Raw genomic sequence first — 108742 nt, 5'->3', positions numbered from 1 at the left:
CGTCCACCGCGCCGGTCCGCTCGAGAGCACGGCCCGCCTCGAGGACGGCCTCCCGCCAGGATCCGGCGGAGTGGCGGAGGGCCGCTCGGCCGCGCGGGAGACCGCGATGCCGTCGAGGACCGCGAGGAGCAGCGCGGCGTCGTCGGCGCCGAACGACGCCGCGGGATGCGCGGCGCGCAGCAGCTCCAGGACGACGTCCTCCGTGCGCGACCAGCCGGCGGTGTGGATCGCGCGGATCTCCGGATCGGTGCCGGCGCGGGAGGCGAAGGCGGTCCACACGATCGCGTCGGGCACGTCCTCGTCCGCGACGCACGCGATCTCGTCGCAGAAGACGCGCAGCCGCACCTCGGCCGAGGGTTCGGCCTCCAGGCGGCTCCGCATCCGCTCGCGGAAGCGCTCCTCGACCCGGGCCATCGCGCCGGCCAGCAGCGCCTGCTTCGTCGGGAAGTGGTGCTGGACGGCCCCCACCGAGACGCCGGCCTCGGCCGCGACGGTGCGGATGCTGAGGTGCTCCGCCCCGCGGGTCGAGAGGACGGCGACGACCGCCGAGAGGATGTCGCTCCTGCTCTCGCGCCGATCCGGCATGGCGTCCCTCTCGTTCGACTGCTCGAGCAGGCTACGCTCTCGGACATGACCAATACGACCGTATTGCCACCCCGTGCCGGAGCCGGCCGCCGCATCGCGACCCTGGACGTCGTCCGCGGTGTCGCGATCATCGGGACCCTCGGCACGAACATCTGGATCTTCTCCCACCCCTGGGGGATGCTCGGACTGCTCTCCGTCCCGGTGACGCCGGAGACCTCCTCCTCCGCCGGGACTGCGCAGCTCCTGCTGATGGCGCTGGCGCAGGGCAAGTTCCTCGCCCTCCTCTCCCTCGCCTTCGGGGTGGGCCTCGCGATCCAGCACGCCTCCGCGGTCCGGCGCGGGACGCGCTGGCCGGGCCGCTACCTCTGGCGCGCGACGCTCCTCCTCCTGGACGGCGCGGTCAACTACGTGCTGATCGCGGAGTTCGACGTCCTCATGGGATACGCCGTCACCGGAGCGGTCGTCGCCTGGCTGCTGCTCACCCGGCCGACGACGCAGCGCCGCGTGATCCTCGTCTGCGGCGCTCTGCACGTCGTCCTGATCTCGGCGCTCGTGGCGCTCGTGGCGGCGAGCCCGGACGGTGCCGGACAGGGGCCGACCGGCCGGAGCCCCTACGCGGACGCGTCGTTCCTCGGACTCGCCGCCATCCGGTTGCAGAACGCGGGCGTCTTCCGTGCGGAGCCGGTGCTCATCGGGCTCCTCAGCCTCGCGATGTTCCTCCTCGGCGCGCGCCTCCATCGGGCGGGGGTCCTCGCCGCCGAGGGCGCGTCACTCCGCCGTCGCATGATGGTCCTCGGCGCCCTCGCCCTCCCCGTCGACCTCGCGCTGGGCGTCGGGGGGAGCGCCGCCGGTCTGCTCGCCGAGCGCTACCTCGTCGCGCCCCTGGTCGGGCTCGGCCTGCTCGCGGCCCTCGCCGAGGCCTGCCTCCGCCGGGGCGCCGAGGGCTGGGCGGCACGCCGGGCGCGGGAGGTCGGCCGGGTCGCCCTGAGCGCCTACCTCCTGCAGAACCTGCTCGGCGGCGCCCTCTTCTACGGCTGGGGACTCGGGCTGGCGGTGACCGCCGCGCAGTGGCGCGTCCCGGCGACCGTCGGAGCGTTCCTGCTCATCGCGGCGGTCGTCGTGCTCGCGGCGCACCTGTGGCTGCGCCGGTTCGAGCTCGGTCCGGTGGAGTGGCTCTGGAAGCGGGGCGAGCGGATCGGTGTCCGCGCGCCCCGCTGACCGGAGGGGGACCTACGCGAGGAGCTCCGCGGCGCCGGTGCGCAGGGCGGCGAGGCGGGACGAGACGGCCGACCGGCGGGCGTCGGCGTCGGAGTCGTGCGACCAGGCGTCGAGGTAGAGCTTGACCTTCGGCTCCGTGCCGCTCGGGCGCGCGATGAGACGGGCACCGTCCAGGGAGAAGCGGAGCGCGTCGGTCGGGGGCAGCGCGCCGCCCTCGGCGAGCAGGTCCTCGCTCCGCTCGACGGCGAGCCCGCCGATCGCGGTCGGAGGCGTCGCGCGCAGTCCGGCCATGATCCGGCCGATCTCGGAGAGGTCGGTGACGCGGAGCGAGATCTGCTCCGATCCGAAGAGCCCGAACCGCTCGGCGAACGACTCCAGCTCGTCGTCGATCGTGCGCTCCTCGGCGGCGAGCGCGCTCGCGAGGGAGAGGAAGGCGAGCGCGGCCGAGACGCCGTCCTTGTCGCGGACCGTCCCGGGGTTCACCAGGTAGCCGAGCGCCTCCTCGTAGCCGAAGACGAGGTCGGGGACGCGCGAGATCCACTTAAAGCCCGTGAGCGTCTCGGCGAAGTCGAGGCCGTAGTCGGCCGCCACGGCACCGAGGGCGGGGGAGGAGACGATCGAGCAGGCGAGCGCTCCTCCGGTGCGGCCCTCGCGGCGGGCCTGCTCGGCGGCGCGCCAGCCGAGCAGCGCTCCGACCTCGTTGCCGGTGAGGCGCCGGAAGCCCTCCGGGGCGGAGGCGTCGGGCACGGCGGCGGCGAAGCGGTCGGCGTCCGGGTCGTTGGCCACGATCAGCTGCGCGCGACCGGAGCGCGCGGTCGAGAAAGCGAGGTCGAGGGCGCCCGCCTCCTCCGGGTTGGGGAACGCGACCGTGGGGAACGCCGCGTCGGGCTCGATCTGCTCGACCACGACGGCCGGCTCGTCGAATCCCGCCGCGGAGAGCACCCGGTGCGCCGTCTCCCAGCCGACCCCGTGCATCGCCGTGTAGACGATGCGCAGCGGAGCGGACTGGCGGCCGACGGCGGCCGTCGCCTCGATGTAGGCGGCGACCACGGACTCGTCCGCGAGCCGGTACTCGCCGCGCGGCAGCTCCGGAACGCGCCGGTCCCGCGCGACCGCGAGGATCCGCTCGGCGATCTCGGAGTCGACCGGCGGCACGATCTGCGAGCCCTCGTCGGCGCCGCCGAGGTACACCTTGTAGCCGTTGTCCTGCGGCGGGTTGTGGCTCGCCGTGACCATCACTCCGGCGTCGGCGCCGAGGTGGCGCACGGCGAAGGCCAGCACGGGGGTGGGCAGGAGCCGGGGCAGCAGCACCGCGTCCACGCCGGCGCCCGCCATCAGCGCGGCGGAGTCCTCCGCGAAGACGCGCGAGTTCTTCCGGCCGTCGTAGCCGATCACGACCACGGGCCGCTGGACGCCCTGCGCCAGCAGGAAGTCGGCCAGGCCGACGGCGGCCTGCGAGACCAGCACGCGGTTCATCCGGTTGGATCCCGCCGCGATGGCGCCGCGCAGGCCCGCGGTGCCGAACGCCAGGCGGGCGCCGAAGCGGTCCTCGAGCTCGGCGCGGGCGGAGGCGTCGCCCGAGTCGGAGGCGGTCAGCAGGCCGACCAGCTCCTCCCGCGTCTCCGGGTCGGGGTCCTGGGCGAGCCAGGCCTCGGCGAGCTCCCGGACGTCGGCGCTCACAGGGCGCCCGTGATCCCGGCGAGCAGGCGGGCGAGGTCGTCCTCGGCGTCGCGGCCGGCCTCGAGCACCTCCTCGTGGCTGAGGGGGGTCTTCTGGATGCCGGCGGCGAGGTTCGTGATGAGCGACATGCCCAGCACCTCCATGCCCGCCTCGCGCGCGGCGATGGCCTCGAGGGCGGTCGACATGCCGACGATGTGGCCGCCGATGATCTTCGCCATCTGCACCTCGGCCGGGCTCTCGTAGTGCGGCCCGCGGAACTGCACGTACACGCCCTCGTCCAGCTCAGGACGCGTCCCGCGGGCGAGGTCGCGCAGGCGCGAGGAGTAGAGGTCGGTGAGGTCGACGAAGGTCGCGCCCTCGAGCGGCGAGTCGGCGGTGAGGTTGATGTGGTCGCTGATCAGCACGGGGGTCCCGGGCGTCCAGTGCTCCTTGATGCCGCCCGCGCCGTTGGTGAGGATCATCACCGTCGCGCCCGTCGCGGCGGCGGTGCGGACGCTGTGCGCGACGCGGCGCACGCCGTAGCCCTCGTAGTAGTGGGTGCGGGCGCCGATGATCAGCGCGCGCCTGCCGGTGGGGAGCAGGACGGAGCGCAGGGTGCCGCCGTGCCCGTGCACGGCCGGCTTGGAGAAGCCGAGGATCTCGGTGGCCTCCACCGTCGCGGTCGTCTCGCCGATCGCGTCGGCGGCCTTGCCCCAGCCGCTGCCGAGGGTGAGGGCGATGTCGTGCTTCTCGACCCCTGTCGCCTCGGCGATCTGAGCGGCCGCGCGGGCCGCGATCTCGAAGGGATCGGCGTCGGGGGCGTCGAGCGGGTGCAGGGTCTGGTCGGACATCCTCCCACCCTACCGACGGGCTGCGCGGCGGCGGAGGGCGACTCCCGCGGCCGATCCGACACCCCGCGATTGGGCGAACACTCAGTGAGAGAGGACAATGGGAAGCATGGCTTACGAGTTCGAGCGCGCGCAGAGGATCGCTGTACTCGGAGGGGGGCCGGGCGGCTACGAAGCCGCCATCGCGGGAGCGCAGCTCGGCGCTGAGGTCACCCTGGTCGAGCGGGTCGGAGTGGGCGGCTCGGCCGTCATCACCGACGTCGTCCCGTCGAAGTCGCTCATCGCGACGGCGGAGGCCACCAACGCCATCGGCGAGGCCGCCGACCTGGGCGTGCAGTTCTTCACCCGCTCGGAGCAGAACAAGCCGGTGCGCCCGGACGTGGCGGTCAACCTGGCGACGGTGAACAAGCGCCTGCTCGGGCTCGCGCGCCAGCAGTCCGAGGACATGCGCGCGAACCTGGTGCACCACGGCGTGCGCATCGTCCAGGGGGACGGGCGCCTGGACGGCTCGAACGCCTTGATCGTCTCCACGGCGGCCGGCGGCGAGGGCATGGACTTCGACCGCATCGAGGCGGACACGATCGTGGTCTCGGTGGGCGCCAGCCCCCGTGTGCTCCCGACCGCGGCTCCCGACGGCGAGCGCATCCTCAGCTGGACCCAGCTCTACAACCTCAAGTCCGTCCCCGAGCACCTGATCGTGGTGGGCTCCGGCGTGACCGGCGCGGAGTTCGCCTCCGCCTACCGTGCGCTCGGCGCCCGCGTGACCCTCATCTCCTCCCGCGACCAGGTGCTGCCCGGCGAGGACGCCGACGCGGCCGCCGTGATCGAGAACGTCTTCAAGCGCAACGGCATGGTCGTGCTCTCGAAGTCGCGCGCCGACCGCGTCGAGCGGACCGAGAAGGGCGTGCAGGCCGTGCTCTCGGACGGACGTGTCGTCGAGGGCTCGCACTGCCTGATGGCCGTCGGCTCCGTGCCGAACACGGCGGGCATCGGCCTCGAGGACGCGGGGGTGCAGCTGACGGAGTCGGGGCACATCCGCGTCAACCGCGTCGCCCGCACCAGCGTCCCCTCGATCTACGCGGCCGGGGACTGCACCACGTTCCTCCCGCTCGCCTCCGTCGCCGCCATGCAGGGCCGCACCGGCGTGTTCCACGCGATGGGCGACGCCGTGAACCCGACCGAGGTGCGCAACGTCGCGGCGAACATCTTCACGCAGCCCGAGATCGCGACCGTCGGGTGGAGCCAGCGCGAGATCGAGGAGGGCATCGCGCAGGGCGAGATCTACAAGCTCCCGCTCGCCGCGAACCCGCGGGCGAAGATGATGGGCATCCGCGACGGCTTCGTCAAGCTGTTCGCGCGCACCGGCTCCGGCACCGTCATCGGAGGCGTCATCGTCGCTCCGAAGGCGAGCGAGCTGATCTTCCCGCTCGCCCTCGCCGTGGAGCACCGCCTGACCGTCGACCAGGTCGCGCGGGCCTTCACCGTCTACCCGAGCCTCACCGGCTCGATCTCGGACGCCGCGCGCGCCATGCACATCGTCACCTGACGCGCCACTCCGCCGGGCCGCGCGGGGTGCGGCCCTTCATCGGCAGAGCGCACGACCGGGAATCGCGTGCGAAGCGATTGACGGCAGCGCGACGCGACCCGCTCGGCGGTACCACTCACGTCGAGGAGCCGACCGCGCCGGGCCGCGCGGGGAGCGGCCCGGAACGGGCTCAGACGATCTGGAGGAGCACGTGTCCCGCGGGGACGGTCGCTCCGGCCGTCGCGTCGAGGCCCTTCACGACGCCGTCCTTGTGGGCGGTGAGCGGCTGCTCCATCTTCATCGCCTCGAGGACGACGACCAGGTCGCCGGTGACGACCGTGTCGCCCTCGGCGACGGCGACCTTGACGATGGTGGCCTGCATGGGCGAGGCGACGGAGTCGCCCGTGACGGTGCTGACGGAGGAGGAGCCGCGGCGCTTCGGGGAGGCGGCAGCGGCCCCGCGGGCGGGTCCCGAGCCGACCAGGTCGCCGGGGAGAGTGACCTCGACGCGGCGCCCGTCGACCTCGACGACCACGTTCCGGCGGGCCGCCGGCTCGTCGGTCGCTCCGGGCTCGCCGCTCCAGGCCGGGATCGTGTTCTCGAACTCGGTCTCGATCCAGCGGGTGTAGATCGTGAAGGGCGCGCCGCCCTCGGGGGCGAAGGCCGGGTCCTCGACGATCGCGCGGTGGAAGGGGAGGACTGTCGGCAGTCCGGTGACCTCGAACTCGGCGAGGGCGCGGCGCGAGCGCTCCAGCGCCTGCTCGCGGCTGTCGCCGGTGACGATCAGCTTCGCGAGGAGCGAGTCGAAGGAGCCGGAGATCACGTCGCCGGCGACGACGCCGGAGTCGACGCGGACGCCGGGTCCGCCGGGGGCCTTGAAGACGTGCACCGGGCCCGGAGCGGGGAGGAAGCCGCGGCCCGCGTCCTCGCCGTTGATGCGGAACTCGAAGGAGTGGCCGCGGGGCTCCGGGTCGTCGTAGTCGAGCACGCCGCCCTCGGCGAGGCGGAACTGCTCGCGCACGAGGTCGATGCCGGTGATCTCCTCCGACACGGGGTGCTCGACCTGGAGGCGGGTGTTCACCTCGAGGAAGGACACCGTGCCGTCCTTGCCGATCAGGAACTCGCAGGTCCCGGCGCCGAGGTAGCCGACCTCCTGCAGGATCGCCTTCGAGGCGCGGTAGAGCTCGGTGTTCTGCGCATCCGTCAGGAACGGCGCGGGCGCCTCCTCGACGAGCTTCTGGTGGCGGCGCTGGAGGGAGCAGTCGCGGGTGGAGACCACGACGACGTTGCCGTGCGCGTCGGCCAGGCACTGGGTCTCGACGTGGCGCGGCTGGTCGAGGTACTTCTCGACGAAGCACTCGCCGCGGCCGAAGGCGGCGACGGCCTCGCGCGTGGCGGAGGCGAACAGCTCCTCGACCTCGTCGCGCTCGCGGGCGACCTTGAGGCCGCGACCGCCGCCGCCGAAGGCCGCCTTGATCGCGACGGGGAGGCCGTACTGGTCCACGAACTCGAGCACCTCGGCGGCGCCGGAGACGGGGTTGAGGGTTCCCGGGGCCAGCGGCGCGCCGACCTTCTCGGCGACGTGGCGGGCCGAGACCTTGTCGCCGAGGCGCTCGATGGCCTCGGGGCCGGGGCCGATCCAGATCAGGCCGGCGTCGATGACGGCGCGGGCGAAGTCGGCGTTCTCGGCGAGGAAGCCGTAGCCGGGGTGCACGGCGTCGGCACCGGAGCGGCGGGCCACCGAGAGCAGCTTGTCGATGACGAGGTAGGTCTCGGCGCTGGTCGTCCCGCCGAGGGCGTAGGCCTCGTCGGCGAGGCGGCTGTGCACGGCGTCGCGGTCCTGGTCGGCGTAGACGGCCACGGAGGCGATCCCGCTGTCGCGGGCGGCGCGGATGACTCGGACGGCGATCTCGCCCCGGTTGGCGACGAGCACCTTCGTAATCTTCGGCATGGTCCCCAACCCTAGGGGGCGGCTCCGCCCGGCCCGGCGCGGCTCACCACAAAGAAGCGGAGGGCCTTCGTCGGTTCCTCACAAGGGCGGGACGGGCCTCAGCGGTTCCAGAGCGCGGTCCAGTCGACGCCGAGGCTCCGCACCAGAGTGCGGAGGGTCGGCACCGACATCCCGATCACCGTCGAGGGGTCGCCCTCGATCGCGGTGATGAAGCCGGCGCCGCGGCCGTCGATGGTGAAGGCGCCGGCCACCTCGAGGGGCTCGCCGGTGGCGACGTAGGCGTCGATCTCGGCGTCGTCGATGTCGTCGGCGAACGTGACGGCGGCGGAGGTGACCGCTCCGGCCTCGGCGACGATCCTCCCGCCGCGGTGGTCGACGAGCCAGTGGCCGGAGTGGAGGCGGCCGGTGCGACCGCGCTGGGCGCGCCAGCGCTCCCGCGCCCGCTCCGGCTCGTGCGGCTTGCCGTGGACGACCCCGTCGAGGACAAACGCGGAGTCGCCGCCGAGCACCAGACCGTCGATGTCCGGGCGCAGGACGGCGTGCGCCTTGGCGCGGGCGAGCAGCGAGACGGTGGCGTCCGCGTCCAGCGCCGCGCCCCGCTCCTGCTCGGCCCGGGCGACGGCCGCGGGCTCGTCCACCTCGGAGGGGACGACGACGGGCTCGATCCCGGAGGCCCGCAGCAGCGCGAGGCGCGCGGGGGAGGTGGAGGCGAGGTAGAGGCGCACGAGGGCTCCCTGCGGCCGGGCCCACGCTGTGGGATGCTCGACGGATGGCACAGACCCCGTCCCGAGCATCCGCCCGCCCCGACGGGGCCGACGACGCACTCGGGACCGAGATCGAGCTCGACATTAGCAACGTCGCCCACGGCGGCGTGTTCGTCGCCCGGCACGAGGGCCGCGTCGTCTTCGTCCCGGACGTCCTCCCCGGCGAGCGCGTGCGGGCGCGGATCAGCGAGGTCCGGCACGACAGCTTCTGGCGTGCCGAGGCGCTCGAGGTGCTCGAGGCGTCCGAGCACCGGGTGGAGCACGTCTGGCCCGAGGCCGCCCTCGACCGCCGCCCGGAGGAGCGCGTCGGCGGCGCCGAGCTCGGCCACGCCGACCTGGCCTACCAGCGCGAGCTGAAGCGCCTCGTGCTCGTCGACTCCTTCTCCCGCTTCGCCCGTCGCGAGATCGAGGTGGAGGTCGCGCCGATCGGCGGGGACGACGCGTCCGGCGGCCTCGGCTGGCGCACGCGGAACCGCCTCCACGTCGACGACGACGGACGGGTCGGCCCCTACGCGGCACGCAGCCACCACGTCGTCACCGTGGAGTCGCTGCCCCTCGCGACCGCCGATTCCTCCCTGGCCGCACCGCTCGGCGAGCGCCTCGCTCCCGGCTCGGTGGTCGACCTCGTCGACGCGGCCGGGTCCGAGGGAGCCGCGGTGCTCGTGCACGACCCCTCCGACAAGCGCGCCCGCCGCGACCGCACGGTGGTGAGCGAATTCGTCGCCGACCGCACCTTCCGGGTCGACCGCACCGGCTTCTGGCAGGTGCACCGCGGAGCCGCCGCCGCGCTCTTCGAGGCCGTGCAGGCCGCCGTCGACGCGGACGCGGCGGACCCGTCGGCCGCCAACCACGACCTCTACGGCGGGGTGGGCCTGCTCGCCGCGGCGCTGGCCGACCGCCTCGGCGCCGGAGTGCGCGTGACCAGCGTCGAGAGCGACTCCCGCGCCACCGAACACGCGCTCGAGAACCTGGCCGACCAGGTCGGCGCCCGCGCGGTGACCGCCCGCGTCGACCGCTACCTCCGCGACGTCGTCGCCCAGGCCGATGCGCGCGAGCGGGCGCGGTGGCGCGCGGCGACCGTGGTCCTCGACCCGCCGCGCTCGGGCGCCGGCCGAGCGGTCACCGACGCTCTGGCGGAGCTGCGGCCGGCGCAGCTCGTCTACGTCGCCTGCGACCCGGTCGCGCTCGCCCGCGACGTGGGCGCCCTGACCGGGGCCGGCTACGAGCTCGAGCGCCTCGAGGGCTTCGACCTCTTCCCGCACACCTCCCACGTGGAGGCCGTTGCGCGACTGGTCCGCCGAGAGGACTGACCGCGGGCCCGCGCCTGCGTACCATGGGCGGGATGGAGCCCCACGTCGACGCAGCCGAGGCCCCGCGCGTGCGCGTGGCGATCGTGGACGACCACGAGTCGGTGCGCCTGGGCGTGGCCGCCGCCGTCGAGAGCGCGGGGATGCAGGTGGTCGCCGCCGCCGAGACCGTCCAGGCCCTCGAGAGCACGATCGGCGGCGCCGAGATCGAGGTGCTCGTCCTCGACCTGTCCCTGAACGACGGCTCGAGCATCACCAGCAACGTCAAGTGGGGGCAGGTGCGCGGCTCCGCCGTCCTCGTCCACAGCATCGCCGACCGCGTCGTGGCCGTGCGGGAGGCGCTCGCCGCGGGAGCGGCCGGCGTCATCCCGAAGTCCTCGCCCATGTCGACGGTCGTCGCCGCGATCCGCACGGTCGCCCGCGGCGAGGTCCTCAACAATCTGGAGTGGGCCTCGGCCATCGACGCCGACGACGACTTCGCGCGGGCCGTGCTCGGTCGTCGCGAGCGCGACGTCCTGCACCTCTACGCCTCGGGGCTGCCGCTGAAGCTGGTGGCCGAGCGGCTGCAGATCTCGGTGTCGACGGCGAAGGAGTACCTCGACCGGATCCGCGACAAATACGTCGAGATCGGCCGTCCCGCCCCGACGAAGGTCGATCTGCTGCGGCGCGCGGTGGAGGACGGCATCCTGCCGGGCATCGACCCGGACGACGGCGATGGCGGGCGCTGAGGCGCCGATCGCCCGCCGCAACGCCGGGCGCGAGCGGATCGACCGGATCATCAGCACGGTCGTGTCGTTCTTCGGCTTCGGCTTCGGCGTGCAGACCGTCCCGCCGATCCTCGCCCAGCTGCCCCTGCTGCGCCCCGAGGTGGCCTGGCCGGTGCTGGTGCTGGTCTTCGGATCGCTCACCGCCGCCGTGGTCACCGCCGTGCTGCGGCGCGGCACGCGGATCACGGCGGTCCTGGTCGCGGTCGGTGTCCTCGTGGCCCTCCTGACCTGGCCGGCCGCCGTCGCCACCGGGGGCGCGAACCGCGAGACCCCGTGGATCTGGTACCTGCTGACCATCGGCACCGCCTTCTGCACGATCGCGGCTCCCCTCCGGATCGCGATCGCGTACGTGTCGGTGACGACCGTGCTGTTCGGGCTGCTGCGCGTCCTCCCCTCCGGCGGCGGGGCGGAGCCGACCCGCGCGATCCTCGACGCCGCCTACGTGGGCATCGTCGGCTTCGTGATGCTGGTGCTGATCACCGTGCTCCGGCAGTCGGCCGACCAGATCGATCGCGCGCAGACGACGGCCATGGAGCAGTACGAGGCGGCGATGCGCCAGCACGCCGGCGAGGTGGAGCGGGTCGAGGTCGACGCCCTGGTGCACGACAACGTGCTCGCGACGCTGCTCTCCGCCGCCTCCGCCGAGTCGCCGGCCGAGCGTGCGCTGGTCTCCTCGATGGCGCAGCGCACCCTCGCCGTGCTGCTGCCCGACCACGAGCCGGAGCCACCCGAGGGGCTGGTCCCGCTCGAGCTCCTGCAGCGCCAGCTCGCCCACGCGGCGTCCACCTTCGGGACCGAGATCGCAGTCGCGACGGCCGACGGAGTGGATCCGCGCGCGACGACGCTGCCGCGCCCGGTGGCCGAGGCGCTGCTCGGCGCGGTCTGGCAGGCGCTCGCCAACAGCGTTCAGCACGCGGGTCCGAGCGGCAGCGTCCACCGCGCCGTGCACGGGCTGCTGGGCGACGGCGCGGTGGAGGTCGTGGTGGAGGACGACGGCCGCGGCTTCCGGCTCGCCGACGTCCCGCGCGAGCGGCTGGGCATCCGGCTCTCCATCCTCGAGCGGGTGCACAACGCGCGGGGATCGGCGCGGGTCGACTCGACTCCGGGCGAGGGCACCCGTGTCCTCCTCTCCTGGCGGGCGGACGCGGGAGGAGGGCCGTGATCGCCTACCCGCGCCCCCTGCTCCAGGCGCTCGGCGCCGGCTTCTCGCTGTACCACGTGGTGCTCGCCTTCTTCTCCTTCCGCATCTCCCCGGCCACGCCGGCCGACCTCGTCGCGGTCGCGCTGTACGTCGCGGCGACCGTCGTCGCCCTCTGGCCGGGAGCGACGACCCGGCTCGCCCTGCCCGTCGCGGTCGGGATGACCGCGGTCGCCGTCGCTCTGCCGCTGCTGGTCGCGCCCTCGCTCGATCCGGGTGCCTCCAACGGCTACTCCACCTGGTACATCGCCGCGGTCGGCACCCTCATGACGATCGTGTGCGCCCGCCGGCGCGCGGCCTGCGCCTGGGTCGGCGTCGGCTTCCTGATCGTGCACACCGTGTTCTGGGCCGGCCCGGCCGCGCTGGCCACTCTCGGCGTCGTCGGGGGGATCGCCTGGGTCGCGATCGCGCAGCTGCTCATCGTCGAGCTCGGGCGCGCGGGCTCCGAGGCGCGCGTGCTCGAGGCGGCCGAGCGCGCGGCCGCGTCGTGGCGGGCCGCGGAGGAGGCGCACCTCACGGAGCGCGAGGTCCGGCTGGAGCAGACCCGCGCCCTCGCCGCCGACATGCTGCTGCGCATCGCCGAGCCGGGACCGGGCCTCACCGACGAGGAGCGGCGCGAGTGCCGGCTGCTCGAGGCGGCCGTGCGCGACGAGATCCGCGGCCGGCGGCTGCTGGACGACGAGGTACGTCGTCTCGTGCTCGACGCGCGGCGGCGGGGCGTGACCGTGTCGGTGCTCGACGACGGCGGCCTCGACCGCACCTCCGAGGGCGAGAGCCGCCGGGTGCTGGGGGAGCTCGCCCAAGCTCTGAGCGGGATCCGCGAGGAGGTCGACCGCGTGGTGGTGCGCACTGCTTCGGCCGACTCGGCCTCGGCGGTCACAGTCGTGGGCCTGCGGACGGCCGGCGACGGCAGCGCGGGCGCCCTCGGCTCCGACGACGCGGGTGACGAGGTCGACGCCTGGGTCGAGATCCGGCGCGACGGCGTCGGCGGACGCGACGTCTGAGCGGCGGAGCGCGCGCGGGACGGCGCGGCCGTCCGCACGCTCAGCGACCGGCGGCGACCCGCCCCGGAGGGCGTGCGGATGTCGGATCGGTGCCGCGGGCGGGACGCTCCGGCTCTCAGCACGGCTCAGGTCTCGGCGCGCCCGAACTCTCGGAGCGGACCGATCGTCGGCGCGGCGCGGCACGAGCGTGAGCAGAGCGGTCGTGAGCAGTGCCCGTCGAGCGCACAGCACGTGATGAGAAGAGCCCGTTAACGGAGTGCGGCGGGCCGTCCACTCCTCCGAAGAGGGGGCCCGGCCCGCCGTCAAACCCCGAGTGAGGGTAACAACCCGAATATTACCCTCACTCGCCCCCAACACACCCGCCTGCTTACCCTGGTCGGCGAGTGATTGGCGGTGCCCCTTCCGAAGGAGGAGCACCGTACGTCCACTAGTGTGCTCGCTCCGCCAGGAGGCGCATAGTCAGCACTTTAGGGGACTAATCGGGGGACAAATTTCACGTTCCGCGTCGCGGATCGCTCGTTCCCCGACGGGCTGCGTCTGCGAGTCCGCTCAGCCGGAGAAGGAGCGCCACGCTCCCGGTGCCGGCCGCAGCGGCCCGCGGACCGCCGCGGCGCGGTCGTTCCAGCCCCCGCTGAGCTCCTGCGGGGTCTCCGGCTCGGCCTCGGTGCGAGAGGTCAGTGCGGTGACGACGGCCGTGACGGCGGCGATCTCGGCGGCGTCGAGGCCGGGGGTGGAGATGACGACGGCGGGTGCGGAGTCGGAGGCGGTCATCCCGCGACGCTATCGCATGCCGTTCACGGCGCCGGTCGGCGGGGCATGGCTATGCTGACGCCGGATGCCGCCGGAGCGTCGTCCGTCCGTTGCGAACAGGAGCGTCCCCGCATGCCGACGTGGTTCCCGAGGAGCGGTGCCGCGGCGCTGCGCCCCCTGCGTCTGCTGGTCCGGAGGTCGCCGGCGGCCGTCTCGGTCGTCCTGGTCCTCCTGGCCGCGAGCGCGATCACGGGGACGCTCGTCGCCCCCGCGGGAGCCGAGACGACGGCCTGGTGGGCGGCGGGCCCGATGATGACCCTCGACGGCCGTCCGTGGACGGCCGTGACCGCCCTCCTGATCGCGGCGGACCCGCTGCAGCTGCTCCTGGACGTCGTGCTGGTGCTCCCGATGCTCCTCGCCGCGGAGCGCCGCCTCGGCTCGGCCCGCACCCTCCTCGCCTTCCTCGTGACCGGCGCCGTCGGGATCGTCGTCGGGTCCTCCGTGCAGTCGATCGGCGCTCTCGTCGGGGAGTGGTGGGCGGGCGACACCGTCGGCGACCACACCTTCGACCCGCTGATCGGCGCGGTCGGCGCCCTCATCGCCTCGACCGCCTTCATGGGCGCTCTGTGGCGTCGCAGGCTCCGGGTGACCGTCTTCGCCGTCGTGCTGATGTTCGTGCTCTACGCGGGCGACTCCGCCGACGCGTACCGGCTCCTCGCGGGCGGCGCGGGGCTCGTGCTCGGCGCGGTGCTCGCGCGGGGAGCGTCGGGGCTGCGTCCGCAGCGTCCGGCCCCGAGCTCGCACCGCGAGTCCCGGGGGCTGCTGGCGGCGGTCGTCGTCGTCACCGCCATCGGTCCGCTCGTCGCCGTCCTCTCGGACTCGGGCTACGGTCCGTTCTCGTTCCTCGGCCGACTGCTGCAGAGCGCCTTCACGGGGACGACGGACCTCGAGGACCCGTGCAGCCGCGCCCTCCGGCACTGCGCGCACCACGTGAAGCTGAGCCTGGTCGCCCCCGGGCCGATCCTGCTGACGTTCGTCCCGCTCCTCCTCCTGCTCGTCGCCGCCTACGGCCTGCGCTCCGGGCGCCGCCTGGGCCTGCTGCTGGCGGTCGGGGTGAACATCGCGATCGCGATCCTGGAGGTCTTCTCCCTCCAGCGCGCCGCCCGTCACCCCGAGTTCCTGTACTACGCCGAGTACCTGCTCTGGGTGGCGACGACGGTGCTGGTGCCGCTGGCCGTCGTGGCGATGCTCGTGATCGGGAGGAGGCACTTCCGCATCCGCGCGCCCCGTGCCGCTGCGAGGCTCTGGACGCGGGTCGTCGCCATCGCCTTCGTCGTGTCCCTCGGCGGCTACCTGGCGCTCTCGGCCGGCGTGCGCACGAGCTTCGAGCCGCTCCTGGGCCTCGGGAGACTCCTCCTGGACGGGCTGCTGCGCTTCGTCCCGGTGAGCTTCCTCGGCGGCGCCGGACTGCTCGCCGTGCCGCGGGAGCCCGTCGCGCGGATCGTCTTCGAGTGGGTCGGCCCGGTGTTCTGGCTCGTGGTCGTCGTCGCGGTGGTCGCCCTGCTCCGGGCCACCGACGTGCAGCGGAACCGCGGCGACGAGGCGCGGTACCGCGCGCTCCTGTCCCTGCACGGCGCCGGCAGCCTCGGCCATCAGGGGACCTGGGAGGGCAACGCGCACTGGATCTCGGCCGACGGGACCGGCGGAGTCGCCTACCGGGTGATCGGCGGCGTGGCGATCACCCTCTCCGACCCGGCCTGCGCTCCCGAGCGGCGGGAGGACGTCGTGGCCGAGTTCGTGCGTTTCTGCGACGAGCGCAGCTGGACGCCCGTCTTCTACAGCATCCACGACGAGCTGCTCCCCGTCTTCGACCGGCTCGGCTGGTCGCGCCTCTCGGTCGGCGAGGAGACGATCATCGAGCTCTCCTCCTTCGAGCTCACCGGCAAGCGGTGGCAGAAGGTGCGCTACCCGCTCACGCGCGGCATCAAGCTGGGCATCGAGGCGCAGTGGACCAGCTGGCCCGAGCTCTCCCTCGGCATGGCCAACCAGATCGTCGACCTGTCGGAGCGCTGGGTCGCCGAGAAGGCGCTGCCCGAGATGGGCTTCACCCTCGGTGGGATCGACGAGGTCCGCGATCCCGACGTCGCCCTCCTGCTCGCGGTCGGACCGGACGGCGTGCTGCAGGGGGTGACGAGCTGGCTGCCCGTGCATCGGGAGGGGCGCGTGGTCGGCTGGACCCTCGACTTCATGCGCCGCTCCGACGACTCGATGCCCGGCATCATGGAGTTCCTCATCGCCTCCGCGGCGCTGCGCGTCAAGGAGGAGGGCGCCGAGTTCCTCTCGCTCTCGGGCGCACCGCTCGCCACCGCACCGGTCGAGGAGGGGGAGGAGCCTCCGGAGCCGACGGTCCTCTCGCGCCTGCTCGAGTTCCTCTCGCGGACGCTCGAGCCGGCCTACGGCTTCACGTCGCTGTTCCGCTTCAAGGCCAAGTTCCACCCGCGCTACGCGGGCCTCTGGATGACCTACCCCGACGCGCTGCAGCTGCCCCGGATCGGAGCCGCGCTGGGTCGCGCCTATCTGCCCGACCTCTCCGCCGCGCAGGCGCTGGCGTTCGCGCGGGTGGTCGGGGCGAAGCCGGAGGAGAAGCCGTCCGAGGCGTCCGCGGCGAAGCCGGATGCTCCGGCCGCCAGGGCAGGCGCTCCTGCGGCGAAGGCGGGTGCTCCGACAGCCGAGCCGGACGGTCCTGGGGTGAAGGCGGGTGCTCCGGCTGCGAGGGCGGATGCCCGGGAAGCGGAGCCCGATTCCGCGACAGGGGAGCTGGGTGCTCCGGCCGCGGAGCCGGCCGCTCCCGTCGTGCGGCCCGATGCTCCCGCGGAGTCCGCTGTCCGACGGACCGGCCCCGGCTCCTCCGACTGATCGTTCCGCCCCTCCGCCCCGTGAGGAGGCGGTCGCAGCGGAACGCCGCGGCACGGACGGTCTCCCGTCTCCTGCCGCGGCGTCCGAGCGAGTCGGGTCAGAGCGGGATGTTGCCGTGCTTCTTCGCGGGCAGGTTGGCGCGCTTGGTGCGCAGCGCCCGCAACGCCTTGATGACGGAGACACGCGTCGCCGAGGGCTCGATCACGCCGTCGAGCTCGCCGCGCTCGGCCGCGAGGAACGGGCTCGCGACGTTGTAGGTGTACTCGTTCGCCAGGCGCGTCCGGACGGCTGCGACGTCCTCGCCGGCCTCCTCCGCCTTGCGGATCTCGTTGCGGTAGAGGATGTTCACCGCGCCCTGGCCTCCCATGACGGCGATCTCGGCGGTCGGCCACGCGAGGTTGATGTCGGCTCCCAGCTGCTTGGACCCCATCACGATGTACGCGCCGCCGTAGGCCTTGCGCAGGATGACCGTGACCAGCGGCACGGTCGCCTCGGCGTAGGCGTAGAGCAGCTTCGCGCCGCGGCGGATGACGCCGGTCCACTCCTGGTCGGTGCCGGGCAGATAGCCCGGGACGTCGACCAGGGTCAGGATCGGCAGCGAGAACGCGTCGCAGAAGCGGACGAAGCGGGACGCCTTCTCGCCCGCCTCGATGTTCAGCGTGCCCGCCATGGCGCTCGGCTGGTTCGCGATGATGCCGACGGAGCGGCCCTCGACGCGGCCGAAGCCGATCACGATGTTCGGCGCGAACAGCGGCTGCACCTCGAGGAAGTCGCCCTCGTCGACGATGTGCTCGATGACGGCGCGCATGTCGTACGGCTGGTTCGGGCTGTCCGGGATGACCGTGTCGAGGAAGCGGTCCGCGTCGGTCGTCTCGAGGTCGACCTCGGTCTCGAAGACGGGGACAGGCGACAGGTTGTTGTCCGGGAGGAAGGAGAGGAGCGTCCGCGCGTAGTCGAGCGCGTCGTTCTCGTCGCTCGCGAGGTAGTGCGAGACGCCCGAGATCTTGTTGTGGGTCAGCGCGCCGCCGAGCTCCTCCATGCCGACGTCCTCGCCGGTGACGGTCTTGATCACGTCGGGCCCGGTGACGAACATCTGGCTGGTCTTGTCGACCATGATCACGAAGTCGGTCAGGGCGGGGGAGTAGACCGCGCCTCCCGCGGCAGGGCCGCAGATGATCGAGATCTGGGGGATCACGCCGCTCGCCGCGGTGTTGCGGCGGAAGATCTCGCCGTACTTGCCGAGGGCGACCACGCCCTCCTGGATCCGTGCTCCGCCGGAGTCGAGGATGCCGATGATCGGGACGCCGGTCTTCAGGGCGAGGTCCATCACCTTGATGATCTTCTCGCCGGCCACCTCGCCGAGCGAGCCGCCGAAGATCGTGAAGTCCTGCGAGTACACGGCGACCTGGCGGCCGTGGATGGTGCCGGTGCCGGTGACGACGGCGTCGCCGTAGGGTCGCTTCTTCTCCATGCCGAAGGCGTGGGTGCGGTGGCGGACGAACTCGTCCAGCTCGACGAACGAGCCCGGGTCGAGGAGGGTGTCGATCCGCTCCCGTGCGGTCATCTTGCCCTTGGCGTGCTGCTTCTCGATCGCCGCCTCGCCACTGGCCGTGACGGCCTCGTGGTAGCGGTTCCTGAGGTCCGCGATCTTCCCCGCGGTCGTGTACAGATCGGGCGCGGGACGTTCGGTGTTCGCGGTCACCCGCTCACCCTACCGGCGGGGCGGACGCCTCCTCTTGTCGCACTCGCACAGGGAGGGCCGCTCCGAACGGGAGGATCCGGACAAGGGCGGGACGTCGCGAGCGGCGCTCGGAGCGGCCTCGCGGGAGCCGCCGCTACCGTGGCGGCATGCTCCTCCCGCTCTCCTCCGCCGTCTCCCCCCGCGTCCTCGCGCTCGAGTCGGCGGGGTCGACGAACGACGAGCTCCGCGAGCGGGCGGCCGCCGACCCCGCCGCGTGGCCGCACCTCTCCGTCGTCGCCACCGGCGACCAGCGCGCCGGGCGAGGCCGGCTGGGGCGCGTCTGGCAGGCGCCCGCGGGCCGCACGCTCGCGGCCTCGACTCTGGTCGACGCCTCCGCCCTCGGCGCCGAGGCCTCCGGCTGGCTGCCGCTCGTGGCCGGCGCCGCTCTCGCCCGGGCCCTCGCACCCCTCGTCGACGGGGACGTCGCCGTCAAGTGGCCCAACGACGTCCTGATCGACGGCCGGAAGGTCGCGGGGATCCTCGCCGAGCGCCTGCCGGACGGGCGGGTCGTCGTCGGCACCGGTGTGAACCTGCTGCTGACGGAGGCGGAGCTGCCGGTCCCGACCGCCACCTCGCTCGCCCTCGCCGGAGCACGGACGACGAGCGCCGACGAGGTGCTCGCCGCGTTCCTGACCGAATTCCAGGGGCTGCTGGCTCCGCTGCTCGCCCAGGGCGACGCCGAGGCCTCCGGAGCGGCCGCCGCCGTCCGCGCCTCTTGCGGCACCCTCGGAACGCGCGTCCGGCTCGAGCTGCCCGACGGCACGCAGGAGGAGGGGACCGCCGCCGCACTCGCCCCGGACGGCTCGCTCCTGCTCGAGCAGGGCGGCGCGCTGCGCTCGTTCACGGCCGGCGACGTCACGCACCTGCGCTCCTGATGGCCAGGACCGACCCCGCCGACCGCGAGCTGGCGCGGCTGACCCCGCGCGCCCGCCGGGCGGTCGCACCGGTCGTCGGCCTCCTCCTGCTCACCTGGACGGGCTTCTACTTCGCCGCGCAGTTCGAGCTCGCCCTGCAGCGCTGGATCATCGGGCTCGGCACCGCACTTCTGGTGCTGCTCCTCTGCGCTCCCGGGATCGCGGGCTGGGCGAGCGTGCGCTACCGCGTCACCGCCTCCGGCCTCAGCGCGCGCCGGGGCGTGGCGTCGATCCGGCGGGCCGAGGTGGTCTTCGATCGGAGGATGGAGGTCGTGGTCGAGCGCTCCCTCGGCCAGCGCCTCGCCCGGTGCGGGGACGTCCGGATCCTGCAGGCGGGAGCCGAGGTGTTCGTGCTGCGGGACCTGCCGGATCCGGAGCTCACGGCCGACCTGCTGCGGGAGGCGATCGGCGCGGCTCCCGCTCTCGAGCCGGAGTGGCCGCCGCCCGCGTGAGCGCGTCGGGGCCTCGGTAGCATGGAGCCGCCCCGCGCCAGCGGGCGGAGATGGAGGAGCGCCATGCGCGTCGGCGTGATCGGGGGCGGCCAGCTCGCCCGGATGATGATCCCCGCGGCGGTGGAGCTCGGCATCGAGATCGCCGTGCTCGCCGAGAGCGAGGGCGCCCCGGCGGGGCTCGCCGCGACACGGGTCGGCGACTACCGCGACGAGGCGACCGTGCTCGCCTTCGCCGAGACCGTGGACGTGGTGACGTTCGACCACGAGCACGTTCCCCAGCCGATCCTCCGCGAGCTCGTCGCCCGCGGCGTCGCCGTGCACCCCGGCCCCGACGCCCTGCTGTTCGCCCAGGACAAGCTGATGATGCGGCGCCGCCTGACCGAGCTCGGCGTGCCCGTGCCCGAGTGGGCCGAGGTCTCCTCCGCCGAGGAGCTGGGGGAGTTCCTGGCCGAGCACGGCGGCAGCGCCGTGGTGAAGACCGCGCGCGGCGGCTACGACGGCAAGGGCGTGCGCGTGGTGCGCGGCGCCCACGAGGCGGACGACTGGTTCACCGCCCTCGCCGAGGACGGCCGGGGCGGCTCGCTCCTGGTCGAGGAGCTGGTGGGCTTCCGCCGCGAGCTCGCGCAGCTCGTCGCCCGGCGTCCCTCCGGCGAGAGCATCCTCTGGCCGGTGGTGGAGTCGGTGCAGCGCGACGGCGTCTGCGCCGAGGTGATCGCTCCGGCCCCCGCGTCCGCCGGCCGGCTCGCATCAGCCGCGGCCGAGATCGCGCAGACGATCGCCGACAGCCTCGGGGTCACCGGCGTCCTGGCCGTCGAGCTGTTCGAGACGACGGACGACCGGATCCTGGTCAACGAGCTGGCCATGCGCCCGCACAACAGCGGCCACTGGACGATGGACGGATCGACCACGTCGCAGTTCGAGCAGCACCTGCGCGCGGTCCTCGACCTGCCGCTCGGCGCGACGGGCTGCCGCGATCCGTGGACCGTGATGGTCAACGTGCTCGGCGGCCCGGTGGGGGAGTCGCTGACCGACCGCTATCCGCGGGTGCTCGCCGATCACCCGGGCGTGAAGGTGCACAACTACGGCAAGGAGCCGCGACCGGGCCGCAAGGTCGGGCACGTGAACGCCACCGGCGACGACCTCGACCTCGTGGTCTACGAGGCTCGCGCGGCGGCGGCCGTTCTCACGGACTGACCCGTACGATGGTCGCCGTGACGAGCCTGCCGACCTCCCCGACCCCTGCCGGAGCCCTCTCGTGAGCGCGGACGCGCTCGTGAACGGGCCCGCGCCGCTCGTCGGCGTCGTGATGGGCTCGGACTCGGACTGGTCCGTCATGCAGGCGGCGTCCACCGTCCTCGCCGAGTTCGGCGTGGCGCACGAGGTCCGGGTCGTCTCCGCGCACCGCACCCCGGAGGCGATGATCGCGTACGGCCGCGAGGCCCGCGGCCGCGGCCTGAAGGTCGTCATCGCCGGAGCGGGCGGAGCCGCCCACCTCCCCGGCATGCTCGCCGCCGTGACCTCGCTCCCCGTCGTCGGAGTGCCGGTCCCGCTCGCCCGCCTCGACGGGCTCGACTCCCTCCTCTCGATCGTGCAGATGCCGGCGGGCGTCCCCGTCGCCACTGTCTCCATCGGCGGAGCGCGGAACGCCGGACTGCTCGCGGTGAAGATCCTCGCGACGGCGGACGACGCCCTCTCCGCAGCGCTCGACGACTTCGCCGCCGACCTCGAGGTGCAGGTCGCCGCGAAGAACGACGCCCTGGTGGCGGGCCTGTGACGGCCGTCGCCCTGCCGCTGCGGCACCCGGACGTCGCCTCCCGCGCCTTCATGACGCGGCGGGCGTGGTGGCTGCTGATCGTCAACCTGCTGGTGCCCGGGTCCGCTCAGGTCCTCGCGGGCAACCGCCGGCTCGGGCGCCTGGGGCTCGGCTTCACCCTCGGGCTCTGGGTCGCCCTCCTGGTCGCGGTGCTCCTCTACTTCGTCTTCCCGACCGGCCTCTACACGCTCGCGACCTTCGACGTCTCGATGCTCGCGCTCCAGGCCGCGCTCGTCGTCTACGGGGTGGTCTGGGCCGTGCTGACGCTCGACACCCTCCGCCTGATCCGCGTCGTCCGGGTGCGCCCGCGGATGCGCGGCGTGCTCGCGTTCGCGACGATCGCGCTGATGGCGATCTCGGTCGGCACCACCGCCTACGGCACCTACCTGCTCGGCGTGACACGGGGGACGCTGTCGTCGATCTTCGGCGGCGGAGCGATCGAGCAGCCGATCGACGGCCGCTACAACGTGATGCTCCTCGGCGGCGACGCGGGAGAGGACCGCGACGGTCTGCGCCCCGACAGCATCTCGGTGGTCAGCATCGACGCGTCGAGCGGCAAGGCCTCGATCATCGGCGTCTCGCGCGAGTTCGTCGACTTCCCGTTCCCCGAGACCAGCCCGATGCACGAGCTCTACCCCGACGGCTACGACACCGACAACTGCGCCGTCGACGTCTGCAAGCTCAATTCGGTCTACACCGAGGTCGAGCTGAAGCACCCGGAGCTCTACCCCGACGCCGTCGACCACGGCAGCGAGCCCGGCATCGAGGCGATGCGCGACGCGGTCGAGGGCATCCTCGATCTGAGGATCCAGTACTACGCGCTGATCGACATGGAGGGCTTCGCCCAGCTGATCGATGCGCTCGGCGGCATCGACATCGACTACGTCGCCGACGAGCCGCTGCCTCTGGGCGGGCTGCCCGACTCCGACGGCGTGATGCAGGGCGTCAACCAGTGGATCGATCCCGGGCACTGGCACTTCAACGGCGAGCAGGCCCTCGCCTACGCCCGGTCTCGCTACACCACGAGCGACTACGACCGGATGGCGCGCCAGCGGCAGGTGCAGGAGGCGCTGCTCGCCCAGTTCGAGCCGGGCAACGTCCTCGCCAAGTTCCAGGACGTCGCGTCCGCCGGGTCCCAGGTCATCAAGACGGACGTCCCGCAGGGGATGCTCGGCTACTTCGTGCAGCTGGGGCTCAAGACGAAGTCGCAGCCGGTGGATCCGATCGAGCTGGTCCCGCCGGCCGTCGACCCGGAGGACCCGGACTACGACGTCGTGCACTCGCTGGTGAGTGCCGGACTGTCGGGCGACTCCGCGCCGTAGACGGCCGGGTGCCGCACGCCTCAGAGGTCGGCGTGCAGCGCCCAGACGCGCTCGGCGGAGTCGCGCCAGCTGAAGGCTCGGGAGCGGTCGCGGCCGGCCACCGACATCCGCTCGCGCAGACCGGTGTCGGCGAGCACGCTGCTCATGGCGAGGGCGAGGCGGTCCGGGTAGTCCTTCGCGTCGCCGCGCTCGACGGCGACGCCGGCGTCCGCGGCGACCTCCATCAGCGCGGGGTCGTCGGAGTGCACCACCGGCACTCCGAAGTGCATCGCCTCGAGCACGGGCAGGCCGAAGCCCTCGGCGATGCTCGGGTAGACGAAGAGGGTGGCCCGCGAGAGGACGACGGCGAGGTCGGCGTCGCTGAGGACTCCCAGGGCGCGCACGCGCGTCTCGTCGAGGCCCTGCTCGTCGGCGACGGAGGCCACGTCCAGGTCGCCCCAGCCGGTCGGGCCGACCAGGAGCAGCGGGATCGCCGGGGCGGACGCTCCTCCGAAGGCCGCGATCAGCGAGACCAGGCCCTTGCGCGGCTCCAGCGTGCCGACGCTCAGCACGTACTCCGGGGGGAGGCCCAGCGCCGTGGCGCGCTCGTCGGCGTCCTCCGGGACGACCAGGCCGGAGCCGACGGCTCCGCCGATCACGCGCAGTCGATCGCCGAAGTCCATCAGCTGGGAGAGCTGGTGGGCGACGGCGTGGGTGGGGACGACGACGGCGTCCGCGTGCTTGCGGGCGCGCTTCGCCATCGCCCGGTGCCACTTCGCGCCGTGCGGGGTGAGGGTCTCGGGATGCGTCCACGGCACCGTGTCGTGGATCGTGACGGCGATCTGCTCGCCCTCGCTCCCGTCGTGGCTGCGCAACGGGGCGAAGAGGCTCGGGGCGTGGATCATGCCGCCGCCGGCCGGGATGGCGATCCCGTACTGCCAGGCGCGCGAGAGCTCGCGGCGCCCGAGCGGCAGCCGGTGGATGCGCGCGAGGCCGGGCAGGCGCAGGCGCAGCTCCTCCTCCTTCTCGGGCGGGTGGGCGGAGACGACGGCCTCCACCTCGCAGTCGCGGGGAGCCGTCGCGATCAGCTCGCGGGTGAGCTCCTCGGTGTAGCGGCCGATGCCGCCGGGCACGCGGGCGAGCATCTGGTCGACGACGACGCGGAGAGTGGTGGTCACGGGGTCACCGCCTCGAGGGGTGCGGCGGCGAGCGCGTCCTGCCAGGAGCGCAGCGGCGGCAGGCCCGCCCGGCTCCAGCCGTCGTGTCCGAGGACCGAGTAGGCCGGACGCGGAGCGGGGCGGACGAACGAGCCGCTGTCGGTCGGGCGCAGGCGCTCGGGATCCAGGCCCGCCTTGGCGAAGACGGCACGGGCGAAGCCGAGCCAGGTCGTCTCGCCGGAGCTGGTGCCGTGGTAGACGCCGGCCGGGGCCTCCGCGTCGACCAGCTCGATCAGGCGCGCGGCGAGGTCGGCGGTCCAGGTGGGCTGGCCGTGCTGGTCGTCGACCACGGTCAGCGTCTCGTGCGCGCCCGCCAGTCGCACCATCGTCTTAGCGAAGTTGCCGCCGTGCTCGCCGTAGAGCCAGGCCGTGCGGACGACGTACCCGCGCTCCGGGTTGGCCTCGAGCACCAGGCGCTCGCCCTCGGCCTTCGTGCGGCCGTAGGCCGAGATCGGGTTCCGGGGGTGGTCCTCGGAGTAGGGGGTCGTCGCGGAGCCGTCGAAGACGTAGTCGGTGGAGACCTGCACGAGTGCGGCTCCCGTCTCGGCGGTGGCGAGGGCGAGGTTGCGCGCTCCGACGGCGTTGACGCGGTGCGCCTCCTCCTCGTCGGTCTCGGCGTCGTCGACGCAGGTGTACGCGGCGCAGTTCACCACGGCGTCGTGTCCCGCGACGGCGGCGCGCACGGCGTCGAGGTCGGTCACGTCGAGGTCGGAGCGGCCGAGGGCGGTGCTGGGGCGGGAGCCGAGGGCCGCGCGCAGGTCGGTGCCGAGCATGCCGGAGGCGCCCGTGATGAGGAAGGTCACCTCCTCATCATGCCCGAGCGGTCCGTCGGCCGACGGTCGGCGCTCCGGCACGCCGCCGGGTGGCGCAGAGAGGCGTCGCGGGCCCGTGACACGCCGTCGTTAAACTGGCGACCGTGCAGATCCGAGAGCTCGACATCCCCGACGTCTACGAAGTGACTCCGCGCCAGTTCCCCGACGATCGCGGGGTCTTCTACGAGTTCTACCGCTTCGACCGCCTGGCCGAGAAGGTCGGGCACCCGCTCTCGCTGCGGCAGGGCAACACCTCCGTCTCGCGGCGCGGCACCGTCCGCGGCATCCACTTCGCGCAGATCCCGCCGTCGCAGGCCAAGTACGTCTCGTGCTTCTCCGGCGCGGTCCTCGACTACGTGATCGACGTGCGCGTCGGGTCGCCGACCTTCGGGCGCTGGGAGTCGATCCTGCTCGACGACGTCGACCGCCGCTCCGTCTACATCGCCGAGGGCGTCGCGCACGCCTTCGTGGCGCTGACCGAGGGCGCCGTGGTCTCGTACCTCGTGAACGCCACCTTCGACCCGGTGCGGGAGAAGGGGATCGACCCGCTCGACGAGCAGATCGGCCTGCGCTTCCCGGAGGAGGCCGGCGAGCTGCTCCTCTCACCGAAGGACACCGACGCACCGACGCTGGCCGAGGCCGAGGCGCAGGGCCTGCTGCCGACCTGGGACGAGGCGCGGGCCTTCTACGCGGAGCTCGACTCCGCGTCCTGACCGCCGATCCGGCGGACGGGCCGCCCGGCGCCGGCCAGGCGGCACGCCCGACCGGACCGGATCAGCTCTTCGAGCGCAGGCGCATCAGCGCGACCCGGGCGCCCAGCCCGGCGCGCACCGCCGCACGGATCGGCGCCTGGTACCAGGCCCCGTACTTCTGCGCGAGGTAGAGGTAGGCGCTGCGGTGGTGGACCGCGAGCATCCGCGCCGAGGCCAGGCGGGTGGAGTGCCCGCCGAGGTGGGAGACGACCGCGTCGGCGAGGTAGACGTTGGTCCAGCCGCGCTGTCCGAGCGAGTCGCCCAGCTGGACGTCCTCGAAGTACATGAAGTAGCGGTCGTCGAACCCGCCGATCTCCTCGAAGGCCGTGCGGCGCACCATCACGCAGGCGCCGGAGAGCCAGCCCGCCTCCATCCGGCCGTGGCGGAGGGTCTCGACCGCGCGCGAGCGCCGGTAGGTCGCCGACCACGGGTTGCCGGGCCAGACGTGGGCGAAGACGGCGTGCCCGACGCCCGTGCCGAGCGAGGGCAGAGCGCGGGCGGAGGGGTAGATCGTGCCGTCGGAGTCGAGGATCCGCGGCCCGATCGAGCCGATCCGGTCGTCCGCCGTCGCGGCGGCGTAGAGGGCGTCGATCGAGCCGGGGAGGAAGACCGTGTCCGGGTTGGTCACCAGGATCCACTCCACTTCGGGCCCGAGGCGGCCGACCGCGTAGTTGACGGCCCGGCCGTAGCCGAGGTTCTGCCCGGTCTCGTGGAACTCGACGTGGGGCAGGCGCTCGACGACGCTGCGGACGGAGTCGTCCGTGGTCAGGTTGTCGACCACCACGATGCGCACGTCGTGCTCCGTCGCCTCCGGCACGGACTCGAGGCACGCGCGGAGGACCTCACCCGAGAAGTGGGTGACGACGATGACCGCGATGGGCAACGTCGAGCGTGCGATGGGAGCCTCCGGGTGGTGCGGCGTCGACGGGAGGAGTGCCCCGTCGGAAGAACTCGACGAGGCTAGCACGCGGCTCGAGCGGGGCCCGGGAGCCTGCGGCCCTCAGCGGACGATGTCGACGGGCTCGGTGCTGACGGCCACGGCGGCGGGGGAGACCGTCTCGATCGCGGGCAGAGCATCGTGCGCCGGACGGCGGAAGACGACGAACTTGTACATGCAGAAGTTCCACACCAGTCCCACGAGGACGGCGACGGCCTTGGCGATGTTGATCGCGAGGAAGGCGTTCTCGCCGGAGCTGGGGAGGAAGAGCAGCGAGTTGCCGAAGCGGGTGTCGAAGAAGACCTCGAAGCCGTAGATGATCGCCGACTGCAGGACCAGCGAGCTGAACCCGGTGACGAGGAAGAACTTCGCGAACGTGGCGACCGAGACCCTGCCCGGGTGGCGGAAGACGAAGAAGTGGTTCAGCGCGTACGAGATCGTGATGCCGACCAGGACGGAGAAGACGTTGGCGACGAGGGTCGGCAGACCGAGCAGGAGCACGAGCGTGTTGAGGATGAGGAAGTCGATCGCCGTGTTGGTGCAGCCCGCGATGAGGAAGCGGACCTTCTGCGATTCGAGCAGCTTCTTCACGTGTAGGTCCTCTGTGTGTCGTCCTCGCCGCGGTACAGCCGCAAGGAGGGCGGAGGCGTCGGTCCTGAGATCTCGGGCGACCGGCTGCGATCGCCTTCCGACCCTAGCCTGCGAGGGCGCGATCAGGGGCTCGCGGTAGGTGACGACTCTCTGAGAATCCCTTCCGGAACGTCCTGAGCGGGCGTCGGAGCCGTTCCGCCCCGCCCGGCGTGCTCGCCGCTCACCTGAGCGGCCGTCGTTATACTCGCAGGGCCACGGGGCCCGGACGTCGGTCCGATACTCGCGAACGACGAAACGGCTTGACATGCGTTCCCTCACCATCGTGATCCCGACCTACAACGAGGTCGAGAACATCGCGACTCTGCTCCCTCTGCTCGCGGACGTCGCGACCCGCAACCCGGACTTCTCCGTGCAGGTCTGCGTCGTCGACGACAGCTCGCCGGACAGGACGGCGGACGCCGCGCGCGTCGCGGGCGAGGCGCTCGAGACCGCGAGCTTCTCCGTCCGGGTGCTCAGCCGCGCGAGCAAGGACGGCCTGGGGGCCGCGTACGTCTGGGCGTTCGGCCGGATCGTCGACGCCCCCGACGCTCCCGACTACGTCCTGCAGATGGACGCGGACCTCTCGCACGACCCGCGCTACATCGACGAATTCCTGCAGGCGGCGCGGGAAGGAGCCGACTTCGTCGTCGCGTCCCGCTACATCCCCGGCGGGAGCACTCCCGACTGGACCCTCGACCGCAAGTTCCTCAGCCGCGGGGGCAACCTCTACACGAGGTTCTTCCTCGGGTCGGGGCTCACGGACTACACGGGCGGCTTCAACCTCTTTTCCTCGGATCTGCTCCGCAGGATCGACTTCACACGGGTGTCCGCCTCGGGCTACGGCTTCCAGATCGTGCTCAAGTACCGGGCACTGAACCTCGCCCGCACGGTCCGCGAGATCCCCATCGTCTTCATGGACCGCACGGTCGGGACGTCCAAGATCCCCACGAACACCCTCCGCAAGAACCTGGTGCTCGTGCTCTCGCTCCGATTCGGCCGCGCAGCCCGGTGAGCCGGGGTGGTCGGACGCTGCTGCGTGCGAGGGCCCTCCTCCCCGAGGTCCTCGCGGGAGCCGTCGTCGCTGCCGCGACCCTCGCCGCCATCGGGTTGCTGCTCGGCACCGAGTGGCAGTCGTACTTCCTCCGCGACGGCGACTCGCTCGCCCTGCCGCTGATCCTCAGGTCGCTGGGCAGCGGAGGACCCCACCAGTGGGTCATGACGAGCCAGCTGTTCCTGTTCCCGGAGCTCCCTCTCTACGCGCTGGCGTCGCTGGTCGGGGACGCGGCCGCGGCACTGCTGCTCAACGGAGTGCTCAACGTCGTCCTCCTCTACGCGACGGCGCGCTGGATCAGCGGTCTCGTCCTCGCGCACCAGCCCGCCTGGCTGCGGCGGACGGCCGCGGTGCTGTCGATCCTGCTCCTCCTGGCCCTCTGCCTGACGGAGACCAGGGCGCTGGTCAACGAGGGCGCCCTCGCGACGACCTTCCTCCTTACGACCTACTACGGAGGGTCCGTCCTCGTCGCGGCCGTCTGCGCCGCCCTCACCCTGAACCTGCTCAGGCCCGGAGGACGCCTGCCCGTGTGGAGCGGGCTCGCGATGGTCCTGCTCCTCGCGGCGACGACGCTGTCGGATCCGCTGCTGATGCTGCACTTCACAGCGCCGGCCGTGCTCGCGCTGGGCTCGCTCTGGCTGACGGCGCAGCTCGCCGGACGCCGCGTGCTCGGAATCGGCGCGCTCGTGATCGCCGGAACCGCCATCGGCTACCTCGCGCGCCTCCCGCTGTCCTCGCTCATCGCGACCGGCACCTCCAGCTACCTCAAGACGACGCTGGCCGGCACCGCGCTCACCGCTCTGCTCGACCAGCTGACCGACATCATGTCGACGCGGGCCGGGCTCCTCGAGCTGGTGACGATCGGCCTGCTCCTCGCGGCCGCCCTGGTGGTCGTGGGGGTGCGGATCCGCGCGCTCGCGACGGGTCCCCGCGAGCCGGGCACCGGCGACGAGCGACGGCCGGCACGGGCGTGGTTCCTCTGCGTCCTCGTCCTGGGCCAAGCGCTGGTCCTCCTCACGGTGCAGATCGTCTCGGGGAGCATCGTCTCGCGGTACCTGATGCCGATCGCGGTCTTCGCCTGCCTCGTCCCGATCGCCGTGCTCGCGCTTCCCCGGGTCCTGCCCGGGCTCGGGCGCGCCGCGTCGATCGTCTCGGCGGTCGCCGCCGGGACCGCCGTGGTCCTGCTCGCGGTCTTCGGCATCCGGACCGTGTCGTCGACCCTCCGCGCCGGTGTGCTCCAGCAGCCGGAGTCGCAGTGCGTGACGGACTGGGTCGGCGGGCGCGACATCGCCGGCGTCGGCTCGTTCTGGACCACCAGGCCGCTCTCCCTCTACGCGGGCCTGGACGTCGAGCAGATCAACACCGACTTCAGCATTCAGGTCTGGATGAGCGATCTGACCCGCTTCGAGAGACACTTCAGCTTCGTCCTCATCGATCGGGACACGCAGTGGCCGGACTTCGCCCAGGTCACGCTCGGCAAGCCTGCGAGCATCACCGCCTGCGGATCGGTCCTCGTCTACGACTACGCCGGGACCCCGGGCGAGCAGCGCCTCGACGAGATCATCGACACAAGCCTCGAGAGGGAGCGCGGGATCCATGGCTACTGACCTCGGAGCCCGTCCCCGTCGACGGGGCGGCCTGCTGCGCGAGACGGCCTGGGCCGTGGCGGCGGCCGTCATCAGCACGGTGGCGGCCGTCCTCGCCCTGCACATCAGCCCTGCGGACCTCACCACCCGCTGGCAGGTCGGCGGGGACGACCAGATCCTGCACTACACCCTGTTCACGAGCGCCACCCAGGTCTTCCCGTTCGCGACCAACGACGCGCTGGGCTTCCCCGACGGGATGAACGCCTTCTTCAGCGCCCAGTTCGACCTCTCCGCCGCGGTCGTCGTCTCGCTGCTCGGCCTGGTGGTGCGCGACGGCGTCCTGCTGCTCAACGTGTTCTACCTGCTCACCTTCGCCGGCGTGGCGGTCACCGGCTACGCCTTCTTCCGCGCTCTCACCGTGCGCCCCTGGGGCGCTGCGCTCTTCGCCACGGCGTTCAGCCTCGCGCCGTACCACTTCATCCGGATCTACTCCGGTCACGCCTTCCTGGCTAACTACTGGGCGATCCCCCTGATCGGGGTCCTGCTGCTGATGGTCGCCGGGCCGAGGACGGATCCGTTCCGCGGCTGGGCGTCCCGAGCGCGGACGAGAGCGAGCCGTCGAGTCCGCCGGATCGCTCCCGGAGTCGTCCTCGCGTTGCTGATCGCCTCGACGGGCGGGTACTACTACGTCTTCGCCGTCCTCGTGGTCGGCGGGGTCTTCGCGGCGGCGACGGTCGGGAGGCTCCTCGCGCGGGTCGGCTGGCGCGAGCTGCTGCTGCCCGCGGTGCCGGTCTTTGCTCTCGGGGGCTTCGTCGCCGTCGAGCTCCTGCTGCTCGGGCTCGGGTACGGCGAGCGGTACCGCCCCTACTTCGAGGGCCGGACGCTGTCCGAGTCCGAGTTCTACGCGGGGAAGCTCATCCTCCTCGTCCTGCCGTGGGCGGCGTCCGCGGTCCCGGGGGCGCAGGACCTGCTCGCCGACTACACCCGCGAGACCGGCATCCTCCAGACCACGGAGCCGCCGGGCTTCTCGATCATCGGATCGGTCGGCCTGATCCTGCTGCTCGGAGCGGGTCTGCTCCTCCTCCTCGCCGGCTCCGTCCCCAAGCGGGGCGCACTCGCCAGGCTGGTGGACCAGCCGCGGGTGGGTCTGCTCGCCTCCGCCTCCCTCTGGACGCTGGCCTTCTACGCGGTCACCGGGCTCGGAGTCGTGGTGTCGCTCGTCGCGGGCCCGACGATCCGCGCCTGGTCCCGGCTGTCGATCGTGCTGCTGCTGCTCGCCCTCGCCGCCGTGGCCCTCGTCCTGGACAGGGTGACGGCGCGGTTCGGCGTCCGCGCGATCCTGGGGGTCGTCGTCTCAGGAGTCGTCGTGGCGGATCAGCTCGTCGGGGTCTCCGGCCTCGTCGTCCTGAACCCCACCGACGACAGGGAGATGCGAGAGTTCGTCACGGCGGCCGACGACCTCCTGCCCGGCGGCTGCGGCGTGGTGCAGCTGCCGCTCAAGAGCTTCCCGGACAGCGGGAGGATCGGAGAGCTCGACGACTACGACGAGGCGCTGCCCTACCTCTCGACCGACGACGGCGATCTCGAGTGGAGCTACGGGTCCGTCGCGGGGACCTATGGCTGGGACGTATGGTCGTCCGTGGACTCGCCGGCCGAGTTCGACGCGGCCGTGGACTCGACCGGCGCGTGCGCCGTCTACGTCGACACGGCCGGCTACACCGAGTCCCCGCTGAGCTGGCAGCCCTTCGTCCAGGCGGCGACGGGGACCACCGTCCCCGCGGTCGCCTCCGACTCCGGTCGCTGGCTCCTCTTCGTCCCGGGGAGCTGAGCGCGCACCGCACCCGGCCGGGCGGGCATCCGGCCCGGCCGCACGGGCCGATTACACTGGTCGGGTGCCTGACGAGACCACCACTCCCCAGCGACCCCACGAGGGCGCGAGCGACGCCGAGACCATCGCCGAGCTCCGCGAACGCCTCGACGAGCTCCTCAACGACCCGCTCGACGAGTGGGCGGCCAACATGAGCTTCGGCGGCTCGCCCTTCGTCGCCGACTTCGAGTCGACGCTGTCGTGGAAGGTCACCCGGCCGCTGCGCGCGGCGAGGACCTTCCAGATCCGCGTCGGCCAGCTCGGCCTGCCGGGAGCCGTCCGGCACACGGTCCGGTACGCGCAGCGCCGCTTCGGGCAGGGCCGGTGAGCGACGTCGACACGGTGGGACGCGACGAGCGCCGGGCCTTCATCCTCCAGCGCCTCGAGCAGATCGCTCCGTTCGTCCTCGAGGACGCGGAGCTCGCGGCCGACCTGGCCCGCCGGGGCCCCGGCCCCTTCCTCGACGAGACCGCCCGGGCCGTCCAGCGCCGCGACTCCGACGACCTGACCTGGCTCTCGCTCACCGCCTTCCTCGGCGTCTACCCGGTGCCGCACCTCTTCAACTGGTTCAAACGCTCGCTCCAGCTGGCGCAGCCCCATGAGGCGATGCGGGTGTTCATGGTCGCCGGCACCCGGGCGTCCACCGGCTTCCACGATCTCTCGACGACCCTCTCGGTCGTGACGGGGGAGGTCGTGGTGGACGTAGACTTCTGCGCCCGCAACTCCCACGCGACCGGCATCCAGCGGGTGGTCCGCCAGACCATGAAGCGCTGGCACCGCGACCGGGAGCCGATCCTCGCCGCCTGGGAGCACGGCTCGATGTCCCTGCGCCGCCTCGGCGCGGGCGAGCTTGAGCGTGTCGTCGACTTCGAGACCAGCAGCAAGCGCCCGTGGGATCCGGGTCGTCCCGAGCGGGTCGAGTTCATCGTCCCCTTCCGCTCGACCCTCGTGGTCCCCGAGGTCCCGGCGATGGGCATCTGCGACCCCCTGGCCGCGCTGGCGCAGTACTCCGGGAACACCGTGAGCATGATCGGCTACGACTTCATCCCTGTCGTGAGCGCCGACACGGTGCCGCCCCACGAAAGCCTCCGCTTCGTCAACTACCTCACCGTCGTCAAGCACGCGAGCCGCGTCGCGGCGATCAGCGGGGCCGTCGAGGAGGAATTCGCCGGCTTCAACGCCGCGCTGCCCGCTCAGGGTCTCGAGGGTCCCGAGCTGCACGCCGTCCCGCTGCCGGTGGAGGCGCCCCCGCTCTCGGGAGCGACGACCCCGGAGAAGGACGACCTCCCCCTGGTCCTCTCCGTCGGCAGCCACGAGCCGCGCAAGAACCACCTGGCGATCCTGTTCGCCGCGGAGATGCTCTGGCGCGAGGGGAGGAGGTTCCGTCTGCGCTTCATCGGCGGAGGCAATCCCTGGGCCACGCAGGTCTTCGACGTGCGCATCCGCGAGGCGCAGCGTCGCGGACGAGCGGTCGAGGTGATCCGCGGCGCCGGCGACGACGTGCTGATGTCCTCCTACCGCAACGCGCGCTTCTTCGTCTTCCCGTCGACCCACGAGGGCTACGGCCTGCCCGTCGCCGAGGCGCTGGCGCTGGGGCTGCCCTCCATCACGTCCGATCGCGGATCGCTCGCCGAGATCGCCGCCGACGGCGGCTGCATCACGGTTGACCCCTACGACGACGACGAGCTGACAGCGGCGATGCGCGAGCTTCTCGACTCCGACGAGCGTCTCGCCGAGCTCACCGCCGAAGCGCTCGCCCGCCCCAAGCGGACCTGGAACGACTACTCCGCGGAGCTCTGGGAGGCCCTCGTGCCCTCGGTGCCGGCTGCGGACGAGGAGGACGCCCGTGCGTGAATCGACCGCTCTCGAGCGCCTGACGCTGCTGCTCGAGACCCTCGAGCCCACCGCCGTCCCCGCCCGCGAGGTGCCGGTGCTGGTGCGCCAGGTGTCCGACGCCGTGGGGCAGCCGACCTTCGAGCACACCTGGCTCCTGCTGGCGGTCCTCACGGCGGAGCTGCCGGTGCGGGACCAGGTCGTCGACGCCCGCCGCACCGCCCGCCTGGACGGAGTGCCCGCCCTGTTGGAGTCGCTGCTGCGGCCGACCCCGGCCTCGCGCGTGCTCGACGCCGTCCGGGCGCCCGGCTCCGTCGTGATCGCCCGCCACGCCGTCCTCGTCGACGTCCACCACACGGCTCGAACGGGGCTCGCCACCGGCATCCAGCGCGTGGTACGGAACACCATCGTCGAGTGGAACAGCCGGCACGAGGTCGTCCTCCTCGTGTGGGACGACGCGATGTCCGGCTTCCGCGAGGTGGGCAACGATCTGCGGACGAACGCGCTGTTCGGATCCGTCCCCGATGCGCGGCTCGATCCGCACGCGCCGGTCGTCGTGCCCTGGCAGTCGCTCTACGTCCTGCCCGAGCTCGCGATCGAGGATGCGCGGAGCGCCAGGCTCGCTGCGTTCACGGAGTTCAGCGGGAACGCCACCACGATGATCGGGCACGACTGCGTCCCGCTGACGACGGCGGAGACGGCGCACGGCGGCATCAGCGGTCAGTTCCCCCGGACCCTGGTCGCCGTCTCCCACATGGACCGCGTGGCCACGGTGTCCTCCGCGTCCGAGACGGAATTCCGCGGCTGGCGGGGCATGCTCGAGGGCGACCGGGGCCCGGAGATCGACGCGGTCCCCTTGCCCGCGTCCGCGGGGGGCAGCGAGACGGCGGATCGGGAGAGCACCCGTGTCCGGCTGGGGGCCGCTCCCGGCCAGCCCCTCGTCGTCTGCATCGGCAGCCACGAGCCGCGCAAGAACCACCTGGCCGTCCTGCACGCCGCCGAGCTCGCCTGGCGCTCGGGTGTCGACTTCGCCCTCGCGTTCATCGGCGGCAACGCGTGGAACAGCGAGGAGTTCCAGGGCCGGATGCGGGCACTGCAGGACGAGGGCCGCACGGTCGACTCCTTCTCCGCGATCACCGACGAGCTGCTCTGGAGCGCCTACCGCAGTGCGCGCTGCACGATCTTCCCGTCCCTGAACGAGGGCTTCGGGCTGCCGGTTGCCGAATCCCTGGCCGTCGGCACGCCCGTCATCACCTCGGACTTCGGCAGCATGCGGGACATCGCCGCGCAGGGTGGGGCCCTGCTCGTCGACCCGCGCGACGACCACTCGATCCGCGACGCGATGATCTCGCTCGTCGCCGACGACGAGGTGCACGCGCGCCTCTCGGCCCAGGCCCGCGATCGGACGAACCGAACCTGGACCGAGTACGCCGACGACCTGTGGAGCTACGTCACGGCCGTCGCGCCCTCGGGGGTCTCGGTCCTCTAGACGGCTCGGAGGCGTCCCTTCCCGCGGAGGGGCGCCTCAGACGTCCGCGAGGCCGCGCGCGGCGCGCACCAGAGCGTCCGCGGCGTCGGTCCATGGCCGGATGTCGCCGGGGTCGATCCGGCGGGGAGCGACGAGGGCGGACTCCAGCGCCTCGCGCAGGGCCTCCTCGTCGCCGGGGGGCACGAACCGAGCGGACGACTCGTGTCCTCGGAGCGCGTCCCGGATGCCGGGCACGTCGGAGACCACGACGGGCGTGCCCGAGGCCACCGCCTCGAGGGCGGGGAGGCCGAAGCCCTCGTGCAGGGACACGAGGGCGAGCGCGGCGGCACCGGTCATCAGGGCGGGCATCTCGGAGTCCTCGACGAACACGGGGGAGAGGCGGACGTCCGCACCCGCCCTCCCCGCCTGCTCGACGGCGGTGCGCACGTCCTCGTCGTCCCAGGAGGTCGCTCCGACGAGAAGCAGCACCGCGTCCTCGGGGCGGTCGGCTGCGCTGAAGGCGCGCACGAGCGCGGCGATGTTCTTGCGGGGCTCCAGGGCGCCGACGAAGAGGACGTAGGGGCGGGGACCGATCCCGACCCGGGTGCGCACGGCCGCCACCTCCTCGTCTCCGCGGGGCCGGAAGACGGACGCGTCCACGGTCGTCGGCAGCACGACGATCTTCCCGGGGTCCACCTCGAGGTGCTCGACGATCTCGGCGGCGGCCGACGGGGTGCCCGTGGCGACGAGATCGGAGCGGGCGAGCCATCCGGGCATCCTCGAGGCGAGGAGGGCGCGGCGCGCGGCGGGCACGAGCTGAGGGGCGACCGCGAAGCACGCGTCGTGGACGAAGGTGATCGAGCGGGAGCGGCGGGTGAGCGCCCAGTTGCGGTAGTTGGGGAAGAAGTGGACCCCGCGGCCGGTGATCAGGTCCAGCGGGACCGAGATCCGCGTGAGGAGACCGACCAGCCGCCGGGGCAGCGGGATCGCCCGGATCCGGAACGGCAGGCCGAAGCGCCCGACAGCACGCGTCTCGGACGCCGGCACGAAGAGCACGACCTCGACCTCGCCCCGGTCGTGCGGCTGGACGAGGGCCCGGAGGGTCTCGAGGAGGACGTGGCCCACCCCTGTCAGCCGCTCGGACGCCAGCGGACTCGCGTCGACGAGCAGCCGGACGCGCTCACCCGTCACGCCAGGGTGACGCCGTCGACCGTCGCGGAGGCTCCGACGTCGACGAGGCCGACCCGCTTGGTGGTGCGCTCGACGGTGAAGCGGGCTCCGACCGGGACCCGGGTGAACTCGCCGCCCTCGAGAGTGGACGCGGACGCGTGCACGGCGTAGGTGCCTCCGCCGAAGTGCGTGTCCGGGAGATGGAAGACGACCGTGGTCTCGCGGGTGAGCGGCGGGTGCTCGAAGCCCAGGCGCATCGTGTTAGTGCCGAAGACGACCTGTCCGAGCGGGGTGTCGACGCCCATCCCGAGGAACCAGTGCTCGAGCGGGACGGTGGTCAGCGGCCTCAGGGTCACCCGGACCTCGAGGTCCTCGCCGGGCCGCAGGATGCGGTTGCCCTCCTCCAGCGTGCCGCCGTCCAGCTCGACGGCGACGATCTCGGCGGGCTGGACCTGCTCGGGTTCCTCGCCCGACTCCTCGGCCTCGGCGACGGCCTCGGCCGTCTCGCGCTCGACGCGCTCCTGACGGGAGGACTCGAATCCGTTGCGCAGGACTTCGAGGCCGCGCGACGTCTCGCCGTCGTAGATGATGTTCCCGTGATCGAGCACGACGGTGCGGTCGCAGAGCTCGCCCACCTGCTCGAGCGAGTGGGTGACCAGCACGATGGTCTTCCCCGCGCGCTGGAAGGCGCGGATGCGGTCCATGCACTTGCGCTGGAAGGGCTCGTCGCCGACGGCAAGGACCTCGTCGACGAGGAGGAGGTCCGGGTCGGTGTGGATGGCGATCGCGAACGCGAGGCGCACGTACATGCCCGAGGAGTAGAACTTCACCTGCGTGTCGATGAAGTCGGCGATCTCGGAGAAGTCGACGATCGAGTCGAACTTGTCCTCCAGTTCCTTGCGGGAGAGGCCGAGGATGGCGCCGTTGAGGAAGACGTTTTCGCGGCCGGTCAGGTCGGGGTGGAAGCCCGCGCCGAGCTCGAGCAGCGCGGCCAGCCGGCCCCGTCGCTCGACCGTGCCGGTGGTGGGCTGGATGATCCCGCCGATGAGCTTGAGCAGCGTGCTCTTGCCGGAGCCGTTCGCGCCGATCAGGCCGACGGTGGAGCCGAGCGGGATGTCGAGATCGATGTCCCGCAGCGCCCAGAAGTCGTCGCGGTGCTGCTTCCCGCGCCCGAAGTTGACCACGCGCTCCTTAAGGCTCTTGTCCTTGCGGATCACGAAGCGCTTCGAGGCGTTCTGCACGCGGATGATCGTCGGCATCTGCGCCGCGTCGGGAAGGGCGACCTCTGTCTCGAGTGTCATGCGATCAGATCTCCTGGGCGAAGTTGCCCTCGAGGCGGCGGAAGATGCGGTGGGCGATCCACACCAGCACCACCCCGACCAGGAAGACGATGAGAAGGTGCAGCGCCATGTCGGCGGGCCAGGGCTGGCCGGCGACCGACCGGAAGGATCCGTCGGCCTGCTCGACCTGGGTCTCGCGCGAGCCTGGTCCCCAGATGCCGCGCTGGAAGGCGAGCATGGCGTTGGTCATGGGATTGAGCAGGTAGATCTGCTCGAGCCAGTTCGGGACGGTCTCCACCACGAACGACCACGCATAGGTGATGGGGGAGAGCCAGAAGAAGATCAGCAGGCCGACCTCGACCAGGAACTGGATGTCGCGCAGGTAGACGTTGAGGGCCGAGAGTGCGAGAGCGAGGGCGAGACCGTAGACGAGCGTCACGGCGAGCGCCGGGAGGATGAAGAGGAGCTGCCAGCTGACGTTGAGCGCGCCGAGCGCGACCGCGCCGACGATCAGGACGAGGAACTGCACGGCGAAGTTGAACAGCGCGGCGCCGATGGTGGCGACCGGGAAGATCTCGCGCGGCAGGTAGACCTTCTTGATCAGGCCCGCGTTGGCGAGGATCGAGGTCGTCCCCGTGGCGACGATCTCGCTGAAGAGGTTCCAGAGCGTCAGCCCGCAGAAGACGAAGATCGCGAACACGGGGATGCCGCGCGCCGCCCCGAGGAACTGGCCGATCGCGACGTAGTAGATCATCAGCATCACGAGCGGGCGGATCAGCGTCCACACGAAGCCGAGGCTGGAGTCCTTGTACCGGGCCTTCAGCTCGCGGTTGACCAGCAGCCGGAGGAGCTCGCGGTGCTTGAAGATGTCGATCAGGGCCGAGACGAACCCGCTCTTGCGGCCCTCGCCGGGCTGCGTCCCGCTCTGGTGGAACGGCTCCCGCGCGATCGCGTCGACGCGGTCGGCCGCGCGCGTGATCGTCGATTTCCTGCTGCTCATCGGTCTCCCAGCCATAGCACTGCCGTGGCGGCAGCCAGATCATTGTACGTACCCGCTCCCGCGCCCCGGCGGTGCGGCGCGGAGCGGGCGTCGCGGGTCAGCGTGAGCGCGCCAGCTCGAGGTCGTTCTCGACCATGCGGGCGACGATCTCCTCGAAGCCGACGGTCGGCGCCCAGCCGAGCACTTCGCGGGCCCGGGAGGCGTCCCCGCGCATCTCGGGGGCGTCCACGGGGCGCGCGAACCGCGGGTCGATCGTGACCCGCTGCTCCCAGTCGTCGATGCCGGCCGCGGTGAAGGCGGCACGGACGAAGTCGCGGACCGAGTGCGCGACTCCGGTCGCCACGACGTAGTCGCCCGCCTCCTCGGCGCGCGAGGCGCGCACGAGGGCGTCCACGTAATCGGGAGCCCAGCCCCAGTCGCGGCGCGCGTCGAGATTGCCGAGCGAGAGCTCCGACTCGGCGCCCGTCGCGATCGCCGCGACTCCGGCGGTGATCTTGCGGGTGACGAAGCCGAGCGGCCGACGCGGCGACTCGTGGTTGTACAGGATGCCGGACGAGGCGTGGAGCCCTCGGCCGCGGTAGACCGCGACGAGGTGGTGCGCGAACGCCTTCGCGGCTCCGTAGGGCGAGACCGGGCGGATCGGGGTCCGCTCGGTCTGCGGGTTCTCGGTCGCGGCCCCGAAGATCTCGGAAGAGGAGGCCTGGACGAAGCGGATCTCGCGGCCCGCCGACTCCTGGAGCGCCAGCGAGGCCTCCAGGAGCGCGGCGACCGCGGTGCCGGTCACCTCCGCCGTGAGCACGGGCTCCTTCCACGAGAGCGCGACGGAGGAGAGGCCGGCGAGGTGGAAGACCGTGTCCGGCTGCGCCTCCGCGACGATACGGCCGAGGCCGGAGGCGTCGCGGAGATCGCCCTCGAAGGCGCGGACGGCGGCGGGAAGAGCGGCATCGTCGGTCCCGCGCACGAGCGCGGAGACCTCCCAGCCGTCGGCGAGCAGGCGCTCGACGAGGTAGCCCCCGTCCTGACCGCTCGCTCCGGTGACGAGAGCGGCAGGCATGACTACTTGATCAGCGCGGACTGCTCGGCGAGGTCGTTCTCGACCATCATCGCCACGAGCTCGGGGAACGAGACCTTCGGCTCCCAGCCGAGGACGTCGCGCGCCTTCGCCGGGTCGCCGATCAGCAGGTCCACCTCGGCGGGACGCATGAACGCGGGGTTCTGGGTCACGTACGGGGTCCAGTCCTCGATGCCGACGTGGTTGAAGGCGATGTCGAGGTACTCGCGGATCTCGTGGGTCTCGCCGGTCGCGACCACGTAGTCGTCGCCCTCGGGCTGCTGCAGCATGCGCCACATCGCGTCGACGTAGTCGCCGGCGAAGCCCCAGTCGCGCTTCGCGTCGAGGTTGCCGAGCTCCAGCGTCTCCTGGAGGCCGAGCTTGATGCGGGCGACCGCGAGGCTGATCTTGCGGGTGACGAACTCCGGGCCGCGGCGGGGCGACTCGTGGTTGAAGAGGATGCCGGAGGAGGCGTGCATGCCGTACGACTCGCGGTAGTTGATGGTCATGTAGTGGCCGAAGACCTTGGCCACTCCGTAGGGCGAGCGCGGCCAGAGCAGCGTCTCCTCGCTCTGCGGGACCTGCTGGACCTTGCCGAACATCTCGGAGGAGGAGGCCTGGTAGAACTTCACGCGCGACATGTCGGAGCCGGCGTAGAGGCGGGTCGCCTCGAGGATGTTGAGGACGCCCTTGCCGGTCACGTCGGTGGTGAGCGACGCGTTCTCCCACGAGTAGGCGACGAACGAGATCGCACCGAGGTTGTAGACCTCGTCGGGCTGGGCGGCGGCGAGCACGCGCACCAGGCTCGACACGTCGGTCAGGTCGCCGGTGAGCAGGGTCACCTCGGGCACGGTGCGGCGGACCAGCTCGTACTTGGGGTTGTTCTGCCCGCGGACGAGCCCGAAGACCTCGTAGCCCTTCGAGAGGAGGAGCTCGGCGAGGTAGAGGCCGTCCTGGCCGGTGATTCCGGTGATCAAAGCGCGGGGCACGTGGTGGTCCAATTCGTCGGGGTCGATGACAGCGGGACACATACTACCCACGGGCACGGCAGGGCGCCGGGAGCGGTGCGGCCCGCCGGTATCCTGGCCGGGCTTCGGACCGATTGGACGCCATGCCGGAACTCCGCCCCGTCACGCTCGCCGTGCTCACCGTCGACCCGGGCGGGATGGGCGGCGGCGAGACCTACGCGCGCGCGCTCACGCGCCTCCTGGCGCCGCGGCCGGGGGAGGAGGGGCCCGCCGTGCAGGTGCTCGTACCCGAGAACGCGCGCGGCTTCAGCGAGGGCGTGCCCGAGGTCGTGGCCGAGGGGGTCGTCAGCGGGGCGGGCCACCGCCGCCGGGCCGTGGGGATGCTCCAGGCGCTCCTGCGCACGCCGCGGCTGCGTCGGCGCCTCGGCCGGGACGCGGTGCTCTACTTCCCGTTCACGGTCCCGCTCCCGTGGCCGTCGCGGCGGCAGGGGCACGTGCAGATGCTGTTCGACCTGCAGCACCGCGACCTCCCGCACCTCTTCCCCCGCGTCGAGCGCGTCTTCCGCCGGCTCGCCTACGAGGCGACCGCTCGCCGCGCCGACGCGGTCATCACCATCAGCGCCTTCACCAAGGGGCGGATCGTCGAGCTGCTGGGCATCCCGGAGGAGCAGATCCACGTGTCGCATCTCGGCGTGGACACCCGGCGCTTCGTCGCGAATCTGGGCACACGCGAGGACTTCGTCTTCTATCCGGCGCGCGCCTGGCCGCACAAGAACCACGCCCGCCTGTTCGAGGCGGTGCGCCTGCTTCGGGAGGAGGGGCACGCCCTCCGCCTCGTGCTGACAGGAGGGGATCTGGACCGCCTCGGCCCGCTGCCGGACTTCGTCGAGTGGCGCGGCCACGTCACTCCGGAGGAGCTCGCCGACCTCTATCGCCGAGCCGCGGTGCTGGCGTTCCCGAGCCTCTACGAGGGCTTCGGCCTCCCGCCGATCGAGGCGATGGCGTCGGGATGCCCGGTCGCCGCCTCCGACGCGGGCTCGCTCCCGGAGATCTGCGGGGACGCCGCGGTCTACGTCGATCCGCTCGAGCCGCGCTCGATCGCGGACGGGATCCTCGAGGCGATCGAGCGGACCGGCGAGCTCGGCCCGCTCGGCGTCGAGCGTGCCCGGTCCTTCAGCTGGGAGCGCTGCCGGGAGGAGCACCTCGCCGTGCTCCGCCAGGTGGCGCGGCGGCGCGGGCGCTGAGGAGTCCGGTCAGTCCCGCGGGTGCAGGAGCCGGCGCCAGCTCAGTCCCTGGGCCGCGCGCATCGCGCAGAGCACCACGAGCAGCCAGCCGGCGTCGAGCAGGATCGAGCTCTCGGCCAGCGCGGTGACCATCAGCACGGTCAGCACCAGCACCGGCCAGACGTGCACGACCGCCATGCGCTCGGAGGCGATCAGCCAGGAGCGCCAGAGCGCGAGGCCGATCAGCACGACGAAGAGGACCACCCCGACCGCGCCGACCTGCAGGGCCACGTCGAAGAGCGCGTTGAGGCTCGACGAGTGCGGGCGGCCCGAGAGGTAGTCGATGGCGGTGAAGGGGTAGAGGTCGGGCCGCCAGTAGCCCACCCAGCCCCAGCCGACGATCGGAGCGAGGTCCGTGAAGCGCCAGACCTGCTGCCAGAGCCGCAGCCGGAACTCGAACTCGCTGCCCGCGTTCAGCAGCTCGATCACCCGGTAGCGCAGGAGCCACACGGTGAGGGAGGCCGCGGCGGCGACGCCGAGCACCGCGAACTGCCGCCGACGGCGGTGGGTGCCGTCGCCGTGGCGCACCCAGCGCAGAGCGAGGGCGACGACGACGGCCACGGCGAGCACGCCCGCGCTCACGGCGGAGCGCGTGAAGAGGAGGGTGACCGCGGCGAGGGCGATCGAGGCGACGGCCGGCCCGCGGGCGACGGAGCGGGTCATCAGCTCCACCGAGAACGTCACGATCGCCAGCAGGCAGACCAGCCCGAGCTGGTTGCGCGTGCCGACGAGTCCCTGGATCGGCCCGCCGACCGCGAGCAGGCCCTCCACGCCGAGGAAGCGCAGCGGCTGGTCGATCAGCACCCCCGAGAGCACCTCCACGGCCAGCGAGGCGATCAGCACGACCCGCAGCACGTCGCCGACCGAGCGGATGATCTGGATGATGTCGCGCGTGAGGCCGATCGCGATCGCCAGGAACGCCAGGGCGAACTGGTAGACGACGCTCGAGACCGTGGCCCAGGTGTAGTCGCTCCACAGCACGCTGAGCGCGATCCAGCCGAGGAACACCAGGATGCTCGTGGGCAGCAGGCCCTCCCAGTCGAGCCGCCCGCGCCGCAGGACGAGCATGACCGCGGCGAGGGCGGTGAGCGTGGCGACGGCGGCGATGTAGCCGGGCCAGCCGAGGAGTCCGCGGACCGCCGGAGCGCAGAGGACGGTGACGAGAGTGGTCTGCGCGAGGGCCGCCGCGAACTGCGGGGACGCCGTCGCGTCGGCGACGGAGGCGGGGAGCGAGGGGCGGCGGGGCCTCATCGCCTCGGGGAGGCGTCGGCGAGGGGGAGCGGGGTCGCGGCGAGGACCTCGGGCGTCTCGCTCGCCGGCCGCTTGGTCTGCACTGCGAAGAGGACGAGGAGCAGCCAGCCTCCCTCGATGAGGATCCGGCTCTCGAACAGCGACTGCGCCAGGAGGGCGACCACGATCAGCAGCGGAGCGAGGCTGACGGCCGTGTAGGGGAGGGTCGAGGTCGCGTCGCGCCGCGGGCGGTCGACCGCGCGGAACCAGGAGCGCCACAGCGTCGAGACGGCGAGCGCCGCGAAGAGGACGAGGCCGACCGCTCCCAGCTGGAGGGCGACGTCGAGCCAGGCGTCGTGGGCCTGCAGGTAGAGCACGCCCTTGCGCTCGGCGAGAGTGTCGAACGGGGCGGCCCAGGGAGCCCAGTAGCTGACCCAGCCCCAGCCGAGGACCGGACGCTGCAGCGTGAGCGCGATCACCGAGTCCCAGATGCCGAGGCGGCCCGTGGCGTCCTCGCTCTTGCCGAGCAGGCCGAGGAGGGCGCCCCAGCCCGCGGCGCCTCCGGCGACGGCCGCCACCGCCAGCCCCGCGGCGGTCAGGTAGACGGGACGCCGGCGGGACTCGCCCCTCCGGCGAGCCCAGAGCGCGAACGCGGCCGCGAGGACGACGGCGACGAGGCAGAGCAGGACGGTCGCCGAGCGGGTGAGCAGGAGGGTCGCGACGAACAGGGCGACCCAGACCGCTCCCCACCGGCGCCGGATCGAGTGGGCCGCCAGCTCGATCGCGATCACGATCAGGCCGAGCAGGGCGAGGAAGCCGAGGAGGTTGCGGTTGCCGACGATCCCCTGGACGGGCTCGCCGGTGAAGAGGGCGGCCTGCGACCAGTAGAAGGCGTCGGGCGTCGGTCCGTCGGCGGGAGGCTCGACGCCGAACGGCAGGACGGGCTGCCGCACGACGACCGCGACCACGAGCTCGAAGAGGAGCGACAGGCCGACGGAGAGGCGCAGGGCCCGTCCGAGAGCCGTGAGCAGCTCCCGGCTGCTCAGCGTGACGGCGAGGACGACGCCGCCGAGCGTCGTCGCGAGCTGCGCCGTGACTCCGATCGCGCTCGCTCCCGGATAGGCGGACCACAGCAGCGAGAGCACCGCGAGCCCGAGGAAGAGGACCAGCGACTTCGGCGTGCGGGCCCAGCGCAGGCGGGGGCGGGCGCGGACGAGCACGGCGATCGAGGCGCCCAGGAGCACCGCGACGACGACGCCCCAGCCCCACCATCCGGCGAGGTTCCGCAGCGACTGGCCGGCCAGCAGCACGGCCAGCACCGCCACCGCGAGCGCTCGGGGAGCGGCGGGGGCGGCGCGTCGGATCATGGCGACCAGTCTAGGGAGCGGGGGCGGCGCGGCGGCGTGCCGGGCGCGCCGCCGCACCCTCCCCGGCCGGGGAGGCTCAGACGAACGCAGCGGTGCCGGTGATCGAGCGGCCGACGATCAGCGTGTTCATCTCGCGGGTGCCCTCGTAGGAGTAGAGGGCCTCCGCGTCGGCGAAGAAGCGGGCGACGCCGTAGTCGAGGACGATGCCGTTGCCGCCCATCACCTCGCGGCACCAGGCGACGGTCTCGCGCATCCGGGCCGTCGCGTAGGCCTTCGCGAGGGCGGAGTGCTCGTCGCGCTGCTCGCCTGCGTCGAGCATCTCGGACACGCGGGTCGCCAGGGCGATGCTGGCCGTGATGTTGCCGATGCTCTTGACCAGGAGGTCCTGCACCAGCTGGTGCCCGACGAGCGGCTTGCCGAACTGCACGCGCTCCTTCGCGTAGCGCAGCGCCGCGTCGTAGGCGCCGATCGCGACGCCGATGGCCTGCCAGGCGACTTCGGCACGGGTGAGCCGGAGCACCTTCGCGGTGTCGCGGAACGAGTTCGCGCCCTGCAGGCGCAGCGACTCCGGGACGCGGACGCCCTCGAGCACGATGTCGGCGTTCTGCACCGTGCGCAGGCTCTGCTTGCGCGCGATGGCGGTGGCGCGGTAGCCCGGCGTCGAGGTGGGGACGAGGAAGCCCTTCACCTGGCCGTCCTCCGCGTCCTTCGCCCAGATCACGGTCACGTCGCTGAAGGTCGCGTTGCCGATCCAGCGCTTCTCGCCGTCGAGGATCCAGTCGTCGCCGTCCCGGCGGGCGGTGGTGCGCAGGCCCTGGGCGGAGTCGGAGCCGGAGTGCGGCTCGGTGAGGCCGAAGGCGCCGACGACCTCGCCCGAGGCGAGCTTCGGCAGCCACTCGGCGCGCTGCTCCTCGGAGCCGGCGACGCCGACCGTGCCCATCACCAGGCCGTTCTGCACGCCGACGTAGGTCGCGATGCCAGCGTCCACCCGGCCCAGCTCGAGCGCCACCCAGCCGCGGAACACGGCGGAATTCTCGATCGCGCGGGTCTCGGGCCAGGAGAGGCCGATGACGCCGGTGGCGTGGATCCCGGGGATCAGCTGCCGCGGGAACTCCGCGCGCTCCCAGTACTCGTCGGCGATCGGCCGCACCTGCTCCTCGAGGAACGCGCGGACGCCGACCAGCAGCTCCTTCTCGGCGGGCGTGAGCGCCGCCTCGAACCCGTAGAAGTCGGCCCCCAGGGTCTCGAAGGTCGTGCTGTCCATGCTCTGTGCTCCCTCGCTCGTCGGATGCGGCACGGCGACCGCTCCGACGGCGACAGTGCTGCGACTCCCAGCGTACGAAGCGCGCCTGCGAGTGCCGCGTCCTCTGGCGGAGAGCACCAACAGGCGGGCCCTCCTCCCTGGCCCGCGTTGTGGATCCTGCTAGCGTCGCAGCGGAGCGGCCCCGGCGCGTCCGGCTGAGCGGCTCGGACCCACCCCTCGGACGGAAGGCCAGCGCTCCCGTGTTCATCCCGATCGGCAACACCCCCCGCGACTACGCCTGGGGCTCGCTCACCGGCATCTCGGAGGCCCTCGGCACCGCGCCCTCCGGCGCCCCCGAGGCCGAGCTCTGGCTCGGCGCGCACCCGGGCTCGCCCGCGCGCGTCCTCGACCCCGCCTCGGTCGGCGCCGGCACGCTCGCCGAGTGGATCGCCGAGCACCCCGAGGCGGCGCTCGCCGGAGTGGATCACCCCGAGGCGGCGCTCGCCGGAGTGGAGGGGTCGGTCGATCCGGTCTCGGGCGCTCCCCGTCTGCCGTTCCTGCTCAAGATCCTCGCGGCGGGCGGGCCGCTGTCGCTCCAGGCCCACCCCTCGTCCGAGCGGGCCCGGCGCCGGTTCGTCGAGGAGGAGGAGGCCGGCATCCCCCGCGACGCCGCCGATCGCAACTACAAGGACCCGTTCCACAAGCCCGAGCTGATCTACGCGCTCAGCGAGACCTTCGACGCGCTCTGCGGCTTCCGTGAGCCGGCGGACGCCCGGGCGCTGCTCGCCGAGCTGTCCGGGCGCGCCCCGGCGGAGGAGGCGGCCGCGATCGCGCGGTTCGCCCGGACGCTGGAGGGCGAGCCCTCGGAGGTCCTCCGCGGCGCCGTGTCGTGGCTGCTCGCCGACGGCGACCGCGCCGAGGTCGCCGCGCTGGTCTCCGCGGTCGTCGCGGCGTCCGCGGGCGACGACCGCCTCGAGACGACCACGGTCCGGGACCTGGCCGAGAGCTACCCGGGCGACCCCGGCATCGTGCTCTCGCTCCTGCTCAACCGCGTCCGCCTCGCCCGCGGCGAGGTGCTCTACCTGCCCGCCGGGAACATCCACGCCTACCTCGCGGGCACGGGCGTGGAGCTTATGGCCGCCTCCGACAACGTGCTGCGCGGGGGCCTCACGCCCAAGCACATCGACGTGCCCGAGCTGGTGAGCGTGCTCGAGTTCTCGCCGCTGCCCGTGCCCTACCTCCCGGCCGAGCAGGCCGGACCGGGCGTGCGCGTCTACCGTCCGGACGTCCCCGACTTCGTGCTCGCCGTCGTGGAGCCGGAGTCGGAGACGCCGGCCCGCGTCGCCCTGCACGGACCCGCCATCGCGATCGCGACCGAGGGCTCGTTCTCGCTCGAGGGCGCCGAGGGCTCGGTCCGCGTCGAGCGCGGCGGCAGTGTGTTCGTGACCCCGTCGGAGGGCGCTCTCGCCGTCACCGGACGGGGCAGGCTCTTCGTCGCGACGGTCTGATCCCTCCAGCGATACCGGTGCCGGCCGCTCAGGCGGCGAACGTGCGGCGGTAGGCCGCCGGCGTGGTCCGCAGGACGCGCGTGAAGTGGTGGCGCATCACCGCAGCCGTGCCGAAGCCGACCCGCGCGGCGACCGCCTCGAGGGTCAGCTCCGTCTCCTCCAGCAGCACCTGCGCCCGGAGGAGGCGCTGGCGGGTGAGCCAGGCGAGCGGAGTCGTGCCGAGGTCGGCCCGGAAGCGGCGCGCGAAGGTGCGGGGGCCATCAGGGCGCGACGGGCCAGCGCCTCGATCGAGAGGTCCTCGTCGAGGTGCTCCAGCATCCACTCGGTGACCTCGGCCAGCGAGTCCGCGCGCGCCTCGGGAACGGGGGTCCGCAGGTACTGCGCCTGCCCGCCGTGGCGCTGCGGGGGCACGACCATCCGCCGGGCGACGACGCTCGCCGCCGTCGCGCCCAGCTCCTCGCGCACCACCTGCAGCGCCGCGTCGATGCCGGCCGCGGTGCCCGCGCTCGTCACGATGCGCCCCTCCTGCACGTAGAGGACCTCGGGGTCCACCGTGACGGAGGGGAAGCGCCGGGCGAGCTCCGCGGCGTGCATCCAGTGCGTGGTCGCGCGCCGGCCGTCGAGCAGGCCCGCCTGCGCCAGGGTGAAGGCCCCGCTGCAGACGCTGAGGATCCACGCGCCGCGCTCGTGAGCCTCGCGGAGGAGGTCGAGGACCCGCTCGTCGGCGGGCCCGCGGCCGTGGGCGGGGACGGCGATCAGGTCCGCGTCCCGGGCCGCGTCGAGACCGTCGGCGATCAGCAGGTCGAATCCGAGGCTCGTCCGGACGCGGCCCGGATCGGGAGTGGCGATCCGGAAGTCGAGGGCGGGCCCTCCGTCAGCGCCGCGGTCGATCCCGAACACCTCGCAGACGACCCCGAACTCGAACGGCGCGAGGCCGGGCAGGGCGAGGAGGGCGACGGAGCGGAGCACGGCGGCAGGATATCGCGTCCCGTCGTCATCCGGCCTATCCACGCCGTCGATCCCCGCCGCTAGGGTGTCTTCCGGCGCGCGGAGTCGCGGGCCCGCACCGAGGAGGATCCACATGGCATGGCTGGTCACCGGGGGAGCCGGGTACATCGGGGCGCACGTGGTGCGCGCGTTCTCGGAGCAGGGCATCGACCCCGTCGTCCTCGACGACCTCTCCTCGGGGCACGCGTCGTTCGTGCCCGAGGGCGTCCCGTTCCACCAGGGCTCGATCCTCGACGAGGCCCTGCTCGACCGCGTGCTCGCCGAGCACGACATCGAGGGCGTCGTCCACGTCGCCGGGTTCAAGTACGCCGGAGTCTCGGTGCAGCGCCCCCTGCACACCTACGAGCAGAACGTCACCGGCACCATGCGCGTGCTGGCGGCGATGGAGCGCGCCGGGGTCTCCTCGATCGTCTTCTCCTCGAGCGCTGCCGTCTACGGCGCGGTCGACGTCGAGATCGTCACCGAGGACACCCCCAAGAGCCCGGAGTCGCCCTACGGCGAGTCGAAGCTGATCGGCGAGTGGCTGCTCGCGGACGCGGGGCGGGCGCACGGCGTCAGGCACGCCTCCCTGCGCTACTTCAACGTCGTCGGGTCCGGCTACCCGGACGTCTACGACACCAGCCCCCACAATCTCTTCCCCCTCGTCTTCGAGGCGCTGCTGGACGGCCGCACGCCCCGGATCAACGGCGACGACTACCCGACACCGGACGGCACCTGCGTCCGCGACTACATCCACGTCGCCGACCTGGCGCTCGCGCACGTCGCCGCGGCGCGCCGCCTGGCCGCCGGCGAGCCGATCGACCCGGTCTACAACCTGGGCAGCGGATCCGGGGCCTCCGTCGGGGAGATCATGCGCGCGATCGCCGACAGCACCGGCATCGCCTTCACGCCGGAGGTCGCCCCGCGGCGGCCGGGCGACCCGCCCCGCATCGTTGCCTCCGGCGCGACAGCGGCCCGCGACCTGGGCTGGGAGATGCGGCACACGGTCGCCGAGATGGTGGAGAGCGCCTGGCGCGCACGGAGCGCCGCGACCGCCTGATCGGATCTCACGTTCGCGACACGCCGGTGTGTCATGAACCCTCCACGGCGGGTTGAGGGTTTATGGTCCGCGACTTGACCTGAGCGAATGACACCGCTGTAATTACCTAGGCAGCGGCTCCGGGAGGAGCGGCCGCCGATCATCGGTTCGCAGGCGGGGTAGGAGACGGCATGACGCTTCCGGAACAGCACTCCGGAGTCCCCGAGGACTGGTTCGTCGATCCGGTCCGTCTGGGCGTGCCCGGGGTCCGACCCGGGATCGACACCGCGACCGAGGCGCCGGGGGGCGCGCTCTCCTGGCAGGTCGACTCGCTGTGCGCGCAGACCGATCCCGAGGCTTTCTTCCCCGAGAAGGGCGGCTCGACCCGCGACGCCAAGAAGATCTGCACCTCGTGCGAGGTCCGGGCCCAGTGCCTCGAGTACGCGCTCGAGAACGACGAGCGGTTCGGCATCTGGGGCGGCCTCTCCGAGCGCGAGCGCCGGAAGCTGCGCCGCCGGGCCTAGTGCCCTCCTCGCCGCGACCCGACCGACGGGGCGGCGAGCCGCAGGCGGGCGGCGCGGCGGCATCGCTTAGGGTGGTCCGCGATGTATCCACGAGTCACCGCCGTCCTCGTCGCGCGCAACGGCGCGGCCTATCTGGAACGAACCCTCGCGGCCCTGCGGGCGCAGACCCGTCAGCCCGACGCGACGGTGTTCGTCGACGGAGGCTCGAAGGACACGACCGACGAGCTCCTCGCGTCCTGGGGTCCGACGCAGCTCGTGCAGGTCGCCGAGCACCTCCCCTTCGGCCAGGCCGTGGCCCGCGCTGTCCGCGTGATGCAGCCGCCGGCCGGAGAGGACGAGTGGCTGTGGCTGCTCGCGCAGGACTCCGCCCCCGAGCCCGGCGCCCTCGCGGCGCTGCTGGGAGCCGTCGAGGTCGCCCCCTCTGTCGCGGTCGCCGGTCCCAAGATCATGGACTGGACGCGCTCCGGCTACATCCGCAGCTACGGCGAGTCGATCACCAAGCACGGCACGACCGTCCACCTCGTCGAGGACGAGCTCGACCAGGGCCAGCACGACTCCACGCCCGACGTCCTGGCCGTCGCCGCCGGCGGCATGCTCGTGCGCCACTCCCTCTGGGAGGAGCTCGGCGGCTTCGACCCCGGCCTGCCGGTCGTCGACGACGCGCTCGACTTCTCGATCCGCACCCGGCTCGCCGGGCACCGGGTCAGCCGCGTGCCGGACGCCCGCGTCACCACCGCCCGCATCGGGCTGCAGCGCCCCGACGGCCGCCGCATCGACAGCGGGGAGCGGCGCCGCGCGCGCCAGCACCGCACCGCGCAGCTGCACCGCCGGCTCGCCTACGCGCCCGTCGCGCTCCTCCTCCTGCACTGGCTCTCGCTCGTCCCCCTGGCTATCGGCCGCGCAGTCGTGCGCCTGCTGCGCAAGCAGCCCGGGCTGGTCGGAGGGGAGCTGCTGGCGGCCCTCGTCGTCGCCTTCGGGGGGACGAAGGTGCTGCGGGCCCGCACCGTTCTCCGCTCGTCGAAGAACGTGGGCTGGAAGGCCGTCGCGCCGCTGCGCATCCCGCTGGACGTGGTGCGGCAGCTGCGCTCGGTGCGCCACGACGCCGTGCGCGTGCAGGCCGGGCGGGACCGCCATCCGCTGCACTTCTTCCAGGGCGGGGGAGTGTGGGTCGTCCTCATCGCCGCGCTCGCCGGCCTGGTGGTCTACACGCCGCTCCTCGCTGCTCCCGCGCTCAGCGGCGGCGGTCTGCTGACGCTCTCGCCGACCGTCGGCGAGCTGTGGCGCAACGCGGCCTACGGCTGGCGCGACCTCGGCTCGGGGTTCATCGGCGCGGCGGACCCGTTCGCCGCCGTCCTCGCCGTGCTCGGCTCGCTGACCTTCTGGTCGCCCAGCTACTCGATGGTGCTGCTCTATCTCGTCGCGCTCCCCGCTGCCGCCCTCGGCGCCTGGCTGATGATCGCGCGGCTCACCCCGCGCGCGACCGCCCGCGCCGCCGGAGCCCTCGTCTACATCCTCGCTCCCGCCTTCTTCGCCGCGCAGGCCGACGGGCGCCCCGCCCCGCTGCTGGTGCACGTGCTGCTTCCCTGGCTCTTCTTCGCCGGGTTCGGCGCGTACCGCTCCTGGTCCGCCTCCGCGAGCGCCTCGATCCTGGCTGCGGCCGTCGTCGCGTGCGCGCCGGTGCTGGCCGTGCCGCTCCTGGTGATCTGGCTCGTCGTCGTCGCCACCTCGGGGCGGCGGATCGGCCGCTTCCTCGGCCTGCCGATCCCCGCGGCCGTCCTCCTCTTCCCGCTGGTGGTCGCCCGCGCACCGCGGGGCGACTGGCTCGGCGTCCTCGCGGATCCGGGCGTCCCGCTGCCCTCCGCTCAGTCGGACCTCGTCGCGCTGCTCGCCGGATTCCCGGCCGGTCTGCCCGACGGATGGCTCGCGTTCCTCGGCGGTCTGGGGATCGGCGCCTCCGCCGCCCCGCTGGTCACGGCCGTGCTCGTCGTGCCGCTGATCGTCGCGGCGCTGGCCGCCCTCCTCCTCCCGAACAACCTCTCGGCCCTCGGCGGCGTCGGCGTCGCGGCGGCGGGTCTCGTGACGGCCTCGCTCGCCCAGGGCGTGCAGGTCGCGACCACCGGCTCCGAGGCGGTCTCCGTCTGGAGCGGCACCGGTCTCAGCCTCTACTGGCTCGGCCTGGTGATCGGCGCGTCGCTCTCGCTCGCCGCCGTGCGCTCCGTGCGCGTGGTGCCGGCGCTCGTCGTCACGGCCGCGGCGGCAGCACTGGTCGGTCCGCTCGCGGTGGCCTTCCCGACCGGCGCCGGCACGTCGGTGTCGACCACGTCGGACCGCTCGCTCCCCGCCTACGTGGCGGCCGAGGCCCGGAACGACCCGCGGGTGGGCACGATCGTGCTCGTCCCGCAGGCGGACGGCGGCGTCCTCGCCCGGCTGGAGCGCGGAGCGGGCGCGACCCTCGACCAGCAGTCGACCCTCGCGAACACCGGCGCCGAGAGCACGGACGCGATCGACGAGCTGGCGGGCAACCTCGTCTCGCGGACGGGCTACGACGTCCCCTCCGCGCTCGAGAGCCTCGGCGTGCGCTTCGTCGTGCTGACCGAGCCGGCCGGCACCCAGGTCGGCGACGCGGCCGCCGCCGTGCGCGCGCGGGCGGCCGTCTCCCTCGACGGCAACGCGGCGTTCTCGGCCGTGGGCGACACCCGCTACGGGCTCCTCTGGACGGCCGTCGACACGGAGGGGACCCGCACCGAGGCCGCTCCGTCCGGCGTGGTCGGACCCTTCGGGATCGCCTACACGATCGCCCTCCTCCTCGTCTTCGTCGTCGCCCTCCTGCTGGCGGTGCCCACCGGGCTCTCCCTCGAGCGGGGCCGCTCCAGCGGCGCGGTCGCCGGGATCGACGACGAGCCGGGCGAGGCCACCGGCCAGTTCGACGACGGGAACGACGATGTCTGACCCCGCCGACCAGGAGAAGCAGATGCCCGAGTCCTCCGCCCGCCGCTCCCGCGCGGAGCGCCGCGCCGATCGCGCCGCGGCCTCGACGCCCGATCGCGCACCCTCGGCCGCCCGTCGGCGCCGGACGGCCCTGCGCGGTGCGGTGGGCGCGGCCGGAGTCGTGATCGCCGCGGCCGCCGTGGTCGTGCCCCAGCTCCTCCCGTCCCCCCTGGTCTCGAGCGCCGCGGAGGGCGTCGTCGTGACGCCCGTCGCGGCCGACAGCTCGCTGGTCTGCGGCGGCGATCTGATCGACGCCGGAGAGCCGGAGCAGCTGCGCGCCCTCGACGGCGCGGCGACCGCGGTCCGGCCCGAGGGCTCCACCTCGGACCCCACGGTCCTCGACGAGGACGACGTCGCCGCACCGGGCACCGGCATCACCGGTCTGAGCGTGCCCGCGGGCTCCGACCCCGCTCCCGGCGGAGCCACCGTCCAGGGCATCGGCACGGACACCCTCTCCGGACTGTCGGCCCGCGCCTGCGCCGAGCCCTCGGCCGACAGCTGGCTCGTGGCCGGCTCGACCGACGTCGGGCGCACCTCCGTGCTGATCCTGGCGAACCCGAGCGAGGTCGCCTCCACCGTCGACCTCACGCTCTTCTCCGAGACCGGCACCGTCCAGGCCACCGGCGCCACGGGCATCGTCGTTCCGGCCGGAGCGGTCCGCGCGCTCCCGCTCGCGGGGCTCGCCCCCGGGGTCGTCCAGCCCGTCGTGCACGTGACCGCCCGGGGCGGCGAGGTCGCCGCGAGCATGCAGAGCAGCGCCATCTCCGGCCTCACCCCGGAGGGCGTCGAGACCACCGGCCCCTCCGCCGGCCCGGACACGCTCGCCGTGATCGCCGGCTTCACCGTCACGTCGCCTCCGGCCGAGACCGCGAGCGACGACGGCAGCGGCGGCGCGGGCAGCCCCGTGCTGCGCATCCTCACCCCCGGCGACGCCGACAGCACGGTCTCGGTCGAGGTCACCAACGAGGACCCGAGCGGGTCGGGCGCCTCCACCCAGGTCGTCGTCCCCGCCGGCCTCGTCGGCGAGGTCCCGCTCACGGGCCTGGCGGACGGCTCCTACCGCATCGTCCTGCGGGCCGATCAGCCGATCGTCGCGGCGGGGCGGACGACCTCGACCGGCTCGGCCGGCACGGACTTCGCCTGGTTCGCCTCCGGCACCGCGACCACGACGCCCTTCGGCGTCGCCGGCACGGGCGAGGGCGACGCGCGACTGCACCTGGTCAACGGCAGCGACTCGACCGCCTCGGTCGAGATCGAGGCCCCGGGCGGCACCCGCACGCTCGAGCTCGGCCCGTTCGCGGCTCTCGCGACCCCGCTGGACGGCGACGGCGCGGTCGTCAGCAGCACCCAGCCGGTGCAGGCCTCGGTCTCGATCGCGCGCGACGGGCGGATCGCCTCGTACACGATCGTCCCGCCGGGACCGCTCTCCTCGCCGATCACGGTCTACTCGCACTGAGACGCGGGGCGGCGGCGCCTCGGCGGTGCCGGCGCCTCAGAGCTGCCGGCGCATCAGGGGTGCCGGTAGCGGTCCGGGGAGATGTCCCACGGATCGCGGCCGAGCAGCTCCGCGACGGCGCGGAACACGTAGCTCTCGATCAGCATGCGCTGGTGCCACTCGTCGCGGCGGTGCAGCTTCGCCAGGCGCTCGATCGGAACGCGGTAGAGCGTGATGCGGCGCGCGGCGTGGTCGACGCGCCACCGCGCGATGCCCGTGCCCTGCAGCCGGTCGGGGTCGACGTCGGGAGTCGCCGCGACGTCGACGCGGATGCCGGCGAGCTCCTCCGGCCAGGTGCCGCGGAGGTAGTCGAAGGCCGAGCCGATCGTCGCCTCGAAGAAGTCGGAGCGGGTCTGCAGCAGGGGGAGGTGCGGACCGGTGATCGGCCCTCGTGCGCCGCGGCCGTGCCGGTCGCGGGAGCCTCCGCGCGACCCGCTCGTCGGGCGAGCGGCGGAACGACGAGCACGGGGCATGGCTCCAGCCTATTGCTACTGTGGGCGGCGATGACCGGACGGCACTGCTCGCGGACGGGCTGCCGCGCGCAGGCCGTCGTCACGCTGACCTACGACTACCGCGACTCGCTGGTGGCGGTCGGGCCGCTGAGTCCTGCGCCGGATCCGCACGGCTACGACCTCTGCGCCGAGCACGACCGGCGGCTCCTCGTCCCGCGTGGCTGGGAGACCGTCCGCTACGGCGCGGGGCCCGCCTAAGCCGCTGCCGCGCGCGTCAGGGCCGCTCGGGGAAGCCGCGCGGCGTGCTCGAGAGCACGGGGGCCAGCCGCTCGAGGCGCTGGTCGGACAGGAGCAGGGCGCGCTCCTCCCGCGCCCGGCGGAGTGCGGCCACGGCGAGGAGGAAGTCCTCCGCGGGCGAGGCGGGCAGCGGGGAGACGTGGACCGCGGTCTCGTCGGCCAGCGCGGCGGCGAGCTGCGAGCGCGAGGGCTCCGTCATGCCGTGGCGCTGACGGAGGAACTGCGCCAGTCGGCGCGCCAGTGCGTCGGGGAGGCGCGCGGTGTCCGCCGTGACGGCCCAGCCCCGCAGCGGCTCCGGGATCTCGACGACCAGCGGCTCCGCGCGGGGAACGCGCTCGAGCTGGCTGTGCGTGCCCGCGAGGACGTCGCCGAGACGGCGCGATCGGCGCGAGAGGAGGCCGACGACCGCGGCGAGCCCGCCGAAGGTCATCAGGATCTCGAGGACGCCGGTGAGGCCGCGCACGAGGGCGTGCCGGAAGCCGATGGAACCGCCGTCGTCGCGGACGACGCGAGCGCCGACGGTGAGCTTCCCGAGCGAGCGGCCGCGACTGGCCGTCTCGACGGTGACCGGCACGATCACCACGGCGATGACGAGGGCCGCGATCGCCACGGCGGCCGAGGCGGCGGGGTCCAGGCCGCCGTCCCCGGAGAGGGAGGAGACCAGCAGGAACAGGCCCAGCGCGAGCAGGAGCTCCGCGATCAGGTCGATGATCGCGCCGACCGCGCGGAGCACGAACGAGGTGACGGGCACCTCGAGCGCGATCGCCTCGCCGGTGACCAGGTCGGCGTCGTCGAACTCGGTGCGCTGCTCCTCCACGGTGCTCCTCCCGGATGCTCGGCCTCGGCGGCGTGCCTGGCTATCCTGTCAGGAGATGGACATCGACGCTCTCTCGGCCGCCCGCGCTGCGCAGTGGACCCGCCTCGACGAGCTCTCGCGCAGGCGCCGCCTGACCGGAGCCGAGGCGGATGAGCTGATCGAGCGCTACCAGGCGGCATCCGCGGACCTCGCCACGATCTCCTCCACCGCCGGATCGACAGCCGTCGGCACTCGGCTCGCCGTCTCGCTCTCGCGGGCTCGGGGACGCCTGACCGGCACGCGAGACGAGCCGCTCGCCGCGGTCTCCCGCTTCGTCGTCCTCTCGCTCCCGGCCGCTCTGCACCGGCTGCGCTGGCTGACGCTCGCCGTCGCCCTCGCGACCGCGGTGGTGGCGACGCTCTACGCGCTCTGGATCCTCGGCGACCCGCGCCTGCTCGCCGCGCTGGGCGACGACGAGGAGCTGCGGCGCTTCGCCCGAGGCGACTTCATCGACTACTACTCCGAGAACCCCGCCGCCTCGTTCGCCGGGCAGGTCTGGACCAACAACGCCTGGATCGCGGCGCAGTGCGTGGCCTTCGGGATCGTCGGCGTCTACGTGCCGTACATCCTGCTGCAGAACGCGCAGAACCTCGGCACGTCGATCGCGGTGATGTTCCATGTGGGGGAGGGCGACACGTTCTTCCTGTACATCGCGCCGCACGGACAGCTCGAGCTGACGGCCGTGTTCGTCGCCGCGGCCGCGGGCCTGCGGATCTTCTGGGCCTGGATCGCTCCCGGCGCGCGCACCCGCGGCCAGGCGCTCGCCGAGGACGCGCGGAGCCTGTTCACGGTGGCGATCGGCCTGGTCTTCGTGCTGCTCGTCTCGGGCGTGATCGAGGGGTTCGTCACTCCGGCACCCTGGCCCTGGTGGCTCAAGATCGGGATCGGGGCGCTCGCCCTCGGCGCGTTCCTCTTCTACATGATCGTCGTCGGCGGGCGCGCGGTGCGGGCGGGGGAGACGGGCGACCTCGACCGGTTCGAGGCCGGGTCGCGGAGCATCGCGGCCGGCTGAGCCGAGCCGGACGAGCGCGGCCGTCGGAGCGGGGCCGTCGATCAGCGCTCCCGGGACCGAGGACGGCCCCTCTCGCAGGTCAGAGCCGTCCGGCCGCCTTGAGCGCGAGGTAGCGGTCCGCGAGCGCCGGCGGGAGCGCGGAGGGGCTGCCGAGCACGACGTCCCCGCCGAGACGGCGGACGGCGGCCGAGAGCCGGTCGACGTCCGCGAGCGAGCGCTCCGCGGCGGCGGCGGAGTAGACCGCGGCCCGGTCGCTCCGGTCCTCCGCCATCCGCTGCAGCTCGGGGTTGAGCGCGCAGGCGACCACGACCGTGTGCACGCGGGTGAGCTGCGGGAGCACCGCGAGGAGCCCCTCCGCCGAGCCGACCGAGTCGAGCGCGGTGAGGAGCACCACCAGCGAGCGCTGGGAGGCCAGGGTGCGCACCTGCGCGGGCACCGCCGCCCAGTCGGTCTCGATGAGCTGGGGCTGCACGGGGGCGAGGGCGTCCACGACGCGGGTCAGCACCTCCGTGCCGGTGGCGCCGTGCACGCGGGCTCGCCGGGTGCGGTCGAACGCGAGCACGTCGACCCGGTCGCCGGCCGAGGCCGCGAGGGCCGCCAGGAGGAGCGACGCCTCGATCGCCGTGTCCAGGCGCGGCTCGTCCTCGATCCGTGCGGCGGACGTGCGGCCCGTGTCGAGCACGACGATCACGCGCCGGTCGCGCTCCGGGCGCCAGGTGCGGACGACCGGCTCCCGGCGCCGCGCGGTCGCCCGCCAGTCGAGCGAGCGGACGTCGTCGCCGCGGACGTACTCGCGCAGGCTGTCGAACTCGGTCCCCTGGCCGCGGATCATCACGCTGGTCCGCCCCTCCAGCTCACGCAGCCGCGCCAGGCGCGAGGGCAGGTGGCGGCGGGAGCGGAAGGCGGGCAGCACCCGGACGACGGCCGGCGCGGCCCGCGTCGCCTGGCGGCCGGCCATCCCGAGCGGCCCGCGGGAGCGGATGGTGACGTGGAGTGCCCGGCGCTCGCCGCGGCGGATCGGCTCCAGGACCGTGGTCACCGCGCGGCGCTCGCCCGGCGGCAGACGCAGGGGCGACCGGGTCTCGAGGGCACCGGCCGAGGGCTCCCAGGCGTCGCGGAGGACCCCCGTGATCCTCCTGCGGCCGGTGCTCGTGACCAGGAGGGTCGCCTCGGCCCTCTCGCCGAGCCGCACCCGGTCCGGCACCCGCCGCTCGAGCACCACGGCCCGGGGCGAGCCCGCGACCGCGACGTCGATCCCGACGAGGACCGCCCAGGCCAGGAGCCAGAGGCCGAGCACGGCGAAGGCGACCTCGGAGCGGCCGCCCAGGAGGACGACCGGCACCAGGCCGACGAGGAGGACGAGGACGCTGCGTCCGGTGAGGTGCACGGCTCAGACCGGGACGCGGACCTGCTGCAGGATCCCGCCCAGGACGGCCTCGGTGCGGACGCCCTCGAGCTCCGCCTCCGGCTCCAGCTGGATGCGGTGGCGCAGCACGGGCAGGACCATCGCCTGCACGTGGTCGGGGGTGATCGAGCCGTAGCCGTTGAGCCAGGCCCAGGCGCGGGACGCCGCGAGCAGGGCGGTCGAGCCGCGGGGGCTGGTGCCGAGCTTGACGCTCGGGCTCTCGCGGGTGGCGCGGGCGAGGTCGACGATGTAGCCGAGGACGTCGGGACCGGCTCCGACCCGCCGGGCCGAGGCCTGGGCGGCGCGCAGACGGGCGGCGTCGAGCACGGGTCGCACGCCCGCGGCGTCGAGGTCGCGCGGGTCGAAGCCCGCGGCGTGGCGCGAGAGCACCTCCACCTCGACGTCGCGCGGCGGGATGTCGAGCACGAGCTTGAGCAGGAACCGGTCCAGCTGGGCCTCCGGGAGCACGTAGGTCCCCTCGTACTCGACCGGGTTCTGGGTGGCGGCGACGAGGAACGGGTCCGGCAGAGGCAGGGTGCGCCCGTCGACGCTGACCTGGCGCTCCTCCATCGCCTCGAGGAGCGCGGCCTGGGTCTTCGGCGGCGTGCGGTTGATCTCGTCCGCCAGCAGGAGGTTCGTGAAGACCGGGCCCTCGCGGAAGGCGAAGCCGGAGGTGGAGGCGTCGTAGACGAGGGAGCCGGTGATGTCGCCGGGCATCAGGTCCGGCGTGAACTGCACCCGGCGGGTGTCGAGGCCGAGCGAGACGGACAGGGCGCGCACGAGCAGCGTCTTCGCGACTCCGGGGACGCCCTCGAGCAGGACGTGGCCGCCCGCGAGGAGGGCGATCAGGAGCCCGGAGACGGCGCCGTCCTGGCCGACGACCGCGCGGCCGACCTCCGAGCGGACCCGGTCGAGCTCGGCGCGCAGGTCGTCGTCGGAGACCGGCGCTCCGTCGCGGGCGGAGGGGGTGGTGTCGCTCATCGGGAGGGGCCTTCCGGTCGTCGGGCGGTCGTCGGGGAGAGGGCTGCGCGGAGCGCGCTCTCGAAGCGGAGGAGCTCGTCGGAGGCGGCGACGAGGGCGGCGTCGTCGCCCGGCAGGTCGTCGACGAGCAGACGGCGCAGCGCGGCCTGATCGCGGCCGAGGCGCTCGGCGGCGACGGCGACGATCTCGTCGACTCCGGTCGCCGGAGCGAGTCCCAGGAGCGCGGCCGTCCGCCGGAGGGTGCCGATGCGCAGTGCGTCGAGGGCGCGGGGCCGCAGGGCTCCGCGCGCGTAGAGCCGCGCGCGGCCGCGGGCCGTCTCGCTCGCATGCACGACGACCGGCAGCGGCTCGACCGCGAGCGGGCCGAGCCGGCGGCCGCGCCAGACGGCGGAGGCGACGAACACGGCCACCAGCAGCAGGAGAGCCGGAGTCACCCAGCCGGGGACGAGGTCGGCGGGTGCAGGGGTGGTGCTCGCCGAGTCGGCGGCTCCGGCGCGGTACCAGACCAGCCGGTCCTCACCGCCGAGCAGTCCGAGTGCGAGAGCGGCGCGGCCGTCCTGGCCGATGGTGCCGTTGCGGAGGAGGTCGGCGTCGCCGATCGCGGTGACGTCGGCGCCCTGCGGGAACCCGGTGCTCACGAGCAGGAAGCCGTCGTCGCCTGAGGGGAAGCAGCCGACCGCGTCGCCGTCGTCGAGGATCCGGTACGTGCTCCCTCCCGCGGGGAGCGTCCCGGCGCGCTCGGCCGCCGGGAGCGGGCACTCGGCGCGGAAGGGGCCGTCGCCGGCCGGGGAGCCGGCGAAGCGGACGTCCGGCAGCAGGGCGTCGAGCGCGGCTCCTCCCGGGGTCACCAGGACGAGCGAGGCCGAGGCGCGGGCGAGCCGGCGGTACTGGGCCTCGTCGAGGGCCACGTCCGGGTCGTCGACGAGCAGTGTCGCGTCCGGGGAGGAGGCGGCGAGAGCGGAGTCCAGGTCGTCGGCGCGGACGACCTCGACGCCCTGATCGCGCAGCACCTGGGCGAGCGCGCGGGCGCCGTCCGGGGTCGCGCTGTCGACGTCGAGGTCCGGGGCGGCCACCCGGGTCCCGGTCGCGACGGTGAGCAGCAGAGTGCCGACCGCGACGATCACGAGCAGGAGCACCCACACCCGTCCGCGGCGCAGCAGCGCGCCGAGGGTCGGGCTGGAGACCGTGTCGGCGCTCACCGGGGCGCCGCCAGGGCGTCCAGGACCGGCGAGGCCGCGGCGAGCTCGCGGTCCAGAGCCGCGACCCGCTCGTACTCGGCCGGGCCGCAGGGCTGCCCGAGGTAGCGCACGCGGTCGAAGTCGTCGGCCGTGCGGCGCAGCGCGGCGGCGGAGGAGGGGAAGGCCGCAGAGGCGCGCGACGCCAGGCCGAGCGCGGTCGTGCCGGGCGAGACCCGCAGGACGGTCCGCTCGTCGAGGGAGCGCACCAGGGCGCGGAAGCGCTCGACGAGCGCCTCGTCCCAGTCCCCGCGGGCGGCCGCGGCCTCGGCGAGCGAGCGGAGGGTCGCGGCCGAGCGGGTGTCGTCGTCGGCGAGCACCGCTCCCGTGACGGTGCTGCGGCGACCGGCGCGGGGCCGTCCCGCGATGACGAGCGCGGCGACCACGAGCGCCACCAGCACCAGCACGCCGATCACGGCGGCGATCGGCACCGGCGGGCCGTCGCCCTGCAGCGTGAGGGAGGCGAACCAGTCGCGCACCGCCTGCACCACCCGGTCGAAGAGGGTCGGCTCGGCCGCCCGGTAGCGCGGGTCGGCGAGCTCCTCGAGGAGGAGTCGGCGCGCCTGCTCCGCGTCGGGCTCGAGAGGGGCCGCGGCGAGGATCACGGGCGCTCCGGCACGGGGAAGGGATCGGGGGAGGGGCGGCCCGCCGCGCGCTCCTCGACGTGGCGCATCAGCACCAGGTCGAAGCCCTCGCGGCGCATCCGTCGGTCGAGGTAGACCAGGCCCGTCACGGCCGACTGGAGCACGGTGCCGACGGCGCCGATCACGAAGCCCACGGCGACGGAGGCGATCGTCACCACGAGCGAGGTGACGAGCTGCGCGTCCGGGTCGGTCGGGGCGATCAGGGCGCCGGCGATCGGGATGAGCAGGCTGAACGGCGTGGCCACGATCTGGCCGGCGACCTGGATGATCACGGTCATCAGCGCGAGCGCGCCGAAGGTGCGCCAGAAGCCGCCCGCCACCAGCCGCCAGGAGCGCGCCACCGCACGGCGCAGCGGCAGCCGCTCGACGACGATCAGGCTCGGAACCAGGGCGAGCTTCGTCGACAGCCAGACCCCCAGCGCGAGGGCGACCAGGCCGGAGCCGACGAGCACCAGGATCCCGCCGACGATCGCGCTCGACGTCCCGTCCATCGCTCCGATGACGAACAGCGGCACGGCGAGCGCCACGGCGAGGAGCACCAGGAGGAGGTAGCCGACGCCCTGCAGGACCGTCCAGCCGATCAGCGCCCAGAAGCGGCCCCGCAGCCGGGCGAGCAGCTGTCGGAAGGTCGCCCGCTCGCCGAGGACGCCGCGGGTGACCTCGAGCACGACCACGCCCTGCACGAGAGCGCCGCTGGCGAGCGAGACGGCGAGGGGGATGAGGGCGGCCAGGACCACGACCGCGAGGGAGCCCGCGCCGACGGCGTCGCGGTCGGCGGACTCCGCCTGTGCGATGCGCCCGACGGCGAGCACCGCGATCAGGCCGTAGACCGCCAGGGCGAGCACCGACCCGAGGCCCTGCACCAGCAGGGCGACGCCCAGGGTCGTGCGGGGGCTGCGGCGGAGGACCTGGAACGGGGCGCCGAGCAGGGTGCCGAAGCCGAGCGGGCGCAGCGGCACGAGACCGGGCTTGGGCGGGGGAGTCCAGCCGGGCGCGGGGCGACCGGGCGACCAGGGGCCGGCGCCGGAGGCGTGCGACCAGGAGCCCCCGGCGGGAGCGGGTGGTACGGGACCTGCGCTCGGCGGCGCGGGCGACCAGGAGCCCCCGGCGGGAGCGGGTGGTACGGGGCCTGCGCTCGGCGGCGCGGGCGACCAGGCCGGGGCGACGGGAGCGGGCAGCGGCCTGCGCCGGTCGCCGTCCTGCGCCGGGACGGCCGCGTCGTCCGGACGCCCTGCGGGCGGGGGCCACTGAGCTGCGTCGGTCATCCCCTCCATGCTGTCACAGGCGTGCGGGCGGGGTCCTCCCCCGAGCGGACCCCCTTCGCCCGCAGAGCCCGCTCCCCGCCCACGGAGAGGTGCGTCGGTTAGCCTGGGTCGGGTCACCGTGCGCGCCGTGGGCGGGCGCGACCCGAGACGAGGAAGAGCAGACCGATGAGCGCGCGCATTCTGGTGGTCGACGACGACGCCGCCCTGGCCGAGATGATCGGCATCGTCCTGCGCGCCGACGGGTACGACGTCTCCTTCTGCGCGGACGGCTCCGGTGCTCTCGAGGCCTTCCGGCGGGCCCGGCCGGACCTGGTCCTGCTCGACCTGATGCTGCCCGGGATCGACGGGATCGAAGTGTGCCGCGCGATCCGCGCCGAATCCGGTGTCCCCGTCATCATGCTGACGGCCAAGTCCGACACCTCCGACGTCGTGCAGGGCCTCGAGTCCGGCGCCGACGACTACATGGTCAAGCCGTTCGACCCCAAGGAGCTCGTCGCGCGGATCAGGACGCGCCTGCGTCCCGCCACCGCCGCCGCGAACGCGGTGCTGCAGGTCGGGGACCTGAGCCTCGACGTCGCCGGCCACGAGGTCCGCCGCGGCGAGACGCGCATCGGCCTGACCCCGCTCGAGTTCGACCTCCTCCTCGCCCTCGCCTCCAAGCCCCAGCAGGTCTTCACCCGCGAGATGCTGCTCGAGCAGGTCTGGGGCTACCACTACAAGGCCGACACCCGCCTCGTGAACGTGCACGTCCAGCGCCTGCGCGCCAAGGTCGAGAAGGACCCGGACGACCCCCGCATCGTGATGACCGTGCGCGGCGTCGGCTACCGCGCCGGCGCCGTCCTCCCGGGCTGACCGTGCCCCGCCTCGCCGCTCCCGACGTGCGCCGGTGGCCCCGCCGTGTGCTCGGGGTGTGGCGCACGTCGCTGCAGTTCCGCGCGGTCGCGATCACGGTCCTGCTCAGCGGCATCGCCATCGGCTCGACCGGCGTCTACCTCTCGTACAGCATCAGCGACAACCTGTTCCAGTCGCGGCTGACGCAGGTCACGGGCGACACGTCGCGCGCGACCCGGGCCGCGCAGGGCTACCTCGACGCCGCCACCGTCTCCACCCGCCAGGACATGGAGGAGGTGATGAGCTCGGTGCGCACCGCCGTCCGGGACGCCTCCTCCTCCGCGCTGATCGCCGTCGTGCGCTCGCCCGACCAGGAGGCGTCCTCGCTGGCGCCTCAGGACATCTACAACCGCGAGCTGCAGAACGGCGTGATCAGCGACGCGCTGCGCGAGCGGGTGCAGGCGGGCTCCGACGGGCAGTACTGGCAGTCGGTGACGCTCGACGCCTCCGGTCAGCAGCAGCCCGGCATCCTCGTCGGCTCGACCCTCGAGCTGCCGAGCTCGGCCGGGCGCTACGAGCTGTACATCGGCTACTCCCTCGCGGACGCGGAGCGCACGCTCCAGTTCGTGCAGCAGGTGCTCAACGTGGCGGGGATCCTGCTCATCCTGCTGATCGGAGCGGTCAGCTGGGTCGTCGTGCGGATCGTCGTCGCCCCGGTCCGGGTCGCGGCCGAGACGAGCCAGCGCCTCGCCGCCGGCGACTTCGACGTGCGGATCCCCGAGCGGGGCCAGGACGTGATCGCGACCCTCGCCCGGTCCTTCAACGGCATGGCCGACAGCCTGCAGGACCGGATCAGCGAGCTCGCGACGCTCAGCCAGGTCCAGCAGCGCTTCGTCTCGGACGTCTCGCACGAGCTCCGGACGCCGCTGACGACGATGAAGCTGGCCGGGGACGTGCTGTACGACCAGCGCGAGGACTTCGCCCCGGTCGCCGAGCGCACGGTCGAGCTGCTGCACAGCCAGATCGACCGCTTCGAGAGCCTCCTCGCCGACCTGCTCGAGATCTCCCGCCACGACGCGGGATCGGCCGAGCTCGAGCTCGAGCCGGTCAACCTGGTGAAGCTGGCCGGCGACGAGATCGAGGCGATGCGCGGGATCGCGGAGGCGAACGGCTCCCGGCTCACTCTCTCCGCCCCGGGCGGCTACTTCGACGCCGACCTCGATCCGCGCCGCATCCGCAGGATCGTCCGCAACCTGCTGGGCAACGCGATCGAGCACGGCGACGGCCGCGAGGTCGTCGTCACCGTCGACAGCAACGCCAGCGCGGTCGCCCTCGCCGTGCGCGACTACGGGCACGGCATGAGCAGCGAGGAGGTGGTGCGCGTCTTCGACCGCTTCTGGCGCGCCGATCCGTCCCGCCGCCGCACGCTCGGCGGCACCGGCCTCGGCCTCTCCATCGCGCAGGAGGACACCGCCCTGCACCACGGCTGGCTGCAGGTCTGGTCCGTGCCCGATCGCGGCGCCTGCTTCCGCCTGACCGTGCCCCGGCACCGCGGCGAGCGGATCGAGGCCTCGCCGCTCCCGCTGCCCCCGGTCGACGCGGGCGAGCAGGCCTACAGCGGCCCGATCGTCCTCCCTCCGCTGCAGGCTCCTCCGGTCGGGGCCGCGGGGGTGCTCCCGTGAGGCGCGGCATCCTCCGCGCCGCCGCGGCCGCCGCGCTGCTCGCGCTCGGGCTGGCCGGATGCGCCGGCATCCCGCGGGACGGCGACGTCGGAGTCGGACGGCCCGACACCGCGCCGCAGGACCTCCAGTACGACTTCCTCCCGTCGGGACCCGCCGTCGGTGCGTCGCAGCGCGACATCCTGACCGGCTTCATCGACGCCGCGTCGAGCCCGCAGAACAACTACAAGATCGCCCGCGAGTTCCTCTCCACCGGAGCCGACTGGACGCCGGGCGAGCACGTCACGGTCGACGAGGGCCAGCGCTCCGCCTCGCCGCAGTCGGGATCCACGCTCTCGCTGACGATCACGCCCGTCGCCGAGGTCGACGCGACCGGCGTCTACACCGACGTCGCCACCACGGCCGGCCTGACCCTCGACTACGGCTTCGTCCAGGAGAACGGCGAGTGGCGCATCAGCGCGCCGCCGAGCGGCGTGGTGATCGACCGCACCACCTTCGAGCAGGTCTTCTCGACGCACGCGCTCTACTTCTTCGACCCCGGATACCAGTACCTCGTGCCGGACCTGCGCTGGTTCGCCTCGCGCGCCGACAGCTCCACCAGCACCACGATCGTCACGGAGCTGCTGCGCGGCCCCACACCGTGGCTGCGGGACTCCGCCGCCGTCGTGTCGGCCTTCCCGACCGGCACGACGCTGGCGGCCGAGACCGTGCCGGTCGAGTCGCAGCGCGCCGTGGTGGACCTGAACCCGGCCGCTCTCGAGGCCGATCCGGCGCAGTGGCGGCTGATGGCGCTGCAGCTGAACCGGAGCCTCGCGAACGTCTCGAACGTCACCGGAGTCGCGCTCTCCGTCGAGCAGAACCCGATCGACGTCCCCTCCGAGGTCACCGGGCTGCCGACCTCGCCCCGCGTCGACACCCGGCCGCTCGTGCTGACCGACGACGCTTTCGGATTCCTCGGCTCCTCCGGGCTGGCCGGCCTCGGGATCTCGGATCGGATCGAGGCGCTGCAGCCGCGGGCCGCGGTCCTCGGCGAGCAGCGCGGGGCCGACTCGGACGCATCGGCCGCCGTGCTCACCGCCGCGGGCGTGAGCCTCGTGGAGCCCGACGGTGCCGACGTCCTCCTCGACGCGCGGTCGGGCCTCGTCGCGCCGTCCATCGATCCGCTCGGGTACGTCTGGTCGGTGCCGTCGGCCTCGCCCGGGCAGCTGGTGGCGTACTCCGCGGACGGCTCGCGCTCGATGCAGGTCGCAACGGCCTGGAGCGAGGTCGAGTCGCTCGCCTCGATCGCCGTGTCGCGCGACGGCACCCGGATGCTGGCGCTCGCCCAGGACGGGCAGCAGGCGACGGTGCTGGTGGCCGGCATCACCCGCTCCCGGGACGGCGACCCGGTGGCGGTCGGCGAGCCGGTCGTCCTCCGCTCGACTCTGGGGACCGCGGTCGCCGCGGCCTGGACGGACGAGCTCGACGTGGTGTCGGTCGTCCGCGGCTCGACGGGAGAGGACACCGTCACGATGAACCTGCTCGGCGGAGGCGCCACGGCGCTCGGCACGACGACGGGCACGGTCCAGATCGCCGCGGGCAACACCTCGACCCAGGTCCGGATCCTCGCCGAGGGCGGGGAGCTCCGGCAGCAGCGGGGCTCGGCCTGGCAGACGACCGCGACGGACATCCGGCTGCTCGCGGCGCAGACCGGCATGGGGTCCTGACCGGTCCTGTCGGCGGCGAGGAGCCCTGTCGACGACGGAGCGCTCCGGATGCTCCTCCCCAGGCGCGTCGGGCAGGCGGATCGTCCCGATCCGACGGATCCACCCCCGCGCCGCGGCCCGGACGGCGAACGTGGAGGCATGCTCTCCGATCACCTGCTCGACGCCCTCGCCGTCCTCCTCCCGCTGGAGTGCCCCGCCTGCGGAGAGCCGACGAGCCGGGCGCCCTGTCCGGACTGCTCGGCCGACGCGGCCGCCTCGGCCTGCCTGCTGACCCGCGTCGTCGGGCCGCCGGACGATCCGCTCCTCGTCGTCACCGGTGGCCCGTACGAGGGCACGGTGCGCCGCCTCGTCGTCGCGCTGAAGGAGGAGGGCCGCACGGCCTGCCTCGCCCCGCTCGGCGCGCTGTTGCGTCCGGCCCTCGGCGCGGCGCTCGCAGGCAGCCCCGCGATCCTGGTCGTCCCGCCCGGCTCCTGGCTCGGCCGCGTGCGGCGGGGCGCCGATCCCGTCGCGCAGCTGGTCGCCGCGGCGGGAGGGCGGGCGGCGCGTCCTCTCCGGCGGTCGCGGATGGTCCGCGACCAGGTCGGGCTCGGCCGCATCGAGCGGCGCGGCAACCTCGACGGGGCGTTCCGCGCCCGCCGTCCGCTCTCGTCGTGGCCGCCGGTGGTCCTCGTCGACGACGTGGTCACCTCCGGCGCGACCCTGCTCGAGCTCCGGCGCGCCGTGCGTGCGGCCGGCGGGACGGTCCGGGCCGCGGCGGCCCTGGCCGGCACCGCGCAACGAGGAGGGAACGTAGCAGCAGAATCCGGACGAACTCCCGGTGACGATCCGGTGGCCGGGGTCTACGGTGGGGGCACGGCGTGAACGGTCCGCCCCGGAGAAAGGCGGCACGCCGTACTCGACTGGGAGGTTGTCATGGACATCGACATCACAGGACGCAACATCGACATCACCGATCGCTTCCGCGCGTACGCGACGGAGAAGTCGGACAAGGTGGCGCACCTCGCCGATCGTGCTCTCGCACTCGAGATCAAGGCGAGCAGGCACGCCGAGGGCAAGGGCTCGGCCGGCGGCGACCGCGTGGAGCTGACGCTGATCGGCAAGGGGCCCGTGGTCCGGGCCGAGGCGAGCGGAGCCGACAAGTACACGGCGTTCGACGTCGCCATCGGCCGGCTGCTCGAACGGGTGAGACGCGCGAAGGACCGGAAGAAGGTCCATCGGGGCCAGCATCGGCCGACCTCGCTCCGCGACGCGGCCGCCGACGACTTCAGCGTCGTCGCCATCCAGCCTGCCGACGCGGCGGTGCTGGAGCAGCTGAGCACGGGCGTCATCCCCGTGCAGGAGGCGCCGGAGCCGGTGGAGGACGAGGTCGAGGAGCCGTACTGCCCCGTCGTCATCCGCAAGAAGGTCTTCGCCTCCGTCTCGATGACCGTCGACGACGCCGTCGACTACATGGAGCTGGTCGGACACGACTTCTACCTCTTCATCGACTCCGACACGAACCGCCCGAGCGTGGTCTACCGCCGCAAGGGCTGGGACTACGGCGTGATCGGCCTCGGCGACGAGGCCGACGAGCTCGCCGAGCAGGCCGCCGGCTGAGATCCGACCCCGGGCCCCGGAGCATCCGCTCCGGGGCCCTCCCCGTGCCCAGGCAGGGAGTCCGCCCAGGGCGGACGCGTCGCCCCGACCGCTCGCCGCCCGCCCCGGCTAGGCTGGTCGCGGTCCGCGCTCCGGCGCGCGACTCCTGTCTTCTACTTTTTTGGAGTACCCCGTGGCCTCTGTCCTCGAAAAGGTCCTTCGCGTCGGGGAGGGGCGGGTCATCCGTCGCCTCGAGAACTACGCGAAGGCCGTCAACGCCCTCGAAGAGGACTTCACGCACCTCAGCGACGAGGAGCTGAAGAACGAGACCGTCGAGCTGCGCGAGCGCTACTCGAACGGCGAGTCCCTCGACGACCTGCTGCCGGAGGCGTTCGCCGCCGTCCGCGAGGCCTCGCGCCGGACGCTCGGCCTCCGCCACTTCGACGTGCAGCTCATGGGCGGCGCCGCCCTGCACCTGGGCAACATCGCCGAGATGAAGACCGGAGAGGGCAAGACGCTCGTCGCGACCCTCCCGGCCTACCTCAACGCGATCGCCAGCCGCGGCGTGCACATCGTCACGGTCAACGACTTCCTCGCGTCGTACCAGTCCGAGCTGATGGGGCGCGTGTTCCGCGCCCTCGGCATGACGACCGGAGTGATCCTCTCGGGCCAGACCCCGGAGCAGCGCCGCGAGCAGTACTCGGCCGACATCACCTACGGCACGAACAACGAGTTCGGCTTCGACTACCTCCGCGACAACATGGCGTGGCAGGCGCAGGACATGGTCCAGCGCGGCCACTTCTACGCCATCGTCGACGAGGTCGACTCGATCCTCATCGACGAGGCCCGCACCCCGCTGATCATCTCCGGACCGGCCTCGGGCGAGGCGAACCGCTGGTTCGCGGAGTTCGCCAACCTCGCCAAGCGCCTCGACGAGGGCGAGGACTTCGAGGTCGACGAGAAGAAGCGCACCGTCGGCGTCCTCGAGCCCGGCATCGAGAAGGTCGAGGACTACCTCGGCATCGACAACCTCTACGAGTCGGCGAACACCCCGCTGATCTCGTTCCTCAACAACGCCATCAAGGCGCGCGCGCTGTTCAAGAAGGACAAGGACTACGTCGTGCTGAACGGCGAGGTCCTGATCGTCGACGAGCACACCGGCCGCATCCTGGCCGGACGCCGCTACAACGAGGGCATCCACCAGGCCATCGAGGCGAAGGAGGGCGTGCAGGTCAAGGCCGAGAACCAGACACTGGCCACCGTCACGCTCCAGAACTACTTCCGCCTCTACGCGAAGCTCTCCGGCATGACCGGAACGGCCGAGACCGAGGCCGCCGAGTTCATGTCGACCTACAAGCTCGGCGTCGTCCCGATCCCGACGAACCGCAAGATGCAGCGCATCGACAACGCCGACCTCGTCTACAAGAACGAGCAGGTCAAGTTCGCCCAGGTCGTCGAGGACATCGCGGAGCGCCACGCGGCCGGGCAGCCGGTCCTCGTCGGCACGACCAGCGTCGAGAAGAGCGAGTACCTCTCGCGCCTGCTCGCCAAGAAGGGCGTGCGCCACGAGGTCCTGAACGCCAAGAACCACGCGCGGGAGGCGGCCATCGTCGCCCAGGCCGGCCGCCTCGGCGCCGTCACCGTCGCGACCAACATGGCCGGTCGAGGCACCGACATCATGCTCGGCGGCAACGCCGAGTTCCTCGCGGTCTCCGAGATGACGGCCAAGGGCCTGAACCCCTCCGAGACTCCGGAGGAGTACGAGGCCGCGTGGGACGAGGTCTTCGCCGCCGTCAAGGAGAAGGTGGGCGAGGAGGCCGAGAAGGTCCAGGCCGCCGGCGGCCTCTACGTGCTCGGCACCGAGCGCCACGAGTCGCGCCGCATCGACAACCAGCTCCGCGGACGCTCGGGGCGCCAGGGCGACCCGGGGGAGAGCCGCTTCTACCTCTCGCTCACCGACGACCTCATGCGCCTGTTCAACTCCGGCGCCGCCGAGGCGCTCATGGGCCGGGGCAACGTCCCGGACGACATCGCCATCGAGTCGAAGGTCGTCTCGCGCGCCATCCGCAGCGCCCAGTCGCAGGTCGAGGCCCGCAACGCCGAGATCCGCAAGAACGTCCTCAAGTACGACGACGTCCTCAACCGCCAGCGCGAGGCGATCTACTCGGACCGCCGCCACATCCTCGAGGGCGACGACCTGCACGAGCGCACCCAGAAGTTCCTCGTCGACGTGATCGACGAGATCCTCGAGGTGCACACCGGCGACGGCAACGGCGACGACTGGGACTTCGACGCCCTCTGGACCGAGCTGAAGACGCTGTACCCGATCAGCCTCACCATCGACGAGGTGGTGCAGGAGGCGGGCAGCCGCGGCCGCATCAACAAGGAGTTCATGCGCCGCGAGATCCTCTCGGACGCGCAGCTCGCCTACCAGCACCGCGAGGAGCAGCTGGGCTCTCCCGCCATGCGCGAGCTCGAGCGCCGCGTCGTGCTCTCGGTGATCGACCGCCGCTGGCGCGACCACCTCTACGAGATGGACTACCTCAAGGACGGCATCGGCCTGCGCGCGATGGCCCAGCGCGACCCGCTGGTCGAGTACCAGCGCGAGGGCTTCGCCCTGTTCCAGCAGATGATGGGGCAGATCCGCGAGGAGACCGTCGGCTTCCTCTTCAACCTCGAGGTCGAGGTGACCCAGAAGCAGGGCGAGGTCGCCGGAGTCGCGGCCAAGGGCCTCGCTCAGCCGGTCGCTCCGGCCGAGAAGCTCAGCTACTCGGCTCCGAGCGACACCGGCGGCGTCGAGGTCCGCGACCAGCGCGGACAGGTGCAGCAGGCGGCCACCGCGAAGGCCCGCGCCGAGGAGGCCCGCAAGGCGCTCCCCGAGGGCGAGGCGGAGGAGACTCCGACGACCGGCGCCTTCGGCCAGAAGCCGGGCGGCTCGGACGCCCCCGCCAACCGCGAGGAGCGACGCGCGCAGTCCAAGCGCCGCTGAGTCCTCCCCGGACGACGCCCTCGGCCCCGGTCCCGCAGCAGCGGGTGTCCGGGGCCGTCGGCGTTCCTGCGGAGGCTCGGAGCCCGGCCTCGCCCGCCGTCAGGACTCGCCGCGCGCGAGAGCCGAGACGAAGCCGCCGGCGAAGGTGTCGCCGAGGCCGATCGTCGTCGGCCGGTCCGTCTCGAGGACGAGCCCGGGGACGCAGCAGGCCTCGAGCGCCGACTCCACCGCTGCGCACACCGCTTGCGAGCCGGGCTGGGGAGGGAGTCCGCCGATGTGGTCGTAGTCGGCGGCGGTGAAGCCGTCCCCGAGGAGGTCGCGGAGCTCGGTCGCGCGGATCATCTCGTCACCGCCGCCCCCGGAGCTCGAGGAGGCCCTGCGCGACAGGGGAGTGGAGATCGTGCTCCCGGCCGGTGCGGCCGCCCGGGAGCGCTGACCCGCTCCTCACAGCACGTTGATCGCGGTGGCACGCCAGCGCGCGTCCGTGCCCTCGAGCCGGATCGCGACGGCCCGGCTCCGTGCGCGGTGATGCACCAGAACCACTCCCTCGACGACGCCGTCCCGCGGCTCCGTGACGATCACCCGTCCGACCGTGAACGGGACGCGCTGCGCCGTCCGCTTCCGCAGGCTGCGGGCGCGGGCCGCGAGCACGACCCGCTTCTGCAGGTGGTGGTAGACCTCGTCGCTCAGCCACCGCGCGATCTGGTCGATCTCGCGCGAGCCCTCCAGGATCTCGATCACGAGGTGCGTGAGCCGGGCGAGCAGGGGCTCCGGGTCGGGCAGCTCCGCGCGGGTCGCAGGCTGCGGGGCGAAGAACTCCGCGATGGTGAGCCGCTCCACGGCCGCCTCGGGGTCGAGGGGGAGGGTGCGGTAGTCGAAGGCGTGGAGGGGAAGGCTCATGCGGCGATCTCCTGGGGCAGGACGAGCTGTTCACGGGTCCGGGTCACCTCTCTGCTCGACGGGCTGGGCGCGCTGGGTCGGCACGCGAGGACGACCTCATCGAAGCAGTCGAGGGATGCTCATGGAGTGCAGAGGCGCAGACTGTGGATAATCGTCGGCCGTCCCGAGCTGTGGACAGCGAGCCCGGCGTGCACCGCCCGGCCGCGCCCTAGGCTTGTCGGGTGTCGACCCTCAGTGACCTCGTCCTCTCCCACGGCCGATCCGACGAAGCGGACGTCGAATGGCTGCACCTGCTCGTCGGCGACCTGCAGCTGCTCGCCGACCTGGCCTTCGCCGACATCGTGCTCTGGGTGCCCACGGCCGACGACAGCTTCGTCGCCGTCGCCCACGCGCGCCCCAGCAGCGCGGCGACGCTCTTCTACCGCGACTTCGTCGGGCAGAGGATCAAGTCGGAGTGGCGCGCCCAGGTCGTCGAGGCGTTCGAGACCGCGCGGATCGTCGACACCTCCGCCCCGGACTGGTTCGAGGAGACGCCCACCCGCGTGCGCGCGGTGCCCGTCCTGCGCCGCCTGGGGGCCTCCGACGGCGGCACGACGGACCGCCCCATCGCGGTCGTCACGCGCCACACCAACCTCAGCGAGACGCGCACGCCGAGCCGGCAGGAGCTGACGTTCAACGACTGCGCGAACGACCTCTTCTCGATGATCGCCTCGGGCGACTTCCCGGACCTCGGCGCGCCGACCGGTCCTCGTCGCGGGGCGCCGCGCGCGTCCGACGGACTGATCCGCCTGGACGTCGACGGCGTCACCACGTTCGCGAGCCCCAACGCCCTCTCGGCGTTCAACCGCATCGGCTTCGCCGACGAGCTCGAGGGGGAGTCGCTCGCCGACGTCACCACGAAGCTGATCGCGGGGAAGGTCGTCATCGACGAGTCGCTCCCGCTGGTCGTGACCGGCCGGGCGCCGTGGCGCACCGACATCGAGGCCCGCGGAGTGACGGTGTCGCTGCGCGCGATCCCGATCCGCGACCGCGGCGAGCGGGTCGGCGCCGTCGTCCTGTGCCGCGACGTGACGGAGCTGCGCCACCAGGAGCGGGAGCTCATCACCAAGGACGCGACGATCCGCGAGATCCACCACCGCGTGAAGAACAACCTGCAGACCGTGGCCTCGCTGCTGCGGATCCAGGCCAGGCGCACCCACTCCGACCTCGCCCGGGAGGCGCTCACGCAGGCGATGCGCCGCGTCGCCGCCATCGCGGTCGTGCACGACACGCTCTCGGAAGGGCTGAACCAGAACGTCGACTTCGACGCGGTCTTCGACCGGGTGCTGCTGCTGATCGCCGAGGTCGCCTCGACCCACAACACCACGGTGCACCCGAAGCTGACGGGGAGCTTCGGCAACCTGCCCAGCGAGTACGCGACTCCGCTCGCGCTCGCCCTGACCGAGCTGGTCACCAACGCCGTCGAGCACGGCCTGGCCGGACGGGAGGGCGACGTGGAGATCGTCGCCTCGCGCAGCGACGACGAGCTCACGGTGAAGGTGCGCGACACGGGCGTCGGGCTGCCGGAGGGCAAGGTCGGATCGGGCCTGGGCACGCAGATCGTGCGCACGCTCATCCAGGGCGAGCTCGGCGGCACCATCGACTGGCACACGCTGGTCGGGCGCGGCACCGAGGTCACCATCGAGGTGCCGCTGCGGTGGCTGGAGCGCGCCCGCTCCTGAGCCCGGAAACGACGCGACCCCCGCTGCCGAGAGGCGACGGGGGTCGGGATCGTTCGTGCCGCCGAGCGGCTCGTGCGCCTAGGAGGCGCGGCGTGCGCGGGCGGCGCGGCGCTTCAGGGCGCGACGCTCGTCCTCGCTGAGGCCGCCCCACACGCCCGAGTCCTGGCCGGTCTCGAGGGCGTACTGGAGGCAGACCTCGGTGACGGTGCAGCGTGCGCACACCGACTTCGCCTTCTCGATCTGGTCCACGGCCGGGCCGGTGTTGCCGACCGGGAAGAAAAGCTCGGGGTCTGCGGTGAGGCAAGCGGCCTTGTCGCGCCAGTCCATGCGGGTGCTCCTTGTGTGAAGGCGTGCGTGGAGGAACCACGCAGTGTTCGGGTGGGATGATCGATCCACGCCGACGATCCCGACCAGTACTCGACCTCCGCGCCCTCACCGGCGCACGCCACGAGGCCCCGTGCTGGAGCGCGGGGTGGATCGGGGTGGTGGACGGGAGAACGCTCGGTTCTTGCCGGTGCACTCGACGCGATGCGTGAGCACTGCGTCGGCCACCCGGCTCCAGTGCTGGTCATCCGGCTCGCCCCCTTGCCTGACGGCGCGGCGGGATCGGATGTTCACATCGGCGGAAACCCACGACCCTGTGAGCGGTGAAACGAACTGGACTAGCCTGTCACGGGGATGAGCCCGAATCAAGAGTCCTGGATGGGATGTGCCTGTGACCGCTGACGCGAACGGGTCCCGCGGACCCCGCCCGACCGCCTCCCGGCCGCTCGGTCTGATGGTGCTGATCGCGGTCCTGGCCCTCGAGACGCTCGCCGTCGCCGGGGTCGCGGCGTGGCTCGTGCTCGAGCTGCTGACGACCCGGGCCGACACGGTCGGCGGAGGGATCGCCATCGTCGTCCTCGCGCTGATCGCCGTGTGCTGGGCCGCCGCGACGACGCTCGGCGCCGTGCGACGGCGCGGCTGGATGCGCGCGTCGGCGCTGACGATCCAGCTGGTGATGATGGCCGTGGCGCTCGGCGCCTTCCAGGGCCAGTACGCCGTGCCCGACATCGGCTGGGCGCTGCTGGCGCCGGCCGCGGTGGCCGTCGTCGCGCTGTTCCTCCCGAGCGTGGTCGCCGCCACTCGTCGCGATCCGGCCGTGTAGCCGGACGGCTGGCGCGCCGCCGCTCGCGGGTGCGACGCTGGAGGGACTTCCTCCTCGACACGGAAGCGACGCGCATGGACTCCACCCGACTCGGCTCCAGCGGCCTGCAGATCTCCTCGATCGTCCTCGGCTGCATGAGCTTCGGCGCTCCCGACCGCGGTGCCCACGGCTGGAGCATGGGCGAGGAGGAGTCGCGGACCTTCCTCCGGCGGGCGCTGGAGCTCGGCGTCACCACGTTCGACACGGCGGACGTCTACTCCGACGGCACGAGCGAGGAGTTCGTCGGCCGGGCGCTCGCGGACTTCGCGGTCCGCGAGGAGGTCGTGATCGCCACGAAGGTCCACGGGCGGATGCGCCCCGGCCCCAACGGCGGCGGCCTCTCGCGGCGGCACATCCTCAGCGCGATCGACGACAGCCTCCGGCGTCTCGGCACGGACTACGTCGACCTCTACCAGATCCACCGCTGGGACCCCGAGACGCCGATCGAGGAGACGATGGAGACGCTCCACGACGTCGTCCGCTCGGGCAGGGCGCGCTACATCGGCGCCTCGAGCATGTGGGCGTGGCAGTTCGCGAAGGCGCAGTACACCGCGGATCTGGGCGGCTGGACGCGGTTCGTCTCGATGCAGGACCAGTACAACCTGATCCAGCGCGAGGACGAGCGCGAGCTGCACCCCTTCTGCGTCGACCAGGGAGTCGGCGTGATCCCGTGGTCGCCGCTCGCCCGGGGCCGGCTCACCCGCGACTGGGACGAGACCACGGCGCGCACCGAGACCGACGTCTTCGGCGGCACCCTCTACCGCCAGCAGGAGGAGGCCGACCGGCGGACCGTCGCGACCGTCGCACGCATCGCCGAGCAGCGCGGCGTGCCACGTGCGCAGGTGGCGCTCGCCTGGGTGCGGCAGCAGGAGGCGATCACCGCTCCGATCGTCGGAGCCACGAAGCTCCACCACCTCGACGACGCGGTCGCGTCGCTGGACGTGGAGCTGGCCGCCGACGAGTTGGAGGCGCTGGGCGCCGACTACGCACCGCGCGCCAACGAGGGGTTCTGATCCGGCCGATGCGCCACCGCTGATCCGCCCGAGCGGTCTCCGCTACGCTTCCTCTCGAAGATGACGGAAGCTCGGAGCGGGAGGCGGCATGGCGAGGAGTGCCGGGGATGCGCTGGGGGCGCGCTACCGCCTGCTCGAGCGGATCGGCTCGGGTGCCGCGGGCGAGGTGTGGCGCGTCGCCGACGCGCAGGGGCCGGACCGCGCGGCGAAGCTCCTCCGCGGTGAGCACGTGCACGACGCGGGCCTGGTCGAGCGGTTCGTCCGTGAGAGGTCGGTGCTCACCCGTCTGCGGCACCCGCACGTCGTGGAGGTGCTCGACCTCGTCGTGGAGGGGGAGACGCTCGGGATCGTGATGGAGCTCGTCGGCGGCGGATCGCTGCGGGAGCTGCTGCGGGACGAGGGCACCCTCCCGGCGGTCGATGCGCTGCCCGTGGCGGCCTCGATCCTCGACGCTCTCGCCGCCGCGCATGCGATCGGCACGGTCCACCGGGACGTGAAGCCCGACAACGTCCTGCTCGCGGAGGGTGCGGACGATGCGGGCTCCGCCGTCCGCGTCTCCGACTTCGGCATCGCTCACGTGGTCGCCGAGGGGCCGCGCGCGACGACGGGTGTCATCGGGACGCCGGAGTACCTCTCGCCCGAGATGCTCGCCACCGGAGCAGCCGGCCCGCCGAGCGACGTCTACTCGACGGGGATCCTGCTCTACGAGCTGCTGTGCGGCCGGACCCCGTTCGCCGGCCCCGGCGCCGACGTCGCGGTCGCCTACCGGCACGTCGCGATGCTCCCGCCGCCGCTGGATCTGCCGCCGCGGCTCGCGTCGCTCCTGGACCGGATGCTCGCGAAGGATCCGGCGTCGCGGCCGACGGCTGCGGAGGCGGCGGGGATCCTGCGACGCCTCTCCCCGGCGCTGGCCGGGCTGCCGGCGCTGCCGCTCGCGGCGGGCGCGGCGGAGTTCGAGGAGGCCGAGCGCCCGGGCACGGTCCTCCGCGGGATGGCGGCGGAGATGTCGTCGGAGCCGGTGGAGGAGGGGCCCGCTCCCGAGCTCGGCCCGTCGTCGCAGGCGACCGTGCTCCGCCCGGTGCCGCGCCGCGAGCTGCGCCTGGTGGAACGGCCGTTCGAGGCTCCAGCTCGGCGGGGGCGCGGCGGACGTCTGCGGATGATCCTCGCCGCCCTCGGCGCCGGCGTCCTGCTCATCGGGGCGGTGCTCCTCGCCGTCCAGCCGCGCGGCGGCGGAGCACGGGCCTCGGCGCCGGATGCCGACCTGTCGGCCCGGCAGCAGGACCGGCCGCTGCCGACGGGCCTCGGAGTGACGCGATCGGCCACCTGGGACGCGGAGCGACGGGCCGTGGTCGTCGAGATCTCCTACTCCGCCCAGAGCGCGCCCCTCTCGGGGTCCTTCCTCGAGGTGCTGCCGGGCCCGGACGCCGCGGCGGCGTGCCCCGCGGCCAGCTGGTCCGGAGTGACGGCGGTGCGCAACCGGCCGAGCGTCACCGGAGTCGGGGTCGGCTGCGGTTGGAGCCTGACGGACCTGCACGTCCCGGCGCAGGGGATCGTCGACGTCACGGCGACCGTGCCGATCGCGGTGGCCGAGCAGAGCGCCCTGGACGGGTGGCTCGCGGCGGCCGCATCAGCGACGGCACAGGCGGTGGCCGACCCTGCGGTCACCGGGACGGCGTATCCCGTGCAGCGGCTGCGGGATGTGCGGATCGAGACTCCCGCGCGGACGGTCGGCCGGACCCCGCTGCCGGTGACGCTGGTGCCGGTCTGGCCGAGCGGGGCGGACCCCGTGAATCCCCTGCTGGCGACGCCGTCGTCCGCGCCGGCGAGCAGCATGCTCGACGCGATCGCGGGCGGAGTGGAGGGCGTGCGGTTCAGCGACGGCTGCAGCGGCGCGGTCGCCGTGTCGTCCGACGGGCTGACGGTGACCGCCCTCACGGTGACTCCGTCCTGCGAGCTGCGCGCCCGAGTGGGCGCGTTCTCGGACCTCTCGAGCAGTCCCTTCGCGATCACCACTCGCGAGTGAGTCGACCTCCCGCGCCAGTGTCGAGCCGTCGACGCCACGCGAGCCGTTTGTGCTGTCTTGCCTTCTACCATGACGAGACATCCTCATGAAACGACGGTGGAGTGGGGAGCGGGCGGGACGGTCCCGTCCGCAGGGGTAGAAAGGTGTGATCCATGTCACGTGTTCTCTCGACCGACGAGGCGAAGTCCGCGATCCAGCAGATCCAGTCGATCGTCAACGGCGGCCTCGCCGATCAGATCAGCCGGCTCGACGCACAGGGGCGGACACTGTCCGATCCGAACGTCTGGGACGGTCCGCTGGCCTCGCAGTTCCGCTCGTCGACCTGGCCGGAGACGAAGTCGGCCCTCGAGAAGGCCAAGCAGGAGCTCGAGGAGCTGCGCAGCCAGCTGGCGACGATCTCGCAGAACATCTTCGCCGCCGGCGGAGGGAGCTGACCGGCCGTCCCGCCCCTGCGTGCTCCGGCGAGCGGGGGCGGGACGTGCTCGTCGTCTCCGCGCTCCTTCCTCCGCGCACCTCCATCGGTGCGTCTCGGAGTGATCGGAGCGCTCTCGAGGAGGACGCGCCGATCGACTCGGTGGCGGAGGCGCGATCACCCGCCCGAGGGCGCTGATCAGCCGCCGTCCGCCGGCGTCGGCGAGACCGACTGCACGAAGTGGATCTCGCCGTCGAGGCTGACGAAGCCCCGGCCCACCGTGGGCGGGACGGGGAAGCGCCGCGGGATCTGCGCGCCGAGGAGAGTGCCGTCGTTGTCGACGTCGGGCTGGAGCAGCAGCACGGAGCGGGAGGCCGCCGCCTTCTTCGTCCAGTTCCCGAAATGGCTGCGGAGCTCGCTCGACCGGCCGGCCAGCACGACGCAGAGTCCCGGGCGACCCGACGAGACCAGCCTCATCAGCGCCTGGTCGGTGTCGTCCCAGCGCTCGGCGTCGTCAAGGAGGAGCAGCACGGGGCCCTCCTCCGTCGACAGCGACGCGAGGAGGGTGCGGAGCTCCTCCGCGCCCACAGCGAGTCGGTCGAGGTCGGCGCCCCTCAGCGGGGAGCGTCGATCGCACACTCCCCAGACGGCGACCGAGCCGGCGGCCCGCGCCGCCTCGGCCAGGGCGAGCAGCACGGTCGACTTGCCCGATCGGGCGGGTCCGGCGATGACGACGTGCTCGCCCTCGAAGACCTGGAACGCCAGCGGGGCGAGGTCCGACTCGCCGAGGCCGATCGGGAGCAGCCACGGCTCGCGATCGAAGCGGGCCTCGATCCCGAGCGCGCTCACGGCGACCCTGTCGGGAAGCGTGCCGACCGTGCTCGTCCTGCCGCGCGCATCCGGCCAGGCGGCCGCGAGCTCGGCGATCGCGTCGTCGAGACCGGCCCTCGGAGTCGCGACCTGCGTCTGCAGGAGCGACGAGGTGAGAACGCAGCGCCCCGGCACCGCTGCCGGCGCCTGCACCGGCTTCACCCCGGCGGCGGCGTAGTCCTGCGGGTCGGCGAGGCGGAACAGCCACTTCTGCGTCGTGACCTCCTCCATCACCGAGGGGATCGCCCTCGCCCGGGTGCTCGTCACCGCGAAGTGCAGGCCGAGCTCCGGTCCGTCGGTGTAGGCGCGGGTGAACGCCTCCATCAGAGCCAGGCCCTCCCAGTCCTGGAACTCGTCCTTCAGAGTCGCGAGTCCGTCGATGAGCACCAGCGCACGCCGGTGGCCCCCGGGCGATGCTCGGCGCCGGCGCACCTCGTCGCCCAGGTGACGGAGGAACCGGGTCTGCTTCTCGTGGGATCCGCCACCTGCTCCGGCGTAGGAGACGGTGTGCGGGAGTCGCGCGAGCGGGGCGGAGTCGCGGGAACCGGCATCGAGGACGTAGAGGTCGAGCTCGTCCGGAGGGAAGTGGCGGGCGGCCGTCAGTGCGATCGACGCGAGCACCGTGCTGGTGCCGCTGCCGGGGATGCCGATGAGGAGCAGGTTCCCCTCGCCCAGATCCCAGCCGGTCGGCGTCTGGCGCTGCCGGTCGGGGTCGTCCGAGAGTGCGACGTGCAGGACGTCGCCGACGACGCGACCGAGGTCGGACTCCTCCGCGCCGAACCCGCTGAGGGCCACGGTGTCCTCGAGCGGCTCCGGCCAGATCGGGCGGGGAGGGCCGAAGCCTGAAGCGGCGTCCGCCTCGACCACCGCGTCGATCAGGAGGTCGAGATCGGTCGGGGCCGTCTCGTCGGCGGCGACAGGGGAGGGGCCCTCGACGGGGACGCCCGTGGGTCCGACCGGGCGGACCTCGATCGCCTCGACGGCCGCCGCCTCCGCTCGACCGGTGACCAGCGCCGTCTGGACGGGCGAGATGTCGTTCTGGCCACGCTTCACATACGCCCGGCCGGTCTGGGAGCGGGAGATCCCGGCCGCGCTCGCGACTCCGATCACGTCGGCGGAGTCGTCCCGGCTCTGCACCCGGAGGGCGACGCGGAGGTTGGTGTTGGCGAGGATGTCGTCGTTCACCACTCCGGCCGGACGCTGGGTGGCGAGGATCATGTGCACGCCGAGCGTCCGGCCGACCGCGGCGACGCTCACGAGGGACGTCAGGACGTCGGGATGCTCCTTCGCGAGAACGGCGAACTCGTCGACGACGAGCAGGAGCCGCGGCATCGGCTCCGGCGGCGAGGTGGCCCAGTACGCGTCGAGGTCGTCGACACCCTCGCCGGCGGCGGCGAAGAGCCGCTGACGACGCCGCATCTCGGCCTCGAGCGAGCGCAGCGCGCGATCGGCGAGCTGGGCGTCGAGGTTGCTGATGGTGCCGATCGTGTGCGGGAGCCGCTCGCAGGACGCGAACGCTGCACCCCCCTTGAAGTCGATGAGCACGAAGGTGAGGCGCGTCGGATCGTTCCAGGCCGCGAGGCCGGCCACGAAGGAGCGCAGGAACTCGCTCTTGCCCGAGCCCGTGGTGCCGCCGACCAGGCCGTGCGGGCCGTCGGCGACGAGATCGAGCACGAGCGGACCGTGCTCGGACGAGCCGACGGGCGCGCGCACGCCCCGGGCGCTCGACCACCACCCCCGGACGTCCGCGGCGGTCGGACGATCGGCGCCCAGGAGCGGCGGCAGCCGCACGAGCGCGGGGAGAGCCGCCCCCGCGGTGACGAGCTCCGGGTCCTCGAAGCGCGCCAGGTCGCGCGCACAGCGCTCGGCCGTGGAGGAGGCGAGACCGGCGAGCACCACGTCCTCGACGGTGATCCGCTCGTCGGGCCGGGAGAGGACCGCTGAGGCGTCAGCTCCGACCCGGACGACAACCGTGCAGGAGGCGGGGAGCTGCTCCTCCGACGCCGCGAGCACGAGGCCGGAGATCCGGATCGCCGTCTCGCGCTCGCCGCGGCCGAGTCCGAGGAGCTCGCGCGCCGGAGCGGCGCGTCCCTCGGTCAGCACGTCGGAGTCGAGCACCAGGAGCACGCGCGGCGAGTCCTCCTCGCGGAGGGCGCGGAGGAGCTCGGAGCTGCGGTCGCGCCGGTCGGAGAGTCGGCGTCCGCCCCCGGGCAGACGCGTGTGGGGGAGCCAGGAGGCCCAGCTCCAGTCGGAGTCGCGTCGCCGGTCGCAGAACACCCCTATCGCCAGGTCGGCCGGACCGCAGTGGACCGCCGCCTGGCAGAGCAGGCTCCTCGCCAGAGCGAGGCCGCCCTCGCGGTCGCCGACGATCCCGACGACGCCCGAGTCCGCGAGATCGATGGACACGGGCGCGCTCGGGACGACGCTCACCGCGAGGATCGCGCGCACCTCCTCCTCGAGCCGCGGCACTCCGCGCTGATCGAGCGGGGGAGACCACGGGACGTCGCCGACGCCGATGTGCAGGCGGAGCACATCGGCGGAGGTCGCGCGCCGCTGCCACAGCGACGTGGCGGGCAGCGCCGCCCGGCGGATCGTCGTCGCCGGGTCGGGCGCGTCCTCCTCGAGGCGGGCCCGTTCGACACGCGCGGAACGGGCGATGTCGTCGCGGAGCGTCTGCAGCGCCTCGCCGTAGCGCTGCTCCTCGGACCGGGTCGCTCGGGCGTGCCGGTGCCGCTGCTCGAACCACAGGCCCACCCCGGCCACGGGGCTGAGCGCGGCGAAGAGGGCGTAGCGCGCATCGCCCATGATGAGGACCATCGCGAAGGCGAGGACGAGCGGCGCGGCGACGGTGATCACGCTGAAGGTCGTGGCGGAGGCGATCTCGAGGCGGGCCGGCGGGACGACCGCCTCGCCGGCCGCCGGACGTCCCGGTCGCGGCGGCCGGTTGAAGGGCACGGTCGCCGTCGCGGTGACGTTGTCCGTGCTCCCCGGCTCGGGCGCGAGGAGCTCGGGAGGCGCGGGGCGCAGTCGGAGAGCCGCCCCACCGGCGATCACGACCACGGCGTCGGAGACGAGGACCCCGTCCCCGGTCGCGGAGACGCCGTCGACCAGAGTGCCGTTGGTGCTGTCGGCGTCGCGCACCCGCAGGCCGTCGCCCTCGCGGGTCACCGAGAAGTGCTCCCAGGAGGCGCTCGCCGTGTCGAGGACGACGTCGGCGTGCGGGGAGCGGCCCACGATCAGCGCACGGCCCCGCGGGATCTCGACCACGGCTCCCGCGCCGAGACCGCCCGACAGCACGGCCGTCCACCCGCGGGCCGCGGCAGGTCGGGGCAGGGGGGAGCGGGCGATCCGCGTTCCCTCGAGCAGCAGCAGATCGGCCAGCCGGGTCTCCACAGGATGCAGGGCGGTGTCGACGGCGAGGGCCGTCCCGGGCGGGAGGCGGTGCCCGGTGGCGGTGGCGATCAGCTCGCCGAGTGTCGCGGAGTCGCGGTGGCGGCCGAGGTCGATGTCGGAGCGGGTGCCGTCGAGATCGAGGAGGAGTCGCACCGGGGGCTCACGGTCGGGGCTGTCCGGCGAACCAGAGCAGCGGCGGGTCGGCGGGCCGCAGGCCGAGGCGCTGCGGCGAGGTGTGGAGGGGGAGTGCCGGGGCGTCCAGAGCGTGCGCGGCGCCGAAGTCGAGCGGCGGACCGGCGAGCCCGTCCGTCGGTCCGATCGTGGATCCCCGGAGTGCGGCGGCGACCGCCGAGGGTTCCCTGCTGCCTGCGACGGCCGCGGCTCGCACGAGCGCCACGACGGCGTCGTGGCTGGGGGCGTCCGCGACCGCGGCGAGATCGCGGAACGAACGGTCGCCGAGGAGGGTCGCCCGCGCGGCATCGTCGGCGGTCATCCGCACGGCCCCCAGGAACGCGGAGGCCGCGCGTCCGCGCTCGTCGCCGCGGAGGGCGACCGCGTCGCCGGAATCCGTGCCGATCGTCGTCAGATCTCCCGAGAGGGTGCCTCCGGCCGCGGCCAGGGCGGGAGCGAAGGCGGGGCTCAGCGCGTCGGGCGTGAGCAGGATCGGGACGGACGCCCCCGCCGCCTGCAGAGCGGCGACCGCCGTCGCCTGCGCCGCGGCGGGGCCGGACACGACGACGCGCTCGACCGCCAGCTCGCCCTCGAGGTGCGGGCGGGCGGCGGTGATGATCACGTCCGCGGTGGCGCCGGGATCGGCGGTCACCGTCGCGGCGGGCGAGAGACCGGTCGGGGTGCCTCCACCGGTGTCGACGAGGAGTACCCGGGCGCCGCCGCCGGCCTCCTCCACAAGTGCCGCGTCGGTCGAGGCGGTGTCGGGTCCGAGGGACCAGACGCCGTCGCCGGGCAGGGCGGGGTCGCCTCCGTACGGGAGGACGGCCGCTGTCCCCGCTGCCCGAGCGGCGTCCACGGCCGCAGCGGTGTGCATGCCGTAGGTCGCGAGGACGAGGCCGGACACGCCCTGGCCCGTCAGCTCCTCGACGGCGGCGCGGGCACCCTCGGGCGTCCCGTGGTCGTCGACGGCGACGAGACCGATCTCGCAGTCGCCCATCGCTGACCGGTGCGCTGCGACGACGGCACCGTTCGCCGCGTCCTTCCACTCCGCGCCCTCGCCCGGAGCCGAGCTGAGCGAGACCACCACCCCGAGCGTCAGCTGCTCGGGCACCCGGGCGCACGAGAAGCCGACCGGGAGAGCGGCGACCTCCGTCATCGGGGCGGACTGCGGGGGCAGGAGGGAGACGAGGGCACCGCTGACGCCGAGGAGGGCGACGGCGCCGCCGATCAGCATCGGGCTCCGTCGGGCGGTGCGGGGGTGCTGCGCCGCGCGCCTGCCCAGGCGGGTCATCGCTCGTCCCCGATCCGGAAGGAGTAGACCGTCCGGGTCCGCGTGCCCTCGGGCAGGTCGAGGTGGAACGCGGGAAGCTCATCCCCGGCGCGGAGGGAGGCCCGCTCCTGGGCCTGCGCCAGCAGGATGCCCGAGACGTCCTCGGATCGCACCGCGGCGTAGCCCCGTGCGCTCTGCGAGGCGAGGGCGAGCTGCACGTCGGCGGTGCCGACCTTCGCGGCACTCGTGGTCATCGATCCGAGCAGGCCGGAGCCGCCGACCGTCCGGTCGCCGAGGTCCAGGAGCACCTTGTGCAGATCGGCGGCGAGGAGCGCGGCGGCCGCGTCGGTGTCGCGGGTCGAGGCGTCGATCCTCGTCGCGATGCCGGCCAGGGAGGCGCGCGTCCGCTCGGAGACGGCCCCGCCGATCCGGGCCTCCGCGGTGCGGAGAGCCCGGTGCCCGGCGTCCACCGTCGCTGCACCGTCGGAGCGGATGCCGGAGGAGGCCGTTCGCAGGCTCGAGACCGACCGGTCGAACATCGCGACGACCGCGTCGGCGTCGGCGCCGGAGCGCGTCGAGATCCGCCGCACCTGCTCGTCGAGGAGTGCGGTGACCGCGGAGGCGGCGGCCGTGTCCGTCTCGGCGAACGCCTTCTGGATCGCCGGTGCGAGAGCGTCCTGCTGGGCGCCGAGAGCGTCGATGCGGGTGCCGAGGGCGTCGCGCTGAGCGGTCAGCGCGTCGACGCCGGTGCGGAGGGAGGCGAGCAGGCCGGTGAGGCGTGCGTCGTCCGAGCCGGCCGTCGCGCCGGCCTCGGCCATGCCGCTGCGGACCGTGGCGAGCGCGGCGCGCAGGGCGGCGAGGTCGGCACTCGCGCCGGTGCTGCCGACGGTGGAGGCGACGGCGGTCCACGCGTGGACCTGGTCGCTCAGCCGGTCGGCCAGGGGGGCCGGATAGCCGTCGGGAGCGTCGAGGCGGCCCGTGCCGGAGCAGGGCGTCGCGGTCAGGTAGGCGCGGAGCTCCTCGACGGAGCCCCGGGTCACCTCCACGGGTGCGCGCGTCGGGCGCCCGGTCGGCGTGGGTGCGGCAGCAGGGGACTGTGTCGCCGGCGACAGCTCGCAGAGCCGATCGGCCAGCTCCTGGTTCTGCGCCGACAGCGACCCCGTGCTGGTCGGCGTGCCGAGCTCGTCCAGGGCGGTCGTGGCGGCGGTGCCGACCGAGGCGACCGTCGTCTCCAGACCCGCGGTGTCCGCGTCGAGCTCGTCCAGCGTCGCCGACAGGGCGGCGAGTGCCCGGGTGACGGATCCCTCCGGGTCGGCCAGGGTGTCCACCGAGGCCGACGCGGCGTCCACCCTGCTCGCGAGGGCGGCGAACCCGGCCTGCACGCCGTCCATCAGCTCCGGCTGCAGGGAGTCGACGAGGTCCTGCCCGCGATCGAGCATCCCGAGCAGCACGGTGTCGACGGCGGCTCCGGAGGCGGCGAGGGAGCAGGTGGTCGAGGGTGCCGTGCAGGTCTCGGCGGAGGGCTGTGCCGGCCCCGCGGCAGCACGGAGAGCCGCGACGACCTCGTCGCGGCAGGACTCGGCCGCCGCTCCGTACGCGTCGAGCTCGGCCGTGAGCCGCAGCAGCTCGGAGTGGATCGAGCCGGAGCGGCCGCCGTCGACGGCGACTCGGCATCCGCTGCCCGAGACCGTCGGCGGCGGCACCGCGGCCGATGTGTCGCCCAGCAGGGCGTCCACCGCGTCGATCGCCTCGGACAGCTGCGCCAGCAGGTCGGACTCGGTGCCCGAGACCGTCGACGACAGCTGCGCCCGGAGCGCGCCGAACTGCCCGGAGAGGCTCTGCATCGAAGCCGCTGTCGAGGCGGCGCCGGCCCGCAGCTCCTCGGCCGTGCGGACACCGAGAGTCTCGGAGGTCGCGTCGAGTGAGGCCCGCACCTCGGCGACGGTGGTGCCGGCCTGCGTCAGCAGATCGTCCACCGCGGTGACGACCTCGATCGTGCGGCGCTCGAGGGCGAGCGGCGAGGCGTCGGAGGAGTCGAACGCGGCGCCCAGCGCCCCCTCGGTGGTCGGGTCGGTACTCAGGCCGGGCTGGACCGCCAGGTCGAAGGCGGGGACGGAGAAGTCGGCGACGTCGGCGACGAGGGTCAGCGTCGCCGTCGCGCCACCGCCCGGGGGAGCGAGGAGAGAGGCCCACTGCACGACGGCGTCTCCGTGCTCGTCGCGGCTGAGCACGCCGTTGGTGACGGCACCCGACTCGCTCTCGGTGACGACGCGGCTCGGCGGGACGCCCGGCAGGACCGCGGAGGCTGCGATCGTCAGCGGAGCGCCGACGAGTGCGCTGCGGCGGGCTGCACGACCGGCCGCGTCGAACGCGACCTCCTCGGGCCGGACCGTCAGGTTCTCCACCGCGAGCGAGATCTCGATCCGACCCGAGCGCCCGGCGAGCTCGGCCGGATCGGTGCCCGAGGCGTCGGCGGTGCGCCACGAGGGCCGGACACGGACCGGCAGGTCCGCGGAGACCTCGGCGGGATCGTAGACGGTGGTGGTCGCCGAGGTGTCGGACGGGTCGTCGCCGATGCCGAGGGCCGTCCCCTCGATCGCACGGACACCCCCGTCGGACGAGACGGCGACGGACACCGCCTGCAGCACCCTGGCGGCGGTGAGCGCCGGCTCCGGTGGCGTGCAGCCCGCCAGCACGGCGGCCACGACCGCGATCGCCGCTCCGGCCGTCGTCCTGCGAGCATTCGAGCGCACCCTGACCACCCCTCGTCCCGACGGGGCACCGGGCGGTGCCGCTCACGTCGACATGAGAGATGCTCGCAGATGAGCGGAACCCCGAGAGCCGGTGGCGCGCGATGACCTGCACCGCGCACCCCGGGGTCAGACGAGCTTCAGCTTCTTGCGGAGCGCCTGCACGTGCCCGGTCGCCCGGACGCCGTACTGCGCGAACTCGAGCGCTCCCTCGGCTCCGACGACGAACGTCGAGCGCAGCACGCCGACGACGGTCTTGCCGTAGAGGCTCTTCTCGCCCCACACCGCGTACGCGCGGTGCACGGTCATGTCGGGGTCGCTCAGCAGCGGGTACGCGATGCCCTGGGCGTCGGCCCAGCGGCGCAGCGCCTCCGGGGCGTCCCGCGAGATCCCGAGGACCTCGTAGCCGGAGTCGCGGAGGGACGCCGCGTTGTCGCGGAAGTCGCAGGCCTCCGTGGTGCAGCCGGGGGTGTCGGCCTCGGGGTAGAAGAACAGGATGACGCGCCGTCCGCGGTATTCCGTGAGCGAGACGGGCTCGCCGTCCTGGTTCGGCAGCGTGAACTCCGGAGCGGAGTCGCCGACGGCGAGGCGCGCCTCGGCGGGGAGGGGGGAGAGGTCGGTCATCGTCTGCTTCCGTCGGTCGTGGCGAAGGTGGTCAGGAGGCGCTGGAGCGAGTCGAGGCGCTCCGGTCCGCTGGCGCCCAGCAGTCCGCCCTCGACAGCCTCGATGATGGCGCAGTCGGGGGAGTCGGGCAGGTGCGTGCAGCCGCGCGGGCAGTCCCGGGCGATCACGGCGAGGGTCGTGAACGCGCCGAGGATGTTGTCGGTGTTCACGTGGCCGAGTCCGAACGAGCGGACGCCGGGGGTGTCGATGACCCAGCCGTGCCGGTCGCCGCGCTCCACGCGGAGCGAGACGGTGGAGGACGAGGTGTGCCGACCGCGGCCCGTCACGGTGTTCACGCGCCCGATGGCCCGGTGCGCGTCCGGGACGAGCTTGTTCACGAGGGTGGACTTGCCGACTCCGGAGTGCCCGACGACCACGGTCTCGTGGCCGAGGAGGGCGTCGGCGATCTCGTCGACCGGCGGCTCGTCCTGGCTCGAGAGGAACACGCGGAGGTCGAGCCCCTCGAAGTTGCGGAGGAACGGGGCCGGGTCCGCGAGGTCGGTCTTGGTGATGCAGAGCATCGGAGTGATCCCGGCGTCGAAGGCGGCGACCAGGTAGCGGTCGACCAGCCGGGTCCGGGGCTCGGGGTCGGCGGCGGCCACCACGCAGAGCATCTGGTCGGCGTTGGCGACGATCACGCGCTCGATCGCGTCGGTGTCGTCGGCGCTGCGGCGGAGGAGGGTCGACCGCTCGCGGATGCGGACGATGCGGGCGAGCGTCCCCTCGTCGCCGCTGGAGTCCCCGACCACGTCGACGCGGTCGCCGGCCACGATCGCCTGGCGCCGCAACTCGCGGGCCCGGGCCGCCGTGAACTCGTGCTCCTCGGGCGTCCCGTCGCCGATCATCACCGTGTAGCGACCCCGGTCGACGCCGAGCACCATCGCGATCTCGGCGTCCTCGTAGGCGGGCCTGTTCTTGGTCCGGGGCTTCGTGCCCTTCGGGTTCGGGCGCACCCGCGCGTCCGACTCGTCGTACCCGTCGAAGTCGTCGAGAGCACCGTCGGCGTCGAGGCCGCTGTCCGTCCACCACGACACGGGTCAGACCGATCCGGCGAGGGTCGTCCACAGCTCCGGGAACTGCGGGAGGGTCTTCGCTGTCGTCGCGACGTCCTCGATCAACACGCCGGGGACCACCAGGCCGATCAGAGCGCCGGCGTGGGCCATGCGGTGGTCCGAGTAGGTGCGCCAGCGGCCGCCGTGGAGCTCGGCGGGCTCGATGCGCAGACCGTCCTCGAGCTCCGTGACCCGGCCGCCGAGGCCGGTGATCTCGGCGGCGAGGGCGGCGAGGCGGTCCGTCTCGTGGTGACGGATGTGGCCGATCCCGGTCAGGGTGCTGGGAGTGGAGGCCAGCGCGGCGAGGGCGGCGAGGGCGGGGGCGAGCTCGCCTCCCTCCGACAGGTCGAGGTCCACGCCCAGGATCTCGTCGCCGCCCGTGACCACGAGGTCCTCGCCGTCGCGCTCGACGCGGGCGCCGAACAGCGGCAGGATCCGCTCGAGGTGCGCCCCGACCTGCGTGGTGACGGCCGGCCAGTGGCGAAGCCGGACGCGGCCGCCCGTGACGAGGGCCGCAGCGAGGAACGGCGCGGCGTTCGAGAGGTCGGGCTCGATCAGCACGTCGGCGCCGGCGATGGGCTGCGGCGCGACGGTCCACTCGCCGTCGGCGGGCGTGCCGACCTCGACGCCCCGTGCCGCCAGTGCGGCGACGGTCATGTCGATGTGGGGCCGGGAGGGGACGGCGCTGCCCTCATGGCGCAGGTGCAGTCCCTCCTCGAAGCGGGCGCCGGCCAGCAGGAGCGCCGAGACGAACTGGCTCGACCGCGAGGCGTCGACGACGACGTCGCCGCCCCGGACGGCCCCGGAGCCGTGGACGGTGAAGGGGAGCGCGCCGCGGCCGTCGTCGGCGACGTCGACGCCGAGCGCGCGGAGGGAGGCGATCGTCGCCCCCATCGGCCGCTTCGCCGCGTACGCGTCGCCGTCGAAGGTGGTGGGGCCGAGCGCGAGGCCGGCCAGCGGCGGGACGAAGCGCATCACGGTGCCCGCGAGCCCGCAGTCGATCGTCGTCGAGCCGAGCAGCTCCTCCGCGGGCTCCACGACCAGGTCGGCGCCGAAGCCGCCGGTCGAGCCGGACTCCCGGATCGTGGTGCCGAGCGAGCGCAGCGCCTCGATCATCAGGGCGCTGTCGCGGGAGTGCAGCGGCGCCCGCAGCGTGGAGGGTCCGTCCGCCAGAGCGGCGAGCACCAGCTCCCGGTTGGTCAGCGACTTGGAGCCGGGCAGGCCGACCTCGGCGTCGAGAGCGCCGGCCGCGAGGGGTGCGGGCCAGGCGTCGTCGCCGGGGAGCGCACGGGCGTCGCCGTACGGATCGAACTCGGGGGCGGAATAACGCGAGAAGACCATCGGTTGTCAGGATAGTCGGCGCGCAGGGCGTCGTCAGGAGCGTGACGGAGGCGGAGCATGACGGCAGCACCCCCGGTCCTCCGGAGCAGCAGGCCCGTCGCCCGGAGGCGCCCTCGTGCCGCAACCCCGGTCGTCCGCCGCGCCGCCGCTCTAGAATCGCTCGTGATGACTCGCGACGACGAACCCCGCACCACCCCCGCCGACGAGGCTCCCGAGCCCGCCGACGCGGAGCAGACGATCGTGGAGACCGTCGAGGAGTCGCTGGACGACGCCCCGGTCGAGGCTCCCGTCGATCTCCGCTCCCTCTTCGAGCAGCAGGCGCTGCCCTTCATCGACCAGCTCTACGCGGCCGGTCTGCGGATGACGAAGAACCCCTCCGACGCGCAGGACCTCGTGCAGGAGACGTTCGCGAAGGCGTTCGGCGCGTTCCGCCAGTTCGAGCAGGGCACCAACCTGAAGGCCTGGCTCTACCGCATCCTCACGAACACGTTCATCAACTCGTACCGCAAGAAGCAGCGCGAGCCCTACCAGAGCGCGATCGACGAGCTCGAGGACTGGCAGCTGGGCGGCGCCGAGTCGACCACGGCCACCTCCAGCCGCTCGGCCGAGGCGGAGGCGATCGACCACCTCCCCGACACCGCGGTGAAGGAGGCGCTCCAGGCGATCCCGGAGGACTTCCGGCTCGCCGTCTACTTCGCCGATGTCGAAGGCTTCTCCTACCAGGAGATCGCGGACATCATGAAGACCCCCGTCGGGACCGTCATGAGCCGGCTGCACCGCGGCCGGCGCATGCTGCGCGAACGACTCACCGACTACGCACGCGAGCGCGGATTCCGCGCCGCATTCACTTCCGGGAGCACGAAATGACCGACAGCGGCTGCACGAAGGCGAAGGCCGAGCTCGAGGAGTACCTCCACAACGAGCTGTGCAAGGAGGACGCCGCCGACATCCGCGAGCACATGGCGGGATGCGTCGACTGCGCCGATGAGGCGAAGGTCGGCGTGGTGCTGACGGTCGCCGTGCAGCGGGCGTGCAAGGAGACGGCGCCGGAGGACCTCCGCGCCCAGGTGCTCGGCATGCTCCGCGACGAGCACGCCGCGCACTCCCAGGCGCCCGCCCGCCTCTAGGCGCCGCACGACCCGGGGAGCCCCGGCCGTTCGAGACCTCCCGCGCACCGCGGGCCCTCGAGGGGCCGGGGCTCCGTCGTGTCCGGCGGCCTCCGGGCGCCGCGGCACCCGCACGTCGCGCGCGCTCCTGCCGGTCTCTGCGGGCCTGCGGTCAGGCACGGTCCGCCCGCAACGCGACGGGCCCGCCGGAACACGAGGTTCCGACGGGCCCGACCGCGTCGTGCGGACCGCGGGTCAGCGGGTGAGCGCCCGCGACAGCAGGTCGGCCTGCTCGGAGGCGTGCCGCTTGGCCGAGCCGGCCGCGGGGGAGGCCGCGGAGGGCCGCGAGACCACGCGCATGGACCGGCCCAGCTTCGGAGCGACCTCGAGGGCCATGAACGGCCAGGCGCCCTGGTTCTCGGGCTCGTCCTGCACCCAGACGAGCTCCGCGTCCGGGTATCGCTCGGCGATGCCGCGCAGCTCCTCGATCGGCGCCGGGTAGTACTGCTCGACCCGGACCAGCGCGATGCCGTCGTCGGGCTTCTTCTCGAGCTCCGCCTTGAGGTCGTAGTGGACCTTGCCGGCGTGGAGCAGGACGCGCTTCACGGCGGAGGCGTCCTCGATCCGCGCGTCGTCGATCACCGGCTGGAAGCGGCCCGAGGTGAAGTCCTCGACCGGGCTCGAGGCTCCGCGCAGGCGCAGCATCGCCTTCGGGGTGAAGACGATCAGCGGTCGGCGGGGCCGGGAGTAGGCCTGGCGGCGCAGCAGGTGGAAGTAGGACGCCGGCGTCGACGGGCGCGCGACGGTCATGTTCCGCTCCGCGCACATCTGCAGGTAGCGCTCGATCCGGGCCGACGAGTGGTCGGGGCCCTGGCCCTCGTAGCCGTGCGGAAGCAGGAGCACGAGCGACGAGCGCTGGCCCCACTTCTGCTCGGCCGAGGAGATGAACTCGTCGATCACGATCTGGGCGCCGTTCGCGAAGTCGCCGAACTGCGCCTCCCACAGCACGAGCGAGTCGGGCCGCTCCACCGAGTAGCCGTACTCGAACGCCATCGCCGCGTACTCCGAGAGCAGCGAGTCGTAGATCCAGAGCCGGGCCTGCTGGTCGGACAGGTTCATCAGCGGCAGCCACTCCTGGCCGTTCTCGCGGTCGTGGAGGACAGCGTGGCGCTGGACGAAGGTCCCGCGGCGCGTGTCCTGGCCGACGAGGCGCACCGGGGTGTCCTCGAGCAGCAGCGAGCCGAGCGCGAGCAGCTCGCCGAAGGCCCAGTCGATGGAGCCGGAGCGGCTCATCTCCTGGCGCTTCGCCAGCAGCTGCTGGAGCTTGGGGTGCACGGTGAAGCCCTCAGGGGGCGTCGTGAACGCGTCGCCGATGCGGGTGACGACCTCGGTCTTCACGCCGGTGACCTCGGGCTCGCCCGGGTAGTCCTCGCCCTGCTGCGCGTCGGGCAGCTCGAGGTCGGCCACGGAGTCGCCGTCGGCGGTGATCACGGGGATCGCGCCGGTCTGCGCGGCGTGGGTCTCGGCGAACGCGCGCTCCAGGCGGTCCTGGAAGTCCTGGTGGGCGCGGTCGTACTCCTCCTCGGTGATGTCGCCGCGTCCGACGAGCGCCTCGGTGTACAGCTTGCGGACCGAGCGCTTGGCCTCGATGAGGCTGTACATCAGCGGCTGGGTCATCGAGGGGTCGTCGCCCTCGTTGTGCCCGCGCCGGCGGTAGCAGATCAGGTCGATGACCACGTCGCGGTGGAACCGCTGGCGGTACTCGAACGCGAGCTGCCCGACGTGGACGACAGCCTCGGGGTCGTCGCCGTTCACGTGGAAGATCGGCGCCTGGATCGTCTTCGCGCCGTCGGTCGAGTAGATCGAGGTGCGGGCCTCGTGAGGGGGAGTCGTGAACCCGACCTGGTTGTTGATGTTGATGTGGATCGTGCCGCCGGTGCGGTACGCGCGCAGCTGCGACATCTGCAGGGTCTCGACCACCACGCCCTGGCCCGCCATCGCGGCGTCGCCGTGGACGAGGATCGGCAGCGTGGTGAAGGTGCCGATGGGCTTGCGGTCCTGCTTGGCGCGGACGATGCCCTCGAGCACGCCGTTCACGGCCTCGAGGTGCGAGGGGTTCGCCGCCAGGTAGACCGGGATCTCCTCGCCCGCCGCGCCGCGGAAGGTGCCCTCGGTGCCGAGGTGGTACTTCACGTCTCCGGAGCCCTGGACCGTGCGCGGGTCCTGGGTGCCCTCGAACTCGCGGAAGATCTGGCCGTAGGTCTTGCCGGCGATGTTGGTCAGCACGTTCAGGCGGCCGCGGTGGGCCATGCCGATCGCGACCTCGTCGAGGTGCTCGTCGGCCGCGCCCTGCAGGACGGCGTCGAGCAGCGCGATGAGCGACTCCCCGCCCTCGAGCGAGAAGCGCTTCTGGCCCACGTACTTGGTCTGCAGGAAGGTCTCGAAGGCCTCGGCCTCGTTGAGCTTGCCCAGGATGCGCAGCTGCTCGTCGTGGCCCGGCTTCTCGTAGCCGCGCTCGAGCTTCTGCTGCATCCAGGCGCGCTGCTCCGGGTCCTGGATGTGCATGTACTCGACGCCGACGGTGCGGCAGTACGAGTCGCGGAGGATCCCGAGGATGTCGCGCAGCTTGAGCTGGCGCTTGCCGCCGAAGCCGTCCGTGACGAACTCGCGATCGAGATCCCAGAAGGTGAGGCCGTGGCTCTCGATGGCGAGGTCGGGGTGCGAGCGCTGCACGTACTCCAGCGGGTCGACGTCGGCCATCAGGTGCCCGCGGACGCGGAACGAGTTGATGAGCTCCTGCACGCGGGCGGTCTTGGAGACGCGCTCGGCGAGGTCGACGGCGATGTCCGTGGACCAGTGGATCGGGTCGTAGGGGATGCGAAGCGCGGCGAAGATGTCCTCGTAGAACCCGCGGCCGCCGAGCAGGAGCTCGTGCACGATCTTGAGGAACTCGCCCGAGCCGGCACCCTGGATGACGCGGTGGTCGTAGGTCGAGGTCAGGGTGATGGTCTTGCCGATGCCCAGCTCGACCAGCGTCTTCTCGGACGCGCCCTGGAACTCCGCCGGGTACTCGAGGGCGCCGGCTCCGATGATGCAGCCCTGGCCCTTCATCAGGCGGGGGACGGAGTGGACCGTGCCGATGCCGCCGGGGTTCGTCAGCGAGAGCGTGGTGCCCGCGAAGTCGCCGGCGACGAGCTTGTTGCCGCGCGCGCGCTTGACCAGGTCCTCGTAGGCCGAGAGGTAGGCCGTGAAGCTCAGCGTGTCGGCGCGCTTGATGCTCGGCACGAGCAGGGCGCGCGTGCCGTCGGGCTTCGGCATGTCGATCGCGATGCCGAGGTTGACGTGCGCCGGGGCGACGACCGCGGGCTTGCCGTCGACCTCGTCGTAGAACACGTTCTGGCTCGGGAAGTCCTTGAGCGCGAGGATGAGCGCCCAGCCGATCAGGTGCGTGAACGAGACCTTGCCGCCGCGGGTGCGGCGCAGGTGGTTGTTGATGACGATGCGGTTGTCGATCATCAGCTTCGCCGGGATCGTGCGGACGCTCGTCGCAGTGGGGATGCTGAGGCTGGCGTCCATGTTGGTCGCGAGGCTCTTCGCCATGCCGCGGAGCGGGGTGACGACGTCCTCGTCCGGCGTCGAGTCCTCGGCGGAGGGCTTGCTCACCGGAGCGTCGGCCGGGATCGGCTGCGCCTTCGGCTGCTTCGACGTGGTGCGGGAGGCGGGGGTCGACTCGGAGGAGGAGGCGGCGGCGGGATGGGTCACGGCGCCTCCGCCGCTCGACGAGACGCGCTCGGCGGCAGCGGCGGGCTTCGAGGCGGCGGGCGCGGGGGCCGCGGCAGGAGCCGGAGCCGGAGCGTCCTTGCCGGAGTTCGCGAGCTGGGCGCCGTAGCGCTCCAGGATGGGCCACCAGGACTCGTCCACCGAGGCGCGGTCGGCGCTGTACTGCTCGTACAGCTCCTCCACGAGCCACTCGTTGGCTCCGAAGTCCTCCGCGCCCTGCTCTGTTCCTGCTCCGGTCAACTGGCTCGACACAGCCGATCGCCCACTCTCTCCGTTGATTCGTCCTCGATCATACGGACGGGCCCGTCGCATCCCTCGGCGCCTGCCACCGCGGCGGAGGAGGTCGTCCTCGCACCAGCGGGAACCGGTGCCGTCGCCTGGTCCCGTCCCGGTCGCCAAGCCTAGCCCCGTTCCCTGCACGGCCGACCCGGGGCCGCGCCGGAGTAGCGTTTCCCCCATGCGTTTCTCCGGCGGAACACCCTCAGGCGACCTCACCTACTCGGACGTCTTCCTCGTCCCCGGCCGCTCGTCGGTGACGAGCCGCCTCGACGTCTCGCTCGCTCCGGGCGACGGCACCGGGGCGACGATCCCCGTCGTCTCCTCCAACATGAACTCGGTCACCGGTCAGCGCCTCGCAGCGACGCTCGCGCGCCGGGGCGGGCTCGGCGTCCTCCCGCAGGACATGCCTCTGCAGGCGCTGGACGCCGCGATCCGCTGGGTGAAGCGCCAGCCGGTCGCTTTCTCCGGCGCCCTCACCGCCTCGCCGGCGACGACCGTGGAGGAGGCGCTGCGCATCCTGCCGGCCGTCGCCGGCCACGGCTTCGTGGTGCAGGAGGAGGGCGGCGCGATCCTCGGCTGCGTCCCGGCCGCGCGCCTGGCGACCGCGCTGCCGGACGCGCGTCTGGGCGACCTGGTGCACTCCGCCACGCCCTCGATCGACGCCGACGACGTGCCTACCGCGCGGGCCGCCTTCGACCTCATGGTGGCCGCCGACCTCGACTTCGCCCCGGTGCTGCACCACGGCGCCCTGGTCGGCACGCTGTCGCGCACCGGCGCCCTCCGCTCCACCGTCTACGACCCGGCGCTCGACGCGGACGGGCGTCTGCGCGTCGCGGCGGCGATCGGCATCAACGGCGACGTCGAGGCGAAGGCGCGCGCGCTCGTCTCCGCGGGCGTCGACGTCCTCGTCCTCGACACCGCGCACGGCCACCAGGAGGGGATGCTCCGGGCGCTCCGGACGGTCTCCGCGCTCGATCTCGGAGTGCCGATCGCGGCGGGCAACGTCGTCATGGCCGACGCGGTGGACGACCTCGTCGACGCGGGAGCGGACATCCTCAAGGTCGGCGTCGGCCCCGGCGCGATGTGCACCACCCGGATGATGACCGCGGTCGGCCGCCCGCAGTTCTCGGCCGTCCTCGAGACGGCCGAGCGCGCGCACGAGCTGGGCGCCCACGTCTGGGCGGACGGCGGGGTGCGCTACCCGCGCGACGTCGCCCTCGCGCTGGCCGCGGGCGCCGCCTCCGTGATGATCGGCTCCTGGTTCGCCGGCACGATCGAGGCTCCGGGGGAGCTGCGCAGCGACGCGGCCGGCCGGGTCTACAAGGAGAGCTGGGGCATGGCCTCGGCCAAGGCGGTGCAGGAGCGCTTCGACCGCCTCGACGCGTACGAGCTCGCCCGCAAGCGCCTCTTCGCCGAGGGCATCTCCTCCTCCACCATCTACCTCGATCCGCTGCGGCCCTCGGTCGAGGACCTGCTCGACATGATCACGTCGGGGGTCCGCTCGTCCTTCACCTACGCCGGAGCCCGGAGCGTGGCCGACTTCCACGAGCGGGCGCACGTGGGCCTGCAGTCGGCCGCGGGCTACGAGGAGGGCAAGGCGCTGCCGGTCAGCTGGTGAGCGGGCGCCGCGTGCTAGAACCGAGCCCATGACCATCGTCGACAACGCCGTGTACGTCGGCGGCCGCCGCATCCGGAACCCCGACTCGCTCGAGGACACCTTCGAGCTGATGCGCGACGAGCACGGCATGGCCTGGATCGGCCTCTACCGCCCGACGCGCGAGGAGGTCGAGGCGGTCGCCGAGGAGTTCGGGCTGCACCCGCTCGCCGTCGAGGACGCGCTGAGCGGGCACCAGCGGGCCAAGCTCGAGCGCTACGACGACGGGCTCTTCGTCGTGCTGCGGCCGGCGCGCTACGCGGACGCCGCCGAGACGGTCGTCTTCGGCGAGCTGCACGTCTTCGTCGGCCCCGACTTCGTGGTCACCATCCGGCACGCCGATTCCCCGGACCTCGCCCGCGTGCGCCGCCGCCTGGAGGAGGATCCGGCCCTCCTCGCCCGCGGGCCCGAAGCGGTGCTCTACGCGATCCTCGACCAGGTCGTCGACGAGTACGCGCCGGTGGTGTTCGGCGTCCAGGGCGACGTGGACGAGATCGAGGACCAGCTCTTCGGCGACGACTCGGACGACGGGCTCTCGGAGCGCATCTACCGGCTCTCGCGCGAGGTCATCCACTTCCAGCGCTCGGTGCAGCCGCTGACCGCCCTGCTGCACGAGCTGCTGCAGGAGTCGACGCCCGTGGAGGGGGAGCCCTCGCCCTCGCCGGAGCGGATCGAGCTGCGCCGGTCACTCCGCGACGTGCTCGACCACACCATCCGCGTGACGGAGGCGGTCGACTCCCTGCGCGCGATCCTCGACAAGGCGCTCACGGTGCACTCGACGCTCGTCTCGCGCCGGCAGACCGAGACCGGGCTCGCCCAGAACGACGTGGTCCGCAAGATCTCCTCGTGGGCGGCGATCCTCTTCGCCCCGACGCTCGTGGCCGGCATCTACGGGATGAACTTCGACGACATGCCGGAGCTGCACTGGCGCCTCGGCTACCCCTGGGCGCTGGGCCTGATGGTGCTGTTCGGCTTCGCGCTCTACGCGGTGTTCAAGCGGAAGAAGTGGCTCTGAGCCGCGGCATCGGAGCACGCCCGGCGGCGCTCCGCGGCGGGTAGACTCGGCGCCACAATGGACGACCCTCCCTCTGCGCATCCGGCCTGTTCCGCTCACTGCAGTGCTCCTCGGACTCCCGCTCGCCGCTCACGGTCCGCCGCTCCGCCGGCCCGCCCCGTCCGGCCCTCCTCGCACCTCCCTCTCGTGACCGGGGGCGACCACCGTGGGAACTGAGTGGCTCCTGCTCGGAGTCGGCCTGCTGCTGACCCTGGGGACCGGCGTCTTCGTCGCCAGCGAGTTCGCGCTGGTGAACCTCGACCGGGCCGATCTCGAAGCCCGTCGCGACCGCGGCGAGACGCGCCTGGGCATGACCATCGCGGCCCTGCGCGTCACCTCCACGCACCTCTCGAGCGCGCAGCTGGGCATCACCCTCACGACGCTGCTCACCGGCTACACGATGGAGCCCGCCCTCTCGACGCTGCTCCAGGAGCCGTTCAGCGGACTCGGCATCCCGGAGGAGGCGCTCGCGCCGGTCATGACGGTGGTCGCCATCGTCATCGCGACCCTGCTGTCGATGATCCTCGGCGAGCTGGTCCCCAAGAACTTCGCCCTCGCCCTGCCGCGGGCGACCGCGAAGCTCGTCGTGCCGCTGCAGACCGCGTTCACGACGGTGTTCCGCCCGGCCGTCGCCCTGCTGAACGGCAGCGCGAACGCCCTGCTGCGCCTGGTCGGCATCGAGCCGAAGGAGGAGCTCTCGGGCGCCCGCAGCGCCGAGGAGCTCTCGAGCCTCGTGCGCCACTCCGCCAGTGCCGGACTGCTCGAGGAGGACACGGCCGACCTGCTCGGGCGCACCCTCCGCTTCTCCGCCCTCACCGCGGGCGACGTGATGACGCCGCGCCTGCGCCTGTCGACGGTCGAGCGCGCGAGCACCGCGCAGGACGTGCTCGACCTCGCCCGAACCACCGGGTTCTCGCGCTTCCCGATCACGGACGACGACATCGACGACATCGTCGGAGTCGTGCACGTCAAGCAGGCCGTCGCCGTGCCCCGCGGCAAGAGGTCCGACGTCCCGGTCACGGCGCTGCGCTCCGAGCCGCTCCGCGTCCCCGAGACCATGAAGCTCGACGTGCTGCTCACCGAGCTGCGCGGACGCGGCTTCCAGCTCGCGGTCGTCGTCGACGAGTACGGCGGGACGGCGGGCGTCGCCACGCTCGAGGACCTGGTCGAGGAGCTGGTCGGCGAGGTCGCCGACGAGCACGACCGCTCCCGGGCCGACGTGGTCAAGCTCCCCGGCTCCACCACCTTCCCCGGCATGCTCCGCCCCGACGAGGTCCTCGACCGCGCCGGCGTGCACATCCCCGAGGAGGGGCCCTACGAGACGGTCGCCGGATTCGTGATGAGCGAGCTCGGCCGCCTCCCCGCCGTCGGCGACCGGGTCGACGTCGAGGGCGGGTCTCTGCGCGTCGAGCGCCTGGACGGCCGCCGCATCGACCGCCTCCGCTTCACGCCCGATCCCGACGCGGATCCCGACGGGATCCCCGACCCGCTCGCCGACGTCGCCCGCGGACACCGCGGACGGAAGGAGTCCGACGATGAGTGACTGGGCCGGAATCGCCTGGCTCGTGGTGCTCCTCGCCGCGAACGCCTTCTTCGTCGGAGCGGAGTTCGCGGTCATCTCCGCGCGCCGCTCCCAGATCGAGCCCCTCGCGGAGAGCGGACGCCGCAGCGCGATCACCGCGCTCGCCGCGATGGAGCACGCCACACTGATGCTCGCGACCACGCAGCTGGGCATCACCGTCTGCTCGCTGCTGATCCTCAACGTGAGCGAGCCGGCGATCCACCACCTGCTCGAGGTGCCGCTGCACGCCGTCGGCATTCCCGACGAGCTCTCCGGCACCGTCGCCTTCGTCATCACGCTGCTGATCGTGTCGTTCCTGCACGTGGTGCTCGGCGAGATGGTCCCCAAGAACATCTCGTTCTCGATGCCCGACCGCGCCGTGCTCCTCCTGGCGCCGCCGCTCGTCGCCATCGCCCGGGTCCTCCGCCCGATCATCGTCGCCCTCAACGCGGTCTCGAACGGAGTGCTCCGCCTCTTCAAGGTGGAGCCCAAGGACGAGGCGAACAGCACCTTCACGCTCGAGGAGGTGCAGACGATCGTCGACCAGTCCACCCGCGAGGGCACGCTCCGCGACTCGACCGGGACCCTCCTCGCCGCGTTCGAGTTCACCGAGAAGAAGGTCCACGACGTCGCCCTGCCCCTCGACGGGATCGTCAGCCTCCCCAGCGGAGCGACCCCCGCCGACGTCGAGCGCGCCGTCGCCAAGCACGGCTTCTCGCGCTACGTGATCCTCGGCGAGGACGGCACCCCCGAGGGCTACATCCACCTCAAGGACGTCCTCGACCTCGACGGCGACACGGAGGGCGCCAAGTTCCGCCTCCCCGTCCCCGCCAAGCGCATCCGCCAGCTCGCCTCGATCTTCGAGGCCACCGACCTCGAGGACGCCCTCGCGATCATGCGGCGCACCGGCGCCCACCTCGCCCGCGCGTTCGACGAGCAGGGCCGCGCCACCGGAGTGCTGTTCCTCGAGGACATCATCGAGGAGCTCGTCGGCGAAGTCGACGACGCCACCCGCCGCTAGGCGCGGGCCGCGGAGGGGCCGTCTGCGGCGTTGTCGTCGGGCGCGATACCGCCGGTATCGCTTCCTCCTCCGCCTTGCATCCGACCCCTCCTCGGCCCGCGCCCGCGGGTGCTGGAGGGGGCGTTGTCGTCGGGCGCGATACCGCCGGTATCGCTTCCTCCTCCGCCTTGCATCCGACCCCTCCTCGGCCCGCGCCCACGGGTGCTGGAGGGGGCGTTCGCGGCGTTGTCGTCGGGCGCGGTACCGCCGGTACCGCTTCCTCCTCCGCCCAGCGACTGCCCCCTCCAGCACACGCGCCCCCCTGGAGAAAGGGGAGAGGGGTGCGGCTGCGCCGGCACCAGTGCGCCGCGCCGGCATCAGTGCGGCTGCGCCGGCACCGGGCGGCTCCGTCGCAGGGCGACGTAGGGTGGCGGGATGGGTGAGCGGGTCGGGACGGCGGAGGCGGCGCGGAGCATCAGGGTGCCGCGGGAGGACGACGACAAGTACACGCGCGGGGTGCTGGGGATCGCGACCGGGTCGGAGCGGTACCCGGGAGCGGCGGTGCTCGGCGTCGAGGCGGCGGTGCGGACGGGAGTCGGCATGGTCCGGTACCTCGGACCGGAGCGGCCCGCGGGACTGGTGCTCGCCCGGCGGCCGGAGGTCGTGACCGCGGTGGGGCGCGTGCAGGCCTGGCTCGTCGGCTCCGGCACCAGCGCCGAGGACCGCAGCGACGAGGAGCGGCGCACCCTGATCGAGCAGCTGCACTCGGGAGTCCCGGTGGTGCTCGACGCGGGCGCGCTCGACCTGATCGACGAGGCCGCAGGCCCGGTCGTCATCACGCCGCACTACCGCGAGCTCGCCGGAGTGCTCGGCCGAGCGGGTCTGGACGCGGACGCCGCGACGATCGCCGAGGCCCCGGGGGAGTGGGCGCGCCGGGCGGCGGACGGCCTCGGAGTCTGCGTGCTCCTCAAGGGCGGCACCACCCACGTCGTCGCGGGCGGCGTCGAGCTCGAGGTCTCCGGATCCACGCCCTGGCTGGCGACCGCGGGCAGCGGCGACGTCCTCGGCGGCGTGCTCGGCGCACTCCTCGCCGGTCGGGCCGCGGACGCCGAGGCGGCCGGGGCGACTCTGACCGCGGAGGACCTCGCCCCCGTGGCCGCCGCGGCCGCCGTCCTGCACGCGGAGGCCGGACGGAGCGCCTCCGCCGGCGGCCCGATCGCCGCGCTCGACATCGCGGAGCACCTGCCCGGAGTGGTCGCCGCACTCCTGCGCTGACACGCCCGTTGGACGAGCGCTGAACCGAACCGGGACCGCCGCCGTTGTCCTGGAGGAAGCGACGCCCGCGGCCCGGCTCACCGGCTCCGCACCGCCGCCTCATCGGGTGCTCGAAGCGAGCACCTCTACCGTCGGATCCGCCGCGTCCGCCTTGACCAGGAGAACAGACATGACCGCGAAGACCACGACTCCCGCCCGCTACGCCCTGACCCTCCTCGCCGGCGCCGGCACCCTCGCCGCGCTCGCCGCCTGCTCCAGCACCACCACGACCGGGAGCGACGCCGCCGACGCGGCGACCACCACCGCTCCGAGCACCGCCACCAGCTCCGCCCCCGAGGCGACCGGCGCCGCGTCCTCCGCCGCGAGCGGCAGCAGCTACGCCGACGGCACCTACGAGGCCGAGGGCGCCTACACCTCGCCCGGAGGGAACGAGAAGGTGGGCGTCTCGCTGACCCTCGCCGACGGCGTCGTCACCGACGTGACCGTGACCCCGGAGTCGGAGAACCCCACCGGCCAGCAGTACCAGTCGCGCTTCGCGGGCGGCATCGCGGGCGAGGTCGTCGGCAAGCAGCTCGACGAGCTGAAGGTCTCCAAGGTGTCGGGGTCCTCCCTCACCTCCGGCGGCTTCAACGACGCCGTCGAGACCATCAAGGCCGATGCCACGGCCTGACGCCCCGACGGTCCTCGGCCACGCGTGGCGGTTCGACGCGATCGGCACCGGCTGGCAGATCGACACCGCCGAGCCGCTCGAGCCCTCCCACCGCTCGCGGGTCGAGGCGCGCATCGCGGAGTACGACCGCACCTGGTCGCGGTTCCGTGACGACTCCGCCGTCTCGCAGCTGCGGGTCGGAGGCGAGCACGTCTTCCCCGACGAGGCGGCCGACCTCTTCGCACTGTACGACGTGCTCGACGAGCTGACCGGCGGGGCGGTCACCCCCTTCGTCGGCGGCTCTCTCGAGCAGCTCGGCTACGACTCCGCGTACACCCTCGTCCCGCGCGGACCCGCCGTCCCCGCTCCCTCCTGGGCCGCCGCCCGACGCGGGGCGGCGGGACTGCGGGTCGAGCCCGGGACCGTCGTCGACGTCGGCGCCGCGGGCAAGGGCCAGCTCGTCGACCTCGTCCTCGAGGAGCTCGACGGAGTCGGGCCCGCCGTCGTCGACGCGAGCGGCGACCTCCGGGGCATCGGAGCCGGACCCGTCCGGGTCGGCCTCGAGCACCCGTGGGACCCGAGCAGCGCACTGGGAGTGGCGGTGCCCGGCGACCGCGCGCTCTGCGGCTCGGCGAGCAACCGCCGCGCCTGGGGCAGCGGCCTCCACCACGTCCTCGACGGGCGGACCGGAGCTCCGGTCGAGAGCATCGTCGCCGCCTGGGCGGTGGCCGACACGGCCCTCGTCGCCGACGGGCTCGCGACCGCGCTGTTCGTCTGTCCGCCCGAGGCCCTCGCCGAGCGCTTCGACTTCGAGTTCGTCCGCGTCCGCAGCGACGGCACCCTCCACTACTCGCCTTCCTTCCCCGGAGAGGTCTTCCGATGATCGGCACCTTCGACCGCGCCCTCGGCCGCGTCACCACCTACCGGCTGGTCTGGATGACGCTCGCCGCGCTCCTGCTCGTCGCCGTCGGCTACGCCGCAGCCGGCCTGATCTTCTCGACGCCGCTCGAGATCCTCGGCACGACGCTCGTCGCCGTCGCCTCGACGGCCCTGGTCAGCGCGGTCCTCGCGCGGCTGTTCCGCAGCCGCGCGCACCTGGAGTCCTCGCTCGTCACCGGTCTGCTGATCGCCTGCCTGCTCTTCCCGACGGCCGATCCTCGCGGGCTCGCCGTGATCGCGCTCGTCGGCGCGATCGCCGCCGCGTCCAAGTACGTCCTGGCCTGGCGGGGCCGCCACCTCTTCAACCCGGCCGCGGTCGCCGTGCTGATCATCGGCTTCACCGGGCTCAACGCCGGAGCCTGGTGGATCGCCAGTGGCGCGATCTGGCCGTTCGTCGTCGTGGGTTCCCTCCTGATCGTCGCGCGGGTCCGCCGCTGGGCCGTCTTCGCCGTCTTCGTCGTCGTCGCCGGCGGGGTGTCCGTGCAGCAGGCGGTGCAGAACGGCCAGGACCTCGGCGCCGCGGCGGCCCTGGTCCTCACGGCCTACCCCTTCGTCTTCGCCGGCGCCTTCATGCTGACGGAGCCGCTCACGCTCGCGCCGCGCCGCTCGCAGCAGCTGCTCATCGCGGTCGTCGCAGCGCTCGTGGCGAGCGTCCCCTTCCACATCGGCGTCGTCTCCGCCACTCCGGAGCTGGGTCTCGTGGTCGGCAACGCCCTCGCGTTCGCCTTCGCGTTCCGCCAGCGTCGGCGGCACACGCTCGAGCTCGCCTCGACCCGCGTGCTGGCGCCGGGCATCGCGGAGTACCGCTTCCGCTCCCGCTCGCCGCTGGCCTTCGAGCCGGGCCAGTGGCTCGAGCTCGACCTGCCGCACCGCGCCGACAGCCGGGGCAGCCGGCGCACCTTCTCGGTCTCCTCCGCTCCGTCCGACGGCGAGATCGCGATCGCCCTGCGGATGCCGGAGAAGGCGAGCAGCTTCAAGCGCGCCCTCGCCGCGCTGGGGCCCGGCGACTCGCTCCGGGCGACGAGCGTCGGCGGTGACTTCGTCCTGCCGGCCGATCCCACCGTGCCGCTGCTGCTGGTTGCGGGCGGCATCGGGATCACCCCGTTCGCCAGTCAGCTCCGCTCGCTCGCGGACGGTCCGCGGCGCGACGTCGTCGTCGTGGTCGCCGCGCCGAGCCTCGCCGAGGTCGCGTACCGCGACCTGCTGCAGGAGTCGGGGGCCCGGGTCGTGCTCTGCTCGAAGGAGGCGCCGACCGACCTGCCCGCACGGTGGTCGCACGTCACAGGCCGACTGACCGCCGAGCTGCTCGCGGACGCGGTGCCGGACGCCGGCCGCCGCGTGGGCTACGTCTCCGGGTCGCCGTCGTTCGTCGACTCGGTCCGCGGCGCCCTGCGCGGTGCCGGGGCGAAGCGGATCCGCACCGACGCGTTCGCCGGCTACTGAGTTCATCGGGTCGTGACGCCTGCGGGCTGCTGACGCCTGCGGGCTGCTGACACCCGCGGGCTGCTGACGCCCGCCGTCTGCTGACGCCCGGCGGCGACCGACGCCGCCGGGCAACCGATGCCCGGCGGGAGCGGCGCTCTCAGGCGGGCTCAGGTGCTGCCAGGGTCCCGTTCAGCGGCCCCTCTACAATGACGCGGTGCCGTCCTCCCCTCCTCGAGCGTCCTCCCACCCCCTCGCCCGGCTGCGCGAGAACCGCGACTCCGTCGCCGTGCTCTGGGGCGCCTTCGCGCTGGTGCACGTGGTGCTCTCCCTCCTGGCGCTGTTCGCTCCGGGTCTGCCGATGGGCGACGTCAGCATCGTCTACAAGGAGTGGATGAGGACCGCCGTCGAGGGCGGCGGCATCGCCGGGATCGACACGGGCTGGGTCTACCCGATCCTCGCCTGGGGCCCGATCGCCGCCTCCTGGCTCTTCGGCTCGGCGGGCTACGACCTGATGTGGCTCGTCCTCGTCGCGCTCGCCGACGCCGCCGCCTTCGCCCTGCTGCTGCGCGGCCGGTCGGCACCGCGCCTCGCGGCGGCGCGCTGGTGGCTGCTGTTCCTCGTCCTCCTCGGGCCGATCGCGATCGGCCGCATCGACGCCTTCACCGCGCCGCCGGCCATCGCCGGGATGCTCTGGGCGGCGACCCGTCCGGGCGTCGCGGCGCTGCTGCTGACCGTGGCCACCTGGATCAAGGTGTGGCCGGCCGCGATCCTCGCCGCTGCCGTGCTGGTCCTGCGCGGACGGCTGCGGATGATCCTCGTCCCCGCGGTCGCCTCCGTGATCATCGTGCTCGCGGTCGTCCTCGTCGGCGGCGGGGACCAGGTCTTCAGCTTCGTCACCGATCAGACCGATCGGGGCCTCCAGATCGAGGCCGTCGTGAGCACTCCCTGGATGTGGCTGTCGGTCCTCCCGGGATCGGGGAGCTACGTCTACTACGCCGCCGACATCAACACCTTCGAGATGCACGGGCCCGGCACCGAGTTCGCGGCGAGCCTGATGACCCCGCTGCTCGCTCTGGCCATGCTCGGCGTGGCCCTGCTGGGTGCCCGTGCTCTCGCCCGCCGGGCGGACCCCGCCAGGCTGTTCCCGCTGCTCGCGCTGACCTTCGTGGTCGTGTTCATCGACACCAACAAGGTGCTCTCGCCGCAGTACATCGTCTGGCTCGCGCCGCCGGTGATCGCCGGGCTGATCGCGTGCCGCGACGGCGCGTTCGACCGGCCCGCGAAGCTGACCCTCGTCACTGCGGCTCTGACCCAGGTGGTCTACCCGTACCTCTACCTCTTCCTCCTCTGGTCGCACTGGTGGATGGTGCTCGTGCTGACCGTGCGGAACATCCTCCTCGTGGTGCTGCTCGGCTGGCTGCTGCGCGAGCTGTGGAGGATGGGGACGGCGCGGGTCGTCGCACCCGGCGCCACGACTTCCGCGTCGTCGCTGACCGGCGAGACCCGCCTGGCGCCCCAGGGCTCGTAGGCTCGGAGGGCGCGGGGCCGGCACGCGGTGCGCGCAGTCAAGGAGGCTCCCATGCTCGTCGCATTCTCGGTCGCACCGTCCGGGGGCGAGGCGCCCGACGCGTCCGTCCACGACGCCGTCGCCGCCGCCGTCCGCATCGTCCGCGAGAGCGGCCTGCCGTCGCGGACGACCTCGATGTTCACCGAGATCGAGGGGGAGTGGGACGAGGTCTTCGACGTCGTCAAGCGCGCGACGGAGGCCGTCGGAGCGTTCGGGACGCGCGTGTCGCTCGTCCTGAAGGCGGACATCCGCCCCGGCTACTCGGGCGAGATCGACGGCAAGATCGCCCGGCTGAACGACGCGCTGGGGGAGTAGCGGGTCCCCGCCGCGACCTCTCGCGTGCGGGTGTGCTCGAATCGATTCGACATCCGTCCGATCCTGAGTAGCCTTGAGCGGTGACGCTCTCGCCCGCTCGGACCCGCCTCGCCCTGCTCGCCCTCGCGATGGGGGGCTTCGGCATCGGCTCGACCGAGTTCGTCGCGATGGGGCTCCTCCCGCAGCTCGCCGCCGACCTCCTCCCCGGAGTCTGGGCCGCGAGCCAGGAGCAGGCCGTCTCGCAGGCGGGGATGCTGATCTCGGCCTACGCGCTCGGTGTCGTGGTCGGCGCCCCCACCATCGCCGCCGCAGCGGCGCGCTGGCCGCGCAAGAGGCTCCTCCTGACCCTCCTCGTCGCCTTCACCGTCGGGACGATCGGCTCGGCGCTGCTCCCGAGCTTCCCGCTCGTCCTCGCCGCGCGCTTCGTCGCCGCGCTCCCGCACGGCGCCTACTTCGGCATCGCCTCCCTGGTCGCCGCCGACCTGATGGGTCCCGGCAAGCGCGGCAAGGGAGTCGCGTTCGTCCTCTCCGGGCTCACGATCGCGAACGTCGTCGGCGTGCCCGCGATCACCTGGGTCGGGCAGGTGGCCGGCTGGCGCAGCGCCTACCTCGTGGTCGCGGTGCTCTTCGCGCTGACCGTCGTGGCCGTCCAGCTGCTGGTGCCCGCGCAGCCCGGGAATCCGGCGGCGACCGTCCGCAACGAGCTGCGGGCGTTCGGGCGCCTGCAGGTCTGGATGACCCTCCTCGTCGGCGCCATCGGCTTCGGCGGACTCTTCGCGATGTACAGCTACATCTCGCCGCTCGCGACCGAGGTGACGGGCCTGCCGCTCGGCGCGGTCCCGTGGATCCTGGTCGTCATCGGCCTCGGGATGACCGTCGGCAACCTCGTCGGCGGCTGGGCCGCCGACCGCGACGTGCGGCGGGCGCTGGTGGTGTTCTTCGCCGGCGTCGGCGTCTCGCTGATCGGACTCGCGCTGTCGGCCTCGTCGGTCGTCGGCCTGGTGGTGTTCGCGTTCCTCTCGGCGGGCTTCTCGGCGGCCGCGTCGCCCGCGATCCAGACCCGGCTGATGGACGTGGCGCGCGACAGCCAGACGATCGCGGCCGCGCTCAACCACTCCGCCCTGAACATCGGCAACTCGGTGGGTGCCGCGCTCGGCGGCCTGACGATCGCCGCCGGACTGGGCTACCTGTCGCCCATCTGGGTCGGCGTGGGCCTGACCGCGGCCGGAATCGTGCTCGCCTTCGGCAGCATCGCGATCGACCGCGCCCGGGGCACGGTCTACCCGGTCCACCGCGAGCCCGCCCAGCCGGGCACCGGCGGCATCCCGGTCGACGCGCTGTAAGCAGAGCGCGGCCAGGGCCTCTGGAAGACTCTCGGCATGCGCGCCGTGAGCTACTCGTCCTTCTCCGCCCTCCCCGCGATCGTCGAGGTCCCGGAGCCCGTCTGCCCCGTCGACGGCGTCGTCGTCCGCGTCGCGGCGACCGGGGTGTGCCGGAGCGACTGGCACGCGTGGAAGGGGCACGACGACTCGGTCGTCCTGCCGCAGATCCCCGGGCACGAGTTCGCCGGGACGGTGATCGCGACGGGAGCCCAGGTGTCGCTCTTCGCGGTCGGTGACCGGGTCACGGCGCCGTTCGTGTTCGCCTGCGGCGACTGCGAGCAGTGCCGGGAGGGGGCGACGCAGGTGTGCCTCCGCCAGCAGCAGCCGGGATTCACCCTCGACGGGTCGTTCGCCGAGGCGGTGGCCGTGCCGGGTGCGGACCTGAACCTGGTGCGCCTGCCCGACTCCGTCGGCTTCGTCGAGGCGGCCGGTCTCGGCTGCCGCTTCGGGACCGCGTACCACGCCCTGCACGAGCGCGGCCGGGTCGCCCCGGGGGAGTGGGTCGCGGTGCTGGGCTGCGGCGGAGTCGGCCTCTCCGCGGTGATCGTCGCGCTCGCGGCCGGGGCCCGCGTGGTGGCGTCGGACGTCTCCGCCCCGGCGCGGGAGGCCGCGGCCGCGCTCGGGGCGGTGACCGTCCCCGGAGGCGAGGGTGCCGCCGAGGCGATCCGGGCGGCGACCGGAGGAGGGGCGCATCTGGCGGTCGACGCCGTCGGCAGCAGGGTCACCGCGGAGGCGTCGATCGCCGCCCTGCGTCCGCGCGGCCGGCACGTGCAGGTGGGTCTGCTCCTCGGGCCCGACGCCGCACCGGCGATCCCGCTCGGCCGGGTCATCGCCCAGGAGCTGGAGCTGCTGGGCAGCCACGGCATCGCCCGGAGCGGCTACACGGCCCTCCTCGACGACGTCGTCGCCGGCCGTCTGCGCCCCGCCGACTCCGTCGGCCGCACCATCGCCTTCGAGGACCTGCCCGCCGCTCTCGCCGCGATGGACGCCCCCGCCGCGACGCCCGGCATGACGGTCGCCGTCCTGGCCCCCTGACGCGGGCCCGCAGGAGCACTCGCAGTCCCG

General features: G+C 73.3%; 88 protein-coding genes and 1 pseudogene. 52 read left to right on the top strand and 37 right to left on the bottom strand.

Features of this window, described 5'->3' with window-relative positions; all coding sequences use genetic code 11:
- A partial coding sequence (locus C5C36_RS01230; RefSeq protein ID WP_104309098.1) for a TetR/AcrR family transcriptional regulator occupies positions 1-585 on the bottom strand: 585 nt, incomplete at its 3' end.
- Positions 586-630: 45 nt separating this feature from the next.
- On the opposite strand from C5C36_RS01230, the gene C5C36_RS01225 reads away from it, so the two are divergent.
- Positions 631-1803: a DUF418 domain-containing protein gene (locus C5C36_RS01225; RefSeq protein WP_104262418.1), complete on the top strand. Its 1173-nt coding sequence runs from the start codon at positions 631-633 to the stop codon at positions 1801-1803.
- 12 nt (positions 1804-1815) lie between these two features.
- Here the strand turns inward: C5C36_RS01225 and C5C36_RS01220 are convergent, their stop codons facing one another.
- Both C5C36_RS01220 and C5C36_RS01215 read right to left on the bottom strand, forming a co-directional pair.
- Positions 1816-3483 carry a phospho-sugar mutase gene (locus C5C36_RS01220; RefSeq protein WP_104262419.1) on the bottom strand — a complete coding sequence of 556 codons (1668 nt, stop codon included), beginning with the start codon at positions 3481-3483 and terminating at the stop codon, positions 1816-1818.
- Positions 3480-4313, bottom strand: a complete 834-nt coding sequence (locus C5C36_RS01215) for a purine-nucleoside phosphorylase (protein WP_104238027.1) — start codon at positions 4311-4313, stop codon at positions 3480-3482. Before C5C36_RS01215 ends, C5C36_RS01220 begins: the two co-directional genes overlap by 4 nt.
- A gap of 106 nt (positions 4314-4419) precedes the next feature.
- Between C5C36_RS01215 and C5C36_RS01210 the strand changes: the two genes are divergently transcribed.
- The gene (locus C5C36_RS01210; protein ID WP_104223171.1) at positions 4420-5856 is read left to right on the top strand and encodes an NAD(P)H-quinone dehydrogenase; all 1437 of its coding nucleotides are present in this window, start codon (positions 4420-4422) and stop codon (positions 5854-5856) included.
- Positions 5857-6025: 169 nt separating this feature from the next.
- On the opposite strand, the gene C5C36_RS01205 is transcribed toward C5C36_RS01210, so the two are convergent.
- The gene (locus C5C36_RS01205) at positions 6026-7786 is read right to left on the bottom strand and encodes a biotin carboxylase N-terminal domain-containing protein (RefSeq protein WP_104262420.1); all 1761 of its coding nucleotides are present in this window, start codon (positions 7784-7786) and stop codon (positions 6026-6028) included.
- A 98-nt stretch (positions 7787-7884) separates the two neighbouring features.
- A complete protein-coding gene (locus tag C5C36_RS01200) occupies positions 7885-8511 on the bottom strand; it encodes a nucleoside triphosphate pyrophosphatase (RefSeq protein ID WP_181027094.1) in 627 nt (208 codons plus the stop codon).
- 44 nt (positions 8512-8555) lie between these two features.
- Between C5C36_RS01200 and C5C36_RS01195 the strand changes: the two genes are divergently transcribed.
- Genes C5C36_RS01195 through C5C36_RS01180 form a run of 4 tightly spaced genes read left to right on the top strand, consistent with a single transcriptional unit; the run spans position 8556 to position 12826 of the window.
- On the top strand, positions 8556-9860 hold the full coding sequence (locus C5C36_RS01195) for a class I SAM-dependent RNA methyltransferase (protein WP_146083669.1): 1305 nt from the start codon (positions 8556-8558) through the stop codon (positions 9858-9860).
- Between the two features lie 23 nt (positions 9861-9883).
- Complete coding sequence (locus tag C5C36_RS01190) at positions 9884-10585, top strand: response regulator transcription factor (RefSeq protein ID WP_104223169.1); 702 nt, start codon at positions 9884-9886, stop codon at positions 10583-10585.
- Complete coding sequence (locus C5C36_RS01185; RefSeq protein ID WP_104309097.1) at positions 10572-11786, top strand: sensor histidine kinase; 1215 nt, start codon at positions 10572-10574, stop codon at positions 11784-11786. Before C5C36_RS01190 ends, C5C36_RS01185 begins: the two co-directional genes overlap by 14 nt.
- Positions 11783-12826 carry a hypothetical protein gene (locus C5C36_RS01180; protein WP_104225461.1) on the top strand — a complete coding sequence of 348 codons (1044 nt, stop codon included), beginning with the start codon at positions 11783-11785 and terminating at the stop codon, positions 12824-12826. Before C5C36_RS01185 ends, C5C36_RS01180 begins: the two co-directional genes overlap by 4 nt.
- A gap of 549 nt (positions 12827-13375) precedes the next feature.
- On the opposite strand, the gene C5C36_RS01175 is transcribed toward C5C36_RS01180, so the two are convergent.
- Entirely contained in the window at positions 13376-13597 is a 222-nt protein-coding gene (locus tag C5C36_RS01175; RefSeq protein ID WP_104223166.1) for an acyl-CoA carboxylase subunit epsilon, read from the bottom strand.
- A 111-nt stretch (positions 13598-13708) separates the two neighbouring features.
- On the opposite strand from C5C36_RS01175, the gene C5C36_RS01170 reads away from it, so the two are divergent.
- Positions 13709-16492, top strand: coding sequence for a bifunctional lysylphosphatidylglycerol flippase/synthetase MprF (locus C5C36_RS01170; protein WP_181133758.1), 2784 nt, complete (start codon positions 13709-13711; stop codon positions 16490-16492).
- Between the two features lie 97 nt (positions 16493-16589).
- On the opposite strand, the gene C5C36_RS01165 is transcribed toward C5C36_RS01170, so the two are convergent.
- Complete coding sequence (locus C5C36_RS01165; protein ID WP_104223164.1) at positions 16590-18194, bottom strand: acyl-CoA carboxylase subunit beta; 1605 nt, start codon at positions 18192-18194, stop codon at positions 16590-16592.
- A 146-nt stretch (positions 18195-18340) separates the two neighbouring features.
- Between C5C36_RS01165 and C5C36_RS01160 the strand changes: the two genes are divergently transcribed.
- The 5 genes from C5C36_RS01160 to C5C36_RS01140 all read left to right on the top strand — a co-directional run bounded on the left by C5C36_RS01160 (position 18341) and on the right by C5C36_RS01140 (position 22734).
- Positions 18341-19108 carry a biotin--[acetyl-CoA-carboxylase] ligase gene (locus tag C5C36_RS01160; protein WP_104260501.1) on the top strand — a complete coding sequence of 256 codons (768 nt, stop codon included), beginning with the start codon at positions 18341-18343 and terminating at the stop codon, positions 19106-19108.
- Entirely contained in the window at positions 19108-19599 is a 492-nt protein-coding gene (locus tag C5C36_RS01155; RefSeq protein ID WP_104246680.1) for a PH domain-containing protein, read from the top strand. Before C5C36_RS01160 ends, C5C36_RS01155 begins: the two co-directional genes overlap by 1 nt.
- A gap of 63 nt (positions 19600-19662) precedes the next feature.
- A complete protein-coding gene (locus C5C36_RS01150; RefSeq protein WP_104260500.1) occupies positions 19663-20793 on the top strand; it encodes a 5-(carboxyamino)imidazole ribonucleotide synthase in 1131 nt (376 codons plus the stop codon).
- A 112-nt stretch (positions 20794-20905) separates the two neighbouring features.
- Positions 20906-21373 (top strand): 5-(carboxyamino)imidazole ribonucleotide mutase, encoded by a 468-nt coding sequence (purE, locus tag C5C36_RS01145; protein WP_104246749.1) that lies wholly within the window; start codon positions 20906-20908, stop codon positions 21371-21373.
- Entirely contained in the window at positions 21370-22734 is a 1365-nt protein-coding gene (locus C5C36_RS01140) for an LCP family protein (protein ID WP_258062231.1), read from the top strand. The genes purE and C5C36_RS01140 overlap by 4 nt, the downstream gene beginning before the upstream one ends.
- A gap of 20 nt (positions 22735-22754) precedes the next feature.
- Here the strand turns inward: C5C36_RS01140 and C5C36_RS01135 are convergent, their stop codons facing one another.
- Both C5C36_RS01135 and rfbD read right to left on the bottom strand, forming a co-directional pair.
- Positions 22755-23891: a glycosyltransferase family 1 protein gene (locus C5C36_RS01135; protein WP_244229467.1), complete on the bottom strand. Its 1137-nt coding sequence runs from the start codon at positions 23889-23891 to the stop codon at positions 22755-22757.
- Positions 23888-24733, bottom strand: a complete 846-nt coding sequence (rfbD, locus tag C5C36_RS01130) for a dTDP-4-dehydrorhamnose reductase (RefSeq protein WP_104309095.1) — start codon at positions 24731-24733, stop codon at positions 23888-23890. The genes C5C36_RS01135 and rfbD overlap by 4 nt, the downstream gene beginning before the upstream one ends.
- A 113-nt stretch (positions 24734-24846) precedes the next feature.
- Here rfbD and C5C36_RS01125 point away from each other — a divergent pair, with 113 nt between their 5' ends.
- Positions 24847-25455, top strand: coding sequence for a dTDP-4-dehydrorhamnose 3,5-epimerase family protein (locus tag C5C36_RS01125; protein ID WP_104225468.1), 609 nt, complete (start codon positions 24847-24849; stop codon positions 25453-25455).
- A gap of 61 nt (positions 25456-25516) precedes the next feature.
- Here the strand turns inward: C5C36_RS01125 and C5C36_RS01120 are convergent, their stop codons facing one another.
- Both C5C36_RS01120 and C5C36_RS01115 read right to left on the bottom strand, forming a co-directional pair.
- Positions 25517-26377 (bottom strand): glycosyltransferase family 2 protein, encoded by an 861-nt coding sequence (locus C5C36_RS01120; RefSeq protein WP_258072156.1) that lies wholly within the window; start codon positions 26375-26377, stop codon positions 25517-25519.
- Between the two features lie 117 nt (positions 26378-26494).
- Complete coding sequence (locus tag C5C36_RS01115) at positions 26495-27022, bottom strand: GtrA family protein (RefSeq protein WP_104266832.1); 528 nt, start codon at positions 27020-27022, stop codon at positions 26495-26497.
- Positions 27023-27326: 304 nt separating this feature from the next.
- Between C5C36_RS01115 and C5C36_RS01110 the strand changes: the two genes are divergently transcribed.
- From C5C36_RS01110 to C5C36_RS01085, 6 genes are all read left to right on the top strand, one after another.
- Entirely contained in the window at positions 27327-28073 is a 747-nt protein-coding gene (locus C5C36_RS01110; RefSeq protein ID WP_104266831.1) for a polyprenol monophosphomannose synthase, read from the top strand.
- The gene (locus C5C36_RS01105) at positions 28070-29719 is read left to right on the top strand and encodes a hypothetical protein (RefSeq protein ID WP_104309094.1); all 1650 of its coding nucleotides are present in this window, start codon (positions 28070-28072) and stop codon (positions 29717-29719) included. Before C5C36_RS01110 ends, C5C36_RS01105 begins: the two co-directional genes overlap by 4 nt.
- Positions 29709-31526, top strand: a complete 1818-nt coding sequence (locus C5C36_RS01100) for a hypothetical protein (protein WP_146085292.1) — start codon at positions 29709-29711, stop codon at positions 31524-31526. The genes C5C36_RS01105 and C5C36_RS01100 overlap by 11 nt, the downstream gene beginning before the upstream one ends.
- A gap of 64 nt (positions 31527-31590) precedes the next feature.
- Positions 31591-31893, top strand: coding sequence for a hypothetical protein (locus C5C36_RS01095; protein ID WP_104266828.1), 303 nt, complete (start codon positions 31591-31593; stop codon positions 31891-31893).
- A complete protein-coding gene (locus C5C36_RS01090) occupies positions 31890-33419 on the top strand; it encodes a glycosyltransferase family 1 protein (protein ID WP_104309092.1) in 1530 nt (509 codons plus the stop codon). The genes C5C36_RS01095 and C5C36_RS01090 overlap by 4 nt, the downstream gene beginning before the upstream one ends.
- The gene (locus C5C36_RS01085) at positions 33412-34887 is read left to right on the top strand and encodes a glycosyltransferase family 1 protein (RefSeq protein WP_104309091.1); all 1476 of its coding nucleotides are present in this window, start codon (positions 33412-33414) and stop codon (positions 34885-34887) included. The genes C5C36_RS01090 and C5C36_RS01085 overlap by 8 nt, the downstream gene beginning before the upstream one ends.
- A 36-nt stretch (positions 34888-34923) precedes the next feature.
- Here the strand turns inward: C5C36_RS01085 and C5C36_RS01080 are convergent, their stop codons facing one another.
- The 5 genes from C5C36_RS01080 to C5C36_RS01060 form a co-directional block, all read right to left on the bottom strand.
- Positions 34924-36057 (bottom strand): glycosyltransferase family 1 protein, encoded by a 1134-nt coding sequence (locus C5C36_RS01080; protein WP_104266825.1) that lies wholly within the window; start codon positions 36055-36057, stop codon positions 34924-34926.
- On the bottom strand, positions 36054-37337 hold the full coding sequence (locus C5C36_RS01075) for an ABC transporter ATP-binding protein (protein WP_258063401.1): 1284 nt from the start codon (positions 37335-37337) through the stop codon (positions 36054-36056). Before C5C36_RS01075 ends, C5C36_RS01080 begins: the two co-directional genes overlap by 4 nt.
- A 4-nt stretch (positions 37338-37341) precedes the next feature.
- Positions 37342-38316 carry an ABC transporter permease gene (locus C5C36_RS01070; RefSeq protein WP_104309090.1) on the bottom strand — a complete coding sequence of 325 codons (975 nt, stop codon included), beginning with the start codon at positions 38314-38316 and terminating at the stop codon, positions 37342-37344.
- A 97-nt stretch (positions 38317-38413) separates the two neighbouring features.
- Positions 38414-39370, bottom strand: coding sequence for a GDP-mannose 4,6-dehydratase (locus tag C5C36_RS01065; RefSeq protein WP_104309089.1), 957 nt, complete (start codon positions 39368-39370; stop codon positions 38414-38416).
- Positions 39371-39372: 2 nt separating this feature from the next.
- Positions 39373-40356, bottom strand: coding sequence for a GDP-mannose 4,6-dehydratase (locus C5C36_RS01060; RefSeq protein WP_104275317.1), 984 nt, complete (start codon positions 40354-40356; stop codon positions 39373-39375).
- 122 nt (positions 40357-40478) lie between these two features.
- Between C5C36_RS01060 and C5C36_RS01055 the strand changes: the two genes are divergently transcribed.
- Positions 40479-41579 carry a glycosyltransferase family 1 protein gene (locus C5C36_RS01055; protein WP_104309088.1) on the top strand — a complete coding sequence of 367 codons (1101 nt, stop codon included), beginning with the start codon at positions 40479-40481 and terminating at the stop codon, positions 41577-41579.
- 9 nt (positions 41580-41588) lie between these two features.
- On the opposite strand, the gene C5C36_RS01050 is transcribed toward C5C36_RS01055, so the two are convergent.
- From C5C36_RS01050 to C5C36_RS01040, 3 genes are all read right to left on the bottom strand, one after another.
- Positions 41589-42869 carry an O-antigen ligase gene (locus C5C36_RS01050; protein ID WP_104262432.1) on the bottom strand — a complete coding sequence of 427 codons (1281 nt, stop codon included), beginning with the start codon at positions 42867-42869 and terminating at the stop codon, positions 41589-41591.
- On the bottom strand, positions 42866-44215 hold the full coding sequence (locus C5C36_RS01045) for an O-antigen ligase (RefSeq protein WP_104262433.1): 1350 nt from the start codon (positions 44213-44215) through the stop codon (positions 42866-42868). Before C5C36_RS01045 ends, C5C36_RS01050 begins: the two co-directional genes overlap by 4 nt.
- Positions 44216-44291: 76 nt before the next feature.
- Entirely contained in the window at positions 44292-45479 is a 1188-nt protein-coding gene (locus C5C36_RS01040; protein WP_104255244.1) for an acyl-CoA dehydrogenase family protein, read from the bottom strand.
- 239 nt (positions 45480-45718) lie between these two features.
- Here C5C36_RS01040 and manA point away from each other — a divergent pair, with 239 nt between their 5' ends.
- Positions 45719-46966 (top strand): mannose-6-phosphate isomerase, class I, encoded by a 1248-nt coding sequence (gene manA / locus C5C36_RS01035; RefSeq protein WP_104309087.1) that lies wholly within the window; start codon positions 45719-45721, stop codon positions 46964-46966.
- Positions 46967-46994: 28 nt separating this feature from the next.
- Here manA and C5C36_RS01030 read toward each other — a convergent pair.
- Positions 46995-47935: pseudogene (locus C5C36_RS01030) on the bottom strand (GlxA family transcriptional regulator).
- Between the two features lie 112 nt (positions 47936-48047).
- On the opposite strand from C5C36_RS01030, the gene galE reads away from it, so the two are divergent.
- The 4 genes from galE (at position 48048) to C5C36_RS01010 (ending at position 53960) form a co-directional block, all read left to right on the top strand.
- Entirely contained in the window at positions 48048-49013 is a 966-nt protein-coding gene (gene galE / locus C5C36_RS01025) for a UDP-glucose 4-epimerase GalE (RefSeq protein ID WP_104232806.1), read from the top strand.
- A 170-nt stretch (positions 49014-49183) separates the two neighbouring features.
- A complete protein-coding gene (locus tag C5C36_RS01020) occupies positions 49184-49516 on the top strand; it encodes a WhiB family transcriptional regulator (protein ID WP_104224145.1) in 333 nt (110 codons plus the stop codon).
- An 81-nt stretch (positions 49517-49597) separates the two neighbouring features.
- Positions 49598-52465 (top strand): glycosyltransferase family 2 protein, encoded by a 2868-nt coding sequence (locus C5C36_RS01015; protein ID WP_104287641.1) that lies wholly within the window; start codon positions 49598-49600, stop codon positions 52463-52465.
- Positions 52458-53960 (top strand): DUF5719 family protein, encoded by a 1503-nt coding sequence (locus tag C5C36_RS01010; protein ID WP_146078918.1) that lies wholly within the window; start codon positions 52458-52460, stop codon positions 53958-53960. The genes C5C36_RS01015 and C5C36_RS01010 overlap by 8 nt, the downstream gene beginning before the upstream one ends.
- Before the next feature lie 53 nt (positions 53961-54013).
- Here the strand turns inward: C5C36_RS01010 and C5C36_RS01005 are convergent, their stop codons facing one another.
- Positions 54014-54472, bottom strand: a complete 459-nt coding sequence (locus C5C36_RS01005) for a metallopeptidase family protein (RefSeq protein WP_104224142.1) — start codon at positions 54470-54472, stop codon at positions 54014-54016.
- 30 nt (positions 54473-54502) lie between these two features.
- Here C5C36_RS01005 and C5C36_RS01000 point away from each other — a divergent pair, with 30 nt between their 5' ends.
- Positions 54503-54709: a DUF3499 family protein gene (locus C5C36_RS01000; RefSeq protein ID WP_104224141.1), complete on the top strand. Its 207-nt coding sequence runs from the start codon at positions 54503-54505 to the stop codon at positions 54707-54709.
- A gap of 16 nt (positions 54710-54725) precedes the next feature.
- Here the strand turns inward: C5C36_RS01000 and C5C36_RS00995 are convergent, their stop codons facing one another.
- Entirely contained in the window at positions 54726-55565 is an 840-nt protein-coding gene (locus C5C36_RS00995; RefSeq protein WP_104262440.1) for an RDD family protein, read from the bottom strand.
- Between the two features lie 55 nt (positions 55566-55620).
- Here C5C36_RS00995 and C5C36_RS00990 point away from each other — a divergent pair, with 55 nt between their 5' ends.
- A complete protein-coding gene (locus tag C5C36_RS00990) occupies positions 55621-56616 on the top strand; it encodes a stage II sporulation protein M (RefSeq protein ID WP_104232803.1) in 996 nt (331 codons plus the stop codon).
- A 79-nt stretch (positions 56617-56695) separates the two neighbouring features.
- Here the strand turns inward: C5C36_RS00990 and C5C36_RS00985 are convergent, their stop codons facing one another.
- From C5C36_RS00985 to C5C36_RS00965, 5 genes are read right to left on the bottom strand one after another with little or no spacing between them, the layout of a single operon-like run.
- Positions 56696-58003: a DUF58 domain-containing protein gene (locus tag C5C36_RS00985; protein ID WP_104262441.1), complete on the bottom strand. Its 1308-nt coding sequence runs from the start codon at positions 58001-58003 to the stop codon at positions 56696-56698.
- 3 nt (positions 58004-58006) lie between these two features.
- The gene (locus C5C36_RS00980) at positions 58007-59002 is read right to left on the bottom strand and encodes a MoxR family ATPase (protein WP_104224137.1); all 996 of its coding nucleotides are present in this window, start codon (positions 59000-59002) and stop codon (positions 58007-58009) included.
- Positions 58999-60201 carry a DUF4350 domain-containing protein gene (locus tag C5C36_RS00975; protein WP_104262442.1) on the bottom strand — a complete coding sequence of 401 codons (1203 nt, stop codon included), beginning with the start codon at positions 60199-60201 and terminating at the stop codon, positions 58999-59001. Before C5C36_RS00975 ends, C5C36_RS00980 begins: the two co-directional genes overlap by 4 nt.
- Positions 60198-60842 carry a DUF4129 domain-containing protein gene (locus C5C36_RS00970; RefSeq protein ID WP_104255252.1) on the bottom strand — a complete coding sequence of 215 codons (645 nt, stop codon included), beginning with the start codon at positions 60840-60842 and terminating at the stop codon, positions 60198-60200. The genes C5C36_RS00975 and C5C36_RS00970 overlap by 4 nt, the downstream gene beginning before the upstream one ends.
- On the bottom strand, positions 60839-62146 hold the full coding sequence (locus tag C5C36_RS00965) for a hypothetical protein (RefSeq protein WP_146084551.1): 1308 nt from the start codon (positions 62144-62146) through the stop codon (positions 60839-60841). Before C5C36_RS00965 ends, C5C36_RS00970 begins: the two co-directional genes overlap by 4 nt.
- A gap of 165 nt (positions 62147-62311) precedes the next feature.
- Between C5C36_RS00965 and mtrA the strand changes: the two genes are divergently transcribed.
- The 6 genes from mtrA to secA all read left to right on the top strand — a co-directional run bounded on the left by mtrA (position 62312) and on the right by secA (position 70926).
- Positions 62312-62998: an MtrAB system response regulator MtrA gene (gene mtrA / locus C5C36_RS00960; RefSeq protein ID WP_104224133.1), complete on the top strand. Its 687-nt coding sequence runs from the start codon at positions 62312-62314 to the stop codon at positions 62996-62998.
- Positions 62999-63000: 2 nt separating this feature from the next.
- Positions 63001-64659: an MtrAB system histidine kinase MtrB gene (gene mtrB / locus C5C36_RS00955; RefSeq protein ID WP_244229464.1), complete on the top strand. Its 1659-nt coding sequence runs from the start codon at positions 63001-63003 to the stop codon at positions 64657-64659.
- Entirely contained in the window at positions 64656-66362 is a 1707-nt protein-coding gene (locus tag C5C36_RS00950) for an LpqB family beta-propeller domain-containing protein (protein WP_104309086.1), read from the top strand. Before mtrB ends, C5C36_RS00950 begins: the two co-directional genes overlap by 4 nt.
- A 138-nt stretch (positions 66363-66500) precedes the next feature.
- Positions 66501-67223, top strand: coding sequence for a ComF family protein (locus tag C5C36_RS00945; protein WP_104246661.1), 723 nt, complete (start codon positions 66501-66503; stop codon positions 67221-67223).
- Between the two features lie 51 nt (positions 67224-67274).
- Positions 67275-67958, top strand: coding sequence for a ribosome hibernation-promoting factor, HPF/YfiA family (gene hpf / locus C5C36_RS00940; RefSeq protein WP_104309085.1), 684 nt, complete (start codon positions 67275-67277; stop codon positions 67956-67958).
- A 172-nt stretch (positions 67959-68130) separates the two neighbouring features.
- A complete protein-coding gene (gene secA / locus C5C36_RS00935) occupies positions 68131-70926 on the top strand; it encodes a preprotein translocase subunit SecA (RefSeq protein ID WP_104268421.1) in 2796 nt (931 codons plus the stop codon).
- 99 nt (positions 70927-71025) lie between these two features.
- Here secA and C5C36_RS00930 read toward each other — a convergent pair whose 3' ends face one another.
- Entirely contained in the window at positions 71026-71268 is a 243-nt protein-coding gene (locus C5C36_RS00930; RefSeq protein WP_104224129.1) for a hypothetical protein, read from the bottom strand.
- Between the two features lie 102 nt (positions 71269-71370).
- Entirely contained in the window at positions 71371-71826 is a 456-nt protein-coding gene (locus C5C36_RS00925; protein WP_219812134.1) for an Rv3235 family protein, read from the bottom strand.
- A 221-nt stretch (positions 71827-72047) separates the two neighbouring features.
- Between C5C36_RS00925 and C5C36_RS00920 the strand changes: the two genes are divergently transcribed.
- Positions 72048-73547 carry a sensor histidine kinase gene (locus tag C5C36_RS00920; protein ID WP_104268422.1) on the top strand — a complete coding sequence of 500 codons (1500 nt, stop codon included), beginning with the start codon at positions 72048-72050 and terminating at the stop codon, positions 73545-73547.
- A gap of 78 nt (positions 73548-73625) precedes the next feature.
- On the opposite strand, the gene C5C36_RS00915 is transcribed toward C5C36_RS00920, so the two are convergent.
- Positions 73626-73874: a WhiB family transcriptional regulator gene (locus C5C36_RS00915; RefSeq protein WP_055788231.1), complete on the bottom strand. Its 249-nt coding sequence runs from the start codon at positions 73872-73874 to the stop codon at positions 73626-73628.
- A gap of 388 nt (positions 73875-74262) precedes the next feature.
- On the opposite strand from C5C36_RS00915, the gene C5C36_RS00910 reads away from it, so the two are divergent.
- From C5C36_RS00910 to C5C36_RS00895, 4 genes are all read left to right on the top strand, one after another.
- Positions 74263-74694, top strand: a complete 432-nt coding sequence (locus tag C5C36_RS00910; RefSeq protein WP_104224127.1) for a hypothetical protein — start codon at positions 74263-74265, stop codon at positions 74692-74694.
- Between the two features lie 74 nt (positions 74695-74768).
- The gene (locus C5C36_RS00905) at positions 74769-75746 is read left to right on the top strand and encodes an aldo/keto reductase (protein ID WP_104246658.1); all 978 of its coding nucleotides are present in this window, start codon (positions 74769-74771) and stop codon (positions 75744-75746) included.
- 88 nt (positions 75747-75834) lie between these two features.
- On the top strand, positions 75835-77769 hold the full coding sequence (locus tag C5C36_RS00900; protein WP_104309084.1) for a serine/threonine-protein kinase: 1935 nt from the start codon (positions 75835-75837) through the stop codon (positions 77767-77769).
- Between the two features lie 152 nt (positions 77770-77921).
- Positions 77922-78203, top strand: coding sequence for a pyrophosphorylase (locus tag C5C36_RS00895; RefSeq protein ID WP_104224124.1), 282 nt, complete (start codon positions 77922-77924; stop codon positions 78201-78203).
- 176 nt (positions 78204-78379) lie between these two features.
- Here C5C36_RS00895 and C5C36_RS00890 read toward each other — a convergent pair whose 3' ends face one another.
- From C5C36_RS00890 to aroA, 6 genes are all read right to left on the bottom strand, one after another.
- The gene (locus C5C36_RS00890) at positions 78380-82597 is read right to left on the bottom strand and encodes an FtsK/SpoIIIE domain-containing protein (protein WP_104309083.1); all 4218 of its coding nucleotides are present in this window, start codon (positions 82595-82597) and stop codon (positions 78380-78382) included.
- A 7-nt stretch (positions 82598-82604) separates the two neighbouring features.
- Positions 82605-83906, bottom strand: coding sequence for a hypothetical protein (locus C5C36_RS00885; protein ID WP_146079408.1), 1302 nt, complete (start codon positions 83904-83906; stop codon positions 82605-82607).
- On the bottom strand, positions 83903-86647 hold the full coding sequence (locus C5C36_RS00880; RefSeq protein WP_104309082.1) for a hypothetical protein: 2745 nt from the start codon (positions 86645-86647) through the stop codon (positions 83903-83905). The genes C5C36_RS00885 and C5C36_RS00880 overlap by 4 nt, the downstream gene beginning before the upstream one ends.
- Positions 86648-86764: 117 nt before the next feature.
- Entirely contained in the window at positions 86765-87259 is a 495-nt protein-coding gene (gene bcp, locus C5C36_RS00875) for a thioredoxin-dependent thiol peroxidase (protein WP_104225495.1), read from the bottom strand.
- Positions 87256-88332, bottom strand: a complete 1077-nt coding sequence (gene rsgA, locus C5C36_RS00870; protein ID WP_104224119.1) for a ribosome small subunit-dependent GTPase A — start codon at positions 88330-88332, stop codon at positions 87256-87258. The genes bcp and rsgA overlap by 4 nt, the downstream gene beginning before the upstream one ends.
- A gap of 3 nt (positions 88333-88335) precedes the next feature.
- Positions 88336-89691 (bottom strand): 3-phosphoshikimate 1-carboxyvinyltransferase, encoded by a 1356-nt coding sequence (gene aroA / locus C5C36_RS00865; protein WP_104309081.1) that lies wholly within the window; start codon positions 89689-89691, stop codon positions 88336-88338.
- 165 nt (positions 89692-89856) lie between these two features.
- Here aroA and C5C36_RS00860 point away from each other — a divergent pair, with 165 nt between their 5' ends.
- Together C5C36_RS00860 and C5C36_RS00855 are read left to right on the top strand one after the other, a co-directional pair.
- The gene (locus C5C36_RS00860) at positions 89857-90558 is read left to right on the top strand and encodes a sigma-70 family RNA polymerase sigma factor (RefSeq protein ID WP_104224117.1); all 702 of its coding nucleotides are present in this window, start codon (positions 89857-89859) and stop codon (positions 90556-90558) included.
- Positions 90555-90818, top strand: a complete 264-nt coding sequence (locus C5C36_RS00855; RefSeq protein ID WP_104224116.1) for a zf-HC2 domain-containing protein — start codon at positions 90555-90557, stop codon at positions 90816-90818. The genes C5C36_RS00860 and C5C36_RS00855 overlap by 4 nt, the downstream gene beginning before the upstream one ends.
- A gap of 234 nt (positions 90819-91052) precedes the next feature.
- Here C5C36_RS00855 and C5C36_RS00850 read toward each other — a convergent pair whose 3' ends face one another.
- Complete coding sequence (locus tag C5C36_RS00850) at positions 91053-94829, bottom strand: multifunctional oxoglutarate decarboxylase/oxoglutarate dehydrogenase thiamine pyrophosphate-binding subunit/dihydrolipoyllysine-residue succinyltransferase subunit (RefSeq protein WP_181133757.1); 3777 nt, start codon at positions 94827-94829, stop codon at positions 91053-91055.
- A gap of 205 nt (positions 94830-95034) precedes the next feature.
- On the opposite strand from C5C36_RS00850, the gene C5C36_RS00845 reads away from it, so the two are divergent.
- The 12 genes from C5C36_RS00845 (at position 95035) to C5C36_RS00790 (ending at position 108712) form a co-directional block, all read left to right on the top strand.
- Positions 95035-96474, top strand: coding sequence for a GuaB1 family IMP dehydrogenase-related protein (locus C5C36_RS00845; RefSeq protein ID WP_104309079.1), 1440 nt, complete (start codon positions 95035-95037; stop codon positions 96472-96474).
- Between the two features lie 28 nt (positions 96475-96502).
- A complete protein-coding gene (gene corA, locus C5C36_RS00840; RefSeq protein ID WP_104262451.1) occupies positions 96503-97525 on the top strand; it encodes a magnesium/cobalt transporter CorA in 1023 nt (340 codons plus the stop codon).
- A 205-nt stretch (positions 97526-97730) separates the two neighbouring features.
- Positions 97731-99107: a hemolysin family protein gene (locus tag C5C36_RS00835; protein ID WP_104225499.1), complete on the top strand. Its 1377-nt coding sequence runs from the start codon at positions 97731-97733 to the stop codon at positions 99105-99107.
- Entirely contained in the window at positions 99100-100146 is a 1047-nt protein-coding gene (locus C5C36_RS00830) for a hemolysin family protein (RefSeq protein WP_104224111.1), read from the top strand. Before C5C36_RS00835 ends, C5C36_RS00830 begins: the two co-directional genes overlap by 8 nt.
- A gap of 414 nt (positions 100147-100560) precedes the next feature.
- Positions 100561-101400 (top strand): ADP/ATP-dependent (S)-NAD(P)H-hydrate dehydratase, encoded by an 840-nt coding sequence (locus C5C36_RS00825; protein ID WP_104262452.1) that lies wholly within the window; start codon positions 100561-100563, stop codon positions 101398-101400.
- Between the two features lie 169 nt (positions 101401-101569).
- On the top strand, positions 101570-102070 hold the full coding sequence (locus tag C5C36_RS00820) for an FMN-binding protein (RefSeq protein ID WP_104224453.1): 501 nt from the start codon (positions 101570-101572) through the stop codon (positions 102068-102070).
- Positions 102057-102932, top strand: a complete 876-nt coding sequence (locus C5C36_RS00815; protein ID WP_104246649.1) for an FAD:protein FMN transferase — start codon at positions 102057-102059, stop codon at positions 102930-102932. Before C5C36_RS00820 ends, C5C36_RS00815 begins: the two co-directional genes overlap by 14 nt.
- Positions 102929-104431, top strand: coding sequence for an oxidoreductase (locus C5C36_RS00810; RefSeq protein WP_104262453.1), 1503 nt, complete (start codon positions 102929-102931; stop codon positions 104429-104431). The genes C5C36_RS00815 and C5C36_RS00810 overlap by 4 nt, the downstream gene beginning before the upstream one ends.
- Positions 104432-104627: 196 nt before the next feature.
- Positions 104628-105941, top strand: coding sequence for a glycosyltransferase 87 family protein (locus C5C36_RS00805; RefSeq protein WP_104262454.1), 1314 nt, complete (start codon positions 104628-104630; stop codon positions 105939-105941).
- Positions 105942-105992: 51 nt separating this feature from the next.
- Positions 105993-106295, top strand: a complete 303-nt coding sequence (locus C5C36_RS00800; protein WP_104224449.1) for a thiamine-binding protein — start codon at positions 105993-105995, stop codon at positions 106293-106295.
- 128 nt (positions 106296-106423) lie between these two features.
- Positions 106424-107638, top strand: coding sequence for an MFS transporter (locus C5C36_RS00795; RefSeq protein WP_104246745.1), 1215 nt, complete (start codon positions 106424-106426; stop codon positions 107636-107638).
- A 36-nt stretch (positions 107639-107674) separates the two neighbouring features.
- The gene (locus C5C36_RS00790) at positions 107675-108712 is read left to right on the top strand and encodes an alcohol dehydrogenase catalytic domain-containing protein (protein WP_104262455.1); all 1038 of its coding nucleotides are present in this window, start codon (positions 107675-107677) and stop codon (positions 108710-108712) included.
- Positions 108713-108742: the final 30 nt, after the last annotated feature.

This window comes from Rathayibacter sp. AY1G1, assembly GCF_002932095.1.
In the GTDB taxonomy this organism is placed as follows: Bacteria; Actinomycetota; Actinomycetes; order Actinomycetales; family Microbacteriaceae; genus Rathayibacter.
The sequence above is the reverse complement of the archived record's forward strand: the minus strand, read 5'-3'. Positions and strand labels throughout refer to the sequence as shown.

Coding starts and splice junctions, on each gene's coding strand:
- C5C36_RS01225 (WP_104262418.1), top strand. CDS start 631: ATGACCAATACGACCGTATTGCCACCCCGTGCCGGAGCCGGCCGCCGC.
- C5C36_RS01215 (WP_104238027.1), bottom strand. CDS start 4,313: ATGTCCGACCAGACCCTGCACCCGCTCGACGCCCCCGACGCCGATCCC.
- C5C36_RS01210 (WP_104223171.1), top strand. CDS start 4,420: ATGGCTTACGAGTTCGAGCGCGCGCAGAGGATCGCTGTACTCGGAGGG.
- C5C36_RS01205 (WP_104262420.1), bottom strand. CDS start 7,786: ATGCCGAAGATTACGAAGGTGCTCGTCGCCAACCGGGGCGAGATCGCC.
- C5C36_RS01195 (WP_146083669.1), top strand. CDS start 8,556: ATGGCACAGACCCCGTCCCGAGCATCCGCCCGCCCCGACGGGGCCGAC.
- C5C36_RS01190 (WP_104223169.1), top strand. CDS start 9,884: ATGGGCGGGATGGAGCCCCACGTCGACGCAGCCGAGGCCCCGCGCGTG.
- C5C36_RS01185 (WP_104309097.1), top strand. CDS start 10,572: ATGGCGGGCGCTGAGGCGCCGATCGCCCGCCGCAACGCCGGGCGCGAG.
- C5C36_RS01175 (WP_104223166.1), bottom strand. CDS start 13,597: ATGACCGCCTCCGACTCCGCACCCGCCGTCGTCATCTCCACCCCCGGC.
- C5C36_RS01170 (WP_181133758.1), top strand. CDS start 13,709: ATGCCGACGTGGTTCCCGAGGAGCGGTGCCGCGGCGCTGCGCCCCCTG.
- C5C36_RS01160 (WP_104260501.1), top strand. CDS start 18,341: ATGCTCCTCCCGCTCTCCTCCGCCGTCTCCCCCCGCGTCCTCGCGCTC.
- C5C36_RS01155 (WP_104246680.1), top strand. CDS start 19,108: ATGGCCAGGACCGACCCCGCCGACCGCGAGCTGGCGCGGCTGACCCCG.
- C5C36_RS01150 (WP_104260500.1), top strand. CDS start 19,663: ATGCGCGTCGGCGTGATCGGGGGCGGCCAGCTCGCCCGGATGATGATC.
- purE (WP_104246749.1), top strand. CDS start 20,906: ATGGGCTCGGACTCGGACTGGTCCGTCATGCAGGCGGCGTCCACCGTC.
- C5C36_RS01110 (WP_104266831.1), top strand. CDS start 27,327: ATGCGTTCCCTCACCATCGTGATCCCGACCTACAACGAGGTCGAGAAC.
- C5C36_RS01100 (WP_146085292.1), top strand. CDS start 29,709: ATGGCTACTGACCTCGGAGCCCGTCCCCGTCGACGGGGCGGCCTGCTG.
- C5C36_RS01075 (WP_258063401.1), bottom strand. CDS start 37,337: ATGACACTCGAGACAGAGGTCGCCCTTCCCGACGCGGCGCAGATGCCG.
- C5C36_RS01070 (WP_104309090.1), bottom strand. CDS start 38,316: ATGAGCAGCAGGAAATCGACGATCACGCGCGCGGCCGACCGCGTCGAC.
- C5C36_RS01065 (WP_104309089.1), bottom strand. CDS start 39,370: ATGCCTGCCGCTCTCGTCACCGGAGCGAGCGGTCAGGACGGGGGCTAC.
- C5C36_RS01055 (WP_104309088.1), top strand. CDS start 40,479: ATGCCGGAACTCCGCCCCGTCACGCTCGCCGTGCTCACCGTCGACCCG.
- C5C36_RS01050 (WP_104262432.1), bottom strand. CDS start 42,869: ATGAGGCCCCGCCGCCCCTCGCTCCCCGCCTCCGTCGCCGACGCGACG.
- C5C36_RS01045 (WP_104262433.1), bottom strand. CDS start 44,215: ATGATCCGACGCGCCGCCCCCGCCGCTCCCCGAGCGCTCGCGGTGGCG.
- C5C36_RS01040 (WP_104255244.1), bottom strand. CDS start 45,479: ATGGACAGCACGACCTTCGAGACCCTGGGGGCCGACTTCTACGGGTTC.
- galE (WP_104232806.1), top strand. CDS start 48,048: ATGGCATGGCTGGTCACCGGGGGAGCCGGGTACATCGGGGCGCACGTG.
- C5C36_RS01020 (WP_104224145.1), top strand. CDS start 49,184: ATGACGCTTCCGGAACAGCACTCCGGAGTCCCCGAGGACTGGTTCGTC.
- C5C36_RS01015 (WP_104287641.1), top strand. CDS start 49,598: ATGTATCCACGAGTCACCGCCGTCCTCGTCGCGCGCAACGGCGCGGCC.
- C5C36_RS01010 (WP_146078918.1), top strand. CDS start 52,458: ATGTCTGACCCCGCCGACCAGGAGAAGCAGATGCCCGAGTCCTCCGCC.
- C5C36_RS01005 (WP_104224142.1), bottom strand. CDS start 54,472: ATGCCCCGTGCTCGTCGTTCCGCCGCTCGCCCGACGAGCGGGTCGCGC.
- C5C36_RS01000 (WP_104224141.1), top strand. CDS start 54,503: ATGACCGGACGGCACTGCTCGCGGACGGGCTGCCGCGCGCAGGCCGTC.
- C5C36_RS00990 (WP_104232803.1), top strand. CDS start 55,621: ATGGACATCGACGCTCTCTCGGCCGCCCGCGCTGCGCAGTGGACCCGC.
- C5C36_RS00980 (WP_104224137.1), bottom strand. CDS start 59,002: ATGAGCGACACCACCCCCTCCGCCCGCGACGGAGCGCCGGTCTCCGAC.
- C5C36_RS00965 (WP_146084551.1), bottom strand. CDS start 62,146: ATGACCGACGCAGCTCAGTGGCCCCCGCCCGCAGGGCGTCCGGACGAC.
- mtrA (WP_104224133.1), top strand. CDS start 62,312: ATGAGCGCGCGCATTCTGGTGGTCGACGACGACGCCGCCCTGGCCGAG.
- C5C36_RS00945 (WP_104246661.1), top strand. CDS start 66,501: ATGCTCTCCGATCACCTGCTCGACGCCCTCGCCGTCCTCCTCCCGCTG.
- hpf (WP_104309085.1), top strand. CDS start 67,275: ATGGACATCGACATCACAGGACGCAACATCGACATCACCGATCGCTTC.
- C5C36_RS00930 (WP_104224129.1), bottom strand. CDS start 71,268: ATGATCCGCGCGACCGAGCTCCGCGACCTCCTCGGGGACGGCTTCACC.
- C5C36_RS00925 (WP_219812134.1), bottom strand. CDS start 71,826: ATGAGCCTTCCCCTCCACGCCTTCGACTACCGCACCCTCCCCCTCGAC.
- C5C36_RS00915 (WP_055788231.1), bottom strand. CDS start 73,874: ATGGACTGGCGCGACAAGGCCGCTTGCCTCACCGCAGACCCCGAGCTT.
- C5C36_RS00905 (WP_104246658.1), top strand. CDS start 74,769: ATGGACTCCACCCGACTCGGCTCCAGCGGCCTGCAGATCTCCTCGATC.
- C5C36_RS00900 (WP_104309084.1), top strand. CDS start 75,835: ATGGCGAGGAGTGCCGGGGATGCGCTGGGGGCGCGCTACCGCCTGCTC.
- C5C36_RS00895 (WP_104224124.1), top strand. CDS start 77,922: ATGTCACGTGTTCTCTCGACCGACGAGGCGAAGTCCGCGATCCAGCAG.
- C5C36_RS00885 (WP_146079408.1), bottom strand. CDS start 83,906: ATGACCCGCCTGGGCAGGCGCGCGGCGCAGCACCCCCGCACCGCCCGA.
- bcp (WP_104225495.1), bottom strand. CDS start 87,259: ATGACCGACCTCTCCCCCCTCCCCGCCGAGGCGCGCCTCGCCGTCGGC.
- aroA (WP_104309081.1), bottom strand. CDS start 89,691: ATGGTCTTCTCGCGTTATTCCGCCCCCGAGTTCGATCCGTACGGCGAC.
- C5C36_RS00860 (WP_104224117.1), top strand. CDS start 89,857: ATGACTCGCGACGACGAACCCCGCACCACCCCCGCCGACGAGGCTCCC.
- C5C36_RS00855 (WP_104224116.1), top strand. CDS start 90,555: ATGACCGACAGCGGCTGCACGAAGGCGAAGGCCGAGCTCGAGGAGTAC.
- C5C36_RS00845 (WP_104309079.1), top strand. CDS start 95,035: ATGCGTTTCTCCGGCGGAACACCCTCAGGCGACCTCACCTACTCGGAC.
- corA (WP_104262451.1), top strand. CDS start 96,503: ATGACCATCGTCGACAACGCCGTGTACGTCGGCGGCCGCCGCATCCGG.
- C5C36_RS00830 (WP_104224111.1), top strand. CDS start 99,100: ATGAGTGACTGGGCCGGAATCGCCTGGCTCGTGGTGCTCCTCGCCGCG.
- C5C36_RS00825 (WP_104262452.1), top strand. CDS start 100,561: ATGGGTGAGCGGGTCGGGACGGCGGAGGCGGCGCGGAGCATCAGGGTG.
- C5C36_RS00820 (WP_104224453.1), top strand. CDS start 101,570: ATGACCGCGAAGACCACGACTCCCGCCCGCTACGCCCTGACCCTCCTC.
- C5C36_RS00815 (WP_104246649.1), top strand. CDS start 102,057: ATGCCACGGCCTGACGCCCCGACGGTCCTCGGCCACGCGTGGCGGTTC.
- C5C36_RS00810 (WP_104262453.1), top strand. CDS start 102,929: ATGATCGGCACCTTCGACCGCGCCCTCGGCCGCGTCACCACCTACCGG.
- C5C36_RS00800 (WP_104224449.1), top strand. CDS start 105,993: ATGCTCGTCGCATTCTCGGTCGCACCGTCCGGGGGCGAGGCGCCCGAC.
- C5C36_RS00795 (WP_104246745.1), top strand. CDS start 106,424: ATGGGGGGCTTCGGCATCGGCTCGACCGAGTTCGTCGCGATGGGGCTC.
- C5C36_RS00790 (WP_104262455.1), top strand. CDS start 107,675: ATGCGCGCCGTGAGCTACTCGTCCTTCTCCGCCCTCCCCGCGATCGTC.